The sequence below is a fragment of the Streptomyces sp. NPDC001770 genome (assembly GCF_053596135.1).
Map to the genome: position 1 here is coordinate 1 of NZ_JBSFFN010000001.1, position 115,343 is coordinate 115,343.

The 115,343-nt window shown below is 71.1% G+C and carries 84 protein-coding genes, 1 tRNA gene, 2 pseudogenes and 1 riboswitch (1 of these 88 running past the window's edge); of the genes and pseudogenes, 44 read left to right on the forward strand and 43 right to left on the reverse strand.

Translation table 11 applies throughout. The features are described from left to right. The 3 genes and pseudogenes from ACWCSV_RS00005 to ACWCSV_RS00015 all read right to left on the reverse strand — a co-directional run. Window positions 1-194 (reverse strand): annotated as a pseudogene (locus ACWCSV_RS00005) (sulfate adenylyltransferase subunit CysD); the annotation flags it as partial. Window positions 195-310: 116 nt separating this feature from the next. Beyond that, window positions 311-853 (reverse strand): annotated as a pseudogene (gene cysC, locus ACWCSV_RS00010) (adenylyl-sulfate kinase); the annotation flags it as partial. Beyond that, the gene (locus ACWCSV_RS00015; protein WP_451137595.1) at window positions 850-1,626 is read right to left on the reverse strand and encodes a sulfotransferase family protein; all 777 of its coding nucleotides are present in this window, start codon (window positions 1,624-1,626) and stop codon (window positions 850-852) included. The pseudogene cysC and the gene ACWCSV_RS00015, both read right to left, overlap by 4 nt. A 251-nt stretch (window positions 1,627-1,877) precedes the next feature. Between ACWCSV_RS00015 and ACWCSV_RS00020 the strand changes: the two genes are divergently transcribed. Next, complete coding sequence (locus ACWCSV_RS00020; protein WP_451137596.1) at window positions 1,878-2,957, forward strand: dTDP-glucose 4,6-dehydratase; 1,080 nt, start codon at window positions 1,878-1,880, stop codon at window positions 2,955-2,957. Between the two features lie 140 nt (window positions 2,958-3,097). Continuing rightward, complete coding sequence (locus ACWCSV_RS00025; RefSeq protein WP_451137597.1) at window positions 3,098-4,762, forward strand: DoxX family membrane protein; 1,665 nt, start codon at window positions 3,098-3,100, stop codon at window positions 4,760-4,762. 190 nt (window positions 4,763-4,952) lie between these two features. On the opposite strand, the gene ACWCSV_RS00030 is transcribed toward ACWCSV_RS00025, so the two are convergent. From ACWCSV_RS00030 to ACWCSV_RS00040, 3 genes are all read right to left on the reverse strand, one after another. Further along, a complete protein-coding gene (locus ACWCSV_RS00030; protein ID WP_451137949.1) occupies window positions 4,953-5,669 on the reverse strand; it encodes a nucleotidyltransferase family protein in 717 nt (238 codons plus the stop codon). Between the two features lie 130 nt (window positions 5,670-5,799). After that, entirely contained in the window at window positions 5,800-6,213 is a 414-nt protein-coding gene (locus tag ACWCSV_RS00035; RefSeq protein ID WP_327176517.1) for a hypothetical protein, read from the reverse strand. A gap of 336 nt (window positions 6,214-6,549) precedes the next feature. Then, window positions 6,550-7,686 (reverse strand): ABC transporter ATP-binding protein, encoded by a 1,137-nt coding sequence (locus tag ACWCSV_RS00040; RefSeq protein ID WP_390959462.1) that lies wholly within the window; start codon window positions 7,684-7,686, stop codon window positions 6,550-6,552. A gap of 212 nt (window positions 7,687-7,898) precedes the next feature. On the opposite strand from ACWCSV_RS00040, the gene ACWCSV_RS00045 reads away from it, so the two are divergent. Beyond that, window positions 7,899-7,973, forward strand: a tRNA-Thr gene (locus tag ACWCSV_RS00045). 200 nt (window positions 7,974-8,173) lie between these two features. Here the strand turns inward: ACWCSV_RS00045 and ACWCSV_RS00050 are convergent. The 3 genes from ACWCSV_RS00050 to ACWCSV_RS00060 all read right to left on the reverse strand — a co-directional run bounded on the left by ACWCSV_RS00050 (window position 8,174) and on the right by ACWCSV_RS00060 (window position 11,492). Further along, complete coding sequence (locus tag ACWCSV_RS00050) at window positions 8,174-8,977, reverse strand: hypothetical protein (RefSeq protein ID WP_358759326.1); 804 nt, start codon at window positions 8,975-8,977, stop codon at window positions 8,174-8,176. A gap of 212 nt (window positions 8,978-9,189) precedes the next feature. After that, window positions 9,190-10,806, reverse strand: coding sequence for a tyrosine-type recombinase/integrase (locus ACWCSV_RS00055; RefSeq protein ID WP_451137598.1), 1,617 nt, complete (start codon window positions 10,804-10,806; stop codon window positions 9,190-9,192). A 5-nt stretch (window positions 10,807-10,811) separates the two neighbouring features. Then, window positions 10,812-11,492: a helix-turn-helix domain-containing protein gene (locus ACWCSV_RS00060; protein WP_451137599.1), complete on the reverse strand. Its 681-nt coding sequence runs from the start codon at window positions 11,490-11,492 to the stop codon at window positions 10,812-10,814. A gap of 129 nt (window positions 11,493-11,621) precedes the next feature. Between ACWCSV_RS00060 and ACWCSV_RS00065 the strand changes: the two genes are divergently transcribed. The 5 genes from ACWCSV_RS00065 (at window position 11,622) to ACWCSV_RS00085 (ending at window position 17,080) form a co-directional block, all read left to right on the forward strand. Beyond that, entirely contained in the window at window positions 11,622-11,816 is a 195-nt protein-coding gene (locus tag ACWCSV_RS00065; RefSeq protein ID WP_451137600.1) for a hypothetical protein, read from the forward strand. A 233-nt stretch (window positions 11,817-12,049) separates the two neighbouring features. Further along, window positions 12,050-13,342, forward strand: a complete 1,293-nt coding sequence (locus tag ACWCSV_RS00070) for a DUF3631 domain-containing protein (protein WP_451137601.1) — start codon at window positions 12,050-12,052, stop codon at window positions 13,340-13,342. A 374-nt stretch (window positions 13,343-13,716) separates the two neighbouring features. Then, the gene (locus ACWCSV_RS00075) at window positions 13,717-14,508 is read left to right on the forward strand and encodes a DUF2637 domain-containing protein (protein WP_451137602.1); all 792 of its coding nucleotides are present in this window, start codon (window positions 13,717-13,719) and stop codon (window positions 14,506-14,508) included. Between the two features lie 521 nt (window positions 14,509-15,029). After that, window positions 15,030-15,371 (forward strand): MobC family plasmid mobilization relaxosome protein, encoded by a 342-nt coding sequence (locus ACWCSV_RS00080; protein WP_451137603.1) that lies wholly within the window; start codon window positions 15,030-15,032, stop codon window positions 15,369-15,371. Between the two features lie 5 nt (window positions 15,372-15,376). After that, a complete protein-coding gene (locus ACWCSV_RS00085) occupies window positions 15,377-17,080 on the forward strand; it encodes a relaxase/mobilization nuclease domain-containing protein (protein ID WP_451137604.1) in 1,704 nt (567 codons plus the stop codon). Between the two features lie 44 nt (window positions 17,081-17,124). Here ACWCSV_RS00085 and ACWCSV_RS00090 read toward each other — a convergent pair whose 3' ends face one another. Genes ACWCSV_RS00090 through ACWCSV_RS00100 form a run of 3 tightly spaced genes read right to left on the reverse strand, consistent with a single transcriptional unit; the run spans window position 17,125 to window position 19,626 of the window. Further along, window positions 17,125-17,901 (reverse strand): WbqC family protein, encoded by a 777-nt coding sequence (locus tag ACWCSV_RS00090; RefSeq protein WP_451137605.1) that lies wholly within the window; start codon window positions 17,899-17,901, stop codon window positions 17,125-17,127. Next, entirely contained in the window at window positions 17,843-18,511 is a 669-nt protein-coding gene (locus ACWCSV_RS00095; protein WP_451137606.1) for a YdcF family protein, read from the reverse strand. Before ACWCSV_RS00095 ends, ACWCSV_RS00090 begins: the two co-directional genes overlap by 59 nt. A 14-nt stretch (window positions 18,512-18,525) precedes the next feature. Then, window positions 18,526-19,626: a helix-turn-helix domain-containing protein gene (locus ACWCSV_RS00100; protein ID WP_451137607.1), complete on the reverse strand. Its 1,101-nt coding sequence runs from the start codon at window positions 19,624-19,626 to the stop codon at window positions 18,526-18,528. Window positions 19,627-19,778: 152 nt separating this feature from the next. On the opposite strand from ACWCSV_RS00100, the gene ACWCSV_RS00105 reads away from it, so the two are divergent. The 7 genes from ACWCSV_RS00105 to ACWCSV_RS00135 all read left to right on the forward strand — a co-directional run bounded on the left by ACWCSV_RS00105 (window position 19,779) and on the right by ACWCSV_RS00135 (window position 26,314). Further along, window positions 19,779-20,207, forward strand: coding sequence for a hypothetical protein (locus ACWCSV_RS00105; protein WP_451137608.1), 429 nt, complete (start codon window positions 19,779-19,781; stop codon window positions 20,205-20,207). An 8-nt stretch (window positions 20,208-20,215) separates the two neighbouring features. Further along, the gene (locus ACWCSV_RS00110; protein ID WP_451137609.1) at window positions 20,216-20,617 is read left to right on the forward strand and encodes an ATP-binding protein; all 402 of its coding nucleotides are present in this window, start codon (window positions 20,216-20,218) and stop codon (window positions 20,615-20,617) included. A gap of 164 nt (window positions 20,618-20,781) precedes the next feature. After that, window positions 20,782-21,084, forward strand: coding sequence for a hypothetical protein (locus ACWCSV_RS00115; RefSeq protein ID WP_451137610.1), 303 nt, complete (start codon window positions 20,782-20,784; stop codon window positions 21,082-21,084). A 52-nt stretch (window positions 21,085-21,136) separates the two neighbouring features. Next, the gene (locus tag ACWCSV_RS00120) at window positions 21,137-22,258 is read left to right on the forward strand and encodes an adenosylhomocysteinase (protein ID WP_451137611.1); all 1,122 of its coding nucleotides are present in this window, start codon (window positions 21,137-21,139) and stop codon (window positions 22,256-22,258) included. Between the two features lie 5 nt (window positions 22,259-22,263). Then, window positions 22,264-22,806 carry an NUDIX hydrolase gene (locus ACWCSV_RS00125; protein WP_451137612.1) on the forward strand — a complete coding sequence of 181 codons (543 nt, stop codon included), beginning with the start codon at window positions 22,264-22,266 and terminating at the stop codon, window positions 22,804-22,806. A 648-nt stretch (window positions 22,807-23,454) separates the two neighbouring features. Beyond that, entirely contained in the window at window positions 23,455-25,218 is a 1,764-nt protein-coding gene (locus ACWCSV_RS00130) for an Eco57I restriction-modification methylase domain-containing protein (RefSeq protein ID WP_451137613.1), read from the forward strand. After that, window positions 25,166-26,314, forward strand: a complete 1,149-nt coding sequence (locus ACWCSV_RS00135; RefSeq protein ID WP_451137614.1) for a BsuBI/PstI family type II restriction endonuclease — start codon at window positions 25,166-25,168, stop codon at window positions 26,312-26,314. The genes ACWCSV_RS00130 and ACWCSV_RS00135 overlap by 53 nt, the downstream gene beginning before the upstream one ends. Before the next feature lie 377 nt (window positions 26,315-26,691). Here ACWCSV_RS00135 and ACWCSV_RS00140 read toward each other — a convergent pair whose 3' ends face one another. The 3 genes from ACWCSV_RS00140 to ACWCSV_RS00150 all read right to left on the reverse strand — a co-directional run bounded on the left by ACWCSV_RS00140 (window position 26,692) and on the right by ACWCSV_RS00150 (window position 32,696). Further along, window positions 26,692-28,065, reverse strand: a complete 1,374-nt coding sequence (locus ACWCSV_RS00140) for a phospholipase D-like domain-containing protein (RefSeq protein ID WP_451137615.1) — start codon at window positions 28,063-28,065, stop codon at window positions 26,692-26,694. 25 nt (window positions 28,066-28,090) lie between these two features. Next, complete coding sequence (locus ACWCSV_RS00145; protein WP_451137950.1) at window positions 28,091-31,513, reverse strand: AAA domain-containing protein; 3,423 nt, start codon at window positions 31,511-31,513, stop codon at window positions 28,091-28,093. Between the two features lie 280 nt (window positions 31,514-31,793). Beyond that, a complete protein-coding gene (locus ACWCSV_RS00150; protein WP_451137616.1) occupies window positions 31,794-32,696 on the reverse strand; it encodes a hypothetical protein in 903 nt (300 codons plus the stop codon). Between the two features lie 1,151 nt (window positions 32,697-33,847). On the opposite strand from ACWCSV_RS00150, the gene ACWCSV_RS00155 reads away from it, so the two are divergent. Next, window positions 33,848-34,333: a MerR family transcriptional regulator gene (locus tag ACWCSV_RS00155; RefSeq protein ID WP_451137617.1), complete on the forward strand. Its 486-nt coding sequence runs from the start codon at window positions 33,848-33,850 to the stop codon at window positions 34,331-34,333. On the opposite strand, the gene ACWCSV_RS00160 is transcribed toward ACWCSV_RS00155, so the two are convergent. The 9 genes from ACWCSV_RS00160 to ACWCSV_RS00200 form a co-directional block, all read right to left on the reverse strand. Next, entirely contained in the window at window positions 34,297-35,124 is an 828-nt protein-coding gene (locus ACWCSV_RS00160; RefSeq protein WP_451137618.1) for an SDR family oxidoreductase, read from the reverse strand. The two genes, ACWCSV_RS00155 and ACWCSV_RS00160, sit on opposite strands and share 37 nt — an antisense overlap. Next, window positions 35,121-36,287 (reverse strand): alcohol dehydrogenase catalytic domain-containing protein, encoded by a 1,167-nt coding sequence (locus ACWCSV_RS00165; RefSeq protein ID WP_451137619.1) that lies wholly within the window; start codon window positions 36,285-36,287, stop codon window positions 35,121-35,123. Before ACWCSV_RS00165 ends, ACWCSV_RS00160 begins: the two co-directional genes overlap by 4 nt. Window positions 36,288-36,376: 89 nt before the next feature. Continuing rightward, window positions 36,377-37,444 (reverse strand): ROK family protein, encoded by a 1,068-nt coding sequence (locus ACWCSV_RS00170; protein WP_451137620.1) that lies wholly within the window; start codon window positions 37,442-37,444, stop codon window positions 36,377-36,379. Beyond that, entirely contained in the window at window positions 37,441-38,172 is a 732-nt protein-coding gene (locus ACWCSV_RS00175) for an HAD-IA family hydrolase (protein ID WP_451137621.1), read from the reverse strand. The genes ACWCSV_RS00170 and ACWCSV_RS00175 overlap by 4 nt, the downstream gene beginning before the upstream one ends. Then, window positions 38,169-39,914 (reverse strand): FAD-binding oxidoreductase, encoded by a 1,746-nt coding sequence (locus tag ACWCSV_RS00180; protein WP_451137622.1) that lies wholly within the window; start codon window positions 39,912-39,914, stop codon window positions 38,169-38,171. Before ACWCSV_RS00180 ends, ACWCSV_RS00175 begins: the two co-directional genes overlap by 4 nt. Window positions 39,915-40,013: 99 nt before the next feature. Further along, window positions 40,014-40,865 carry a TIGR03619 family F420-dependent LLM class oxidoreductase gene (locus ACWCSV_RS00185; RefSeq protein WP_451137623.1) on the reverse strand — a complete coding sequence of 284 codons (852 nt, stop codon included), beginning with the start codon at window positions 40,863-40,865 and terminating at the stop codon, window positions 40,014-40,016. Beyond that, the gene (locus ACWCSV_RS00190) at window positions 40,862-42,151 is read right to left on the reverse strand and encodes a serine hydrolase domain-containing protein (protein WP_451137624.1); all 1,290 of its coding nucleotides are present in this window, start codon (window positions 42,149-42,151) and stop codon (window positions 40,862-40,864) included. Before ACWCSV_RS00190 ends, ACWCSV_RS00185 begins: the two co-directional genes overlap by 4 nt. Further along, window positions 42,148-43,416: a sedoheptulose 7-phosphate cyclase gene (locus tag ACWCSV_RS00195; RefSeq protein ID WP_451137625.1), complete on the reverse strand. Its 1,269-nt coding sequence runs from the start codon at window positions 43,414-43,416 to the stop codon at window positions 42,148-42,150. The genes ACWCSV_RS00190 and ACWCSV_RS00195 overlap by 4 nt, the downstream gene beginning before the upstream one ends. A 97-nt stretch (window positions 43,417-43,513) precedes the next feature. Beyond that, window positions 43,514-44,806, reverse strand: coding sequence for an MFS transporter (locus tag ACWCSV_RS00200; protein ID WP_451137626.1), 1,293 nt, complete (start codon window positions 44,804-44,806; stop codon window positions 43,514-43,516). 237 nt (window positions 44,807-45,043) lie between these two features. Between ACWCSV_RS00200 and ACWCSV_RS00205 the strand changes: the two genes are divergently transcribed. Both ACWCSV_RS00205 and ACWCSV_RS00210 read left to right on the forward strand, forming a co-directional pair. After that, a complete protein-coding gene (locus tag ACWCSV_RS00205; RefSeq protein WP_451137627.1) occupies window positions 45,044-48,394 on the forward strand; it encodes an AAA family ATPase in 3,351 nt (1,116 codons plus the stop codon). An 80-nt stretch (window positions 48,395-48,474) separates the two neighbouring features. Continuing rightward, the gene (locus ACWCSV_RS00210; protein WP_451137628.1) at window positions 48,475-49,701 is read left to right on the forward strand and encodes a S8 family serine peptidase; all 1,227 of its coding nucleotides are present in this window, start codon (window positions 48,475-48,477) and stop codon (window positions 49,699-49,701) included. 27 nt (window positions 49,702-49,728) lie between these two features. On the opposite strand, the gene eccCa is transcribed toward ACWCSV_RS00210, so the two are convergent. Next, the gene (gene eccCa / locus ACWCSV_RS00215; RefSeq protein WP_451137629.1) at window positions 49,729-53,907 is read right to left on the reverse strand and encodes a type VII secretion protein EccCa; all 4,179 of its coding nucleotides are present in this window, start codon (window positions 53,905-53,907) and stop codon (window positions 49,729-49,731) included. Between the two features lie 567 nt (window positions 53,908-54,474). On the opposite strand from eccCa, the gene eccD reads away from it, so the two are divergent. From eccD to ACWCSV_RS00270, 11 genes are all read left to right on the forward strand, one after another. Beyond that, on the forward strand, window positions 54,475-55,869 hold the full coding sequence (gene eccD, locus ACWCSV_RS00220; protein WP_451137630.1) for a type VII secretion integral membrane protein EccD: 1,395 nt from the start codon (window positions 54,475-54,477) through the stop codon (window positions 55,867-55,869). A gap of 94 nt (window positions 55,870-55,963) precedes the next feature. Beyond that, window positions 55,964-57,541 carry a type VII secretion protein EccB gene (gene eccB, locus ACWCSV_RS00225; RefSeq protein WP_451137631.1) on the forward strand — a complete coding sequence of 526 codons (1,578 nt, stop codon included), beginning with the start codon at window positions 55,964-55,966 and terminating at the stop codon, window positions 57,539-57,541. Between the two features lie 268 nt (window positions 57,542-57,809). Further along, the gene (locus ACWCSV_RS00230; RefSeq protein WP_451137632.1) at window positions 57,810-58,163 is read left to right on the forward strand and encodes a hypothetical protein; all 354 of its coding nucleotides are present in this window, start codon (window positions 57,810-57,812) and stop codon (window positions 58,161-58,163) included. A 131-nt stretch (window positions 58,164-58,294) separates the two neighbouring features. Continuing rightward, complete coding sequence (locus tag ACWCSV_RS00235; protein ID WP_451137633.1) at window positions 58,295-58,603, forward strand: hypothetical protein; 309 nt, start codon at window positions 58,295-58,297, stop codon at window positions 58,601-58,603. 8 nt (window positions 58,604-58,611) lie between these two features. Then, entirely contained in the window at window positions 58,612-59,109 is a 498-nt protein-coding gene (locus ACWCSV_RS00240) for a hypothetical protein (RefSeq protein ID WP_451137634.1), read from the forward strand. A 96-nt stretch (window positions 59,110-59,205) separates the two neighbouring features. Beyond that, window positions 59,206-61,554: a hypothetical protein gene (locus ACWCSV_RS00245; protein WP_451137635.1), complete on the forward strand. Its 2,349-nt coding sequence runs from the start codon at window positions 59,206-59,208 to the stop codon at window positions 61,552-61,554. 120 nt (window positions 61,555-61,674) lie between these two features. Then, window positions 61,675-62,145 (forward strand): YbaB/EbfC family nucleoid-associated protein, encoded by a 471-nt coding sequence (locus tag ACWCSV_RS00250; RefSeq protein WP_451137636.1) that lies wholly within the window; start codon window positions 61,675-61,677, stop codon window positions 62,143-62,145. Window positions 62,146-62,148: 3 nt separating this feature from the next. After that, the gene (locus tag ACWCSV_RS00255) at window positions 62,149-62,469 is read left to right on the forward strand and encodes a hypothetical protein (RefSeq protein WP_451137637.1); all 321 of its coding nucleotides are present in this window, start codon (window positions 62,149-62,151) and stop codon (window positions 62,467-62,469) included. A gap of 81 nt (window positions 62,470-62,550) precedes the next feature. Further along, entirely contained in the window at window positions 62,551-77,904 is a 15,354-nt protein-coding gene (locus tag ACWCSV_RS00260; protein WP_451137951.1) for a WXG100-like domain-containing protein, read from the forward strand. Between the two features lie 162 nt (window positions 77,905-78,066). Further along, entirely contained in the window at window positions 78,067-79,602 is a 1,536-nt protein-coding gene (locus ACWCSV_RS00265; RefSeq protein WP_451137638.1) for a hypothetical protein, read from the forward strand. A 106-nt stretch (window positions 79,603-79,708) separates the two neighbouring features. After that, window positions 79,709-79,843, forward strand: coding sequence for a hypothetical protein (locus ACWCSV_RS00270; RefSeq protein ID WP_451137639.1), 135 nt, complete (start codon window positions 79,709-79,711; stop codon window positions 79,841-79,843). A gap of 11 nt (window positions 79,844-79,854) precedes the next feature. Here ACWCSV_RS00270 and ACWCSV_RS00275 read toward each other — a convergent pair whose 3' ends face one another. The 4 genes from ACWCSV_RS00275 to ACWCSV_RS00290 form a co-directional block, all read right to left on the reverse strand. Further along, window positions 79,855-81,084, reverse strand: a complete 1,230-nt coding sequence (locus ACWCSV_RS00275) for a cysteine desulfurase-like protein (protein ID WP_451137640.1) — start codon at window positions 81,082-81,084, stop codon at window positions 79,855-79,857. Window positions 81,085-81,328: 244 nt separating this feature from the next. Next, window positions 81,329-81,988, reverse strand: coding sequence for an HAD family hydrolase (locus ACWCSV_RS00280; RefSeq protein ID WP_451137641.1), 660 nt, complete (start codon window positions 81,986-81,988; stop codon window positions 81,329-81,331). A gap of 81 nt (window positions 81,989-82,069) precedes the next feature. Continuing rightward, the gene (locus tag ACWCSV_RS00285) at window positions 82,070-83,470 is read right to left on the reverse strand and encodes an NAD(P)/FAD-dependent oxidoreductase (protein WP_451137642.1); all 1,401 of its coding nucleotides are present in this window, start codon (window positions 83,468-83,470) and stop codon (window positions 82,070-82,072) included. A 69-nt stretch (window positions 83,471-83,539) separates the two neighbouring features. Beyond that, the gene (locus tag ACWCSV_RS00290; protein WP_451137643.1) at window positions 83,540-84,211 is read right to left on the reverse strand and encodes a rhomboid-like protein; all 672 of its coding nucleotides are present in this window, start codon (window positions 84,209-84,211) and stop codon (window positions 83,540-83,542) included. A 74-nt stretch (window positions 84,212-84,285) separates the two neighbouring features. On the opposite strand from ACWCSV_RS00290, the gene ACWCSV_RS00295 reads away from it, so the two are divergent. The 3 genes from ACWCSV_RS00295 (at window position 84,286) to ACWCSV_RS00305 (ending at window position 89,458) form a co-directional block, all read left to right on the forward strand. After that, window positions 84,286-85,206 carry an aminoglycoside phosphotransferase family protein gene (locus ACWCSV_RS00295; protein WP_451137952.1) on the forward strand — a complete coding sequence of 307 codons (921 nt, stop codon included), beginning with the start codon at window positions 84,286-84,288 and terminating at the stop codon, window positions 85,204-85,206. 296 nt (window positions 85,207-85,502) lie between these two features. Continuing rightward, the gene (locus tag ACWCSV_RS00300) at window positions 85,503-88,739 is read left to right on the forward strand and encodes a TIM-barrel domain-containing protein (RefSeq protein ID WP_451137953.1); all 3,237 of its coding nucleotides are present in this window, start codon (window positions 85,503-85,505) and stop codon (window positions 88,737-88,739) included. A 230-nt stretch (window positions 88,740-88,969) separates the two neighbouring features. Then, complete coding sequence (locus ACWCSV_RS00305) at window positions 88,970-89,458, forward strand: N-acetyltransferase family protein (protein WP_451137644.1); 489 nt, start codon at window positions 88,970-88,972, stop codon at window positions 89,456-89,458. A 128-nt stretch (window positions 89,459-89,586) separates the two neighbouring features. Here the strand turns inward: ACWCSV_RS00305 and ACWCSV_RS00310 are convergent, their stop codons facing one another. After that, window positions 89,587-90,231: a dihydrofolate reductase family protein gene (locus ACWCSV_RS00310; RefSeq protein WP_451137645.1), complete on the reverse strand. Its 645-nt coding sequence runs from the start codon at window positions 90,229-90,231 to the stop codon at window positions 89,587-89,589. A gap of 270 nt (window positions 90,232-90,501) precedes the next feature. Here ACWCSV_RS00310 and ACWCSV_RS00315 point away from each other — a divergent pair, with 270 nt between their 5' ends. Further along, a complete protein-coding gene (locus ACWCSV_RS00315) occupies window positions 90,502-91,149 on the forward strand; it encodes a pentapeptide repeat-containing protein (protein ID WP_451137954.1) in 648 nt (215 codons plus the stop codon). A gap of 25 nt (window positions 91,150-91,174) precedes the next feature. Here the strand turns inward: ACWCSV_RS00315 and ACWCSV_RS00320 are convergent, their stop codons facing one another. From ACWCSV_RS00320 to ACWCSV_RS00330, 3 genes are all read right to left on the reverse strand, one after another. Then, window positions 91,175-91,672, reverse strand: coding sequence for a hypothetical protein (locus ACWCSV_RS00320; RefSeq protein ID WP_451137646.1), 498 nt, complete (start codon window positions 91,670-91,672; stop codon window positions 91,175-91,177). A gap of 125 nt (window positions 91,673-91,797) precedes the next feature. Then, a complete protein-coding gene (locus tag ACWCSV_RS00325; RefSeq protein WP_451137647.1) occupies window positions 91,798-92,472 on the reverse strand; it encodes a response regulator in 675 nt (224 codons plus the stop codon). Further along, window positions 92,469-93,824, reverse strand: coding sequence for a sensor histidine kinase (locus ACWCSV_RS00330; RefSeq protein WP_451137648.1), 1,356 nt, complete (start codon window positions 93,822-93,824; stop codon window positions 92,469-92,471). The genes ACWCSV_RS00325 and ACWCSV_RS00330 overlap by 4 nt, the downstream gene beginning before the upstream one ends. Window positions 93,825-94,172: 348 nt before the next feature. On the opposite strand from ACWCSV_RS00330, the gene ACWCSV_RS00335 reads away from it, so the two are divergent. Together ACWCSV_RS00335 and ACWCSV_RS00340 are read left to right on the forward strand one after the other, a co-directional pair. After that, window positions 94,173-94,775: a GlcG/HbpS family heme-binding protein gene (locus ACWCSV_RS00335; RefSeq protein WP_451137649.1), complete on the forward strand. Its 603-nt coding sequence runs from the start codon at window positions 94,173-94,175 to the stop codon at window positions 94,773-94,775. A gap of 179 nt (window positions 94,776-94,954) precedes the next feature. Then, window positions 94,955-96,373: a M1 family metallopeptidase gene (locus ACWCSV_RS00340; RefSeq protein WP_451137955.1), complete on the forward strand. Its 1,419-nt coding sequence runs from the start codon at window positions 94,955-94,957 to the stop codon at window positions 96,371-96,373. Between the two features lie 146 nt (window positions 96,374-96,519). Here ACWCSV_RS00340 and ACWCSV_RS00345 read toward each other — a convergent pair whose 3' ends face one another. After that, complete coding sequence (locus ACWCSV_RS00345; RefSeq protein WP_327176477.1) at window positions 96,520-97,095, reverse strand: TerD family protein; 576 nt, start codon at window positions 97,093-97,095, stop codon at window positions 96,520-96,522. A 246-nt stretch (window positions 97,096-97,341) separates the two neighbouring features. Here ACWCSV_RS00345 and arfB point away from each other — a divergent pair, with 246 nt between their 5' ends. Next, complete coding sequence (gene arfB, locus ACWCSV_RS00350) at window positions 97,342-97,767, forward strand: alternative ribosome rescue aminoacyl-tRNA hydrolase ArfB (protein ID WP_390959533.1); 426 nt, start codon at window positions 97,342-97,344, stop codon at window positions 97,765-97,767. A gap of 100 nt (window positions 97,768-97,867) precedes the next feature. Here the strand turns inward: arfB and ACWCSV_RS00355 are convergent, their stop codons facing one another. Then, window positions 97,868-98,380: a flavin reductase family protein gene (locus tag ACWCSV_RS00355; protein ID WP_451137956.1), complete on the reverse strand. Its 513-nt coding sequence runs from the start codon at window positions 98,378-98,380 to the stop codon at window positions 97,868-97,870. 471 nt (window positions 98,381-98,851) lie between these two features. Here ACWCSV_RS00355 and cdgB point away from each other — a divergent pair, with 471 nt between their 5' ends. Beyond that, entirely contained in the window at window positions 98,852-100,507 is a 1,656-nt protein-coding gene (cdgB, locus tag ACWCSV_RS00360) for a diguanylate cyclase CdgB (RefSeq protein ID WP_451137650.1), read from the forward strand. Between the two features lie 141 nt (window positions 100,508-100,648). Further along, window positions 100,649-101,698: a carbohydrate-binding protein gene (locus ACWCSV_RS00365; protein WP_451137651.1), complete on the forward strand. Its 1,050-nt coding sequence runs from the start codon at window positions 100,649-100,651 to the stop codon at window positions 101,696-101,698. Window positions 101,699-101,729: 31 nt separating this feature from the next. Here the strand turns inward: ACWCSV_RS00365 and ACWCSV_RS00370 are convergent, their stop codons facing one another. From ACWCSV_RS00370 to ACWCSV_RS00385, 4 genes are all read right to left on the reverse strand, one after another. After that, on the reverse strand, window positions 101,730-102,656 hold the full coding sequence (locus tag ACWCSV_RS00370) for a 1-phosphofructokinase family hexose kinase (RefSeq protein ID WP_451137652.1): 927 nt from the start codon (window positions 102,654-102,656) through the stop codon (window positions 101,730-101,732). Window positions 102,657-102,963: 307 nt separating this feature from the next. Next, window positions 102,964-103,452 carry an N-acetyltransferase family protein gene (locus ACWCSV_RS00375; RefSeq protein ID WP_451137653.1) on the reverse strand — a complete coding sequence of 163 codons (489 nt, stop codon included), beginning with the start codon at window positions 103,450-103,452 and terminating at the stop codon, window positions 102,964-102,966. Between the two features lie 119 nt (window positions 103,453-103,571). Continuing rightward, on the reverse strand, window positions 103,572-104,726 hold the full coding sequence (gene nagA / locus ACWCSV_RS00380; protein WP_451137654.1) for an N-acetylglucosamine-6-phosphate deacetylase: 1,155 nt from the start codon (window positions 104,724-104,726) through the stop codon (window positions 103,572-103,574). Beyond that, window positions 104,726-105,658 (reverse strand): ROK family protein, encoded by a 933-nt coding sequence (locus ACWCSV_RS00385; RefSeq protein WP_451137655.1) that lies wholly within the window; start codon window positions 105,656-105,658, stop codon window positions 104,726-104,728. The genes nagA and ACWCSV_RS00385 overlap by 1 nt, the downstream gene beginning before the upstream one ends. Before the next feature lie 132 nt (window positions 105,659-105,790). On the opposite strand from ACWCSV_RS00385, the gene ACWCSV_RS00390 reads away from it, so the two are divergent. Then, the gene (locus tag ACWCSV_RS00390) at window positions 105,791-106,162 is read left to right on the forward strand and encodes a DUF3263 domain-containing protein (protein WP_451137656.1); all 372 of its coding nucleotides are present in this window, start codon (window positions 105,791-105,793) and stop codon (window positions 106,160-106,162) included. A gap of 80 nt (window positions 106,163-106,242) precedes the next feature. On the opposite strand, the gene ACWCSV_RS00395 is transcribed toward ACWCSV_RS00390, so the two are convergent. Next, complete coding sequence (locus ACWCSV_RS00395; RefSeq protein WP_451137657.1) at window positions 106,243-106,698, reverse strand: MarR family winged helix-turn-helix transcriptional regulator; 456 nt, start codon at window positions 106,696-106,698, stop codon at window positions 106,243-106,245. Window positions 106,699-106,833: 135 nt separating this feature from the next. Here ACWCSV_RS00395 and otsB point away from each other — a divergent pair, with 135 nt between their 5' ends. Further along, a complete protein-coding gene (gene otsB, locus ACWCSV_RS00400; protein ID WP_451137658.1) occupies window positions 106,834-107,685 on the forward strand; it encodes a trehalose-phosphatase in 852 nt (283 codons plus the stop codon). 31 nt (window positions 107,686-107,716) lie between these two features. Here the strand turns inward: otsB and ACWCSV_RS00405 are convergent, their stop codons facing one another. Together ACWCSV_RS00405 and ACWCSV_RS00410 are read right to left on the reverse strand one after the other, a co-directional pair. Further along, the gene (locus tag ACWCSV_RS00405) at window positions 107,717-109,102 is read right to left on the reverse strand and encodes an alpha,alpha-trehalose-phosphate synthase (UDP-forming) (RefSeq protein WP_451137659.1); all 1,386 of its coding nucleotides are present in this window, start codon (window positions 109,100-109,102) and stop codon (window positions 107,717-107,719) included. Window positions 109,103-109,206: 104 nt separating this feature from the next. Continuing rightward, entirely contained in the window at window positions 109,207-110,181 is a 975-nt protein-coding gene (locus ACWCSV_RS00410; protein ID WP_451137660.1) for a glucosyl-3-phosphoglycerate synthase, read from the reverse strand. Between the two features lie 154 nt (window positions 110,182-110,335). Beyond that, window positions 110,336-110,463: riboswitch (SAM riboswitch) on the forward strand. Between the two features lie 18 nt (window positions 110,464-110,481). Between ACWCSV_RS00410 and thrC the strand changes: the two genes are divergently transcribed. From thrC to groL, 4 genes are all read left to right on the forward strand, one after another. Then, on the forward strand, window positions 110,482-111,774 hold the full coding sequence (thrC, locus tag ACWCSV_RS00415) for a threonine synthase (RefSeq protein WP_451137661.1): 1,293 nt from the start codon (window positions 110,482-110,484) through the stop codon (window positions 111,772-111,774). 29 nt (window positions 111,775-111,803) lie between these two features. Next, window positions 111,804-112,082 (forward strand): MoaD/ThiS family protein, encoded by a 279-nt coding sequence (locus ACWCSV_RS00420; protein ID WP_266705881.1) that lies wholly within the window; start codon window positions 111,804-111,806, stop codon window positions 112,080-112,082. Window positions 112,083-112,538: 456 nt separating this feature from the next. After that, window positions 112,539-112,745: a cold-shock protein gene (locus tag ACWCSV_RS00425; protein WP_003967346.1), complete on the forward strand. Its 207-nt coding sequence runs from the start codon at window positions 112,539-112,541 to the stop codon at window positions 112,743-112,745. A gap of 375 nt (window positions 112,746-113,120) precedes the next feature. Continuing rightward, window positions 113,121-114,743 carry a chaperonin GroEL gene (gene groL, locus ACWCSV_RS00430; protein WP_327176463.1) on the forward strand — a complete coding sequence of 541 codons (1,623 nt, stop codon included), beginning with the start codon at window positions 113,121-113,123 and terminating at the stop codon, window positions 114,741-114,743. A 194-nt stretch (window positions 114,744-114,937) separates the two neighbouring features. Here groL and ACWCSV_RS00435 read toward each other — a convergent pair whose 3' ends face one another. After that, window positions 114,938-115,343 carry the 3' portion of a MarR family winged helix-turn-helix transcriptional regulator gene (locus tag ACWCSV_RS00435; RefSeq protein ID WP_451137662.1) on the reverse strand. It continues 119 nt past the right edge of the window, so 406 of the gene's 525 nt are visible here — the last part of the coding sequence; the start codon falls outside the window, past its right edge; its stop codon occupies window positions 114,938-114,940.

Sequence of the window (115,343 nt, forward strand, 5' to 3'; positions counted from 1 at the left end):
AAGGCCTTCAGCGCGAGGTGGAGCATCACGATGGAGTCCTTGCCGCCGGAGAACAGGATCACCGGCCGCTCGAACTCCCCCGCCACCTCACGGAAGATGTGCACCGCCTCCGACTCCAACGCGTCCAGGTGCGAGCGCGCGGGGGCCGTACCGTCTTCCCCCGGTGTGCGGGGGGCCGTGGGGGTGTCGTTCATGCGGGGTCCTCCCCGTCGTGCGGGACCGGGGCGCCGTGGCCTTCCGGTCCGTCGAGCCGTTCGACGTGCGGTTCGACGTGCGGTCCGTCGGTCGGGCCGTCGGTCGGTCCGTCGAGCCGTCCGTCCAGCAGGTCCAGTACGGCCTCGGCCGATTCGGCCACCGTCCGGCGGTGGGCGGCTATCCGCAGATCGGGCGACTCGGGCGCCTCGTACGGGGCGTCCACCCCCGTGAGCCCGCTGATCCCACCCGCCGCCTGCCGGGCGTACAGCCCCTTCACGTCGCGTACCGAGCAGACCTCCACCGGGGTCGCGACGTGGACCTCCAGATAGCGGGTGCCGCTCTGCGCGTGCCGGGCGCGGACCGCCTCGCGGCTGTCGGCGTACGGGGCGATGACGGGGACGACCGCGATCACGCCGTTGCGGGCGAGGACCTCGGCGACCAGCCCGATGCGCTGGACGTTGGTGTTCCGGTCCTCGCGGGAGAAGCCGAGCCCGGCCGAGAGGAACGTACGGATCTCGTCGCCGTCCAGCACCTCGACCCGGCGGCCCGCCGCGCGGAGCCGCTCCTCGACCGCGCGGGCCAGGGTGCTCTTGCCGGAGCTGGGCAGGCCGGTCAGCCACACGGTGGCGCCGCCCGAGGGGATGCGGCAGGGGCTCAGCACGGGTACCCCCAGGCACGCGAGATCTCGCGCAGCCGCGCGGGGACTTCCTCGGCGGAGGGCAGCGGGCGGGCCTGCTGGATTTTTCCGGACTTGATGTTGTCGCTCCAGTCCCCGATGAATGCCTGGAAAGGGCCGTGGTCCTGCTTTCCGTAATTCAGCATTTCCGGGGTCCAGGTGACGCCGATGAATTCGCAGATTTTCTTGGTGACGGCGGCGGGGTCCTCGGTCAATTCCTCGTACCGCACGGTGAGGCCCGGCAGGGCGGCGCGCGCCTCGTGGACGGCGTCCACGTAGGTCTTCACCTCGGCCACGGTCGCCTCGTGGTCGCGGTCGGGGCGGCCGTTCACGAGCGAGGTCACCATCGAGGCCGGGTGGCGGAGCAGGAAGACGAACCGGGCGTCGGGCCAGGCCTCGTGGAGCCGCCGCCAGATGAGGGCGTTGCCCGGCGTCTTGTCGACGATGACGTCCTTGCCGCTGTGCACCAGCTCGCGGTGGAGCACCCGGTCCCAGAGCAGGTGCTCCAGTTCGGCCCGGTCGAGACCGAGCTTGTCCATCGCCTTCTCGCTGTACGCCTTCTGGAGCCGCACCTCCAGGGTGCGCAGATGCATCTCGTGCGGCGCGCGCACCGAGGGGTGGCTGTTGAGCAGCACCCGCAGCAGGGTGGAGCCCGAACGCACCGAGGAGATGACGAAGACGGGGTCCGGAACCAGCCGCGCGCCCCGGGGAGCGGGCCGCGCGGGTGCCGGTCGTCGGGTGGTCGCCGCGCCCACGCGGTTCCTCAGGGCGCGCAACGTCCGGCGGGCCCGGCGGCCGGCCGCCCTCACCCGTGGGTCGTGCTGGAGCATTCGGTTCGTACCTCCTCATGGATGCGGCATTCCGCACTGCGTACCCCGAGTTTTATTACGGGTTCATGAAATGGGCGTGATTCGGAACTGTGCCGGTTGTGAGATCTTTCTGAAAGATTGATGAGAAAGGGAGTTGTGTTACGGTCGCCTGCGTGCGGAGAGAGATAATTCCAGGAATGAATTTCCGGAACGCGCCGGGAAACCCGGTGCCGCCGGGTGGTGGTGGGCGCCGGACCTCCGCCGGGCCGACCCGTCTTCTCGTCACCGGTGGCGCGGGCTTCGTCGGCTCCGCGTACGTGCGCCACGTCCTCGGTCCCGACGGGCCCGGCGACGTGACCGTCACCGTCCTGGACAAGCTGACCCACGCGGGCACCCTGACCAACCTCACGACCGTGCTCGCCGATCCGCGGTTCTGGTTCGTGCACGGCGACGTCTGCGATCCGGCGACGGCCGCCCGGCTGGCCGGCCGGCACGACGAGATCGTGCACTTCGCGGCCGAGACGCAGGTGGACCGGTCGGTGGACGGTACGGCGGTCTTCGTGGCGACCAATGTGCTCGGCACGCAGACCCTCGCGGAGGCCGCCCTGCGCGGCGGGGTCCGCAGGTTCGTCCACATCTCCACCGACGAGGTGTACGGCCCCGGGGGCGCGGGCCCCCGCGCCGAGGAGGCCCCGCTCGCCCCCGACTCCCCGTACTCCGCGTCGAAGGCGTCCGCCGACCTGATCGCGCTGGCCCACCACCGCACCCACGGCCTGGACGTCCGCGTGGTCCGGGCCGCCGGGACGTACGGCCCGCACCAGTTCCCCGAGCACACCGTGCCGTCCCTGGTCACCCGGCTGATGGGCGGGCTCGACGTGGTGCGCGCGGCCGGGGGCGGGGACGGCGGCGGGGGTGCGCGAGTGCGGGACTGGCTGCACGTCGACGACCACTGCCGGGGCATCGAACTCGCCCGGACCCGGGGCCGCCCCGGCCGCACCTACAACCTCGGCGGCGGTGCGCAGCTGAGCGAGAACCAGCTGGCCGGGCTCCTGGCGGAGCTGTGCGGCGCCCGCCCGGCCCGTACCGAAGAGGCGGGCCGCCCGGCCGGGGGGCCCGTGGCCCCCCGTACCGAAGAGGTCCCGGCGGCCGGCGCCGCCTGGTCGCGCGCCCGCGCCGAACTGGGCTACCGGCCGCGCCGCGCGCTCCGCGAGGCCCTCGCCGAGACCACCGCCTGGTACTGGGAGAACCGTGCCTGGTGGGAGCCGCTCACCTCCTGACCCGGCACACCGATAAGGGGCGAACGGGGCATGTGGGGCGTGCGGTGAGCCGGAACGGTGCACGGTGCACGAGGTGTTGACGGTTCTCGGACACATAGACGAGGCCGAGGCAGTGTCCTAACGTCACGTCACTCGGTTAGATGAGTGTGGACACCAGAACGCCTCGGTTCGACGATCAACCCGCCCTGAGCATGACCAAGGTGGACAGCGACCCCGCGCAGGTCATCGTCAACCACGCCAGCTTCCGGGTGCAGCTTCCCCCGGGCCAGCGCGCACGGCTGCGGGGTCCGGCTCCGGTCGGCGCCGCACGCGTCCCGGCGATGAGCGGAGCCGGGGGGCGCAGGCGGGCCCCGGTCGTCTGGAGCGGGAGGTCGGAACCGGGCGACCCGGGGGCGTCGGGCCTGCTCCAGGCCGTACGCAACTCCTCCGCCGGCCACAGCCCCTCGGGTGCCACCCAGCTCATCCCGCGCCTGGACGAGACGCAGCCCAACCCGGTGCTGCCCACCTCGCAGCGTGCGGGCGGCGGGCCGCTCCTCCCGCCGATGCGGCAGGCGGTCGGCGCGTACGACGGGACCGGTCCCGCGTACGACGGCTTCGACCGGTACGACGAGAAGTTCGGCAAGGACCGCTACGGCGACGGCAAGTCCGGCGACGAGCGGTATGACGACCGGTACGGCGACGACGGGTACGACGAAGACCCGGACGAGGGCCCCGAGGTCCGCGACCGGCGGACCTCCGCCGACTCCGTACGGCACGCCTATTACCCGGGCCGCAGGATGAACCTCGGCGTCGTCCTCTTCCCGCTCCGCGTGTTCCTCGGCTTCATCTCCATCTACGCGGGCATGGGCAAGCTCTGCGACCCCGTCTTCTTCGACGGCGGCGAGCGCGGCTCCATGGTCAAGTGGCTCAACTCGCTCCACCCGTGGGCGGCGGCCGAACCGCTGCGCGAGGCCGCCCTCTCGCACCCGGTCGGCGCGGGCCTCACCGTCGCCTTCCTCCAGGTCGTCGTCGGTGTGCTCACCGTCCTCGGCCTCTGGCAGCGGGTCGCCGCCGCCTTCGGCGCGCTGCTCTCCGCCGCGCTGCTGGTCACCGTCAGCTGGCACACCGTCGCCGTCTACGACGCCCCGGACATCATCTTCCTCGCCGCCTGGAGCCCGCTCGTCATCGCGGGCGCCCCGGTCTACTCGGTCGACGCCCGCCTGGCCGGCGAGGCGTGGCGCCGGCTCGGCCCGCGCTCCGAGATCTGGGAGCTCCGCAGCCGGGTGCTGCGGCGCGGCTCGGTCCTGGCGAGCGTGATCGTCGGACTCACGCTGCTCGTCGGCTCGGTGCTGGGCGGCGCGGTCCGGTCCACCCAGGTCGTGACCGTACCCGGCCCGGACGAGAAGCCGACCAACCAGCTGCCCGGCATGCCGCTCCCGGAGGAGACCCCGGTGAAGCCCAGGGCACCGAAGAAGACGGTCCCGGAGCACACGCCCGTACCGTCCCGTTCCGTCGCCCCGCCGGCTCCGTCCGCCGAGCGCACCGCCCCGAGCACCGGGGCCACCGCCGGACAGGCCACCACCGGTACGGGCGCCGAGCCCAGCGCGACGCAGGGCACCGTCCAGGAGCCCCCGCGCCAGGAGACGTCTCCGCAGGCGCCCCCGTCCGCCAGCTCCTCCGGCCCGTCCTCCTCCGGTGCCACCACCGGCGGCGACGGAGGCGGCGCCACCGGCGGGGACTCCTCGGACCCGTCGGACGGCGACACCGGTTCCTCCGACTCGACCTCCGGCGGCGGCCGGAACCCGCTCGGGGGGCTCCTCGGCTGAGGGTCAGCGGTTCGGCGGTAGCGCTGAAGAGGTCCCACCGGAGCTTCCGGTGGGACCTCTTCAGCGTGCGTGTCCGTGGCCGCCGGGGCCGGGGGCGCCGGGGGTCGGGGGCCGCCGGGGTCGGGCTGTGCGCCTCGGTCCGACTGGGCGCCCCGGCCGGCCGTGCGCCTCGGCCGGCCGTGCGTGCCTCTCAGCCCGCCTGCGCGCCGAGTTCCCTGGCGGCCTCGGTCAGGTCCTTCGCCGTGTCGATCGCCCGCCAGTAGGCGCCCTGCGGCAGCGGGTACCCGGCGAGCAGGCGCTCGCGGGCCAGCCGCGGGAAGGTGGTCCGCTCGTGGTCGCCCCGGTCGGGCAGCAGCCCCCTGAAGGCCGGCGAGAACACGTACACACCGGCGTTGATCAGATACGGGGACGGCGGCGACTCGATGAAGTCGGTGATGTGCCCGAAGGCGTCCGTCTCCACGGCACCCCACGGAATGCGCGGCCGGGCCAGGGCAAGGGTGGCGGTGGCGTCGCGCTCCGCGTGGAACGCGGCCATCTCGCGCAGCGAGAAACGGGTCCAGATGTCGCCGTTCGTGGCGTACCAGGGCTGCTCCGGATCGGGCAGCCGCGCGGCGGCGTACTTCAGCCCACCGCCACGCCCCAGGGGCTCGTTCTCGACGACCGTCGTCACGCTGAGTGGCAGGACGGCCGAATCCAGCCACTCCTGGAGCACCTCGGCAAGATGGCCGCACGAGATCACGACGTCGGTGACGCCCTCGGCGGCCAGCCAGGAAAGCTGATGGCCGATGATCGGGGTCCCGGTGCCCGGGATCTCGACCATCGGCTTGGGACGGTCATCGGTGTACGGGCGCAGTCGCGACCCCTGGCCACCGGCCAGGACCACGGCCTGCGTCGGATACGTATGCAGCATGGCAGGCACGATATGCCGTACCTGCCATGTCTGCCGGTCGCGTTCGGTCGAACTGCGGTTCTGTCGAGCCGCAGGCCGCCGGAGCGCGGCTCAACTGGTCTGCGACTGCGGGCCGACCGGACTGCGTTCAGCTGAACTGTGCGACGCCCGAGGCGAACGACGTGTCGCAGACCGGCCGGGAGAAGCGGTGCGCGCGCGTCGGGCCGTACTGCTCGACGGCCGCCTTGCCGAGCGCCTTCGCGATCGACATGCAGTGACGTGCCAGCGAGGGCTTCTGCTCCACCGCACGCTGAAGGTCCGTCAGGGCCACGCCCGGGTCCTTCTCCTTGAGTTCGACGAGCAGCTTCTCGCGCAGGATGTCCTGCGGGGCGAGAGGCTTGGCCTTCTGCGACACGGTCGCCGAGGCGGTGGTCAGCAGCTGGGTGTCCGTGTTCGGCGCTGACCACGGCACGCGGGTGACCGCGAGCGTCCCGGACAGGACCATGACGACGGGCAGGACGAAGGCGAGGGTTCGGCCGATTCGGCGCGCGGTGTGGGTCACGCAGCGAGCGTAGCGGTCCGTGACGATCCGGCGACCTTCCGTCACTCTCGCGGGGGAGAGTTCGAGCGCATTTTTCGAATCGGTGGTTGACGGGGGAGGGGGAATTGCCCCGAGTGGGGCGGATATTCACCGCTCGCACCGCTCCCGTACCCCAAACCTGTCGGACGGCGTGCGTGGTCCGGCGCGGAGTCCGTGTACGACGACGGTCCCGCCTCCTCGGAAGGAGACGGGACCGTCGGTCGAGCGGGGTGATCGGATCGTGTCGATCGAGCCGTGCTGATCGAACCGTGCCGACCGGGCTGTGCCGACCGGGCTGTGCCGACCGGGCTGTGCCGATCAGGCGGTGAGGCGCTCGCCGGTCGAGGTCGCGAAGACGTGCAGCTCGTCCGGGCGCGGGACGACGTGCAGCTTCGTGCCCTTCTCCGGAACGGCGCGGCCGCCGACGCGGACCACGAGGTCCTTGTGCTGGCCGCCGACCTCGGCAGCGCCGTAGACGAAGCCGTCGGCGCCGAGCTCCTCGACCACGTTGACCGAGACGGCGAGGCCGGCCGGGGCGTCGGAGGAGGCCTTGGTGAGGCCGGTCGCGGCGGCGCCACCGTGCTCGACGATGTCGAAGTGCTCCGGGCGGATGCCGACCGTGACGGTGGTGTCACCGCGGTTCGCGGCGGCGGTGAGCGCCTCGCGGGAGACCGGGACGACGCTGTTGCCGAACTTCACGCCACCGTCGGTGATCGGGACCTCGATCAGGTTCATCGCGGGGGAGCCGATGAAGCCGGCGACGAAGAGGTTCGCCGGGCGGTCGTACATGTTGCGCGGCGAGTCGACCTGCTGGAGCAGACCGTCCTTGAGGACCGCGACGCGGTCACCCATGGTGAGGGCCTCGACCTGGTCGTGCGTGACGTACACGGTCGTGATGCCGAGGCGGCGCTGCAGCGAGGCGATCTGCGTACGGGTGGAGACACGGAGCTTGGCGTCGAGGTTCGACAGCGGCTCGTCCATGAGGAAGACCTGGGGCTCACGCACGATGGCACGGCCCATCGCGACACGCTGGCGCTGACCACCGGAGAGCGCCTTCGGCTTGCGGTCCAGGTAGTCGGTGAGGTCCAGCATCTTGGCGGCCTCTTCGACCTTCGCCCGGATGTCGGTCTTGTTCACACCGGCGATCTTGAGCGCGAAGCCCATGTTGTCCGCGACGGTCATGTGCGGGTACAGCGCGTAGTTCTGGAACACCATGGCGATGTCCCGGTCCTTCGGCGGCAGGTGCGTGACGTCGCGGTCACCGATGCGGATGGCGCCGGCGTTGACGTCCTCGAGACCCGCGAGCATGCGCAGGGAGGTCGACTTGCCACAACCGGAGGGACCGACGAGGACGAGGAACTCGCCGTCCGCGATGTCGATCTCGAGCTGGTCCACCGCGGGCTTCGTGGAGCCGGGGTAGATGCGGGACGCCTTGTCGAACGTGACACTGGCCATGCGGATGCTTCTCCTTCACCGGCAGGAACGTGCCGGACGATCCGAGTAACGGAGTGATCTGGTCCACTCGGGTGAACCCGATGCGACGCTACCTGGCGTTTTACGTTCTGTCTGTAGTCCAGGCCACGTGAATTTCACGTCCTGGACACACGGCGCATTGGTTACACTGCACGGGCACGCGCCGGGCCCGCGCAGGACCCGCGCCCGCGCTCGCCTCCTTAGCTCAGTCCGGCCAGAGCAACGCACTTGTAATGCGTAGGTCGTCGGTTCGAATCCGACAGGGGGCTCGGTGAAACCCCAGGTCACACGCCCGTGACCTGGGGTTTTCTGCTGCTCCGGGCGTGGCGCGTCAGATGGGTGGGGTGCCGGGGGATCGCTTGCGTGAGCGCTGCGTGAGCGGCGGGGGCCAGGGCCTACTGGGTGAGCCTGCTCCGCCTGGCGACCTGGCCCTTCCGTTGCTCTCAGCCAGCTTTCTTTCCTGCTTGAGCTACCGGGTCATGGGTGGCGTACCGAGTGTCTGCCGTACCGCGCTGGTGAAGCGTTCCCGACTGAGTTCCCGGGCCTGCTTGTTGCGTGTGAGGGCAGCCACCATCGCGGATGCCGCTTCCGCTGCCCCCGACAGGCGCGCGAAATTCTCCTCCAGTGCTTCCTGCGCTTCCCCGGAAGCGTGACGGTACTGCTGGATGCTCCTCATCAGCTCGCCCAAAAGGGGATGGCCATCAAGATCTCGTAGGCTCCGCCCTTGATCGCGATAGGAGCGCATGAGCTCACCAAGTTGCTCGGTGTGTTGCCTGTACTCCTCTGTTGCATTGGCCATGGCGTCGGGGGGAACCGCTCGGCTGTCGACCGCTGCTGTCGCAGCTTGGGCTACCTCGATGAACCGGGTGGAGACTCTGACGTCTTCCTGCATCGTCTCGGTCAGCTCCTCAGCTGTGCGTGTGACCTCTTCCGGTCCCAGGAGTGCGATGCGCCGTGCACGTTCCGCCATTCGACCTGCGGCTTCTCCGAGATCCTCGAGGCCCGTGGAATCTGGGTCGTGCACTGCTGCCGATGCTTGGGTGATTCGTAGGCATTCATCCCAGGCTTCGAGGAAGCTCTCGTACGTACTGAGCCGCTGCTGCCTCAGCCAGTGGCCGTGTTCCACGGCGGCTTGGTCCTGCACTTGTCGTCGAACGGTCTCGGCGTTCCTCTCGGCGCCGAACCTGGCTGCTCGTGCTCCAACAAGGGCGCCTAGCCCGGTTGCAGCCAATCCGATCACTGCGATCACGAGAGGAATCACGAAGTCCTTCACGGCAGCTAATCATGTCGGTTTGGCATGCAATTGGAAACGGTGCGTCGGGCGGGACGCGGCTTAGGTGAACGCTCCTCATGGGTTGCGGGAACAAGGCGCTGCCGTCGTCGCCGCGTGGAGCTCACCCGAAGCAGGGCGTAAAAAGCAGGGAGGTGCCGTGGTGTACCTGGATGATCCGCCGATGGCTACCTCCCGGGCTTCTGGTGCTCTGCTTAGGCTTGGGGGCTCACGTTGCGCTTCGCTTTCTTCGCCGACAGGATCTGGGCCTTCTTGGCGCGCTGGGCCTTCTTCCGGGCCTTCTCCGCCTTGCGGGCGGCTTCCTCCGCCTCGGTCTTCCGCTGGAGCGGGACCAGCTTGGCGGTGGCCTCGGCGGCGCTCCTGCCGACGTGGGGGAGGACGCTCTGGTAGATGTCACGGGTGATCCGGGTATCGCTGTGGCCGAGGGTGTCGGACACGATCTTGACGTCGATGCCGGCGGCGAGCATCAGGGTGGCCGCTCCGTGGCGGAGGTCGTGCAGGCGAATCGGTGGCAGGCCCGAGGCCGCGACGAGACGCTCGAAGAGGTCGGTCACCTTGCCGGGGTGGAGCCAGGAGCCGTCCTCCTGAGTGAAGACGAGCCCGGTATCCACCCAGGCCGGTCCCCACGCCTCGCGGTCCGCCTGCTGTTGCTCGCGGTGCCGCTTCAGGACGCCGACGGTGTCGTCGTCCAGCGCCACGACGCGGAAGCCGCTGTCGGTCTTCGGTTCCGACGCCTCGATGTCCCAGCCGTCCTGCACGAGCTGGCCCGAGACAGTGAGGGAGTGCCGGTCGAGGTTGGTCTCCGACCACGGCTGCCCGCACGCCTCGCCCCGGCGCAGGCCGCGGAAGGCGATCAGGTGCCACATGGCGTACAGCCGGTCCTCGGCGACGAAGTCGAGGAAGGCCCCGGTGTGTTCCGGAGTCCACACCATGACGGGGGAGGGCTTCTCGCCGGTCTGCCGCCACTTGGCGACTCGCTCGTCTGTCCAGACCAGTGCCTTCGGCTTACGCGCCGCGTCGATCTCGACGTGGGCTGCCGGGTTGAACGTGATGATCTGCTGGCCGATCGCGTCGTTCAGGGCGGCGCGGAGCGTGGCCTTGACGTGCTGGCGCGTCGAGGGACCGGTGACGCGGCGGTAGGGCGGCATCGCGTCGATCGCCGCTTTGAGGGCCTTTCGGCGAGCGCGATTCTCCAATCCCTTCCACGGAACAGCAGCCAGCTCATCGACCGCTGATCGCCGCTGGGCGTTCTGCTCCAGGGCCTCCGCGTTGGCGTCCGCGATGGCCGTGAACATCTCGCTGAGGTGGCTGACGCGTAGCCGGTCGAGGCGCCGGCCGCCGATGTGCGGTTTGAGGTGCACGCGGACGTCGGTCTCGTAGCGGTTCAGGCCGGACTTGCGGATCCGCTTGCCGGCCAACCAACGGTCGAGCCATTCGGCGACGGTCAGACTGCCGATGAGGTCCTGGCCGGAGTTGAGACGCCGCCGGGTCTCCTCGACCTCCGGCAAAGGTGCCTTCTCGCCGCTGACTTCCGCGAGCATGGCCGCGATCAGCTCCGTACCCTCGCGGTCGTCCGTCTCGACGAGGCCCAAGAGAGCGCGGACGTGGTCGAGGTCGGACTGAGCCGCCTTGAGGCTGCTGTACCCGCCCCGGGCGAAGGAGCGCCGGCTGCCGTCCTCGCGGGAGGGGAGTTCCTGGCGTATGGAGTACGAGCAGTGGTTCCTGGTGCCGCGCTTGGGGCAGGCGGTGCCGAGTTCCCTGCCGGTCTTCGGGTCGCGGCAGGAGCAGCGGCGGTAGGTGGAGCCCTTCAAATGCCTTACTCCTCGGTGGTGTCGGGGAAGTCCTCCGGCGCGTCGACGTCGGAGAGTTCGGGTGCGAGGTACGGGGGTGTGCCGCCGTCTTCGCGGATGTCGGCGCGTGCGGTGCGCAGTCCGTGCTTGGCACGCACTGCCTGTCCGGCGTAGTCCTCCTGGGCGAGCAGGGCCTCCGCACGGGTGGCGGGGTTGTTCGCGGTCCTGGCCTTCCATCGCTCGTACTCCTCACCCCTGAGGGCGGTGAGCGCGGCGTGGTGGTGGCTGGCGTGCGCCCGGAAGTTGCGCAGCATCAGGGACTCGGTGTCCAGGGCGTCGGGGACTTCGCCGGTGAACCACTGCATGGCGTCCCAGGTGGGACGAGGGTCCTCCAGCGGTTGTTGCTGGACTTGGCCGACGTAACCGACGGGGTAGATGAGGCAGATCGGGTGGGTGTCGAGGGCCATGGCCAGGACCATGACGTCGACGAGGGGCAGGGTGGAGCGGCGTCCCGACTCCATGTTCGCGATGACGTTGCGGGGGATCGGGTGGCCGAGGTCCGCGCACCGGTCGGCCAGGTCTTGGGCGCTCATGCGTAGTTCCTTCCTTCGTCTCCGTACCTCGCCGGCCACGGTTGCCGTGACCTGGTCCTCCCACAGGGGAGCGTCGTCCCCGTCCTCTCCAGGGTGAGCATCGCGTTGTGTCATGGAGACACATTAGCTCCATCATCCTGGAAGTGCTGGCCTGGAGACGGACGCGATCGCTGTGTTCGCCGAGGGCTCGTCATGGACGGAGTACAGATGCGCGGGAACCAGGATCGTGGGCGGGAGCATGGCATGAGCCGGGAGGAGTTGCTCGCCCTGCCGGTGGCCGTTGACCTGGAGACAGGTAATCGGGCGCTGGGTCTGGGGCGGAGCAAGGGGTACGAACTGGCCAAGCGGGGCCAATACCCGTGCAGGGTGCTCCGATTGGGCAACGCCTACCGAGTGGTGACCGCCGACCTGCTCGGCCTGTTGGGGCTGGCTGCATGACGAGGCGAACGTGGCGCGGTTCGTTCTGCGCTGAGCTGACACAGAAACGCTGGACTGTGCCCGGACGTGGACGTACTGTCCGTGGTCCCTCGCGATCATCCGATGCCCGCGAGACACGAACGGGCCCCCGGCGGTGCAACGCCGGAGGCCCCAGCAACCCCGAACGGCCCGTGAAGAACCAACCCGACGGCCAAGGCGTGCAAGCCCACGGCCGTCAGACGAGGAGCTGCCCCGTGGAACACACGGGAGCCGAACCCTATTCCGAAGCCGCCAAGCCCGCGTGGCCTCCGGTCGCCATACCTGGACGGCCCGCCCACCTCCAGGGCGGCGAATCCCGAGAGCACCCCGGCCGCAGCGCCCCAGGCGCCGGTACGGCACAGGCCGTTGCCCCGGAGCCGACCCCCGATCCGGAGCCGACTCCAGGATCGGCGCTGCTGGAGGAACTGCGCTCCCAGATAGCGAAGTTCGTGATCCTGCCCTCCGCCGAGGCGCTGGACGCGGTGACACTCTGGGTGGCCGCGACGCACCTGCAACCCGCCTGGCAGCACGCGCCGCGGCTCGCGGTGGTGGGCCCGGCCAAGCGGTGCGGTAAGTCGAGGCTGCTCGACGTGCTGACCGAGACGGTCCACGAGCCGATGATCACCATCAACACCACGCCGGCCGCGGTCTTCCGCTCGATCACGGAGGAACCGCCCACGCTCCTGGTGGACGAGGCGGACACCATCTTCGGTACGCCGAAGATGGCGGAGAAGAACGAGGAGATGCGCGGCCTGCTCAACGCCGGCCATCAGCGCAACCGCTACGTCACACGGGTCGTCGGCAACGACCACACCCCGCACAGGTTCGCGACGTTCGCGATGGCGGCGCTCGCCGGAATCGGCGACCTGCCGGACACAATCATGGACAGGGCCGTGGTGGTCCGCATGCGGCGCCGGGCCGAGGGCGAGTACGTGAAACCGTTCCGCTCACGCCGTGACATCCCCGTCCTGCACGAGCTGCGGGACCGGATAGCGCAGTGGGCCAAGCCGCACCTGGAGGTCGCGGCACAGCGGGAGCCGGAGATGCCGGTCGAAGACCGGGCCGCCGACACCTGGGAGCCGCTGGTCATCATCGCGGACCTCGCCGCAGGTCCCTGGCCCCGCCTCGCCCGTGCGGCGTGCGGACGGATGGTCGCCGCCGAGGTCGAGGTGGAGGAAGACCACCCCGGTGGGGCGCGGATCCTGGCCGACATCCGCAGGGCCTTCGCCGCTCAGCGCGAGCCCGACAGTCTCACCACGGAGGACATCCTCCGCCTGCTCCGCCAGGACCCCGAAGGCCCCTGGGCGGAATGGGGACGCGACGGCCTCACGTCCCGCCACCTGGGAGACCTGCTACGCGAGTTCGGTATCAAGCCCGGCAACGTCCGCCTCGCCGATGGGACCCAGCGCAAGGGATACACGCGCAACAAGTTCCTCGACGCGTGGCGACGCTACTGCCCCGCCGTCCATCCCGTCGACCCCGGGGCCGACACCCCCGCAGCGGGCTGAGCCCGCGGCCCTGAATGCCGTCCCTGCCGTCCCTGCCGTGATCCCGCAGGTCAGGCGGCCTGCGCTCAAGACGGCAAACGCGGCCAAGACGGATGAGCGACCCGGTACGGCGTGATCGTCCCCTAACGGCGACCGGATCCGTCCTGCGCCGTCCCAGGCGTCCCTGCCGTATCGCCTCAGGTCAGAGCTGTACCGGTCGGGACGGCACACCGACGTCGAGCCGTCCCGACCACCGAGGGCAGAGCACCCTGCCCGCCGGCCGGGACGGCTCGGCGAAACGGCTGCCGTCCCGGACCTGACCAGGGCTTGCAACGGCCAAGACGGCCAAGACGGCCAAGACGGCCCACCAGAACACGAACCACAGGAGCATCCGCTTGTCCCTCCCCGCCCTCGCCTCCCACCGCCCGACGCCGACCAAGCACGCCGCCGAGAGGTACGCGCTCGCCGCCGCCGGTGCCGTCATCGTGGCCCTGACCGCCGCCGGGTTCTGGCTCTCCTACGCCCACCTTGCCGAGGTCGCGGGAGAGCACGGTCTGGGCGGCTCGCTCACCCGGCAATGGGCGTGGCCTGCGACCTTGGACGCCTTCATCGTCGCCGGCGAACTGCTCATGCTCAGGGCGGGGCTGCGCGCTGTCACGGACGGTTGGGCCGTCGCTCTGACGGCCACCGGTTCGGTCGGCTCCATCGCGCTCAACGTGGCCGGAGTTGGCGGCACGGGCCGGACCGGCCCCGTGCCCGTACTCGACTACGTCGTCGCCGCGGTGCCCCCGACCGCCGCCCTGCTGGCCTTCGCCGTGCTCATGCGGCAGATCCACCAGCTCGTCGAGCGACCCACCGGCGAAGTCGAGGCAGACCTCACTCCGCCGCTTGATGCGTCGGCCGGCCTTTCCGGTCAGCCCCTCGGACTTCCGGTGGCCGTTTCCGCTCAGCAGGCGGAAGAGCAGGCGCCGCCGAGCGGCAGGCCCCGCAGTGGACGACCCGCCAGTGCGACGGTCGAGGAACTCGTGGAGATCGGACGAGCTGCCGCAGCTCAGGAAGGAAAGTTGACCCGTGCCTGCGTCCAGCGGGCGTTACGGGCCAAGGGACTTACGGTCGGCGGCAAGCGGCTCACCGAAGTGATGAACACCCTGCGGGCCGAGCCGCTACCACGAGGGGCATCGAACTGAAGGGCGGCTGACCGCCGGGCCGGTGGGCGCAGTCCACGCACTCACCGGCCACTGTCCCTCGCCGCCCGACCCCGTATCCACACCTGTGGACGGGGGACGGGTCACCCAAGCTGCCACCCCGCCCGCACCACCCCGGAGAGCCGCCCGTGACGAACGACCCACACCACACCGAGAGCGACCCACAGCCACCGAAGAAGCCGACGACGACACGGGAGCGTCTGTGGCGGGCGTTCGGACGGGCAGCTCCTGGCGGAGCCAGTAGTACCCCGAGTCCGACTCATGGCCGGTCTTCGGGGACCTCCGCCCCGGGGGTGGCGGAGACGGCCCAGCGCCAGGGGGCGCCGGACCGGAAAGTCGGGGCGGAGGGCGGCCCCGACCCGGAAACCCTCCATGACGTCCAGCGCGAGATCCTGCGCCCCGTTCGCGCCGCTGAGACTGCGACCGGCGAGCCGTCCGTGAAAAGCACACAGCCCACAATCCGCCGCTTCAGCGGCGACAAGCGCACAGAGCGCGTCGGGCCTATGCGCTTCCTCTTGGAGGAGCGCGCCCTGCTCCAGGAGGCCGCTGCCGAGCACGGCTACAAGGGCGAGTCCGGCTTCGCGGCCGACATCGTCCTCGCCTTCCTGGTCGGCCGGTTCACCGCGAACCTGCCCCTGTCCGAAGACCGCCGCCGTACCCACGTCTTCCGCGCCCAGGTCCTGCGCCAGCTCAACCGGATCGGCGTCAACATCAACCAGATCGCCCGCGCCCTCAACAGCGACCTCACCCCGCCGGACATCCGCGAGCGGCTGGGCGAACTCGACCACCTGCTGTCAGAGATAGCCGACGCCCTGCACGGGCCCGCCGACCCGACGGAGAACTGACCGAGATGATCGCGGCCATCAAGCCCTCCGGATCCAACACCCGCGGCCTGCTCGCCTACCTCTACGGCCTCGGTCGGCACGACGAGCACCTCGACCCGCACCTGGTGACCGCCTACGCCATGCTCGGCATGCCCGACCCGGGCCGCGACGAAAGCGCCACCCTCACCCAGCTGGCCCGCCACCTGGACGAGCCCGTCCGGCTGCGCAACGACGAGTTCGGCAAACCGGTCACCGACCACGTCTGGCACTGCCCCGTCCGCACCGCGCCCGAAGACCGCCACCTCTCCGACGCGGAGTGGGCGGATGCCGCCCGGCGCATTGTGGCCGCCGCCGGCATTGCCCCTGAAGGCGACGACCTCGCCTGCCGGTGGATCGCTGTCCGCCACGCGGACGACCACATCCACATCCTGGCCACCACAGTCCGCGAGGACGGCCGCCGCCCGAAGCTCCACGGCAGCGGCGTACGCGTCGGCGACGCCTGCCGCCAGATCGAGAGGGACTACGGCCTGCGGCAACTGAAGAAGGGCGACGGCACCGGCACCCGCCGCCCCACCCAGGCGGAGATGCACAAGGCCGAACGCCTCGGCTGGGAACAGACCAGTCCCGAGTGGCTCCAGGACCGCATCCGCGCGGCCATTCCTCACGCCAGCACTGCCGAGGAACTCTTCGCCTACCTCGAAGCGGACGGCGTCGAGATCAAGGAACGCCGAGGGCCCTCCGGCGACCTCCTGGGCTACGCGGCAGGCCGACCCGGCGACCTGACCGAGAACGGCGAGCAGATCTTCCGCGCCGGCGGCAAGATCGCCCCGGATCTTTCCCTGTCGAAACTCCGCGCCCGCCTGGAAAACACCGTTCCCGAGGAACACCCCACCGCCCGCCGCGACCGAACCACGACTCCCTGGCACCAGGCGACCGACGCCCTCGACACCCTGCACACCGGCATGTTCGACGATGCCCACGCCCAGGCTCACATCACCGCGCTCGGCGAACTCATCGAGGCCACCGCCCAGAAAGCCCCCGCCGAACTTCGCCATGAACTTCGAGCGGCCGGCCGGGCGTTCGCACGCGCCCAGCGTTCCCGGATCCGATCCGAGGACCGCGCCGCGAACGACCTGCGGCGCGCGGCCCGCGACATCGCGTTCACTGCCTCCGGCCCCGGCGGAAGCGCAATTGCCGCCCTGGTAGCCGCGATGCTTTGGGCCGCGATCCTCGCCGGCCGCTGGCACGAGGCCAAGGGCCACGCCCACCAGGCCGACGCCGCCCGCGCCACCGTCCAGCACCTCCAGGCGGCGGCCGCCCAGGCCCTCGCACCCGCCCTCACCGAACTCGCCGCCCGCCGGCCAGGCGAGGCCGCTTGCCGCACACTCGCCCACGACGTACGTGCGGCCCTCCCCACTGAGGCGGACCGCATCCTCGCCGACACCGGCTGGCCAGCCCTCGCCGCACTCCTCTCCGACGCCGAAGCACGCGGCCACCAACCGCACCAGCTCCTGTCGGAAGCAGCAGCCCAACGCGAGCTCACCACGGCCCGCCAACCCGCCCGCGTCCTCCTCACTCGCATCCAGCACACCGGCCGCAACCCTGCGCCCAACCGCCGAGCCGAAGCCGCCCGGCTTCGGAGCACTACCGCATCAGCTTTCGGCGTCCCTTCCCCCAGCAACCGGTCACCGATGCCAACCACAAGTCGACCCGCCCACCCACACCGCTGATCTGGAACAGTCGCCAACAGGCTGCGGTCAGGCGACGGCCGACATCAAGCGTGGTCCGAGGCGATCCTCTGCATAATGGTGGCCACTTCCTGCGGGCCGAGTGCTGCCAATGCCCCGAGCGAACTGAGACTTCGGCCCGAGGACCAGATGCCGGTCGTCGGCGGCCGGAACGGCGTGACGGCGATGTCCTTGGCGGCAAACGGTGCCGGGTCGAGGTACGTCATGCCGCCGGTTCCGCAGAGATAGGAGCGGGCACCGGTGATGGCGGAAAGATCGGCGAGCCGCTGGGAGCGGCCCGGCTGGGAGGGCAGTTCGCTGCTGTTGAGAATCTTGCCCTGCCAGCCGAGCAGACCGAGCAGAGCACGGGTGGAGGTTTCGGCGACTGTGGCGGTCCGGCCCGTGCCGAAGGCATCCAGTACTGGGTCCAGGGCCTGTGCGAGCGCCGGCCAGTGTGGGTTCGCTCCGTAGTGCTGCCGCAGCACCCCCGCCGTCTTTCGACGGGCCAGGCCGGGGTCACCGATCAACGCGTCCCGGATGAGAGTTTGCCGTCCGTGGGGAAGGTGGGTGGGAATGGTGAGCCACTGCCGACGGTCCGGTTCGTCGAGGTCACCGAGGCGGGTTCGGTGCTGGTAGTCGCGGCGGGTGAACTGTACGTCGTCCAGGACGATCCAGTAGTCCGCCGCGAACAGCTTGGCCAGTGTGGTCAGTCTGGGGAACAGGTTGGGCTGATGAATGGCGCACAGCCCGCCCGGTCCTGGCAGGTCAGGAAGCGATGAGGCGGCTGGTGAAGCCGTCGTCGATGAGGGATTCGTACGCTCCATGCACGTCCTCCGGGACCTGCTGCTCGATGGCGAATCCGAGCTTCGGATACTCGATGACTCGCTGGAGGTCGCCGACGAGCATGTCCAGGACGAGCTTTTCGTCGCCGATGGATTTCATGTAGCCGTCGAGCTCCAGCGGCTCCGACGCGCAGAGGATCTCGACGTCGGGCCACAGCTTGCGTGCGGTCGCGAACGACCGCCGTTCCATGTAGGGCTTGGAGACCAGCAGCACCTTGGCCGGGGTGATGCCGGCGGCGGCGAGGACTTCACGGGAAAGGGTGATGTTCTGCCCGGTGTTGCCGGCCTTCGGTTCCAGCAGGATCGCTTCGGCGGGGACGCCCAGACCGAGGGCGTGCTCGCGGTAGTGGACAGCTTCGCCGCGCGGGAAGACCTTGGCGGTGGTGGGGCTGTTGCCGCCGGTGAAGACCAGGGTCGGGAACAGGCCGGCGCGGTACAACTCGGCGGAGTGGGTGGCGACTCCGAGGTCGTGGCTGCCCAGTCCGATCGCCACGTCGACGGGGCGCAGTGGGTGGTGCATCTGGTGGTAATCCCAGATCAGGGCGGCCCGGCGCCGCTGGTCCTCGGTGATGGCCTGCTGGTTGTCGCTCACGCATTTCTCCCTGGTCACCGTCGCCGGGGGCCGGTCGGCCCCTCGCTCATGGCCTTGATGCCCTCGATACTGCGCAGTTGGTGCACGAGTCCGTACTGCGCGGCCGTGCGGGTGGCCTGATCGAGGACGAGGAGTCCATCATCTCGGGTCGCTGCGTCGGAGAGCAGGATGTGGCCATGGGCGGTGTCCAGCCGTACGCGTTGCATCGGTGAGTCGGTGGCGCCGCTGCTGCGGGCGATGTCGATGAAGTGCAGGGCTTGGGTGAGGTCTCCGGCGCCGCGGCGGGCGAGGGCGAGTTTCTGGTGGGCCACCGACCAGTCGTCGGGTTCGGTGAGGTCCTCGAAGTCGCGGGTCGCGGCCTGCATGACGCGGGTCGCGTAGTCGTGCCGACCGTTCTTGCTCAGCGCGGTACCCACCCACAGGCGGGCCCTGGCACGATCACGGCGGGAGAGCCGGTCGTCGACGGCGAGGGTTTCGTATTGGCGGGCAGCGATCTCCAGCTTGCCGGACATTTCGGTGACCACCGCGAGGGAGAGGTCGAGCTGGGCGACACGACGTGGGATGTCGAGCTGGGTGAAGACCGCGCGGGCTCCGGCGTAGGAGTGGTGGGCGGAGAGTGGGCCGATCACTGAGCCTTGGTCGCGTTTGAGGTCACCGAGCAGCGCGGTCGAGCGAGCGAAGAGGTACAGGCCCTTTTCGTCCAGTTCCCGGGCGTCGAACCGCACCAACCAGCGATTGAGCAGGCTGTCGGCGAAGGCGAAGTTCTGGCGGGCGAGCGCGACCACGACCCGGTCCAGGTCGTCGGCCCACGACTCGTACTCCCAGGCTCGAGGGCCGGAGGCGGTTACCCGCCGGCCGGCGCCTTGCACGGTGCTGGCCATCTCGGACAGGAGCGTCTCGAAGCGCAGGTGGGCGTGGGCGTCGGCGCGTCCGAGGGCGGTGTCGAGGATCGCCTGGGTGTCGGGTCTGGGCTCGGTTTCGGCGCGCTTGCTCTCCCACTTCGAGACCGTCGCGACGGCCACGCCGAGGTGCTCGGCAAAGGCCCGCACGCTCAAACGCAGGGCGAGACGCAGAGCCCTGGCCTCCAGGCCGGTCCACTGGTGCACGGTTGCCACGCCTCACTCCCTTCCACCGTCATCGAAGCAGATGGCTGGGGATGGCGGGACGGAAGTGGAACGGAAGTAGAACGGCAAGTGATTGGCCGGGAGTTCGGGGTCCTCCATGCTCAGGATCGTCACCCCGTGTCGACTCTTTGGACGGTCCTCGCATGGAACCCCTCACGGAACATCGCCCGGTCAGCGGACCTGTCGTCTACGGCTTCCTGCGGCTCGTGCGGGTCTCCGAAGCCCGACAGGAGGCGCTGGCCGCCTCGCTCGCCGAGTACTGCCGTAGCCACGAACTGGAGCTTTCCGGCGTCTTCACCGAACGCGAAGCGAGTGCCGGCCCAGGCTCGGCGGCCTTCACCGGCCTGCTGGACGTGTTGGCCCTGCCGGACGTCTACGGCGTACTCGCCCCGGCCGCATCACACCTTGGCCCGAGAGCGATAGCCGCTGAACGAGGTCGGCGGATCAAGGCGGCCGGCTCCCGGCTGCTGCTGGTCCGCCGACCCCACCCCGCATGCAAGCCGACCGCCCCCAGCCCTGTGGCCTGCCGCCACAGCCCCGGAACCGCAAGCCTCCTGGAGACCGAGACATGAGGACAGCCATGATCGAGACGGCACAGCGCTTCTTCAGGGCCCGCCCCGAATCCGTCGGACAGGCAAGGAAATTCGCTTACGAGACCCTGACCGCATGGGGCCTGCCGGAGCGGGTCGACGACATTCGCCTCTGCGTATCCGAGTTGGCGACCAACGCGCTGGTGCACGGCACTGTCTCCGACCACGGATTCCTGGTCCGCCTCGACATCGAGGACGACATCGTGCGCCTGGAGGTGCACGACAGCTGCCGTCGGCGGCCCCGGCCCCGACAGGCCGCCAGTACCGACCTGTCCGGACGTGGTCTCGCCCTCGTGGCCGAGCTCGCCGATGAGTGGGGAGTGCGCGACCGCGCACCGCTCGGAAAGATCGTTTGGTCCTGCTTCAAGGCCGCGGGCGGGACGACCACGTGAGCACCATCCATACTTCGGCCGGCCTTGATCTTCGGCTACTGGTTTCGCTCTCCGCATGGAGCTGGCCGGGCACCGGACCGGACGGCCGCGAACTCGCCCACATCCTGATCGCCCACAGTCCTGCTTCCGCTCTTCCCGGCTCTACTGAAGCGCCAGAAGCCCGCATGCGGCATCTCGCAGACAACTTCGGCGGACTGGGCAGGGCGGAGGACGTGGTCCGCGATGTCGGCCGCTGCCTGCACATCGTCGGCCACCACGTGTTTCTGCACATCCCAGGCGCCTCACGCAGGATGCGACTGCCGAGCCGCCCCGACTGGACGGCGCTGGTCGCTCGCACCGGCACAGCCGTTCTCCTGCTCGGTCTGGAACCGCTGTCGCAGTCCGCCGACGCTTCTCAGCTCGACACCTATCTGGATCTCGCTAGCACGACCGACCGGCTGCTGTTCGGACTCGCCCGCAGCCGCTGAAGCCCGGGAACTTCCTGCACGGCCCCGGTTATACGGATGAGAGGAAACCGTCGTGGAAACCTTCGAACGCGCCAAGCTGGACGCATACTTCGCGCGGATCGCCACCCAGTTCGCCCCCGACGAGCAGACCTCGTCGTTCCTGATCACCCACCTGCTGGCCGAGCGCCCCGCATTCGTCCGCGCCGTTGCCGCGATGACCCGGCTGACGGCAGTGCTGCCCAAGCCGAAGTCCGTACACCCGGCTGCCCAGCGAGAGACCGAGCGGACCGTCGTCGTCGACACCCTGACCCGCGAACTGTTCACCGACCCGGATACCGCGCTGGACTACTTCGAATCCCGGGCCGCCGGAGAACCCGTCTCCCTCCTTGACGTCGGCGGCTACTTCACCCCCACCCTCACCGACCTCCACAGCCGCTTCACCGGGCGCTTGGTCGGCGTCGTCGAGGACACCGAGAACGGCCACCGCCGCTACGAGGCCCTCGACAAACTGCCCTGCCCCGTCGTCTCGGTGGCCCGCTCCCCGCTCAAGGACCCCGAGGACTACCTCGTCGGCCAATCCGTCGTGTTCTCCACCGAGGCCGTCATGCGCGGGCGCGGCGACATCCTCCACGGCCGCCCCGCCCTCGTGATCGGCTTCGGCAAACTCGGCTCCTCCATCGCCCGACTCCTGCACGCCAAGGGTGTCCAGGTCACCGTCTTCGACATCAACCCCGTACGCCGCACCCAGGCCCTGTCCCAGGGCTTCACCGTCGCCCGCGACCGCGAGAGCGCGCTCACCGGGGCCGGCCTGGTGCTCTGCGCGACCGGCGCGGTCTCCTTGCGTGGTGAGGACTTCTCCCACCTGCGCAACGGCGCCTACGTCGCCACCGTCACCTCCAGCGAGGACGAGCTCGACCTCGCCGGCCTGCCGGACGTCTACACCCGCACAGTCGTCGGCGACCACGTCACCCGCTACCAGACCACCGGCCATTACTTCTATCTGGCGAACGGCGGCAATGCCGTCAACTTCATCCACGGCGCAAGCGTTGGACCGTTCATCTTCCTGATCCAGGCCGAGATCCTCGCCGCGATCAGGATGCTTACCCGCGGGGACCTCAACCCTGGCATCCACGAGGTCCCCGCACCCGACCGCGAGGCCATCGCGGCGACCTGGCTCTCCTACTTCAACAGGTGATCACCATGCCCATCACGGCGAACCACATCCGCGGCACCATCACCGCTTACCTCGACCAGCACCCCGAGGACAAGCCAGAGATCGACATCGTCCAGGGCCTCCTCGACGACGGTGACGACCTCACCAGTCGTAAGTCCTTGCCGGGGCACGTCACCGCAGGCGCGATCCTCGTGGGCCGCGACGGTCGTGTCCTGCACATCCTCCACAACGCCACCGGCAAATGGCTGCTGCCCGGCGGCCACATCGAGCCCTCCGACGACACGCTCCTGCAAGCCGCCGGCCGTGAACTGGCTGAAGAGACCGGCATCCCGCCCTACGCCGTCACCCCGCACAGCGAGATCCCACTACACATCGACGTCCACCCCATCGACGCCAACCCGGCCAAGGACGAGCCCGCCCACCAGCACTTCGACTTCCGCTACCTCTTCCGCACCACCGCCGACCCCGGCCAACTGCAGACCGAAGAGGTCACCGACGCAGCATGGCGCACGGTGGAGAGCTTCTCCGATGAGCGACTGAGGCAGCGGGTCGCCCGGGCGATCCTCTAACTGTCGAGAGACCATCGGCTCCCGGGCACGAATACGATGTGGCCATGCCCGCAGGCGTCCACTCGCCCTGTGGTCCCAACGCTCCGTCCACCCCCGAGGGCAGCTAGCCGAAGGTCTTCCGGCGTAGCGAAATCGTCGTCCAGGCAACCGCGACCATGTATCACGGAGAATTCCGCGGTCCAGCCCTTAAAGGCCCGCGCTTCCCCTACGAAGATGCGTGATGGCGGACGGCGCTCCATGACCGCCATCGCGAGCCACTCCGAGAAGCCCGCGAACTCCGGGTACGGGGCAGTGCCCCCTACCCGGCGGTGTCTTCGGAGAGACGGTGCGGCTCTGCCGGGCCTCAGGTTGACCTTGGCCGGTGCACACAGAGGGAACCTACTCGCCGAAGTTGTAGCGTTACCCCTTACCGGAGTGAACGGGCACTCGGTTCCGTGACGTCTGGCACTCGTCACGTTTCTTGTCGCGCTTGAACGAGAACCTGCCCGAGGAGCTGTCGTGCGAATGCCAGGGGAGGCTGGCGCGCAAGGTTGCGGCATGCCCGGGTGTCGGCCTCCCTGGCGCAGGGGCTAGTCTCTCCTAATGCCCATATCCCATGATCCCGTTGGGTAGGGTAGGGGCGATTCCTATACCGGAGGACACCTTCTGATGCCCGACCTGCTCGTTGTCGCGGCTCTCTCGGAGGCTCTTGAGAACGCCTCAATCGCACGCCCTCTAGGGTCACGAGGCTCGCGCGGGGCGGTTGCAGACAGCGACCCCGCAGAGCTGACCCCTACGGCTACCGCTGTGCTGGCTGCGATTCCTGCGTGGTGGCGGGCTCAGGCGACAGCGGCCGGCCTCACCGGACGCTGGCTAGAGATCGCCACTGCTCTCCAGGCTGCTCCCCCGCTGGAAGTCCCGAGTGACCCGCCGCTGGGGGGCTCCTGGGGGTCGCTTACGCCGGAGCAGGTGGGTGCTGCCTATGTAGAGGCGCTGTCGTCGGCGACGCGAGCACGGCACGGCCGTCACTACACGCCTCCCGAGCTTGCTTCGCACTTGTGGGGGCTGGCGCGTACTTCGCTGGGTCTGCCGCCGAGTAAACAGGTTCTTCCTGGTCTGGTGCGGGACCCGGCGTGCGGAGCCGGAGCTCTTCTTCTGCCCGCGCTTAGAGAGCATCTGCACGCGTCATATGGTGTCGACCCGGCACTGACACTCGCTGGTCTTCCCAACCTCATTCAGGGCGTTGATACCGACCCAGCCGCGGTATGGGTGGCTAACGTGGTCTTGGCCGCGGAGATGCTTCCGACGCTCGCCCGCGTCCCTCAGAAGGTACGCAGGCCCTTGCCAGCCTTGGCCTGTGTGGGTGACGGCCTGGCGGATTCTGCGCCCAAGGCGCGGGTTGTAGTGATGAACCCGCCTTATGGCCGCGTACGGCTGTCCCCCGCCGAGCGGGACCGCTACGCGCACGTGCTTTACGGGCACGCAAATATGTACGGCCTCTTTATGGCGGCAGCCGTCGCATCGCTGGACGATGAGGGTGTCCTTGCCGCGCTCGTCCCCACCAGCTTCACCAGCGGACGCTATTTCTCGAAGTTGCGCACTTACCTTGGGCGCGAGGCAGGCATGAGCGCTGTCACTTTTGTTGAAGACCGCAGTGGTGTGTTTACTTCTGTTCTACAGGAGACCTGTCTGGCCACTTTTGAGCGCCGCAGGAGGCGGCGGACACGCATCAGCAGCCTTGGCAGTGCCGAAACGGCGATCGCGAGCGTGAAGACCCAGCGAACGGGCGAGCCATGGGTGCTGCCGCGCCGCTCGGATGACGCTCCAGTGGCTGCTGCAGCCTCCGCAATGACTGAGTCCTTCGCCTCGTTCGGCTGGCGAGCTTCGACCGGTCCCCTTGTATGGAATCGGCGAAGCGCCGACCTCTATCCGGCCTGGGGCCCGTCACGTTCGCATGTCATCTGGGCAGCGGACCTCGACGGTGGCGTGCTACATCGCGATCCCGCTCGTGACTCGATGCGCTACATGGCGCTCACCGCAGCATCCGATCCGAAGGTCATGGTCTTGGACGAGCCGGCCATACTCGTGCAGCGCACGACGGCTCCCGAGCAGACGCGAAGGCTCGTTGCTGCATTGCTGGACGATCAGGCGCTCAGAGCCCGGCGCGGGCGGGTCACAGTAGAGAATCACGTCAATGTGTTCAGGCCCACGGCTGCAGATTCCGTCCTCACCATCGAGGCCATGACGCGTCTGCTAGCCACTAACGCACTGGATCGAGTGGTGCGCTGTATCTCCGGTTCCGTAGCGCTCAGCGCTTATGAACTGGAATCAATCCCGCTGCCTGACCCCGACGTAGTACGTGAGTGGAACGATCTTAAGGGTGAAGCGTTGGAATCAGCAGTTGCCGCCGCTTATCGGCCGGAAGGCATTTGACGTGAGAAAGATCATTACGCCCGAGGAGGCAGAGCGTCGGCTGGAATTTGTCTTCCCGCGCGCCGCCTTCGATAGCGTTCTTTCAAACCCGCTCGCGGGCACAGCGGTCGCCGCTCTCATATACGTCGACGCAGTCTGTGGCGCTGACGATGATGCGGAAACAGCCCGATGGGGGCGACCTTCAACTGTCGTGTGGATTTCAGATGCGGCCTTGGAGCACCAGACGGACGACCAGCGTCTTGCCTGGCGCGTTGCAGCCCTTAAGAAAAGCAAAGACGTTGAGCAACTCCAGCATTCGTGGGGTATCCCATTTCAGCCTAAATATAGGGACAATACACGAGAGACGCTGCGCGATGAGACGTTCCGTGCATGGCGCGAGCATCACGCGATCCGGAAAAGGCCCGGTATCGCTGTCAACAGCAGCAAGCCTACTTGGTCTTTGCTTGATGACTTCGCAGATCTGTTCGATCCTGACATGACAGATAATCAAGTCAAAGAGGCTGCGCAGTGCTGGCGGGATAAACATATGACTCCCGGCACCAAGCTCAAGGCTCTTCGAGCTATCCAGGCGCAGGAGGCAAAACACGCTGTCACGGTGACACTGCCTGACAACACCACCCGGACCCTTGAACCCGGTAAGTCTTCCCTCATAATCAAAGGCGTAATCGAGGAATGGGCTCCGGCTCGTATGGGAGAACCTGTCGTCCTGGCGATCTCTGAGCCGGGAGATAAAATCCACCTCGGTGACAAGGGGATTTTGCAAAGTGCGGGCATCAAGATTGATCCGAAAGATGTCCTCCCTGACCTACTGATGGCAGACGTTAGCAAAGAGCCGGTGGCCTTCTGGGTTATCGAGGCAGTGGCATCTGACGGTGCGGTGACCGAGGTGCGCCGTAAGGCGCTGTTGGGATGGGCTGCCCAGCAGAACATCAAGGCTTCTCAGTGCTCATTCCTTAGCGCTTTTGAGTCCCGTAACGCAGCTCCCGCCAAAAAGCGTCTCAAGGACCTCGCTGGCGGCACCTGGGCATGGTTTGCCGACGAACCCGGCCACGAACTCTCCTGGTACCAGATGTTTCCGACTGCGGACGGATTTTGACGCGCGGTAACCGACACGAGCACGACCGCGTGAACGCAGAAGTCCGCTCGCCTTTTTTGGATGACCTGGAAGAGCAGCTCGGAGTCCTACAGGGGCGGCTACTTGTGCAGGTACCTAGTAGCCGGGTCTTAGGCATCCCCGAAGGGCTTTCCGGAGAGTGAGTCTCATGTTGTCAGTCCTGGAACGACAGCTCAGACCAGGTGTTTGACAGCAGTTTAATTCCCTGCATGCCCTAAGACGGGCTGTCGCGAGGGAGGCGCTATGGCCCACCTCAAGGGCTGGCGCCTTCCTCGGGAACTTCGCTGCGGCACAAGCCGACTCACGGTCTAAGTGAAGGCGTCACCCCGCGTTTCAACACGGGATTAGACACAGCTCAGTTATCTGCGATGGTCGGAGATCAACTCAAGATACCGGGTGTACTGGGTATCGGCGATCTGGCGGTTACGGACGAGGCTTCCTTCTTCCATTCGGTACGTGCGTTCGGGGTCACCTTTGAAGGAGAGCCAGTTGAAGGACGTGGTCACCCAAACGTCGTCGTAGACGAGAACCTTTGCGTGAGTACTCTTCAGGCGCGTGAAGCTGAATTTGTCGCGGTAGCGGTCGGCGAGGTTGGTGAGTTTACGGACGGAGGCCGAGTCGGTCTTGGTGTCGTTCTCTTCGTAGCCGTAGGCGATGTCTACTTTGACGCCTTGGTTGACCCGTCGTTCAAGGTTGCTAAGGAAGTCGGTGGTGATGATCGCGTTCTTAATCCATGGTGAGATGATTAGGATTCGGCGGCGAGCGTTGGTGAGTGCATCGTAAAGGACGTCCGGGTGCTCGAAGACGCCGATGGCTCGGATCTCGTTTGCCTGATGCCGCCGCTGAACTGCCGGAGGGCCGGGCGTCGGCGCCTGGGCGCCGAGCTGGAACGCGGCCTGTTCTGCACGGTGCTGGGTGACCTCCTGTAGCGGCACGCGGGCCTTTTCAAGGTCCGGGTCCAGGAGAGGGCGTTCTGGGGGTGGCGCCACGGTGATGCCGAGCGCCTTGGCGCCGCCGTGACCGATGAGGGCGAGTTCGTGCGCCTGACTGAGTTCGCCATCAACGACGATGCCGACTTCGACGTCGGTACGGTCTGGGTCGGCGTACACCAGGAGTTTGACTGGCAGAACACGGCGAGCTGGGGCCTGGGAGATACTTTTGACCTGGAGGACTTCGCGCTTGTTGTTGCCGTTCTCGCGGAGCAGAGCGGTGATTTCCGCGGCGGTGATGGCTCCGTCGTTGACGGGCCCGGACTGCGCCACGGGCAGCATGATCATGTCGTGTTCCTCGGCCTGCCCGCGCGGGATGGTGGTGCGGCGGTCGTAGGGGGCTACCTTCCACAGCATCTGGTCATAGACGAGGGGCTGGTTGACCCGCACGGGCGCTACCGCAGCGGCCTTCTGAGCGGTGAGGTGACCCTTGTCGGTGAGACGCAGACCGGGGGCCCGGTCTGCGTCTGCTGCGGTGGGGCGGGCCCATTTAAGGTCATCTGAACCGAACAGCACGGCGATGGTCCGCTCGACCATATTTTCAGGCAGGCCAAGCAGGCCGGCGATGCCACGCGCACTGCTCACGTTGTGCTCGACCAGCCGCAGTACAAATTCCTCCATGAGCGGGAGGTCCTTGCTGTCCTGGGCGAGGACCTCGGCGGTGATCCGGGCGACGGGCAGTGCGGCATCCGCGATCTGGATCAGTTCGAGTCCGGGACGAGTGTTGTGGAAGCGGAGGGCCAAGAGGCTGTCGTCGCCGAAGGCAGGGCTAGAGGTAGGCATTGCGGATCTCGCAGTCTTCCGGGTGGCCGCTCATGTAGTCGAGGACGTCGCGCAGGGCGCCTGGCTTGCTGCGGCAGAAGCCGGCATCGCCGACGATAATCAGGCCGTAGCGGGCACGGGAGAGTGCGACGTTAATGCGGCGCCAGTACGGCTGACCAAGGAATCCGAAGCGGCCGCTGAGGTTACTGCGGGTCACGGAGAACACGACGAGATCGCACTCTCGGCCCTGTACCGCGTCGACGGAGAGTACTTCTGGAGCGATGTGCTTGAGCCTCAAGGAGGCTAGGCGCTTGGTGAGTTCTTCGACCTGGCGACCGTAGGGGGCGATCAGCAGGACATCGAGGCGCTTGCCGTTGGGAGTCTTGATTACACCCTTGTCGATGGCCCGGTCGATCACTTCCAGGCGTCGCATGGCGAGCTGGCCCTCAAGACGGTTGGAGATACTGGTCTGCGCGGCGGACTGCTCGTCCTCGCGGCGGTTCGGTAGGGCGCTGGTGTCCAGCCAGAGAACGGGCTTGTTGACCGTGCTGTAGCCGGGAAGGGCATGATCGTTCGGCGAGATCAGCTTGTTGTCGTAGAAGCAGCTGCTGATCATGTTGCCGATCGCCGGAATCATCCGGTATTGCTCGCGCAGTAGATGCTTGACGGGAGCCTTGGTGGAGTTAGCGAAGTACTGGAATAGGGTGGTCTTCACCAATTCAGGGATAAGCTGGTGATCGGCCATGATCTTCTCGTCGCGCAGCAGATCCTCATCGATGGGAGGCAGCTGGTTGGTGTCGCCGACCAGCACCCACCGCTTGGCCCTGGCCATCGGCACCAGCGCCTCGGTGGCAGTCGCTTTGGACGCCTCGTCGAAGATACACAGGTCGAATTCGAGGTCCCGGGCCGCCGGGTGACCGAGAAATCCGAGCGCGGTCCCGCCGATGACACGCCGGGTGCGCAGGAAGCCGGCGATCAGGTTCTGGTCGGTGCCGATACGCTGCAGCCATTCGCCCTGCAGGCTCAGCAGGTGCATCAGTTCCCGTCCGGGCCCGGCCGGGCCGAGAAGTACCTCGACGACGTCGCGGGCGTCGGCGGCACTCATTTCCTCGCGTAGGGTGAGCTCGCCGTCGAGCATTGTCTGCACGTCGGCGAACAGCTCAGCCCGCTGTTCGAGGAGCTGCTCCCGGCGGGCCCGGGTGGTGACGACTTCCTCGCCGAGCTCCCTGGCTGAGGTGGTGCGCTCAGGCACAGGCTGGTTCGCCAGCTCGTCGAGGCGAGTTGTCACGTGGGCGAGGTTGGCGGCCACGGCAGCGAGTTCTTCCAGCACCAGGGCCGCCTTAAGGTGGCTGGGCTGCTGGCCGCTGTTGGCGGCCACATTCTCCAGATGCCGTTCTGCGCGTGTGCGGACGCCCTGGGTCCACTTCTTGACTTGCCGGTCGAGCAGCAGCGGCTGGGCGCTTTCTGCGACGCGTGGATCGTCAACGCGGCCGAGGCGGACGAGTTCGGTGATGCCTGCGTCTTCAAGACGCTTGAGGGCGTTGTCGATGGCGATGTGGGTCTGGCTGACGATGAGGATGCGTGCGGCGGGGTGCCGACTGAGGGTCTGCTCGACAATCTCGGCGATCACGGTGGTCTTGCCGGTGCCGGGTGGCCCCTCGACGAGCAGCAGGTCCTGAGTGCCTAGGGCGTGGGCGACGACATCTCGTTTGCTTGAGTCGAGATCGGCGCGGACCCAGGTGGTGACTTCGGTGGGCGGACCAACCTCAACGGACGTGGGGTTTGCGATGATCTGCCGCAGGTCGGGATTGGCAGTCTGTTCAGCGGCGACCGCTGTGAGCGCGTCGCGCTGCCGGTTGATCGCGTTTTGGCTGGGTCCGAGAAAGGGCAGCAGCACACCCCGGGCAGGCAGGACGGCCTGGGGACGCGTCATCCGCAGGACGACGGTGTCGTCGGTACGGTTGGTGATTTCACCACGGTCGATAGGTCGGCTGTGGGGGTACTCTGCGACCGACCACTCTTCGCCGATTTCCGCGGTGGTATCGGGCGCGGCCAGATGGAAGACCCGGGTGCGGCCGCCGCCTTCCAACCGCTCGTACTGAATCGGCTGCCGTCCGTTAGCAGCCACCTCCTCGCGGGCTTCCAGGACGCGGCGCCAGCCGTCGAATAGGTCGCCGAGCTGCTGGCGCTTACCCTCCTTGGCCAGGGTCTCGCGCGCATCTAGTTCCGCGTTGAGGCTGTCCAGCAGCAGGTTGAGGCCGTCGTACGCCGGGTCCTCGCCAGGGTCGTTGAACGTCCAGGTGAGGATGGGGCCGAGTTTGAGGGCGGACGCACGGCGCTTGGCCATCCATTCCTCTGCTCGTTCCTCCGCTGAGACGATTACGCACCGGTCACGTTGACCCTCGTCGTTGACCAGGCGTAGGAACAGGCTCTGGCCGAACACTCGCACCGTGCCGGTGTCGACCTCGTCGCTCTGCGCGTTGTAGCCGTAGTCGACGTGCACGGTGCCGGAGATGTCCGCCAGCACGGTGTTCTTCACAGCGTCCCAGTCGATCTCTTCGCTGGCCGGGGCGGCGCTGAGGCTTTCGGCCGCGCGACGGGTCATCTTCAACCAGAGGGAGTTGCGTTGGCGGGCATCACGGTTTTCGCAGACCCGCTCGGCCTCCAGGAGCCGGTGCTCCAGGACGATAGCGTTGGCTGGACGCTTTTTAGGGTCGAAGTCGATGCAAGTTCTAAGGACATTGCGGACCTCGGTGTCGAGTTCCAGACCGTCGAGGACTGTCGCCAAATCGTGGTAGTCACGTGCCTGGCTTCGAGAGAGGACCTGAATGGCCAGGACCGCATAGGCGTACACGTCACGGACGTACGGGACTGCCTCACTCTGCTCGGGCGGCGAGTATAGGGCGGACCGGAAGTCCGCTACCGTCTCGTCGGTCACGGCCGCGGCCTTGGACAGAATCTTGGCGATCCCGAAGTCGGCGAGCTTCACGGTGCCGTCACTGGTCAGCAGGACGTTTCCCGGCTTCAGATCACGGTGCTCGATCTCCTTCTCGTGGGCATACGCGAGCGCGGAAACCAGCGGTCTGGCTGTACGCGTGAAATAGGCAGACCAGTCAAGGGGGCGGCCGTCTGCCATCTCGTCCTTGAGGCTGCGGTCAATCCACTCCAGGGCGATGAAGTACCGCTCCAGCCCTTGATCCCAACCGGAATCGAGCATCCGCACGATGTGAGGATGGTTCAGTGCCTTGAGCGCGGAGGTCTCCCGCTCCAGGAAGATCCGAGTGATCGCGTCGTCCTCGCGCTGTTTGAGTAGCTTTACAGCGACGTGCTCACCGCCAGCACTCTTGATGTCCACGGCCTTGCGAACCTCGGATAGACCTCCTAGCCGCGCCTCCTGAGGGAGCAACAGAAACCGGCCGTTGATCGTCATTCCCACCCACTGCTCCTTGCTCCCCCGCTGCCGCGCAGCGCACCCAAGTAGCCATCTTGCCAGTCGTTTCCCCTCGGGTCAGGAGTTTGCCCGGAGGCAGCGAGGACTCGGCGAGCGATGACTTTCGCGGAGTCGTTCTGCGAGACAGATGCTCCCCCTGACCTATGCAACGAGGCGTGATTGCAGTCAGCCCTTTGGCGTCGGCAGAACGCGCTTCGCACACGGGGGCGACGTGTGAGTCGCCCGCGGTGTAGTAGCCCGCCTCGCTCCCGGATGACGGTCATTGCTGCCCGCCGTTACCGAATGGAACCGGGAGGGTCTCGAGCATCTTCAGGGCGCGTCGCCGGTAGACCAGCGCCGTAGCGCACAGGCCCACAGCCGCGATGGCCGGCCCCATCGCTCCCTCCGGCAAACCGCTCATGGACAAAAGGGCAGCGCCTACAGCAGTAAGGCCCGCGACAGCTGCGAGTCGCAGCACTTCACGATCGCGGGCCGGAGTAACGTCGGTCAGCTCGGCCTCGTCGAGCAGTGCGCCGACGCGCCCATCGCTGTAACGCTCAGCCACAGTGACCAGAAGGCCGCCGAGTTCGCGCAATGCTGCAGCAGGATCTACGTCGAGACGTTCCTCTGCCACGCGAAGACGCGCTACGACCTGTCCTGAATGCCGGTGCAACGCCTTGCGGCGGTGCCAGCGACGGCCTGGAGTAACCCCTCGGGTCCGTCGTGCCGCCCATACAGCGGCCTCGACGTCACGCACGGCCGCGCCCACGCTGCGCATACGTTGGGCTCCGCGGCCTCCGTTTCCCGCCCCGTACGCCTCACCACATGCCACGACCGCTTCCGCAGCGACGAGAGTGAGGTTGTAGCGGTACGCAAGGGCACCAGTTGCCATGTCAGCCAGCGGCCCGGGGTAACGGCCGCGAAATGCAAGGAAGCCCGCCACGAGGGGGCCGAAATACGTCATCACCACCACGGCCAGGCCCATGGGCACCGATGCAATGAGCCAAAGCATGGCGGGGCCGGCGACGTAGTCGGGGGACCCATGAGTCCAGCTTTGGACTGCTCCAGCCAAGCTCGACCATGTAGTGGGTTCCGGCCCCTTCTGCCAAACCACGGCGCCAGCCTTGCCCAGTGCCCGCAGCACCGGCCATGCCCAAACAGTGGCATACAGCACAAGGATCATCTGAACGATCCGAAATGGGATGCGGCGACCTGCATGCGCCCGACGCACGGCCAGGTGTACTGACCTCGGCATGGGCCTGGAGATTCCAAGGCGGTTCGCTGCCTTGCTAAGGTCAGCGATCGCCTTCTCGGCCTCACGGCGAGCTGCGGCCCGTCGCCTACCCCAGACCAACGCAGTCGCGCGATCCTTGAGCAACGGCAACTGCCGCCTTGGTCTGGCGGGCTGAGTAGGGGCTCCATCTCTGAGGCCCTCGGCCGTAGCTTGCTCTTGCCGGACGGCAGAGACGCGCTGTGGAGGAACCTCTAGTACATCCGACAAGGGGGTTTGCGCGTTCATAGGCGCATCTTCGTCAGCACGGGACCGGCCAGGCAGGGAAACCATCCCCTTGTGACACAACGGAGTCATGGACATGTTCTCTGTGCTGCAAGCACGCGGCGCGGGTGCCGATTGCCCACCGCAGACCTGTTCGGCGGTTGCAGTTCTGGTTACGGAAGGCGTGTTGGTCGAGCGATCACGTGCCCGGAGTGCGTGAGCGCTGCGTGAGCGGACGGGGCGGCACCGGATGGATCGGGTGGTATGCGTAGCGAGCGGTTCAGGTCTCCTAACTAGGGAAACGGGAGTCACGGGCACCGCCCAGCACCACCCGGGATGATCTTGCAGGCCCTTGTAATGCGTAGGTCGTCGGTTCGAATCCGACAGGGGGCTCATCGACAGGCCCGGCTCGGAGCGCATCCGAGCCGGGCCTTTGTCGTCTGCGGACGCTCCCGCGACGCCGGGAGCGGGCCGCACGGACGAGGGTGTGAGGGGCCGGGGACATACGGGCCGGGACGCGCGACTCCGTCGCCCCTCCCCGGGTTCGAGCCCGCCACCGGGAGCCGTGTTAACGGTCTGTAACGGAGGGGCGAAATTGTGTCACCACCGCCGTCGGGCCGGGATATCGTCGAAATGGTTGGTGCCTACAGGCTTCGCGACCGGAGCCATCACGAAGGAGAGACACCTCATGTCGAAGTCGTTGTTCCATCGTGCGCGTTCCACGGCGGGGTGTCTCCGGTGTCCCCGGCGGCACGCCGACGAAGCCGGCGCGTCATGAGCCGGTTCGCCGCCACCCCCAGCGGGCTCCTCGAACCGGGGGCGCTCGAATGCGGGGGCTCGTGAGCGTGTCGGCGACCTCCGCGCCGTACACGGGGGACTGGGGTCCGGGGCCGGTCGAGGAGTCCGCCGAGACCCTGCGCATCGGGGAGATGGCCGAGGCCACCGGCGTCAGCGAGCGCCTGCTCCGGTACTACGAGAGCCGGGGCCTGCTCACACCGGGACGCACCGCCTCCGAGCACCGCGTCTACAGCCGCGCGGACGTGGCGCGGGTGCGGCTCGTCAGGTTTCTCCTCGACGGAGGGATGAGCACCAAGGACATCCGCTTCCTGCTCGAATGCGTCCACGAGAAGGTGAACGTGGCGCGGGTGTGCGGGGAACTCGATTCCTTGCTGACGCGTGAGTTCGTTCGCATCAGCAAGGAGATCGAGTCCCTCGTCCTCACCCGCAGCTACATCGCGGTTCTGACCGACCGTCCGCTCGCGGAAGCCGGCCTGCGGGAGGGCGCCGCTCAGGTGCCCGCCCCGGCCGCCTCCCGGCCCCGGTAGCCCACGGCGTCCTCGCCGAGCACCGAGCGGACATTGGCGTCCGCCGCGATGAGGGACAGCCCGCCGTCGACGACGAACGACTGCCCCGTGACGTATCCGCTCCGGCCGGAGACGAGCCAGCGGATCAGGTCGGCGACCTCCCGGGGGTCACCGGGCCGCCCGGCCGGCAGCACCGGCCGGGCGACCCCGGCCGGGTCGACGGCCGGGTCGTGCCCGTTCATGGGCGTGGCGGTCTCGCCGGGCGCCACCGACACCACCGCGATGCCGTGCTCGCCGAGTTCCAGGGCCATCGTCTTCGTGACCATGCCCAGGGCGCTCTTGGCCGCGCAGTACGCGCTGCCGCCCGCGATCGGGATGTGCTCGTGCACGCTCGTCACGTTGACGATCCGCCCGCCCCGGCCCTGCGCCACCATCGTCCGCGCCGCCTCCTGGGCCAGCGCGAAGGGGCTGTGCAGGTCCACGGTGAGCACGTGGGACCAGGAGACCAGGTCCTCCTCCAGGGCGGAGGCCCGCCGGTTGATCCCGGCGTTGTTCACCAGGACGTCGATGCCGCCGGCGGTCCCGACGGCGGCGCGCAGGGCCGCCACCGAGGCGGCCGGATCCGCCAGCGGGAATCCCACCGCCCACGTGCGGACCTTCGCGTCCTCCGCGATCGCGCGCGCGAGCGTCTCGGCGGCCTCCCGATTGCCTCCGTAACCGACCACCACGTCGAACCCGACCTCGCCCAACGCCTGGGCGGTGGCCGCCCCGATGCCGGAACTGGCCCCCGTCACGACCGCCGTGCCTGTCATGCCTCTGCTCCTTCTGCCGTACCTTCGGTGGCCGTTCCTTCTTCCGCGAACTCGATCACCAGGCGGACGACGACCTCGCCGCCGACCACCCGACCGCCCGCCACCAGGCGGTTCATCACGTCGACCCCGGCCTCCGGGCCGAGCCGGTGGGTGAGCAGCCGCCCGTAACGCTCCGGCTGCCGGCCCAGTTCAGCGGCCGCCGCGGCCAGGGCCGCACCGGTGACTCCCCGGTTTCCGGTGAACGCGGTCGTCGTGCCCCGCCCGTCGCTCCAGACGACCCGGTGCGGGGGCTGCGGCCCGCCGGTGTTGGCGGCTCGCACCCCGGCCAGGTCCACACCGGGGTGGAAGACGCTCCGGGCGTCGGGGGCGACGCCGCCGATCACATGGAACGCGCGCACCGCCGCACCGAAGCGACGGTGCGCCAGCTCCAAGGCGTCGACGGTGCGGTCCCGGTGGGTGGCGACGAGGACGAGCACCGTGCGATCCGTGGCCGTGCCGGTGGCCGCGTCCGCGGCCAGGTCCGCGAGGTACGTGTGGTGGATGCCCTGGTCCTTCCACGCCGACTCCGCCCACGCGCGTCCCGCCGGGTTCGTGTGCACCAGGGTGACGGCGAGGCCGTCCTCCGGGTCCGTACCGCCGAGGAGGTCGCGGGCGCGGGCCGCCGCCAGGTTCCCGACCAGTCCCGCGCCGATCACCACCACGTGCTCGCCCGCGCGCGGTGCCAGGCACTCCCACGCGTAGTCCACGACGGCGAGCGGCTCCACCAGGGTGGCCTCGGCGGGGCCCGGCTCGTCCCCGATCGGCACAAGCAGGCCCGCCGACACGGCCGAGGCCACGATGAGGACGCGTTCCTGGAAGAGCCCGTCGACGTTGTGTCCGAGCAGGAAGGACGGATCGCCGGGGTGGGTGGGGTTCACCGTCACCCGGTCGCCGGGGCGGACCTGGTCGACGCCGGTGCCGACCGCGACCACCCGGCACGCGCCCTCGTGGCCCAGGACCGGGGACGGGTCGTCCCGCAGGCCACGCAGCATCTGGATGTCCGTGCCGCACAGGCTGACCGCCTCGGGGGCCAGCAGGACTTCGCCCGGGCCTGGTACGGGCGTCTCCCGGCGCACGATCCTGCTGACGCCGGCCTCGCGGACGATGGCGCGGTGCGTGGCCATGTTCCCTCTCTTCGGAAGCTCGTGTGCCGATGTGCTCGTGTTCGTGCTCGTGCTCGTGCTCGTGTTCAGGTGTGGGCCCGTGCTCGCGGTCATGGCTTCACGACCGTCAGGAAACCGTCGGCCAGCAGCGCGGCGCCGCGGATCGGGTCGATTTCGCCGGGTGCGAGGACGGTCGGCGAGGCCCGGCGGCCTGCGCCCGAGGTGTAGTCGGACTCCCGGTCCAGGTGGTGTTCGAGGGCCCGCTGGTAGACGGCGCCCAGTCCCTCGGCGACTCCGCCCCCGATGCCGACCAGGGCGATCGCCGGATCGATGGCCGTCAGCCAGCGGATCGCCTGCGCCAGGGGGTGGGTGACAACGTCGAGGAGGAGAATCGCCCCCCGGTCCCCGTCGGCCACCCGGCCCGCGAGCCGCGTGCCGTCGAACGGGCCGAGGTCCAGAGCCCGGGCCACCCGGGGCAGCGCCGGGCCCGCGGCGAGCGCGGCCACATGACCCCGGCCGCCGCACTCGCAGGGCAGGTCGAGCAGCCGCGCCAGGACGGCGGGATCGAGACCGGCAGGGACGGACGCGGGCAGATGACCGATCTCGCCCTGGAACCCGTCCGCGCCGACGGTGATGGTGCGCGTGGCGAGATCCGCGGTCTTCAGCGCGATGCCGCTGCTCACGGTCACGTAGGCCACCCGCGAGGCGCCGGTCAGGGACGCGCCCCGCCCGGCGGCGAGATCCGTCACCGCGCAGGTGACGTCGTTGTACACGTGCCAGCGGATGTCCGGGCGCCGCCGCGCCAGCTCGGCGACGAGGCCGCCGCGGGGCCGGGCCGCGCCCCAGAGCGGTCCCGAACCGTGGACCCGCGAGGTCAGGTCGTCCATGGCCGCGCCCAGGGACACCACGACGCGGCCGGGGCCCACCTCCGGACGGGTGAGCTCGTCGAGCAGACGGTCCGTCAACGCGTCCACGGAGAGCCCCGGGTGGTTGAGCAGGCTCGGCGCCGGGCGCCGGACGGTCCGTCCCCCGGACCGGAAACGGAGCCAGGTGCCGCCGATGTCGAAACCGGTCACGGATGCGGCACCGGCCGCACCGGCCGCACCGGCCGGGTCGGACGCAGGGGGCGCATCGACCGAGGGCGCGTACGCGGGCGCGTTCGCGTGCGGGGACCTCATCGTGGGCCACCGTTCGCCGTACGCGCCTCTCCGTGTCCGGGTACCCGCAGCAGCAGGCCCGCGCCGGTCGTGGTCACGTCGATGCCGCGCAGGTCCGTGACCCGTGCCGCCACGTCCGGGTCCGTCACCGCCCCGCCCACGCCGACGCAGCGGGCGCCGGCGGCCAGGCCGGCCCGGATGCCCACGTCGGCGTCCTCGAAGACCACACAGGTCCGGGGCGGAACGCCGAGCGCCCGCGCCCCGCGCTCGTACCCCTCGGGATCGGGCTTCCCCCGGCGCACGGAGTCGGCGGCGATCAGCACCGGCGGCACGGGCAGGCCGGCGGCGGCCAGCCGGGCCCGCGCGACCTCCTCGTACGCGGCCGTCACCACGGCCCACCGGCCGGCGGGAAGGCCGGTCAGCAGATCGCGGGCGCCCGGCAGCGGGCGTACGTCCCGGACGTGGTCGCGCTGCGTACGGCGGACGCGTTCGGCGCCCTCCGCGACCGCGCGGGGGCCGGGCAGGAAGCCGGCCAGGATGTCGACGGCGGTCCTGCCCGGCAGCGCCGCGAGCACGGCGTCCACCGGCAGCCCCTCTTCCCGGGCGAAGGCGGACCAGGCTCGTTCGATGGAGGCCGAGGAGTCGATCAGGGTTCCGTCCATGTCGAACAGAAGTCCCTCGCAGAGGAGTTCCGTGAACGCGCCGGGTGCTGCGGATGCGCCCGTGACCCCGGCCTCGGCCGCCGTCACGGCCGCACCGACTGCGCGTGCCGGAAGACGTTCGTGGGGTCCCATCGGCGCTTGACCGCTCTCAGCCGGGCGTGGTTGCCGCCGTAGTAGAGGTCGCCGGAGGACAGCCCCGAGGTGTTCCACGCGGGGTCGGACAGGTCGCTGTTCGGGTAGTTGACGTAGCTGCCGGCGGTCACCTCGTCGTAGCCGGGCGCACCGCCGGTCTCCTGGAAGATCCCCTGGTAGGCGCGGCGCAGCCAGTCGATGTTCGCGGTGTCGTGCCGCTCGTCCGCCCAGAAGGTCTGGACGAGGAACTTCATCGTGGCGTCGCGCTGGAAGACGGCGGTGTCGGTCGGCCGGACCCGGGATATCGCGCCGCCGAGGGCCGCGATGTCCACGCCGGCCGACAGGGAGCCCTCGATCGGCTCGTGCAACGCCCGGTGGATCTCCGCGACCTGGGTTCTGGTCAGCCGGCCGCGGAAGTTGGCCGAGCCCTGCTTGCCCCGCCGGTTGGGGTCGCTGTTCTCGTCACTCGACGTGCCTATGAGCCGTATGGAGTTCATCCACGGCATGCGGCTCCGCGTGACGTACCGCTCGTCGTCGGAGTACCCCAGCGCCGCGGCGAGGCGTTTCACCAGGTCATCGCCGACTGGCTCGCCCGCCGGGTCGGCGACCTGCATGACCATGCCCACACCACCGTTGTCCCGGTGCCGGACGGTCAGCCACGGGAAGACGGCGTCGGCCGGTGCCGAGGAGGCGTGGTGCCGTGCGCACCAGTCGGCGAACACGTCGAGGAACGCGCCGAACCGTTCCGGTCCGACGCCGTCCCACGGCCAGTCGCAGAACACCAGCTGGACCTCGGCGGGCGGCGAGGGCAGACCGCGCGGCTCATCGGGGTTGTGGAAGTCGAACCGGGTGACGACGCCGAAGTTACCGCCGCCACCGCCCGTGTGCGCCCAGAACAGGTCACCGAGGGCACCGGTGTCGCCGCGCCGGGCGTAGGTGAGCGCGGCCCTGCCGCGGGCGTCCACCGTCACCACCTCGACGCCCGCGAGGTGGTCCACGGTCAGTCCGTGCTTGCGGGAGAGCAGGCCGTGGCCGCCGCCGGTGACGTGGCCGCCGACGCCGACGGAGTAGCAGACGCCGCCGGGGACCGTGACGCCGTGGTCGCGGTGGAGCCGGTCGTAGACGTTCAGCAGCCGGGCGCCGGCCCCGACCTCGTACACGCCGCGCGCGGTGTCGTACCGCACCTGGTCGAGCGATCCCATGGTGATGAGCGTGCGCACGTCGGGGGAGAGGACGAAGTCCTCGAAGCAGTGACCGCCGCCGTAGACGGTGAACCGCCGCTCGCCGTCCAGGGCTCGCTGCACGGCGGCGACCACCTCGGTGGCGGTGCGCGGAGCGAGTATCTCGGCGGGCCGGACGTCGAAGCGCCGGTTGTAGCCGGTGCGGAGGGAGTCGTACTGGGGGTCGCGGCCGGGGAGGACGACGGGGACTCCGGCTGCGGGGGCTCCGGCGGCAGGGGCAGCCGGGGAGGGCGCGGCGATCGGGGAGGCAGCCGGGGAGGGCGCGGCGACCGCGGTGGGTGCCGCTGCCGCGCCCGCGCCGACCGCTCCCGCCCCTGCCCCGGCGACCCCCGTGAGGAAGCCGCGGCGTCCCAGGCGGGGGCGCCGTGAGCGGTCCGCCGGCCGGCCGGGCTGCGAGGCTCCGGCCCCGTCGGCCGGACCGGCGGGGGCTGCGGGGCTGTGGGCGTGTCTGTCCATTCGTGCGTTCTCCGTGTGTGTTTCGTCGGTGCCGCTCCTCGTGAGGTCGCGGGTGCGGGCAGAGAGTGGGGATGGAGGGGGCCGGCCGCCGTTACCGCCTCAACGCCCCACCCGTACGCCGAGCGCGCCCCGCAGGGCGGCCTCGTACGGCGCCAGGAAGGCGTCGATCTCGTCCAGCGGCGCCGACGGCAGCAGCGTGGCCACCTGGTCGACCCCGGCCTCGGCCAGGACGGTGATGACGGCCGGATCGTGCGGTACGCCCATCACGACGATCGGCACGTGCCGGCCCTGCTCCCGGCCGATCTCGCGGACCGCGTCGATGCCCTTCAGCAGCTCCGGCAGCCGGACCGAGCCGAAGTCGGGCATCCAGCCGTCGCCGAAGACGCGCACCCGGTGCGGGGCGCGCGGGCCGGTGCCGGCGACGAGGATCGGCGGACCGGGCCGCTGCAGCGGCGTCGGGAGGACCACCACCTCCTCAAAGTCGACGTGCGGCGAGTGGATCGTGGTGGGCTCGCCCGACCACAGGGCCCGGAGAGCCAGGGCGTGTTCGGTCAGTCGCGCGTTGCGGCGCGCCGGGTCCACGCCGTGCCGGCGCATCTCGTCCTCGACCCAGCCGGAGCCGACGCCGACGTCGAGACGGCCGTCGATCAGCCGGTCCAGGCTGGCCAGCCGCTTGGCCATGGCGATCGGTTCGTGCTGGGCCAGCAGGCTGATGGCTGAGCCCACCCGCAGGCGTTCGGTCACGGCGGCCGCGGCCTGTGAGGCCACGAAGGGATCGAAGGTCTCGCGGAACCGGCGTTCCAGGGTGGGCGCCTGACGGGCGAACGCCAGGGACTGGTGGGTGTGCTCGCAGAAGTACAGGGCGTCGTAGCCGGTGTCCTCCAGGCGGCGCGCCAGATCGGTCACCTTGGCGGTGAGGGTGGTCTGGAAGACCGAGACGCTGATTCTCACGCGGGTACCGCCTCTCCCGCGCCGCGCGACGTCGGGACCACGCCCTGGTCCTGCCGGAGGTCCGGCTCCAGGTTCTGGTCCAGGTCCCGCAGGGCGGACTTCAGGGCGCGGATCAGGTTTCCGGCCCGGTGGTCGTTGTTGCCGATGTCCAGCAGGTGGTTGGGGGTGTACGAGAGGGCGATCCCGGCACCCGGCCATCCGAAGTGCGCCGAGCCGCCGCCGCCGTCATGGCCGAACATGTCGGCGTCGACGCCGGTGCGCGGGGTGCCCTTGAGGCGGAACCCGCCGCAGCCGTAGGCGAAGGGGAATCCGAGCGTCGGGTCCTCCTGCCGTACGTACAGGGCGAGCGCGTCGCGGACCGTCGCCGCACGGGCGAGGCGGCCCGGCTCGCCGTCGGGGCGGTGCAGGTCCTCGACGACGAGTGCGTACAGGCGGGATATGTCGCGGGCGGTACCGACGATGTTCGCGGCCGGAATGTACGCAGTGCGCAGCGCCTCCTCGTTCCACACCACCCTGCCCTTGGGGAACGGGACCGGGTTGGCCCAGATCGCACGGGTCAGCGGGTCCTCGCTGTTGTTGAACCGGTCGTACTGGGCAGCGAACGCGTCGTCGTGGACGACGGTGGCGACCTCGTCGGCCGGGCTGAGGCACCAGTCGATCGCGAGGCCGTTCGGTTCGGCGATCTCGCGGCGGAAGTACTCGCGGAGGGACAGTCCGGTGGTGCGGAAGGTGAGTTCCTCCACCAGCCAGCCCATCGTCCACGGCCCGTAGATCAGCCGGGGCCCGCTCACGGGCTTCTGCTCGGCGAGGGCCCGTGCCATGGCCCGGGCGTCCGAGAGGTCGGTGAGCCCGACGACCCGATCGGTGATCGCGGGGAGGCCCGCGCAGTACGTCACGGCGTCGGACACGGTGATCCGGTCCTTGCCGTGGGCGGCGAACTCCGGCCAGTGGCGGGCGATCGGATCGTTCAGCCGGAGCACGCCGCTGTCGCACAGACGCAGCAGCGTGGTGGCGATGATGCCCTTCGAACCGGAGAAGATCTGGGCGCGGGTGCCGGCCGTCCAGGGGCGCCCCGTCGCCGGGTCGGCGACGCCGCCCCACAGGTCGACGACGAGCCTGCCCCGGTGGTGGACGGCGAACGCGGCGCCGGCCTCGGTCTCGCGCAGGTTGGTCTCGAAGCATTCCCTTACGGCTTCGAAGCCGGGCGCGACGAAGCCCCGGGCGGTGTCCGGGCCGTCGCTCTCCCCGGCGCCGCTCTCCCTCCGGTCGCTCTTCCCGGTGCTCATGCGGCGGCCTCCAGCGTGCCGGTGTCGGCGTCGGCGTGGGAGGCAAGGTGGCGGACCGCGGCGACGATCTCCTCGGCCGTCACGTCGTTCACGAAGACGTGATCGCCGATGCCCCGGGTGAGCGGGAGCCGCTGCTGCCCGTCACGGTGCCGGACGGTGTCCTCCAGGGCCCGCACGAGCAGGTCGGTGTCGGCCAGGGCGTCGTTCCACGGGGTGAGCCCGAGACCACGCATGACGGCGAGGACCCGCTCGGCCTCGGTCTTGGTCATCAGGCCGCGGCCGAGGGAGATGGCCGTGGTCAGGGCCATGTCGACGGCGACGGCCTCACCGTGCAGCAGTTCGGCGACGGAGTGCATCTCGACGGTGGGGCTGAACGTGTGGCCGTAGTCGACGCAGCGTTCGAGGGCGGCTTCCCACAGGTTCGGCTGCAGCTCCTCCAGCATCAGGTGGATGGACTCGTGGGTGATGTACTCGGCCATGTCGGCGTGGAACGCGTCGTCGAAGAGGTCCCGGATGCCGCACCGGCCGGCGCGCTCCAGTGTGATGAACAGCGACTCGGACTTGACCAGCGCGACCTTGAGGATCTCGGCGAGGCCGTTGCTGAGGTGCCGCTCCGGGAGGGTGGGGAGGAAGCAGGTGTCGAGGAGGCTCGTCAGCGGCTGCGCATAGGTGCCGATGCGGTTCTTGCCGGAGCGGTGGTTGACCCCCGTCTTCACGCCGACGCCCGCGTCGACCAGGCCGACGAGCGTGGTGGGTATGCGTATGTAGGGCGTGCCGCGGCGGTAGATGCTGGCCGCGAAGCCGACGATGTCGCAGAGCACGCCGCCGCCGATGGCGATGACGGGCTCGCGGCGGCGGTCCACGCCGAACTCGTCCATCGCGGCGAGGACGGCGTCGACGCTCTGCCAGTCCTTGACCTGCTCGTGGGCGTCGAGGACGAGGGTGTGGGTCTCGAAGCCGTGGGTGTCGAAGTAGCGGGCGATCGCGGAGCCGTAGAGATCGCTGACGGTGCTGTCGACGACGAGCAGCCGCCGGTCGCTGGACGCACCCGGGACGGCCGCGCCGGTCTCGGCCCCGGTCCCGGTGCGGGCGACGCACCGGCGCAGGGTGTCGGCGAGGAAGGAGTCGGACGGGTCGAGCAGGTTGTCGCGCACGACGACCTCGTACGAGACCTGCTTGACGGCCTCCACGGACCATCTGCCCTGCGGTTGCCGCGTGAGTTCGTGTTTGTACGGGACGGCGGAGGTGATCACGGAAGAAGCCACGGAGTCTCCATCGAAAGGGTCGCGGGATGCGGGAGGGCGGGGGCGGCCGGCTGTGGGGGCGGCCCCGGCGGACCCGGCCGGACGGCCGGGAGGGTGGTCAGGCGGTGGTGGGGGAGCCCGCGGGGGCTTCGCCCGTCGGGTCCTGGCGCGCGGCTGTGCGGCTGCCGTCCGCACCGGTACGCCGACGGCGCACCAGGACCCAGGCGAGGGAGGCCGCGAGGGCGGCGGGCGGAAGCGCGATGAGCGGCAGGTTCTCGATCGGCCGGTCGGAGTCGAGCCAGGCCGAACCGGTCCAGCCCGCCAGCGCGATGCCGATGTTGAAGGCGGAGCTGTTGAGGGCCAGGCCGAGGTTGGGCGAGATGCCTTGGGAGTTGGAGGCGACCCAGGTGTTGAGGGCCGGGAAGGTGGCGAAGTAGGCGAGGCCGACCAGGACGGTGAGGATCACGGTCGGTACGGCGCTGCCGGAGACCAGCAGGAGTACGGCGAGTACGGCGAGGGTGGCGGTGACGGTGCCGACCATCGCCTGGAGCACGCGGCCGTTGGCCAGCCGCCCACCGAGGGTGTTGCCGGCGACGCAGCCGACACCGTACGCGAGCATGATCCATACGATCTGGCCGGAGCCGATCCCGGAACCCTTCGTCAGGAACGGGGCGACGTAGGTCACCACGGTGAGCGCGGCCATGCCGGTGAGCGCGGTGACGCAGATGCCGATGACCAGTTCCGGACGCCCGAGTCCGCGCGGTCCGGCCCGGCGCGCGCCGTCACCGGCGGAACCGCCGGCGGCCCCGGCCCCGGTGTCGCTGCCGGCCTCGGGGTGGTCGGCCGGGAAGACGGCCAGGATCACCAGGAGGCTGACCGCGGACAGTGCGGCGACCAGCCAGAACGATGCCTGCCAGGCGAGGTGTTGGCCGAGGAAGACGCCGATCGGCACACCGAGGACGGTGGCGACCGAGAGGCCGAGGGTGATGTTGGCCGCGGCCGATGCCTCCTTGCCGGGCTCGGCGACGCGCATGGCCGCGGTCATGAAGACGACCATGATCGTGGTGTGCACCAGGCCGGTGACGACCCGCCCCGCGACCACCATGGGGAACGAGCCGCCCACGGCGGCCAGAACCGATCCCGCGAGGTAGAGCGCGATGGCCCCAGTCACCAGCTTCTTCGCCCCCACCCGGTCGAGGAACAGGGTCACGATCGGCCCGGCCACGGTCACCGTGCCGGCGTACGCGGTCACCAGCAGCCCGGCCGAACCCTCGCTCACGTGCAGCCCGTCGGCGATGTCGGGCAGGATTCCGGCGACCACGTTCTCACTGGTGCCCAGCGCGAAGGCACCGATCACGAACCCGAGGAACAGGAGCCTCCGGGTCGCCTCATGAGTTTTTGACTGGGTCATGGGGCAGGACGCTAGGGCCTGACATCATGTGAGCCGGAAACAGATGAAGGGGTGAGCTCCGCCACACCCTTGACACGCGGAAAGGTTTCGGCCACCCCCTGGGTCCGTTCCCTGCCGTGTGCGGGGAGGCCCGTAAGGGCACCGACAGGTCCCCCTTCCCCGCCAGGGGGCCGGTATATCCTCCGCACGGGTTGTTGATGATCAACGAGGCCCGCCTGCCGGGCGTGTGGAGGGCCGATGACGCGGCACCTGCTGGTCGTGGACCGCGACGGGGGATCGGGCGGCGGGCTGCGGTCGATCGGTGAGGCGCTGGAGGCGGCCCGCAACGGGTCGGTGATCAGCGTGCGGCCGGGCCTGTACGAGGAGAACCTCGTGGTGGGCAAGATGGTCACCTTCGTCGCGGCCGATCCGCTGGGTGTGGTCGAGATCGCGCCCCCCAGCGGCAGCGCCGTACAAGTACGGGCCGAGGCCGTGAAGTTCTCCGGAATACGGCTGTGCGGTGCCGACGAGGAACTGCCGGCGGTCGACGTACTCCGGGGGCAAGTGGCGCTGGAGGACTGCGAGATCATCGGGGCGGCGTGGACGGCGTTGCTCTCCCGGGGCGAGGGGTCGCTGGCGATGCGCGGCTGCCGGGTCGGCAATCCGGCCGGGGCGGGCGTGGTCGACGTGTCGGCGCAGCCGTCGGTGGTGGAGGACTGCCACTTCGAAGGGCTCGGTACGACCGGTGTCGTGATCGGTGAGGGTGCGGCGACGGTGGTGCGCCGCTGTACGGTGCGCGACGCGCGCGGCAACGGGGTGCTGGCCAACGGGCGGGCCCGGGGCAGTGTCGAGGACGTCGAGGTGTCCGGTACCGGTAAGCCCGGGGTGGCGGCGGAGCAGAACGCGGCGACCCGGTTCGCGCGGTGCCGGGTGGAGCGGTCGGTGGTCGGGTTCCACGTGGCGAGCGCCGGACAGGTCGTGCTGGAGGAGTGTGCGGCGGTGGACGTGTCGGGGCACGCGGTGACGCTCGCCGGGGGCACCGATCCGGTGGTCAAGGGCTTGACGGTGGTACGTCCCGGGGGGTGCGGGATCGTGGTGACCGGGCGTTCCCGGGGCACCTTCACCGACTGCGCCGTCAGCGACGGCCGCAGCACCGGGCTGCTCGTGGACGACGGTTCGTCCCCGGCGGTGAACCGGCTGCGGATCGACTCGCCGTCCGGCGGCGGGGTGGTCGTCACCGGCGGCGCCGTTCCCCGGCTCGACCGGGTGGAGGTCACCGGGGCGGCGGGCGTCGGCGTCCTCGTGGAGGGGAGCGGCGGGGTCGAGGAGAGCGGCGGGGAGAACGGCGGGGAGAGCGGCGGCGGGGCCCGGGACCTCGTGGTGCGGCGGCTGACGGTGGCCGGGGCGCAGCGCGAGGCGCTGGAGATACGCGGCGGCACGGTCCAGGTGGAGGAAGCGGTGCTGGTGGGCGCCGCGTCGCACGGGCTGCGGATCGGCGCGGGCGCCCGGGTGACCGTGCAGGCGGGCCGGATCGCGGACGCCGGGCGCGCCGGGATGCTGGTGGAGGGCGGCGCCGCGCTGACGGTGCTGGACACCGAGGTCGGCGGGTCCGGGACGGACGGGCTGGCGGTGGAGGACGGGGCGGCGATCGTGGTCCGGGGGCGGTTCCTGGACGGCCGGGGCCACGGCGTGCGGGTGGGCCGGAAGGGCCGGGCCACGCTGGACGGCTGCGAGGCGACCGGCGGTGCGGGCGACGGGGTCCGGGTCGAGGGCGAGCACGAGGTGCGCCTGGTGCGCTGTGTGACGGCGGGCAACAAGGGTGCGGGTCTGCGCCGGACCGCCGCGCGGGGCGACGTACGCGCGGAGGAGCTGGACAGCCACGACAACGGTGAGCCGGACTTCTGGGAGAGCGGACCGGAGCAGGCCGGTGAGGGGGCGGACGCGCTCGGCGGGCCGCGTGGGCCGCTCGCCCGGCTGGAGGAGCTGGTGGGACTCCATGCGGTGAAGGAGCAGGTCTCCACCCTCGTCGACCTCAACCGCCTCGCGGTGCGCCGCCGGGCGGCCGGGCTGCCGGTGCCGATGGCCTCCCGCCACCTGGTGTTCGCGGGGCCTCCCGGTACCGGCAAGACCACGGTGGCCCGGCTCTACGGCAGTGTGCTGGCGGCGCTCGACGTGCTGCCGTCGGGGCACCTGGTGGAGGTCTCGCGGGCCGACCTGGTCGCGAAGGTGGTGGGCGGGACCGCCATCAAGACCACCGAGGTCTTCGAACGGGCCCTGGGTGGTGTGCTGTTCATCGACGAGGCGTACACCCTCACCGCGCAGGAGGGTGGCGGCCCGGACTTCGGGCGGGAGGCGGTGGACACCCTGATGAAGCTGATGGAGGACCACCGCGACGACGTGGTGGTGATCGTCGCCGGGTACACCGACCGGATGCGGGGCTTCCTCGGATCCAACCCCGGGCTCGCCTCGCGCTTCAGCCGCACCCTGGAGTTCGAGAACTACGAGGTGCCCGAACTGGTGACCATCGTACGGAGGTTGAGCGACGCGCACCTCTACGTACTGGCCGAGGGCGTCGAGGAGGCGCTCGCCGCGCACTTCGGGCGGATGCACCGGGGCGACACCTTCGGCAACGCCCGTGCCGCGCGGGCGGTGTTCGAGGAGATGGTCGACCGGCAGGCGATCCGGCTCGCGGGCGCGGGGCAGGTGCTCGACGCCGACCTCACCTCCTTCGTCCCGTCCGACGTCAGCGAGGAGGCGGCGCTCACGGCGGCCGGCGGGGAGCGGGCCGGTGGCGCCGGGCTGGAGGACATCCTCGCCCGGTTGCGGGCGCTGACCGGGCTCGACGGTGTGAAGTCCGAGGTGGACGACCTGGTGAGCCTGTTGCACGCGGCGCGCCGCCGCCGTGCCGCCGGGCTGCCCGCCACCAGTGTCGGCCACCACCTGGTCTTCGCGGGCCCGCCGGGTACCGGCAAGACGACGGTGGCCCGGCTCTACGGCGAACTCCTGGGCGCACTTGATGTGTTGCCGCGCGGCCAGCTGGTCGAGGTGGCGCGGGCCGATCTGGTCGGGCGGTACGTCGGACACACCGCCCAGCTCACCCGGGAGGCGTTCGGGCGGGCCCGGGGCGGGGTGCTCTTCATAGACGAGGCGTACGCGCTGACCCCGCGCGGCGGGTCCGGCAACGACTTCGGCCAGGAGGCGGTGGACACCCTGGTGAAGCTCATGGAGGACCACCGCGACGACGTGGCGGTGGTGGTGGCCGGCTACACCACCGAGATGGAACGTTTCCTCGCGTCCAACCCCGGTCTCGCCTCCCGCTTCTCCCGCACCGTCCACTTCGAGACGTACACGGCGGAGCAGCTCGCCGGCATCGTGCGGGACCTCTGCGAGCGGGACGGCTACACCTGCGGCGGGGAGACCGCCGACGCGCTGCTGACGCACTTCGAGGGCGTGCGGCGCGGCGCGGACTTCGGCAACGCCCGGTACGCGCGCAAGGTCATGGAGGCGATGGTGACGAGGCAGGCCAGGCGGCTCACCGCCCTGCCCGACGCGACGGTGGACGAACTGCGGACGCTGATCGCCGCCGACGTTCCGGCGGAAACGCTGTGAGCGCGGGGGGAGTCCGGGACGGGAGCAGGGGCCGGCGTGGGAACCCGGCGCGTACGGCGGCACTCGCGGTGGTACTGGCCGTGACGTGCGCGCTCGCGTCGGCGTCCCCGGCGGTCGCGGCCGACGGTGCGCAGTTCCCGCAGATCCCGACGGTGCTCGACCGCCCCGACGACACGGGCGACTCCGGCGGGGCGGGCGGCACCTGCGTCAAGCCGTCCACGTCGACGAGTACGCGTACGCCGTGGCAGCAGACCACCCTCGCGGTCTCCGGGGCCTGGCCGTTCGCGTCCGGTGCCGGGGTGAAGGTGGCCGTGGTCGACACCGGGGTCGACGCCTCCGGCGTGCCCGCCCTGCGCGGCCGGGTCACGGCGGGCCCGGACGTGGTCTCCGGCGGCAGGGCGGGGACCGACTGCGTCGGGCACGGTACGTTCACGGCCGGGCTGATCGCGGCTGCGCCCCGGTCCGGCACCGGCTTCGCCGGGGTGGCGCCCGGCGCCACCATCGTGGCGGTACGGGTCACCGACCGGTACGGGGCCACCACCGCCGACCACGTCGCCGACGGCATCACGGCGGCGGTCTCGGCCGGGGCCAGGGTGGTGGACGTGCCGATCGCGCTCGGCGCCACGAGCCCCGCGCTGACCCGGGCGGTCGCCTCGGCCGCGAAGAAGGGCGCCCTGGTGGTGGCCCCCGCCTACGCCGCGGCCGACGACGGCACCGGGTCCGGCCGGGCCGGCTCGCCGACTCCGGCCCCGCTCCCGGCGGCGTACCCCGCCGCGCTGCCCGGGGTGCTGGCGGTGGCGGCGATCGGGCCGGGCGGCGCGGCCGACCTCACCGTGGCGCCGGTCACCCGGCCCGGCCTGGCGGCACCGGGCATCAGTGTGCTGAGCGTGGGTCCGGGCGGCTCCGGCGGCTTCACCGGTTCGGGCGCCGCGTTCGCCTCGGCCCTGGTGGCGGGGGCGGCGGCCCTGGTCGTCGAGCGCGAACCCGGCCTTAAACCGGACCAGTTGATCACTCGCCTGGAGCGCACCGCCTACCACGCCGCCGCCGACGGCCAGGATCCGCTGGTCGGCTGGGGCACCGTGCAGCCGGTCCGCGCGGTGTCGGAGGTTCTGCCCACCGGCGCTCCGGCCGAGCCGGCGGCAGGTGCCGTACGCCGGCCCCCGCGGGTTCCGGCGCCCGCCGCCCGTACCGCCGCGTACCAGGCGTGGGCGGTGGCGGCGGGCGCGGCGCTGCTGATCGCGCTGACGGCGCTGGCGGCGGCCGCCCTGCCGCGCGCCCGGCGCCGGAGGGCCGGTACCCGCGCCTGACGGTGGCGGTGGCCGCCGTCAACCGGCTCACTCCGCAGGCTCGTTCGCTTCCACCAGCCCGGTCTGCACCTGCTGCGTTCCGCGCCGGGTGATGTAGAGGCCGCGGCCGGGGGGCAGCAGTCTCGGCTTGACGTTGCCGACGAACGCGCCTTCGGAGGGCTGGCAGGAGAGCATCACCGTCGGGGTGTTGACCTCCAGCAGCTTGCGCAGCAGCGGGTCGGAGAGGGCGCGGGAGGCGCCGTTGGCACTGCGGGCGACGATCAGGTGGAGGCCGAGTTCGGTGCCCTGGACGAGGTGGTCGAAGAGCGGTGCGAAGGGGCTCGGCGCGCCCAGGCCACCGCCGCCCAGCATCTCGTGGTCGTCCACGAGGAGGAAGAGCCGGGGGCCCTTCCACCAGTCGCGCCTGGCGAGGCGTTCCGGGCCGATCTCGGGTCCGGGGACGCGCTCCACGATGCCCTGGGCCGCGCCCAGAACCAGCTTCTTCGCCTGCTCGGCGGAGACGGCGTAGCCGAGGCGGTGGGCCTCCGGTACGGAGTCGGAGAGGGTGCGCCGCAGGTCGACGGTCATCACCCGGGCCTCGTCGGGGCCGTACCGGGCGACGACGGCGCGGGCGATCAGAGCGAGCAGGTTGGTCTTGCCGGACTCCGCGTCGCCGACGACCAGCAGGTGCGGAGAGGCCTCGAAGTCGTGCCAGAAGGTCTCCAGGCGCTGGTCCTCGACGCCGAGCGGGACCCGCAGATCGCCCTCGGGGGCGGGGAGCGCCGCGGCGGGGAGGGTGAGCGGCAGCATCCGTACCGGCGGGGCGGACGGGCCCTGCCAGGCCTCGGCCACCGACCGGGCGAGCGCCGCGAAGCCCTCGGCGTGCCCCGGGGTGGCCTGGCCGGTGCCGGTGCCGGTGCCGGTGCCGGTGCCTATGCCGGTGCCTGTGCCTGTGCCTGTGCCTGTGCCGTCGGGCTCGTCGAGGCGGGGGAGCGCGGTCAGGAAGTGCAGCCGTTCGGCGGTGAGGCCGCGTCCCGGGACGGTGGGTACGCCCGACGCGGCCCGCATGTTGATCATCGAGTCGACGGGGTCGCCGAGCCGCAGCTCGAAGCGGGTGCCGAGCTGGTCGCGGAGGGCGCCGCTCATCTCGCTCCAGCGGGTGGAGGCGACGGCGAGGTGGACGCCGAAGTTGAGGCCGCGGGCGGAGATCTGGTTGAAGACGGGGAGTAGTTCGGAGAAGTCCTGACGGACCGTGCCCCAGCCGTCGACGACCAGGAACACGTCCCCGTACGGCTCGTCCGCGAACTCCCCGCCGGCCCGGCGGCGCCGGTAGTCGGCCATGGATTCCACGCCGTGCTCGGCGAAGAGCCGCTCCCGGCGGGCCATCAGCGCGGTGACCTCGGCGACCGTGCGGCGTACCCGCTCCGGGTCGAGGCGGCCGGTGACGGTACCGACGTGCGGCAGGGCGGCGAGCGCGGAGAGCGAGCCGCCGCCGAAGTCCAGCCCGTGGAACTGCACTTCGCGCGGGGTGTGGGTAAGTGCGAGGGAGGCCACCAGGGTGCGCAGCAGGGTGCTCTTGCCGCTCTGCGGGCCGCCCGCCACGCCGACGTGGCCGCCCGCCCCCGACAGGTCGGCGAGGAGCGGGTCGCGGCGCTGGTCGAAGGGCCGGTCGACGACGCCGATCGGGACGCGCAGGGCGGGGCCCGCCGCGGAGCCGGTCTCCGGGGCGGCGCCGAAGCCGCGCGCCGCGGTGGTGGTGAGCGGCGGGAGCAGGGCGGCCAGCGGGACGGGGGTGTCCAGCGGCGGCAGCCATACCGGGTGGGCGTCCGGGCCACCGATGTCGCGCAGCCGGTCGAGGGCGACGTCGAGCAGCGAGCGCGCCCCGGCCGCCTCCGTCTCGGGTACGGGGTCGGGTACGGCCACCGGGAGGCGCCGGGGCGCCGCCCAGGCGGCGGTGAACGGGGTGACCTGCCCGGCGACGACGGCCTGCCGGGCGGCGCCGCGCGCGCGGCGGCGGTACGGGCCGGAGACGTAGGCGGCCTTGAAGCGGGTCAGGCTGCCGACGTCGTTCTTGAGCAGGCCGCTGCCCGGCTGCGAGGGCAGGGTGTACGCGTCGGGGACGCCGAGGACGCTGCGGGACTCCATGGCGGAGAAGGTGCGCAGGCCGATGCGGTACGAGAGGTGGGACTCCAGCTGGTGCATGCGGCCCTCGTCGAGGCGCTGCGAGGCGAGCAGCAGGTGCACCCCGAGCGACCGGCCGAGCCGGCCGATCATCACGAAGAGCTCCATGAAGTCACGGTGCGCGGCGAGCAGTTCGCTGAACTCGTCCACCACGACGAAGAGCGTGGGCAGCGGCGCGAGTCCGGCGCCGCCGGCCCGGGCGCGCTCGTAGTCGAGCGCCGAGGCGTACGAACCGGCGCGGCGCAACAGTTCCTGCCGGCGGATGAGTTCGCCGTGCAGGGCGTCCTTCATCCTCTCCACCAGTGCGGCTTCGTCGGCGAGGTTGGTGATGACGGCGGAGGTGTGCGGGAGTTGGTCGAGTCCGAGGAAGGTCGCGCCGCCCTTGAAGTCGACGAGGACGAAGTTGAGGGTCTCGGAGGAGTGCGTCATCGCGAGGGCGAGCACGAGGGTGCGCAGCAGTTCGGACTTGCCGGAGCCGGTGGCGCCGATGAGCATGCCGTGGGGCCCCATGCCGCCCTGCGCGGACTCCTTGATGTCGAGGAGGACGGACCCGCCGTCGGCGCCGAGGCCGATCGGTACCCGCAGCCGGTCGGCGGCGCCGCGATCGCGGAGCCGGTCCAGGTCGGTGCCGTGCAGGTCGGAGACGCCGAGCAGGCCGGTCAGCTCCATGTCGGTCTCCAGCGGCTGGGCGCTCTGCGCGCCGGTGCCGGGCCGGTACCGGGCCACCGACCGGGCCAGCGCGAGGGCGGCCTGGGGGCCGAGGGCGTCGGGCTTGCCGACGGGGCTCTCGGTGCCGTGGCCGTTGTGGTCGGTCCCCGCCATGTGCAGCGCGTCCGGGGTCACCCGCAGCCGCAGCACGGTGCGCGGCGCCTTGCGCGTGATGACGCCGCGCACGTCGACGACGACGGTGTTGCGGTAGCCCGTACCGGCCACCCGGGCGTCGGCGGGCACGCTGCCGGTGTCCAGGACGACCACGGTGTACGGCTCGTCGCGGCTGGGCGCGGCGTCCGGAGTGAACGGGGGCCGGCCGGTGAACTCCTCGCCGAGGAGCTGCTCCAGTTCGGAGACGGTCTCGGCGACCAGCCGTACCGGGCCGACCGCGTCCCGGTCGACCGGGTGCTGGGCGTGCGGCAGCCACTTGACCCACTCCCAGGCGGGCCGGGCCTCGCCGTCGGCGACGACGACCACGGCCGCCTCGCCGGGCGCGTGCAGCACGGCGAGCTGTCCGAGCAGGGCGCGCACCATGGCGCGGGCGGTCTCCCGGGCGGCCGCTTCGTGGTCCGGCCCCGCGGAGGTGGCGCTCCCGGTGCCCGCGGACGTGCCGGACCGCGTGGCGCTCCCGTTGCTCCCCGTACCCGTACCCGTACCCGTACCCGTGCCGTCCGGGGTCAGCACGATCTGCGCGTACGTGCGCAGCCGGACCGCGACCGGCATGCCGGGGACGCTGGTGTAGGCGCGTACGAAGCGGCGCAGGGCGTGCGCGGAGAGCGGTTCGAGGTCCTCGACGGGCTTGGTGGAGAGCGGGGCGAGCGGGGTGGCGAGGGACTGGGCGCCGGTCGCGATGCGGATCTCGGCGAAGTCCTGGTGGGAGGTGCGGCGTTCCCAGAGCCGGTCGGTGCGGGCCAGGGTCCACAGCGCGGTCGGGTCGGGGTGGCGCCAGGTCTGGGCCTGCCGCTGGTCCTGGACGACCTTGCGGACCCGGCGCCGGCTGGTGGCGAGGTAGCGCAGGTAGTCGCGGCGCTCGCCGCGCAGTTTCCGCTTGCGGTCGGACGCGCTGCGGACGAACTGGCTGACCAGCATGGCGACCGCGGACATCGCCATCATGCCGATGGCGACGTAGGTGAGGACGCTGCCGCCGCCGCTCTCCGGCTTCAGGAAGATCAGCACCATGCCCATGGAACTGAGCGCCATCGGGAAGTAGGTGACGATCCCGCCCATGGCGCCCTGCGTCTCCGGCAGCGGCGGCGGTTCCTGGAGGGTCAGCTCGCCCTGCGGGGGCGGCGGTCCGGGACGCCTCGGCGGGCGGCGGAATGTGACGGTGCTCACGTGCTGGCAGGTCCTCCCCGCGCCGGGCCGGAGCCCGGTCGCGCTGTGCCCGGCACCGGAACCCCCTGGACGTGCGGGGCCCTGGTGCGTACGGGCGCGCGGAGCGGGGGCGGACGGCACGTACGGCCGTGGGCACGGGCTCGCGCGTCCGGGGACGCTTCGGTGTGACGGAGGACGACGTGGCGTGGACGTCCACCGGCGGTGACGCGATCCGATCCCGGTCCGGGGAACGGTGGACGGCGTGCCGGCGAAGCGCCGGAGAACCGTGGGAGTCCGGGCGGTGCCGGGTCCGGGGAATGCCGGCGGATCGGGCCGTCGGCGGCATGTTCCGGCCCGGTGGGGCGAGTTCCGGCCGCGTGGCGGTGATCCGACTGTTCGTCATCCTGCTCGGGTCGCGTGTGAATGATCACGATAGTGTTTGGCCGATTCCGCGTCGAGCCCGGTCGAGTCCGGTCGAATCGGTTTGAGTTCAGTCGAGTTCGGTGGGGTTCGGTCGGCTTCGGCCCATTCCGGTCAATATCCCGGTGTGGTTCGCCCCGGGGATCCGAGGCAGAGAGCGAGTTGGAGTTGAGCGACACCGTCGTGGAACTGTGCCGGCTGACCGTCAGGGCTCCCGGGACCGTCTTCGAGCTGGCCGTCCCGGTCGACGTGCCGGTGGCCGAGCTGCTGCCGGTCTTCGTCGACCTCGCCGGTGGCGGTCTGCACGAGGAGGGCCTGCTGCACGGCGGCTGGTCCCTCCAGCGTCTCGGTGGTCCGCCCCTCGACGAGGAGGGCACCGCGCACTCGCTTGAGCTGCGCGACGGCGAGGTCCTCCATCTGCGGGCCCGCGACGAGTCCCTGCCCGAGGCGGCCTTCGACGACCTGGTCGACGGGGTGTCCGAGTCGCTGCGCGCCCGGTCCGACGCGTGGGACCCCGCGCTGGCGCGGGTGGCGCTGCTCGGCGGCGCCGTCGCCGCGCTGGCCGCCGGGTTCGTGACGCTGGCGCTGCCCGGGTCGGCCGCGGTACGCGGCACGGTCGCGGCCTGCCTCGCGGTGCTGCTGATCCTGTGTGCCGCCGCGGTGTCGCGGGCGGTCGGCGACGCGGGCGGCGGCGGGGTGCTGGGCGTGACCGCGGTGCCCCACCTCGCGCTGGCCGCCGCCCTGATCCCCGAGGGCGGCAGCCCGCACGCGGTGCTCGGCGCCCGGCTGCTGTCGGCCGGGGCCGCCGGTACCGGGGCGGCCGTGCTGGCGCTTGCGGCGGTGGCCGCGTGCGGGCCGCTCTTCCTCGGCGCGCTCTGCCTGGCGCTGGCGCTCGGCGGCGGCGGGGTGCTGGTGCTGGCCGGCCTCGACCTGCCGGAGGCGGCCGGGGTGACCGGCCTGGTCGCGGTGGTGCTCGGCGGGTTCGCCCCGAACCTCGCCTCCCGGCTGGCCGGGCTGCGGCTGCCGGACCTGCCCAACGACGCGGCCCAGCTCCAGGAGGGCATCGAGCCGCACCCGACGGCCGCCGTCGCCCTCCGGGCGGAGCGCGCCGACCGGCTGCTGACCGCGCTGCTGGCCGCGTTCGCCCTCGTGACCGCCGCGTCCGCGACGGCCGTGCTGACCGGTCCCGGGGAAGGCGGTGACGGCTGGCCTGCGCCCGTGTTCGGCCTGCTCCTGGGGGTGTTGCTGCTGCTGCACGCGCGACGCATCGGCAACCGGTGGCAGCGCCTCGCGGTGGTGACGGCCGGTGGATACGTCCCGCTGCTGGTCGCCTTCCTGGCCGCCGCGCACGGCACGCTCGCGGTCCGGCTGGAGGTGATCGCCGGGCTGACGGCGGTCGCCGCCGTGGCCGCCGTCTCCGCGTGGACCGTACCGGGACGCCGCCTGGTGCCGTACTGGGGCCGGGCCGGCGACCTCGTCCAGACCGCCGCCGCCGTCGCGCTCGTCCCGCTCGCCGTGCTGATCGCCGGGGGCTACGGCTACCTGCGCCACCTCGGCGGCTGACCCCGCGCTGTCCCTCTTACCTGCTCCACCGCCCACCACGCACCGGGTCCGGCCCCGCGGAACTCCCGCCGGCGCCGGACCGCTGGGAGAGACCATGCAGTCGCGACGGGACCAGGTCCAGGCCCACATGTTCCTGGCCAGCAGGATGTCGGCCGCCATGCTGCGCGCCGAACCGGACGCCCCCGACCACCCCACCGGCCGCAACTGGCGCGGTGCCGTGGGTGGTCTGGTGCTCGCCGTCCTGATCGGCGTCGGCGTCGGCATCTACGGCCTCGTCGTGCCGGAGGGCGACGGTTCCTGGGCCACGGCGGGCGCGTTCGTCGTGGTGGAGGACTCCAGCGCGCGCTATCTCTACGCGGGCGGCGCGCTGCACCCGGTGCTCAACCAGGCCTCGGCGAAGCTGATCGCCGGGGACGGCATGTCGACCCACACGGTCTCCGCCGCCGACCTATCCGGGACCCCGCACGGCGACCCGTTCGGGATCGTCGGCGCCCCCGACACCCTGCCGGGCGCCGGAAGCTTCTACGGCGGCTCCTGGTCCGCCTGCGCGGCCCCGTCGTCCACCGGTGGAGCCGACGCCGACGAGGACGCTCCGGCTGGTGCCCTCGGGCTCACGGTCGGCACCGTCGCCGGTGCACGCGGTCTGGCCGACGGCGAGGGCGTCCTCGTCGCCTCGCCCTCGGGCGGCACCCAACTCCTGTACGGGGGACGCCGCTTCCGCCTCGACGCCGCCAGCGGCGCCGCCGACGCCCTGAGCTGGCCGGCCGAGGACGCCGCCGCCGTCGACGACGCCCTCCTCGACACCCTCACCGCGGGCCCCGACATCGCCGTACCGCCGGTGTCCGGCCGGGGCCGCCCCGGGCCGGGACTCGACGGTGCCGCCACCCGGTACGGTCAGCTCTTCACCGGCCCCGGCGACCACCGCTACCTCCTGCGCGAGGACGGCCTGGTCGAGCTGACCGGCCTCCTCTACGACCTGGTGCGCGGCGACCCGAAGACCCAGTCGCAGGCGTACGGGGGCGGCGCGGTCGTCCCCGGTACGGTCGGCGCCGCCGACCTGGTCGCGCACCGGGCCCCGGCCGCCACCGCCGCCGCACTCGCCCAGGGACTGCCGCCCACCGCTCCCCGGCTGGTCGCCGCGGCGGGCCGGGCGGTCTGCGCCACGGCCGAACCGCGCGCCGGGAAGGCCCCGGCGGTCAGCGTGGCGCTCGCCCCGGCCGCCTCGGTGGCCTCGGGCGCCCCGGCGGTCCAGCCCGGGGTGCGCGCGGGCTGCCTCGCCGCCGACCGGGTGTCGGTGCCGGCCGGGAAGGGCGTGCGGGTGCGGGCCGTCTCCGCCTCGGGCGGCGGCGGCAGCGACTACCTGGTGACCGACGCCGGGGTGCTGTACCCGCTGCCGACGGGCGCGGCGAAGACCCTCGGCTACGACGGGGTGGCCCAGGTCGGACTGCCCGCCTCCTGGCTGGAGCTCCTGCCGGCCGGACCGGCGCTGGACGCGGCTGAGCTCGCAGACGGCGGCATCGCGCAGGCCGCCACCGGCCCCGCGGCGCCCGGCGGGTGCGTGGCGGCGGCCACCGAGGCTCCGGACGGCGGGGACCACCGGGGCGACCGGGACCAACGGGACGTCAGGGACCGCCGGGACGCGCCTGCGGGGAAGCCTTCCGGGAACCCGTGAGTGGCTGAAATTCCGTCATATGTGACTCGTAAGTAGAGCTTGATCGGTAAGTTTTCGAAGGAGTAGCGTCAACTTTGTTCAACTAACACTCTTTTACGGTTGCCACAGCCGTCACTTGCGTGGTTCACCGTGACAGAGCGGTACGGATGCGACCGGTGTCTTTCCGGAGCATGTCCGGCCCCCGGTCCGGCCGGGGGCGCATTTCGGCCAGCGACCTCGCGTACCCCGGTGGTGCGTGCGGCGACCTCAGGGGAAAGGCGGCAGCCCGATGGCGACTTCGGTGGCGCACGACGCGCAACTGATCCAGCAGGCACTCACGAGGCTGGAGGAGCAGATGAGCAAGATGAGCTCGGCGGCCTCCAGCATCGAGAACATCAGCGCCGGAGTGCAGGCGCACTACGTCGCCTCGTCCAGCAAGATCTTCGCGCAGCGGATGAACGACTGGATCGAGCAGTACAACAAGGCGGCCCACCAGGTGAACCGCCTGCACGAGGCGCTGACCGAGGCCATGTCCAAGCTCACCACCGCGGAGGGCTCGGCGGCGGAGTACGCGACCGGCTGGTCCCCCACGGCCGGCGTCGACGACATCAGCTCCATCAGCTCCGTCCTGTCGGGCGCCTGACACTCCCGTCCGGCGCCCGGCGCACCTGCCCGGCACCTGGCACCCCGGTCCGTCGCGGACCGCGCGTTCCGCCCGTACCGCCCGGCGCGCCCCGACCGGCACGCGCCGCCGCCCACACCTGAGGAGAGACCGTGGCCGACAGCTCCGACGTCCAACTGCTCGTCAACGAGGCGAACAACGACATCCAGGAACTCTTCAACACCAACAAGGTGATGGTCCAGGACCTGGACGACATGCTCACCGAGGTGGGCGCCATCCTGAACAACAACACGCAGATCTCCGGTGACTGGCAGGGCGCCTGGTCCGAGACCCAGACCGTCGTCAACTCGGTGATCACCGCCATGAACACCGACCTCCAGGAGGGCGTCAACGCACTGCAGGAGATGGTCGACGCCCAGATCCGCGGCGACGTGAACGCCGCCGGCAGCTTCTCGCGCTGAGGACGGCCATGACCACCCCGTCCCTCCCGACCACCCCCACCGCCTCGGCCCCCACCATCGAGGTCGGCGAGGAGGTCCTGGAGGGCTTCGAGAAGAAGATCGCGAGCAGCGTCAAGGAGGCCGACGCCAAGGCGGCCTACCAGGAGCTGGTGCACTACGCGACGGCGTCCGGGTTCGGCCCCTCCGGCTTCAACAAGCTGCTCGCCGGCTCCACCGACAACTACGAGGCCGCGAGGGATCTCGCCGCCCGGCTGACCGGCTACTCCGCGGCGCTGGAGGGCATCTACACGACCTTCCGCAACGCCGTCGACGACCTGCGGATCGACCTCGGCCAGGTGCGGACGCTGATCGGCCAGGGCACCGACGAGGCGGAGGCGATCGCCGCCTCGTGGCTCGTGGAGTACCTCTCCGGGATCGTCGGCGACGTGAGCAGCGCCCACGGCGGCACCGGGGCTCCTGCCCCGACCACCCCGACCACCACGAAGACCACCGTCCCGACCACCTGACCGTGCGGGGGCCGGCCGGTCCCCGTCCCCGTACGACCACCGCGCCGGCCCGGCCCCCGGGTCCGGTGCGGCGGTGTTGCAGAGAGGCGAGCGAGCATGGCGACGTCCGACGGCGTCACCCCCGACTGGGAGACGGTGCTGGGGTACTTCGCCGCAGCCGGAAGCACCGTGCAGGCCCGCGACGACATCGGGACGGACGGCGGCGCCTCGTGGTTCACCAGTTACGCCGTGTACCCGCAGGCCGATCCGGAGCACGACTACAACGGCGAGTTCGACGTGTGGAACTCCACCCTCTGGTCCGCCCTGGGCAAGGAGTACGCCTACGTCTGGGGCGTGAAGCTGGACGACGCCTTCCTGAAGACCGGGCCCGGCACGGACACCGCTCTCAAGCGCTGGCTGAACCAGGGCGAACTGATCCTCGGACCGCTCCTGGACGACTCCCGGGGCAACGGCACCACCAGCCTCGACAGCTTCGGTGCCGCCGTCGGGATGATCCGGGGCATGGACGCCCTGATCGGCTCGTGGGGCACCACCATGAAGAGCTGGGCCACACAGGTCGGTGACGGGACGGACTTCAGCGGGTCTGCCGCCGACGCCTTCGAACGAGCGCTCAACGACCTGGAGCTGGCGACCGCGAAGCTCCGGGCGGAGATGTCCGCGGACACCGTGGTGGGCGCGCTCGACGACGCCCGCAACACGCTGTACGGCGTCCTCTACAACCTCCGCCGGGACAGCGCCGAGTACCTCGCGGACCGGATCAGCCTCCCCGCCAACGCCACGCACGACACCGTCATGTCGACGCAGTACCACGTGAATCCCGGCACCGTCACGACCACCACGACCACGTACGGCTCCATCTCGACGAACTCCAGCGTCGTCGTACCGCCGACCGTGTCCTCCCTCGGCACCACGGTGGACACGCAGGAGTACTGGGACCGCATCCAGTCGGCCGCCAAGGCCCTCTGGACGGGGCGGGTCACCACCCTGCTGGACACCCCGGCCGGGGGCAACATCTCGCAGCTGACCTCCGCCTACGGAGCCGTGTCGGCGGACCTCACGACGGCCTCGCCCCGGGGCGAACTGCTGCCCTCCGGCGAGTCGTCGGTGATCAGCAGCCTCGGCGCACCGGTGGACACCAGTACCCCCGGCGGGGACGGGACGGTTCCCGCCGGCGAAGACACCGACATTCCGGGCGGAACCGACACGGATGCGACCACTGACACCGAGACGGTCCCCACCGGCAGCGCCGGCGATCTCACCGACAGCCTCGACGACGGGTCCGCCGGCGACCTCGACGGCAGCTCCCTCACGGACACCTCGCCCGTCTCCACCACGACCACCACGCCGACCGGACAGGGCCTCGACCTGGCCGCCGCCAACCAGAACGCGCAGAACGCCGCGGCCGGACTGCTGACCCCCGGTACGTCGACCACCACGACCACCACCGGAACCACCGGCACCGGCGGCGCCCTCGCCCAGGAGATGGTCGTCGGCGCGGACGGCAAGCCGGTCCTCGACTCCGACGGCAGCCCGCTCCTGGTACCGCACGGCTCCGTCATCAACCCCGACGGCACGATCACCGCCCCCGGCGGCTCCACCGTCACCAACGCCGCCGGCAAGGCGGTGAAGGTGCCGAGCGGGTCGAAGCTGGAGGAGGCGGAGAGGGTCGTCGACGCCGAAGGCGAGCCGGTCGTCCGGAACGGGCAGACCGTCACCGCCCCGCAGGGCTCCAGGATCAACGCGGACGGCACGATCACCACCCCCGACGGCACCACGCTCACCGGCTCCGACGGGCGGTCCGTCGTGGTGCCCGAGGGCTCCGCCCTGGTCCCCGCCACGACCACCACCGCACCGGGCGCCGGTACCGGCACCTCGTGGTCCCACGGGTCCTCCCTCGGCGGTTCCTGGAGCACCGTGACGACCGGCAGCACCGGCAGCACCGGCAGCGGTACCGGTACCGGCGGCGCGCTCCACGAGGCGAGCGCCGCGTCCTCCGCCCTGCAACGGCTCGCCACCTCCTCCTCCGGCGCCCTGAACCCCGCCTCCTCCCGGTACGCGGCGGCGGCCGAGGAGGCGTACGGCCTCGGCTCCACGGGGCGGAGCTCGACCGTTCCGACCGGCGGGGCGGGGACCGCGACCACCAGCATGAGCAGCCGCGCCAAGGCGGCCGGTGCGAGCATCGCCGAGGAGGAGGCCGCCCTCACCAGCAGGTCCGGTCCGGCGAGCAGGTCCGGTCTGGCGGCCGAGACCGCCGCGGAGGAGGCCGCGATGATGAGCAGGACGGCCACCACGAGCGGCAGCAGCCCGATGGTCCCGCCCATGGGCGGTGCCGGTGCGGCAGGAGGCCAGGGACAGGGCGACCGCGCCCGGCAGACCTGGCTGGACGAGGACGAGGACGTCTGGGGCACTGCGGAGGTCGGTACCCCGGGGGTCATCGGTGGCTGACACCGGCCGGGCACCGGCCCGGCACAGGCGTACGTCCGCCGGACTTTCCGCCGGACTTTCCGCCGGACTTTCCGCCGGACTTCTCGCCGGAGGCTCCGGCGAAGAACGAGGAGGTGGACGATGAGTTCCGGATACCAGGATCAGCTACGCGCGGTGATGGGGCAGTTGGAGGAGCGGCGCGAGCAACTCCTCGCCTCGCGGGAGTCGATCGCCGCGCGGAGGGTGAAGACCACCTCCAAGGACCGCATGATCACCGTGGAGCTGGGCTCCCAGTCCGAGATCAGGGAGCTGAAGTTCAACACCGAGCAGTACCGGTCCATGGCGCCCGCCGAATTGAGCAAGGCGCTCGTGGAGGTGCTGGAGAAGGCCCGTACCCAACTGCGCGAGGAACTCCTCGCGGAGGCGGCGCCGATGCTGGACCTGGGACGGCAGATGCGGGAGTCGATGCTCGGCGGCTCCCCGCTGGCCTCGCTCATCGGGGATGTCGGGCGCCTGTGGCCGGAGACGCGACCCGAGTCCGCGCTCCCCGCGGACGGCTCCGCCCGCCCCTGGTCCGCCGCCACCACCGAAGACGACGAACGGGACGGGTGAGTCATGGCCGACGAACTGGTGACCAGCGGACAGCTCAAGAAGCTGTTCGCGAAGTACGGCGAGATCGGTTCCTCCGTCGGCAAGCTCGCCGACGACATCGACCGGATCAACACCCTCAACCTGACGGCCGGCGGTCAGACCGACAAGATCGCCGAGCAGTACCGCACCCAGGTGGTGGAGCCGAGCCAGGTGCTCACCGAGATGGTGACGCTGCTCAAGGCGATCAGCGTCCAGGTCGGCTCCAACGGTGTCGACGCGATCACCATCCTCAACGAGGCCGAGACCGACGCCGAGGCGGTGGCCGCCAGTTGGGGCGAGCTCTGAGAGCCGGCCCGTGAACACCTGTCATCGCCCCTCACCGCTCAGCGCACCCTCGCCGGAAGGAAGGAGCCCGCCGTGGCCCTCATGCCCAGCCCGGAACTGCTCTCCTTCCTCAACCACCTCGGTCTCCAGTGGCCGGAGGCGAACGAGGACGCGCTGCGCGACGTCGCCGGCCTCTACACGGACGCGTCGAAGCAACTCGCCGGCCTCACCACGCATTTCCAGGACGTGGCGGCGGAGATCGGCAAGGAGTTCGCCGGGGAGACCGCCACCCGGTTCCTGGAACTGGTCAAAGAGCTGTGCGCGGGCGACCCGCCGTACCTCGACGCCGCCGCGGACCAGGCACTCCAACTGGCCCAGGTCGCCTCGGACACGGCCACCTCGGTCGAGTACACGAAGTGGATGATCATCGCGGAGCTGATCGCGCTGTTCATCCAGATCGTGGCGATGATGCTGCTGATGGAGGCGGTCCCGTTCCTCGGGCCCTTCCTCGCCCCCCAGATCACCTGGGAGATGTTCGTCGGCGAGCAGACGATCATGCAGATCATGCGTGCTCTGATCGTCGACATCGCCCAGCAGGTCGCGCTCGGTACCGGCCTCAACGCCTTCATGAGCCTCGCCGTCCAGACCCTCCAGATCCTGGGGCACCACCGCACCGGCGTCGACGGCGACCTGATCGGCCAGGGCGCCCTGACCGGTGCCCTCGGCGGTGCCATCGCGGCCCCGTTCGACTTCATCGCCGCAGGTCTCGGCAAGGCGCTCGGCGACGCCATCGGCAAGGTGCTCGGCAAGGCGCCGGTGATCTTCAAGGCCGGGGTGAAGGACAGCGTCCTCAGCATCGACCACGGTCTGGTCGGCACCCTCAAGGAGTCCCTCGGCCTGACCACCTCGAAGGAGGCCGCCGGCGCCTCGGCGAAGGACGTCGCCGGGTCCCTGGTGAAGGAGGGCGGGACCACCCTCGCCACCAGCACCAGGAAGGGTCTTCCCCGGCTCGCCGAGGACGTGGGCGCCGCGCTCTCCAGGCGGCACACGAGCTTCTCCACCGAGTTCGTGAACGGTGCCGCCGCCCCGCTCAGCAGCCGGCTGGGCGGCCTCGGCAAGGACTTCACCCGGGCGATCGACCGGAACCTGGACGCCCCCGGCTTCGGCACGGCGTACGCGGAGGCCCTCACCCGCCACTGGGCCCTCGACGGGCTGTCCCAGCAGGTGGTGCGCAGCGAGATCGGCAAGGTGGTCAAGGAGTACGAGGGCGTGCTCGGCAAGGACGGGGCGGAGTTCTTCGCGACGTCACTGCCGAAGGCCGTCCACGAGTGGGCGCAGCGGCCCGCCTTCGACAGCTTCCGCTACAAGTTCGCCAACGTGCTCGCCGGTTCCTTCACCGACGGCGTCAACCAGGGGCTCTCCGGCGGCGCGGCGAGCGCCTACTACGGCGAGGGCTTCTCCTTCACCTTCGGGGCCTTCGTCGGCGGCGCGGCCACGGGCCTGGTCGCGCGCGGCTTCACCGACTTCGCCCTCATGCCGGGGCTGAAGAGCCTCGGGCACTTCAAGCACCCGGAGCTGATCCCCTACGACACCGCGCTCAACAGCGTGGACGCGCTCGGCGGCGACCTGGCCCCGCTGCTCCCGGCGCCGCAGCCGCCGGCCCCGCCGGCCGTCTCCGCGCAGGATGGGCCGACCGAGCCGGCCATCACGGTCGTGACCACCGAGAGCGCTCCGGCCACCCCGGCGCCGCAGAACGCGGCGGGCCCGCTACCGCTGTCGGGGAAGCGGAACAGCCTGCCCCCCGGGCCGCAGCGCACCACGAGCTCCAGCCCGCCCGTGGACACCGTCTCGAAGCCCGTCGAGGCGGGAGCGAGGGCCACGACGGGGTCGAAGGGGCAGAAGCCGGAGCCGGAGGAGCCGGTGAAGGTGCCGACGGAGTCGACGCCGGAACAGCCCGAGGCGCAGGTGGTGCCGGGGACGGAGCAGATCGAGGTCCAGAAGCAGGTCGGGGCCGAGGACCAGACGCTGGACCAGCAACACCAGGACCAGGACCACAACCAGGACCACAACCAGGACCAGGACCAGGACCACGGGGATGCGAAGGGCAAGGGGAAGGCTGAGGCGGACGAACTTCCCGCCGTCCAGGCCACCTTGTCGACGGCAGCCACCGGCGACCGCCACGAATTCCTCCAGCCGGAGCGCCTGGCGGATGCCGTCCCCCTGGCGGCGGACGCGGCGTTCGCGGAGGTGAAGATCTCCCCGGCCGGGCTCGACGCCGCAGCCGAGGTTCTCGGGGTGACGCTGCCCCTGGCGAAGGACGTACGGGGCGAGTTCCAGGCCGCCCTGCTGAAGGCGGCGGAGGGGATGACCACGCGCGGCCTCACCGGGCTCCCCGACCCGCATGACGGCGGGCGGCAGCTGGTCGAGAACATCCTCGCGGCGTCAGGACTGCCGGAGCTGAAGTACTTCGAACTGGCCGCGGAAACGATGCGGACGCGTAGGCCGGTCGCCCTCGGCGAGGACAGGATCGCTTTGCGCGACTCCCGGCGGGACGTGGTCCTGGTCCAACTCGCCACGGAGCTGGCGGCGGCACCACACGCCACGGGCCAGGCCCTGGAGCTCCTGGCCAAGATCTGGACCAGGGAGTCGTTCCCCATGAAGGTCGGTCTTCTTGGCGGGTCCGCGACGGAGTCCGTGGGACTCGGCGAGGTGCACGCGTCCAGTGGGGAGAACCTCGATCTGGCGCGGGAGGAACTGGGCGGCTGGCGAGCGGTGGGACCGGCGGACGGAGAGCGGTTCGCGGAGGTGGAGGAGTCCGTCGCGTCCGAGCTCGCCACCCGGATCTCCGCCTCCGGAGCCGGTGGTTCCCGGGGCCTCGATTCTCTTGTCATAAGTCTGTTCAAGGACAAGGGAGTCGATGTCGTCCGGCGCGCTTCCAGGACCAAGGACGAGCCCGAGACCCTAGACGAACCCGAGACCCTCGACGTGTCGGAGGTCGCTACCGTCGAGGCGGATGCGATCTCGCAGGACGGGGACACGAGCGGGAGCGAACGTGAGGCCTCTCCCGACGATGTGAAGGAGCAGAGCGAGGAGATCGCCCCCGCCGCGCTCCCCGGGCGGTTCGAGGACCGCCAGCTCGCCGCCTCGGACGTGGTCCGGTCGTTGAGGGGGCAGGAGCAGACCATCGTGGCCGCCCTGGTCGAGAGTCTGGGCACGGCCGTCGGCCCGAAGGCCGGAGACCTGATCGCGCGGCAGCTCCTGGAGTTCCTGCGTACCGACCTCATCGCCCCGTGGACCTCGGTGCTGACCCGCGGTGACACGCGCAGGGTCCCGGTGAAGGTCCCCGGCTGGGAGGGCGACATCCTGGTGAACGCAGCCCTGGGGAAGCCGAGTGAGGTGACGGCCGCAGGGGTGGTGGAGTTCGAGAGCGGCACCGGATCGTCGGCGGGGGCCGGCGGCTTCCGGGACCGACTGTGGCGGTGGCTCTTCTCCGCGCAGCTCAAGGCCACCTCGACGGCGGCGAACGCCTCCGGTACGGGGACGGCCACCATCAGCGGAGACGTGAACAAGGGCCTTTCCGTCGACCAGGTCGGCCAGACGTACTCCCGGAGCAAGACGCCCGAGGACGCGCTGGACGTCACCGTGCCGACGGTGTTCAGTTTCGACTTCTCCGAGGTGAGGAGCACCTCCACGTTCGGCTCCGGCGGTTCGCTGGTGGTGTCGGAGAACGGGGGGTCGGTGCTGACCTCGACGATCGACACGCGTGTGCTGCTGCCTTCGGCCGATGTGGCGCCGGGCGGCACCCCGTCGATGCCGCCCGAGTGGGTGCGGGTGCTCCGCTCCCTCGGTAACACCGACGTCGTGAACGACCTCTGGTTCGTCGACGCGAACGGCAGACGGAGCGGGGGCGGCCTCGACACCCTGCTGAATCTGAAGCTGGACCGCGACGGGAGCGGCGACGGCGACGGCTCGAAGAGCGCGATGGAGACGGGCCGGGCGACCTACGGCGACAACTGGGAGCGGATCGCCGACCTCCTGGACAAGCGGGTCTCGCTGGGGCTGCTGCACGAGCAGTTCCTGTCCATGATGGAGGGCGAACCCCTGGAGATCACCCTCCCCGACACCCTGGGCATCATCCGCTTCTCCGCCGACGTGGACTCCATGGAGTACGTACGGGACACCGCTTCCTCGGAGTTCCACAAGGGCACCGCCCTCACGTTCACCATGGCCCGGCCCGAGCAGCGCGGCACCACCTTCCAGGGCTCGTTCGCGGCGGCGGCGTCGCCGTTCTTCAGCCACGGCAAGCTCACCGCGGCCGGCAGCGGCAGCTCCGGGCAGGCCGGTACCACGTTGTACATCCGTACGCGGCGTACGGGCGCGGCCACCAAGTTCAAGGCGCCCGGGACCGTCTTCGACGGCACCGCGCTGGTGAAGATCGAGTACCTGAGCGGCACCGACCCGGAACCGAGCGCCACCGCGTACTCCCTGCTCGGCTTCCGTTCCACGATGGAGAAGTCCCGCACCCAGACGCCGCCGCCCCAGACGCCGGCGACCGGGACGCCGACGAGCGGGACGCCGTCGACCGGGACGCTGCCGCCGACGGGGGAGCAGCACGAGCTCGTCGAGTCCTCGTCCCCGTCCTCGTCCTCGTGGAAGATGGCTCCCCGGCCGGACGAGCAGACAGAGCCCGTGCTCATCCCGCTGCCCCTGCCGAAGAAGGACGAGACCTGGTACGAGCCGCCCGCCGACCTGTGGGACGGCTTCCCGGACGGCACCGTCGTCCACGACGTGCTCGTCGGCGGCGACAAGCGCCTGCCCCTCGGGCCGGGGGCGGAAGGGCCCGGCCCGCTGACGAAGGTGCTCGGGCCGGGGGCGCTGCTCGACAAGCTCGCCCGTGAGCACTTCGGCGCCAAGACCTGGGCGAAGCTGCGCACCCTGGCGCACGGTGGCTTTCGCCAGGAGCGGCTCGCCGCCTCGCTGGTCGCCATGAGCCGGGGGGCCGGCATCGACGGCGTGCCGCTTCCCACCCAGGACCTGGGGTCCCCGCCGTTCTTCACGGCGTACGGGCGCGTGGAGCGGATGGCGGTCCTGCGGGTCATCGAGAGTGGCGGCATCAACCTGGTGCGCGAAACCACACAGAGCGCCAATGTCCGTGGCATGAAGAGCACGGGCGGCACGCTCACCCCGCAGGGTGGCGGCGGTACCGAGTTCAACGACGATCAGCAGCTCTTCGTGACGAGTGGGGCGGGAGCCTCCACGCGCAGGCAGGAGGACGAGCGTTTCCAGACCGAGGAGAAGTTCGTCAGCAACGCCAAGTACGGCGAGAAGCTGGTCGTCCTGACCGGCGAGATGCGGATGGGCTTCACCTTCTCCGGGGACGCCGGCCATGGGCAGGGCGGACGGCAGCGCGCTCTCGGCCGGACCGAGGACACCACCCTCGTACCCTTCGTGGTCGTGGTGCCGGAGTCCATGATGAAGCACTACACGGTGAGTGCCGACAGCGTCGGGCCGCTCGTCCATTCCCGTTCGGATCGGCAGATCGTACCGACCGGGTCGCGCCGTACGCAGACCGGCGCGGGCGAGGGGACGGGGCCCCTGCCTCCGAAACGGCTGACCGACCACCACCGGCTCACCGCGATGGACGGGGTGCTCTCACCGGGCGACGGCGTGCGGCTCATGCGGGAGTTCGAGGAACGTCTGAAGCCGGTCTTCAAGAGCGACTGGAAGACCGTCCGCGACGTCATCTCCTCGTATTTCGACCCGAACGCACTCGTCGCCGACCTGTGGGCGCTCTCCGGAAGCGGTGAGACGCTCACGCTGACCGTGCAGGTCGGGACCGTCAAGGCCGAGATCACCCTCGGCGACGTGACGACGCACGCCGGCGGGCACGTGAGGACGCTGAAGGACTTCGAGTTCGACAGCGGCTCCGAGCGGAAGACCACCTCCGGCCACCTCCAGGACGCGCGTGAGGGGGTGACCGTGCCCGTCGACCTCTACGGCACACCCTCGGGCAACGTCAGCGTGCAGTTCACGTTCACCCGGTCCTGGGAATCCTCGGTCGGCCAGGTGGCGATGCTGGGGGTCACCCAGGTCAACCGCGCCAAGACGATCGAGGACGCCGCCGAGTTCGACGGCGGGATCACGATGAAGTTCTCCTTCGCGGTGACGGCACCGTTCAGTACCCGGACCGTCGAACCGCTCGACTTCACCATCGCCTCGGGGATCGTCGTACCCCTGCGCGAGACCCGCGACCGGGTCACCGGGCAGGCCGCCATCCCCGACGTGCTGCTGACTCCGCCCGAGGGGACGTCGAGGACCAACCGGCTGCACGACACGGCACGGGTCCGCGACCTGGTGCCGCTGGACGAAGCCGATCTGGCAGGGGCGTGGGAGGCGGTCAAGAAGGAGGAAGCGGAACGCGGCAAGATCGCGCGCGCCCAGGAAACCGACCGGACCGAGTCGGCCCGCTCGACCGAGCCGCCCCTCTCGACCGAGTCGACCGGCCTGGTCGAACCGACCCGCTCGACGGAGCCGAACGACCCGACCAGCTCGGCCGCCGTAACGCCGAGCGGTGCGGGTGAGAGCCCCGTTCCGGTCGGTGGGGCCGAGTCCGTACTGCGGCAACTCGACGGTGCGGGGCAGGACTTCTACGGCAACCGCTGGAAGGCGGTCCGCGCCGCGCTGCACCGTGAACTGAAGCTGCCCAGGCTGCTCGGCGCTCTGAAGAGCATGACCGCGGGCACCGCGCTGACCCTGCGTGTTCCGGGCGGCAGCGTGCAGGTCCTGGCGACCGTCCACGCGCTGAAGCACGTCGGCGACACCGCCCAGTCGGAGTTCTACAGCGGCGTCCTGCGGAGTCTCGGCACCGGTGACAGCAACGCCGAGTCGGCGCAGGCCAGCGGCACGAACAACGGCTACACACTCACCGTCCTGGCGAGCGTGCCGGTCGCGCCCGCGGTCAACCTCCTCCTCGGCGGTACGGGCAGCCACCAGCGCGCGGCGGAGCACTTCGACATCCTGAGCAGCTCCAGCACGACGTCGTCCACTCTCAAGAGCAAGACCCCGGGAGGAGTGTTCGACGGTGTCGTCCAGCTCCAGTTCACCTTCCGGTCGCACGACACCCCGTTGCTGAGCTCGTTGGCGCGTTCGCTCCGCCGGCGGAAGCTGGCACGGGAAGGCTCGCTCCTCCCGGTCTCGGACGACGCCGTCAGCGGTGGACCCGGCACGGCCGCGCGCCGGGCCGTCGTGCGGGACCTCTGGCGCCGGTTCAGCCGCGTACCGAAGGACCGGGGGACCCCGGAGGAACTCGTCCGGCGGGCGGAGGAAGCCGCCAGGCGGACGAAGAACGCCCTCCGGCTGGTGTCGAAGATCTCCGGCCGGTCGGCCGCCGCGGCGCTGCTCGGTGTCCAGGTGGAGTACCAGCGGTCGGCGATCGGGCCCGTGCCGGAGAACCAGCTCCCGGCGCCCTCTCCGTCCACGCCGTCGGTACGGCGCCGACCCGTGGCGCTGCTTCCCCCTGTACCGAGTGCGGGGTGGAAGGTGTCCGAGGCCGGCTTCGGCGAGGACTCCCTGGTGCGCGGCATCCGGAACATGGGCGGACTCGCCGACCTGATCGACGTCGAGGGCCAACGCGCCTACGGGGGCGACTGGCTCAGCTCGTACCGGCACACCCGTGAGACCCGCAGCACCTTTGCCGTACAGCAGATCGAGGCCTACCTGACCGGCATTCCGCTCCACCAGCTGACCCGGCCGGGTGCCAAGCTGCGCGTTCCGCTCTCCTCCAACCAGCTCGACGACAAGTACGTGGTCATCACGGCGGGTGTACCCGAGTCGGGGCCGCCGACGTTCGAGCACGTGGACAAGAAGGCGGAACGGCTGTTCGGCGGCGACACGGGGCACCGGTTCACGCAGACGATCCTGGACAGCGTCACCAGCAACCTCCAGTTCGTCGCCGGAGCCGAGGCGGGCGTGAGCGAAGCCGTCAAGATTAAGGGCCAGTTGAGCGCGGGTGGGGCTCACCGGCGGCGCATCGGCGGGCGCGGGATGGAGTCCAGTGTGTCCGTCTCCGCGGCCAAGGTTCCCTCGCCGATGGCGGCCTTCGACACGAGACTGGCCCTGGACTTCGCCTTCTACCGCGGTGAAACGCTGCTGTCCACCTCCAGCGGCCACATCACGCTCGATGTCGGCATTCCGGCGGAGAAGATGGTGATGGAGCGCCAGGACCTCGCTCCGCTCTACCACGTCTCGACGGAGTCCGTGCGGAACCTCTCGGCCAAGGGTCTGGAGAACCTCCAGGCCGACGGGGTCCTGTCCGCCGTCGCCACCACCCGTAACCCCGTCATGACGATTGTGCGCGCGCAGGAGGAGGGTGGATGGGGAGCATCGGCGACGCAGCTCCCGAAGCTCTTCGTCGTCGGCGGAGCGGGCGGTATCGACGTCGCCGCCACCTTCGGGGAGCAGGCCCCGCACCCCGAGTGGCAGCAGATCGACTTCGTGGACGGTGTGGAACCGGACCGTCTGCTCGGCTGGTACGCACTCGACGAGGACGGCGGGCTGGTCCACACACCGCTGCACGATTCCTCGGTTTCCCTGGAGCACGGCCCGCTTCTGGAGCGGATCATCGACGCGGGCGGCGCGCTGATCTCTCTGAACGGCACGCGGCCGGACTTCGCGCTGGAGGTCGTCACGGAAGAGGGCGGCACCCGGAGCGTCGTGGCGCGCTCCCACGTCCCCGGCAGGGAGAACGAGACGGAGGCGTTCACTCCGGAACTGCTCGCCGAGTGGAGCACCCCGGGTGCGGGGATCGCCTTCATGCACTCCATGAGCGAGAGCGGAGATGTGCCGCACACCGCCGGCGACGGGCCGCTCGGCGTCCCCCAGGACGACCTGCACCAGACCGCCCCCTGGACGAAGGCCCACCCCGAGGACGCGGCGGAGGAGGTCTCGTCCGCCGCGCTCGAATCCGCCGCGAAGGCCTTCGCCGTGACTCTTCCCCTGGCGGAGGGGCTGGACCCCGATCTTCGGGCCGGGGTGCTGGAGCTCGCCCAGAGGATGGCCACGCTCGACCCCGCCGTGCTGGGCGACGACGAGGGCCCCGCGCGGAAGCGGATGGTCGACGAAGTGGTCGAGCAGAGGAACCTGCCGGCACCCGAGCTCTTCGACCTGGCCGCGCGGACGATGCGGAACCACATGCCGCTCGACCTGACCCCCGAGGGGAGTGCGCAGATACGCTCCGAGTACAACGGGGTCCTGGTGGAGGTCGCCCGGCGGTACGAGGCCTCGGCGGAGGCGACCGCCGACGCCCTCGGAACCGTCATCGCCGTCTGGGCCACGCGCGGCAGGACCGTGACGGCGCACAGCCTGCCCGGCGGGGCTTCCCCGTCGCATCGGGTGGAGGCGCCGTTCACCGGACCTGAGGAGTATCTCCGGTGGGCGGAGGAACAGATCGAGCACTGGCAGCCGGTCGACGACGACCCCGAGCGGATCTCGGTGTTCAACGACCTGAGACGCGGCGTCGCGGCCGACCTCGCCCGGCAGTGGTTCTACGAGACCGGCCCCAGCAGCCCCGATTCCCTCATCCGACGGTTGTGGAGTGAGCGGGACTACACCGTCGTCAAGGCGGTGGACTCCGCGGGGACGGAGCCGGGGGGTGAACTCGTCGAACTCGTCCAGCCTGTGGAGCCGGTCAAGCCTGTGGAGCCCGTCGAGCCCGTCGAGCCGGTCGAGTCCGTGGAGCCTGTCAAGCCCGTGGAGAAGGGGGAAAAGGGGGAGAACGAGGAGATCGAGGGCGGCGACCAGGAGACCGGCGACGGCTCCGGCCGGAGCGGCCCCGACCTCGAGCCGGACACCACCTCGGTCCTCGACACCACCCTCACCTCCGCCACCGACGCCCCGAACGCAGGGGACGGCAGCACCTCCACGCCCCCGGCCGTCTCCACCACCGTCCCCACCCCGCCCTACGGCTTCGCCGTCACGCACGAGGACGGCGGCAAGGCCGAGTTCCCCTTCGGTACCCGTACGCAGGCGCACACGTTCACCCGGGACGGGGGAGAGAAGACCACGGACCTGTCCGATCCGGACGGCTTCGCCGACCTCGTCGCCCACGTCTACCAGCCGCCGCCGGGCGGCCCCTCCAAGGAGATCCTCAGGGCACTGGCCCGTACGTCGGCGCAGAACTCCACGGCCCGCCTGCGTACGCAGCGCATGCTGGAGGAGGGTCTGGTGCTCGCCGTGCCGGTGAAGGGCGGGAAGGGGCAACTCTGGGAGACCACCGTCTCGTTGCGCAACGTGCGCCGCGACAGGGCGACCCGGATCGCGGCCCGGGACACCGGGCAGAGGATTGTCGACTCCTACGGCGCCTCGCCCGACCCGACCATCCAGCAGAACGCCTCCCAGACGTACAGCCACAGCAACAGCAATGCCCTCGACCTCTCCGCGATGACCACGATCGCCGCCAAGACGGTGGGAGGTGCGTTCGTGGCGCCCGTGGCCGGGGTGGGGGTCGGCTCGTCGAAGTCGGACAATCACAGCATCGGTGTGTCGTCGAGCGGTCGCGACCAGGTCAAGTACGGGGCGGCGATGGAGGCGTTCGACTTCTCCGACGTGGAGCTCGTCGTGGAGACGAGGAAGGGCGCGCAGCGGTATCAGGAGAGCAGCACGGGTGTGCTCAGCCTCTCCTTCCCCTCCGAACTGACCGGTTCCGCACAGGAGTCCGGATGGAAACTGTCCCTCGGTGCCGACGCGACCAGTGAGGAGCACGACGCGCTCGCCGGGCTGCTGGCGCAGACGTTCCACCACGCGGTGCAGATGGACGGGTTGTCCGAGGTGCGGTCGGACCTGATGGCCGGGCTCCTGTACAGCCCGGGGACGACGACCTCCCACGTGGCGGCCTGGGTGGACGCGCGCTACAGCGAGCTGGGCATGCTCTGGCACTACGGCAACATGCTGCGGGACCTCGTGCCCGATCTCGTGCCGAACGACGGCAGTGTCCCGCCGATCCAGGTCGAGTCGCGTCTGCGGCCGGTGTCCGTCTCCTACCTCGGGCGGGCGGGGCAGCTCCCGGTCGAGCACAACAACGCCTTCACCAACTCCAAGAGCTTCGGCGAGGGCGTGGACGGGTCGATGTCGGCCTCGCTCGGCATTTCCGTCGGGCCGCCGACGGACTCCTTCGGGCCCCACCTGGCCGCGAACGCGGTCGTCACCTTCGGAATCGGCAACTCCGCCGGACACGCGGTGAATTACTCCACCGCAGGCGGCGGGGAGCACATCGTCCGGTACACGGAACCGGTGGTGCTCTACGCGGTCCACCACCGCATCGAGGCCGCCACGGTCTCCTCCGGGGGCGCGCGGAACCTGGTCGATCGCTCGGTGAGTACCGTGATCGCGGTTCCGGAGCCGCTGGCGGAGGCCTTCGAGCGGAACCTGAGGCAGCTCCTGACCGACCCCACCACCACCCTTCACACACCGGAACCGGAACCGGAACCGGGCTCTGAGCAGACGCAGTCGGACCCGACGTCGCTGTATCCGCCCGCCGTGCTGAGCCAGGAGAAGGGCGACCAAGGGCTGCTGATCGGCTACGAGCACCTGGAGTCGCGCAAGCTCAGCAGCAGGCTCCGCACCCTGTTCTTCCGTGACGTGCCCGGCCTGGATCTGCCCGGGTGGACCGCGGAGCAGCAGATCGGGGCGCGGCAGTTCCTCGCCGCTCACTTCGGATCCGCGGTGCTGAACCACCGGATTCCGGAGATCTTCGGCAAGGGCGGCATGACCCGTACGTTCACCCGGCAGCTCGGCGGCGGTGACGTGCAGCTGATCACGGTGAACGCGTCCGGCCGCCGGACCGGGACCAAGCCGGTGCAGCACATCGCGGTGGAGAGCGCCTACCTGGAGAACGGACCCATCGTGACCACCGAGGTGGAGTCCACGAATCTGGTCAACTCCTGGGTCGGCGTGCAGACGGCCGGCCTGCGGGTCACCCTGGCCACCGGTGATCTCGCTGCCGCGCAGCAGCCGGGCGCCGTGTTCCGTACCGGCGTCTACGCCCCGACCCGCCGCGTGTCCGGTGGCGGGAGCAACGGCTTCGCCGTCGGGGGGTACTACAAGAACACCGTGAACTACAGCGGTCCGGCGAACCAGTTGCGCTACGCGGCCGAGGTCGAACTGACGGTGTCCGTCCAGCGGGTCGATGCCAGGACTTTCAGAAGAATCCTCGACCACATGTTCGGGACGTCGCATGCGCAGTCGCCGGTGAGTGCGCGCAGCGTGATCGACTCCACGGTCACGGTGCTCGTGCCGCGCTCACTGATGTCGCAGACCGAACCCCCGGCGTTCGACCGTGTGCCCGAGCTGAGGAGCAAGCAGCAGAAGGCACTGGTCCTCAAGGGCGACTGGCGATTCCGGGAGGAGCTCGACCACCTCGACGAGGTGTACAACCACCCCGTGAGCGCGGACGACCGTGTCATGGACGTGGCGCTCACCGAGGAGCTGCGCGCCGAACTCGTCGATCAGCTGGTCAGGGGCGGCATCTCCCGGAAGCTGGCGGTGCCGCTCAGCCAGGTCTGGATCACCCCCGGGGTACTGGCCGGAGCCCTCCACCGCGGTGGTCGCGGGCACACCGCAACCGTCGTGCAGGCGGAGAGCGTCAAGGACCGGCAGGCGTGGATGCTGCTGGTCCCGCACCTGGGTGCGTCCAAGAACAACGGTGACCCGCTCCCCATGGGCGGCCGGCTCATCATGGAGGGTGCCACCAGCCGCCGGGGGCAGAGCGGTTCGCAGAAGACGACCGGCATCGGGGGCGTTCTGGACCAGCGCCTGGGGGGGAACAACGACAGCTGGTCCAGTGGCTTCGTCCAGTTCCTGCGCAGTGCGTTCAGGTCCCACACGACGGCGTCCACCCTCCAGTCCAACGTGACCGAGGGGGCGATCATGGGCGTGGAGCAGATGCCGCACCAGCACTGGACCAAGGACGTGGTCTGGCAGTTGTACGTCGCGGTGGACCAGGTGGGCCGGCTCGGCACCAGCCGCGGTTCACTGCTCCAGTCGCGACTCCTGATCACCGACGGGGTCTCGGGTTACAGCCCGCAGCGCGAGAAGGTCCTGTTCGACGAGAACGGCGTCGTCGTCCCGAACGACCCGCCGGAGGGCGTGCCGCGCACGATCGAGTACGGCGACACCGCGGCGACCGGGCAGCAGCACGATCGGACGAAGCGCGTCGTGGGGTCCAAGAGCGACCTCGTCCCCCTCTCCGCGATCACCGAGAGCTTCCTCAAGAGTCCGGGCGACAAGTCGACGGAGACCATCGGCGCCGCGGTGCAGAAGGCACTGGACGAACTCGTCGGCCCCACCTTCGCCAGGCCCATGGACCCCGACGGCGGCATCCTGATGTCGGTCCTCGACGAGGTGGCGACGGCGTCGGCGCTGCAGCCGTTCATGAACGCGCTGCTCAGTACGGGTGTGCCCCTCGTGGTCCTCCACGACCGGGCGGGCGGCGTCGAACTCGGCCATGTGCTGCTGCGCTACGTCCGCGACCCGCAGAACCACGGGCTGTCGTTCCTGGAGGAGTTCGCGCAGGCGTCCTCCACGCACTACACGACCCTGGGAAGCCGCGAGGAGAACGCCAAGGGCACGGGCAGCGGCAAGAACAGGAGCGGCATGGTCTCCGCCACCGACTCCGCGACGGGCGAGGACCACCTGCCGTCCTCGCAGCAGTACGTCTCACGCTCCCAGCGCTCGTCCTCCGACTCGCGGCGGACCAAGGGCCTGGTGGACCTCGCGCAGAGTGTCGTGACCCGCTCCGGCAAGCACGAGCGCTACGCCCTCGAAGGCGAGCTCGTCCTGGAGTTCGTGCCGTCCTTCCAGGTGTCCCGGCCGCTGGGCACCCTCCTGCTCGACGTCCCCCGCCAGTCGGCCAGGCTGGGGAAGTTCTTGACGTCATGGACCTCTCCGCGGCGGAGGACCGTACCGCTCCTCGAAGTCGTCCAGATCCCGAAATCCTCCCTGACGGTGCCGGCCCTGTCCGAGGGGGACGGGCCCTCCGTCCTTCCGGAGAATGCCGGGAAACCGTCGGCAACCGACACCGTGCCGCTGGTGCTCGCGCCGGAGGACCTCGCCGCGATGAAGTTCCTCGTCCAGTTCGTACCCGAGCGGAGCGGGGAGCTCTTCCAGTCCGTGTACGAGAAGTTGCGGGCCACTTCCTTCCAGCGGGGCATCGACTTCGTCCGCGACGGCCAGAACAGCCTCAACGACCTCCGTGTCCTCTTCGGCGCCCCCCGCCTCCTCGCCCACCTTCTGGCGACGGGTACCTCGGCCCCCCTCGCCGACGCCATGGTGGACCCGGGGCTGTTCGCGCGGGGCGGTCCGCTCACCGACACCCTCGGCCGGATGGCGCTGCGCTTCCAGGTCAAGAAGATCACCCTGCCGGTGGAGGACCCGCGGTCCGCCTGGGAACTCCTCCGCGCCGAGCACAGCGTCTACCGCACCGGGGTCGTGGGCTCCGTCGGGGCCTCGTCGGAGGGCGTCGGCGTGGAGGGCGGCGTCTTCGAGACGACCAACAGCGATCCGCTGAACCCCGGTTCCACCCATGCGGACCCGACCGCCGCACTCTCGCACGGCAGCACGGTGGGTGCTTCGTCGAGCAGTCGGCAGCAGACCACCCACGACCTGCTGGTGGAGCAGCGTGACGACGTCTATTTCACGGTCTCCGCGGACGTCGAAGTCGGCCTGGACCTCTTCGGCCGCAACGAGCGCGGCATCATCAGCTTCGGCGAGGAGTCCTTCGCGCACAAGAAGGTGGTGCCGGACCTGGTCCAGGTCCAGATCGCTCCGGAGGCCATGCTCGACGGCAGCGTCGACATCAGCGCGATCACCACCGACGTCGCGGGCGCCCTGCCGATCCCGGACGGCTGGTTCGTCCCCTCGGGCGCCGGCAAGGACGTCACCGCCGCGGAGATCGCCTCGCTGCGCTCCGCGCTCAAGAAGGCGCCCGAGGACGGCGTCACGTACATCCATGTCGCCGAGGACGACGACGGCAACATCCTGTACCGGGGGGAGGCGCTCGACGAGGCGGCTTTCCGCGCGAAGACGGACGGAGAGCTGACAGGCCTGAAGCCGGGCGCAACGATCAGGATCGTCAGGGACGTTCGCCTGCCGCGTGTGCCGACCGCCGGACCGAGGGCCGTACCGGACAACACCGGGACGGAGGGGACGCGGGCCCAGGTCGACGAGGCAGGCCTGCCGCCGGTGGTCGAGGCCGATCTGGGCCCGGTGGTCGAGGTCGATCCGGCTTCGGTGGTCGAGGCCGATCTGGGCCCGGTGGTCGAGGCCGACCTGGCTCCGGTGGTCGAGGTCGACCTGCCGCCGGTCGTCGAGGCCGGCCCGCTTCCCGCCATCGAGGAAGAGGCCGGCGAGGACGAGTTCGTGAACGACCCCGGCCTCGTGGCCGCCGCCCTGGGCGGCCGATGACCACCGTACGAGGCGGCGGCGCCTCATGGCGGTCCCGCCGATCGTTCGTCGCGTCCGTCGGGCGCCACCTGACCCCGGCCCCCCGCACGACCCGCACGACCTTCCGCTCCACCAACCACCCAGCCGTCCCGAAGCGTCACGAATCACCGTAGAGGAATCCCCATGAAGTCCCATGACGCCAGCAGCACAGAGAACGCCGGCACGACGGACCCGGCGGCGTCGGCCGTGGAACCGGCCGCCGAGACGGGCGAGGTGGCCGGCATCCTGTCCGGAGGCCAGGAGAGCGAAGAGGCACCGGCCGAGGCCCCCGAGCCGGCCCAGGAGGGCCCCGGCACCGTGATCGGCACCCCCGCCATCGGCGCTCCCGCCATCGGCGCGGAGTCCCCGACCGCCGCTCCGGAGGCGGCCACGGACCCGAAGCCCGCCACGACTTCGACTTCGACTTCGGCCTCGTCCGCGTCCGTGGCCGAACCCGAACCCGTCGCCTCTGCCACCCCTGCCACCCCTGCCCCCGCCGCCCCCGGCGAAGTTGCTACGGAAGCGGTCCCGGCCACCCAGGCCGCGGCGGGCACCGGCGGTGGGGGAGACGGCGCTGCGGTCACCGCCGGCGCTACCGCCACGGTGGCGTCCGGCTCCGGCGACGGCTCCACGCCGCCTTCGGGCGAGGCCGATCCGGACGACTCCCGGCGCCTGTCCCGCCCCATGGTGGCCGCGGCGGCGCTGGCCGGTCTGCTGCTGGTGGCGTCCCCGTTCGTCATCCAGGCCGTGACCCGGCACTCGGACGGAGACTCCTCCACCGCGGCACGTGCCGCCGCCTACCAGGGGGAGACGGGCGACGAGGGGTTCGTGCCGGGGGTCCAGGCGACGCCGGAGGCGAAGGGCAAGAAGGGGTCGGGAGCGGGATCGGGCGACGGCAAGTCCACCTCGGGCGGGACGGGCGACTCGGGCAAGGTGTCCGGAGCGGGTTCCGTGCCGGGCTCCGACAACGCCCCGGGACCGGAAGGGGCGACGAAGGCCGGTGCGGCCGGGAAGGCCACGGGCGGGGACACCTCCGCGAAGGGCTCCGAACCGTCCTCGGCGCCCTCCGCGCCGGCCTCGTCCACGTCGAACTCGTCCTCCACGAGCTCGGGGTCCGGATCGTCCTCGTCGAACTCCGCGTCCGGCTCGGGAGCGAAGACGGCCGTGAAGGCGCCCCCGGCCACCTACAGCGCGACCGGTGGTCCGCACTGTTCCAGCGGCAGCTACTTCGAGGTGGGTTCGTCCGCAGGTGGCGACGACGCGTGGACGACCCACCCGGGCGGCTACAGCTCCGGCTGCACCGGCGTGTTCCGCTCCCTCCCGCTCTCCGGCAACGGCAGCGACGCGGGCAACAGCGCGTACTGGCTGTTCCGCACCGGCAAGGTCACCAAGGGCTCCTGCACGGTCCTCGTCCACATACCGAGCGACACCAACAGGAAGCACGTCGGAGGCACGTCGGCGTACTACACCCTGCACGACGGCAAGACCGGAAGCGGCTCCAGCCAGCTCACCGGGTACACGATCAACCAGCCGAGCCACCTGGGCCAGTGGGTGCAGCTCCCCAAGGTGAAGATCACCGGCGGCGTCCTGACCCTGAAGCTCCACGACCGCGGTACGGAGTCCACCTCCGACGCCCACGTCGCGGCCGACGCGGCGAAGGCCAGCTGCACGGCTTCGTGACTCCGGGGCACCCCGTTCTCGCGTCCCGCCGTCCCCGCCGCCCTGGTGGGGGCGGTACGGCGGAGCGTCAGGGGCCGCGGGAGAATTCCCTGCCCGCCGTCCGCGCGTGCGGGACCGCTACGTCGGTGTGGAGCGCCGGCCCGCCAGTTCGGCGGTACGGGTCGTCGCCCCGTACCGGCCCGAACTGGTCATGGAGGCAGAGGCGTTCGCGGTGATCCCGGGCGACCGGGTGACGCGCTGAGGCGGTCCCGCTCAGTCCCGGACGGGCGTGCCGGCGAGGTAGTCGGCGAGGGCGTCGAGCAGCAGCTCGACGTCCTCCTCGCTGCTGTACGGGGCCAGGCCGACGCGCAGCCCGCCCGCGTCGCCGAGGCCGAGGTGGCGGGAGGCCTCCAGGGCGTAGAAGGAGCTCGCGGGGGCGTCGACGCCTCGGGCGGCCAGGTGGCGCGAGGCGTCGGCGGCGGAGCGGCCCGGGAAGGTGAGGAGCAGGGTCGGGGTGCGCAGGGCGGCGCGGGAGTGCAGGGTGACGCCGTCGAGCGAGGCGAGCCCGTTCTCGATGCGTACCCGCAGGGCGTCCTCGTGGGCCTCGATCGCCTCGAAGGCGGCGACCAGGCGCTGCCGCCGACCGGTCGGCGTGCCTTCGCCGGCCGGCGCGAGGCCGGCGAGGAAGTCCACGGCCGCGCGGGCGGCGGTCAGCAACTCGTAGGGCAGGGTGCCCAGTTCGAAGCGCTCGGGGACGGCGTCGGTGGACGGCAGCAGCTTGTCGGGGTGCAGGGTCTCCAGCAGTTCGGGCCGGCTCGCCAGTACGCCGAGGTGCGGGCCGAGGAACTTGTACGGCGAGCAGGTCAGGAAGTCCGCGCCGATCGGGGCGAGTCCCACCGGGGCGTGCGCGGCGAGGTGTACGGCGTCCACGTGGAACAGGGCGCCCGCGCCGTGCACGAGCTCGGCGATGGCGGGCAGGTCGGGGCGGGTGCCGATGAGGTTGGAGGCGCCGGTGACGGCGACCAGCCGGGTGCGGTCGCTCAGTGCGGCCCGCACGTGGTCGAGGGTCAACTCTCCTGAGTCCGGGTCGAATTCGATCCAGCGAACGGTGGCTCCCGCCGCCTCGGCGGCCTGTATCCACGGGCGGATGTTGGAGTCGTGGTCGAGGCGGCTGACCACCACCTCGTCGCCGGGGCCCCACCCCTTGGCGAGGGTCCGCGCGAGGTCGTAGGTGAGCTGGGTGGAGCTGCGTCCGAAGACGATGCCGCGCGGGTCGGCCCCGAGCAGGTCCGCGAGCGCGGAGCGGGCACCGGCGACGATGGCCTCGGCGTTGCGCTCGCCTTCGTTCTGGACGCCCCGTACGGCGAGGGGGTTGGCCAGGGCGTGGACGATCGCGTCGATCACCGGCTGCGGGGTCTGGGTGCCCCCGGGGGCGTCGAAGCGCGCCGAACCGGACTTCAGGGCGGGGATCTGCGCGCGGACCGCGTGGACGTCGTAGGACATGCGTGCTCCGGAGAGGTGGGCGGCGGACCCGCGGGCCCGGGGGCGGCCACGGGTTGCCGCCCCGGACACCGATGGTGCCTGGTGGGAGCGGGGACCGCGCGCCCGGGGGCGGTAAGGGGCCGAGGGCGGTACGGGTCCGTCGGCGGTGTGGCTGCGGGTAGGGCATCGGGCAGGCCAGCGGGTCGGCCGGCCGCCGGCAGCCCCGGCAGGGCGTCAGCCGGCCGCCGGCAGCCCCGGCAGGGCGTCAACCGGCCGCCAGCAGCCCCGGCAGGGTGCGCATGTCGTCGAAGACGACCGTGCCGGGGCCTTCGAGGCGGGCCGCCGGGGTGAGGCCGCCGCTGTAGCCGAAGGCCCGCATCCCGGCGGCACGGGCGGCGGCGATCCCGTACGCGCTGTCCTCGATCACCGCGCACCGCGCCGGGTCCGCGCCCAGGGTGCGGGCGGCGTGCAGGAAGAGGTCGGGGGCGGGCTTGCCCCGGGCGACGTCGGCGGCGCTGAAGACGCGGCCCTCGAAGTGGTGGCTCAGCGCGGTGGTGGCCAGGCTGCGGCGGATGGAGCGGTGGGAGCCGTTGGAGGCGAGGCAGTACGGGACGGTGAGCGCGGCCAGCACCTCCGGGATGCCGTCCACGGGGGTCAGTTCGGCGAGCGCGGTGCGGTAGAGGTGGGAGTAGGGCGCGTCCCAGTCGTCGGCCAGTGGCCTGCCGATACGTTCCTCGACCGCCGCCCGCAGCGCCTCCACGGAGGAGCCCACGAACCGCTCGATGATCTCCGCCTCGGTGAACGGCGCGCCCAGCTGCGCCATGACGAACGCGTCCACCTTGACGTAGATGCGTTCGCTGTCCACCAGGACGCCGTCGCAGTCGAAGATCACCAGGTCGAAGGAGTGCGCGGGGTTCGCCGTCATGGCGGCAGCGTAGGGCGGAGGCGCGCGGGACGGTAGCGCGTCGACGTCGTCCGGCCGCGGCCGCACCCCCGCCCCGCGCCCTCAGCGCCTCCCCGCGATCCGGTCCGCCACCCGGGCCAGCGGGTCCGAGTCAGCGCGCGAGGAGGCGGCCTCCCGGCGGTCCGCGGCGCGGTGGGCGGCGTACGAGCCGTGGGCGGCGAGCCAGCGCAGCGGTTCGGGCTCCCAGCGGCGGACCCGGTGGTTCACCCACGGCAGTGCGGTCAGCGCGGTCGGGCCCGCCTGGCCGGAGTCCTGCTGGATCAGGTCGCGCAGGGTGCGGGCGGCGAGGTTGGCGGTGGCGAGGCCGGAGCCGACGTAGCCGCCCGCCCAGCCGAGGCCGGTGGAGCGGTCCAGGGCGACCGTCGCACTCCAGTCGCGCGCCACACCGACCACGCCGGACCAGGCGTGGGCGATGCCGGCCCCCGCCGTGACGGGGAAGAGCCGGACGAGGAGTGCGCGCAGCTCCTCGACGGTCGCGGGCCCGGTGCGCCCGTCGTCGTCGGTCCGCGAACCGAAGCGGTACGGCACGCCCCGGCCGCCGAGCGCGATCCGGTCGTCGGCGGTGCGCTGGGCGTACGTCCCGGTGTGCGACAGGTCGCCGAGCGTCTCGCGGCCCTCCCAGCCGAGGGCGTCCCAGAGGGCGGCCGGCAGCGGCTCGGTGACGATCATCGAGGAGTTCATCGGGAGCCAGGTGCGCCGGTGCCCCTTGATGCTCGCGGTGAACCCCTCGGTGCAGCGCAGCACGTACGGGGCGCGGACCGTGCCGTACGGGGTGACGGCGTGCTTGGGGCGGATCTCGGTGACCGGGGTCGACTCGTGGACGGTGACGCCGAGCGCCTCGACGGCCGCCGCGAGTCCGGTGACCAGCTTCACCGGGTGGAGGCGGGCGCCGTGCGGGGTCCAGGTGGAGCCGACCGCGCCGCTGATCCTGATCCGTTCGGCGGTCTCGCGGGCCCCCCGCAGCACCCGGTCCCGCTCGCCGAACGCGATCTCGACGGAGTGGTGGTCCTTGAGCCGGGCGAGCTGCGCCGGGGTGTACGCCACGTCGAGGGCACCGCCCGCGTGGACGTCGGCGTCGATCGATTCCTCGGCGGTGACCCGGACGACCTCACCGACCGTGTCGTTCATGGCGCGTTGGAGCCGTACCGCCGCGTCGTGGCCGTGCAGCCGCGCGTAGCGGTCGCGGCCCGCGACGGTGCCGGAGAGCAGCCCGCCGTTGCGGCCGGACGCCCCGTAACCGCAGAACTTGGCCTCCAGCACGGTGATGTTGAGGAAGGGGGCGGCCCGCTTCAGGTAGTACGCCGTCCAGAGCCCGGTGCAGCCGCCGCCGACGATGCACACGTCGGCGTGGGTGTCGCCGGGCAGGGGCTCGCGGGGCGCGGGGATGCCCGCCTGCGCGAACCAGAACGATATGCCGCCGTCGACGGTTCTGCCGCTGCTCATGTCGCCTCTGCTGTCCGGTGCGTCGGGGCCCGGCGTCATCCGGACGAAAGGGCCTCTGGATGCGGGAGGTTACTGGGCCGGGGCCCGTCCCGTCGCGGTGGGGCGGCGCGTACGGGGGCGGGCTCTCCGGGTCAGCGGGTGGCAGGCCAGCCCCGCGAGGGCCGCGGTGAACCGTCCGAGGTCGGTCACGTCCGGCCCGGCGCCCAGGGGGACCCCGAAGAAGACGAGGACGGCGAAGGCGTACGCGTACCGCCACACCCGCGGCAGCCGGTAGGTGAGCACCGCCGCGACCCCCGCGAGCCCCTGATCGGTGGCGTACACCAGGGAGTTGGTCGCGGAGAACGGCGCGTGCCCGTGCCGTGCGGCCCAGAGCAGCACGGCCTCCGCGAGCAGCCCGGCGGGCACGTACGCCACGGCCACCGTCGCACACCACCGCAGAGTCCCGAGCCACTGTTCGGCGGGGGCGTGGAAGAGGGTGAACAGCACCGCGCAGAGCACCCAGTGCCCGCCCTCCGGCAGCCACAGCAGACCGGCGAGGAGCACCCGGAACGGACGGTCGCCGAGCGTGTGCGGATCGGCGGGCGCGGGCAGCCGGACGAACTCCTCGGCGTCCGGCAGCAACGGGCCCAGCAGGTGGGAGGTGACGAGGAGGACCGTCAACCAGACGTACGTACCCGGGGATCGGCCCATCCAGCGGCCGATCGCGACGGCCACGGCTGCTGCCGGGCGGTTTCGCTCCATGGTCCCGATTGACGCACGGTCCTACGATCGGGGGCGTGATCGACATCCCGGAAGAGCTGATCGCCACCCAGACCATGTTCCACGGGGCCGCCGGAAGGGCCTTCACCGACGCCCTGCCGGAGCTGGCCGCCCGCTATCTCCGGGAGTGGGGGCTGCGCACGGACGGACCGCCGATGTACGGGATGTGCGCGCTGGTCCTTCCGGTGGTCCGGGAGTCCGCGGGCACGGACGGCATCCCGGGGGCCCCGTCGGACGGCATTGCGGACGGCATCCCGGGGGCGCTGAAGCTCCAGTTGATGGACGAGGAGTCGGCGGGCGAGGCGCTCGCGCTGCGGGCGTGGGGCGACGCGGGGGCCGGGGCGGTCGGGCTGCTCGCCCATGACCCGGCGACCGGCGCGATGCTGCTGGAACGCCTGGACGAGGGCCGCCCCCTGTCGGCGGTGCCCGACTCCCGGGAGGCGGTGGGCGTCCTCGCGCGGGTGCTGGCCCGGCTGGTGGCGGTCCCCGCGCCGCCGGGGCTGCGCACACTGGCCGGGATGGCGGACCGGATGCTGGCGGAGGCACCCCGCGCCCTGGCCGCCCTCGCCGACGACCAGGAGCGGCGGCTGGTCGCGGACTGCGCGGCGGCCCTCCGCGAGGTGGCCGGCGAACCGGGCGACCGGCTGCTCCACTGGGACCTGCACTACGACAATGTCCTGGCCGGCCGCCCCGGCACGGACCGCGCCCACGCATGGGTGGCCCTGGACCCGAAGCCCCTGGCGGGCGACCCCGGTTTCGAGCTCTTTCCCGCGCTCGACAACCGCTTCGAACCCACCGAGATCCGCTGGCGTTTCGACGCCCTCAGCGAGGCGCTCGGGCCCGCCTACGACCGGGAGCGGGCGCGCGCCTGGACCCTGGGCCGGGTCCTCCAGAACGTGCTCTGGCACAGCAGGTCGGGCACGCACACCCTCGCCCCGGACCACGCCGAGATCGCCCGGCGGCTGCTGGGCCGGTGACGGTGGGTCACCGCGCGGCCAACTGGTCGCACCGACCCGGGGATTACCGATGCCCCGCCGGCCCCGGCGGTCAACTTCCCTCACACGGTGCAGCGTTATGGACACCGCGTGAGACGGCATGTTCTCCTGCATGCCGAACGGTCGATTTTGCAACGTGGGAAAGACTGGTCGGCGCGGCGGGGACGAGCCGTTGACCGGCTCGCAGACGAACGGAGTTGCGTGTGAAAGCCGCATCGAAGAGCCGTGGCAGAAGTCCACGTGTACGCCGGGGGGCGGGTGCCGTCGCCGCCCTGGCGGTGGCCGCCTCGACGACCCTGACCGCCGGTGCGGGGACCGCCACCGCGGGCGGGAGCCACGACATCCGGATACCGACCGTCACCTCCGGGGGTGCCCGCTTCGAGATCCTCTCGCCGACCCTGGTCCGTACCGAGTACGCGGGCGACGGCACGTTCACCGACGCCCCGACGTTCAACGCGATCGGCCGGGACGGATTCACGCCGACCGCCTACACCGCGCGGACGAAGGACGGCTGGCTGACCGTCCGGACGAGCGCGATGACCCTGCGCTACCGGGTCGGCTCCGGAGCGTTCGACGCCCAGAACTTCTCCGTACAGCTCGACGCGGGCAAGCAGCCCGTGACCGCGGCCCCCTGGCAGCGGCTCGTCTGCGGGCTCGGCGTGCTCTGCGAGGCGGAGAGCCTCCGGCTCGAAGGCCTCGGCACGGCGTCCGACCACGGCGGCCACACCGGAGCCGCCTTCGCCGCCGGCTTCGAGGCGACCGGCAGTTCGGTCTCCACTGACATCGATGTCACCGCCGACGGTGCCTACCGGTTCGCTCTGCGTTACGCCAACGCCCGGGGCGGCGACGGCAAGACGGAGACCCGTACGCTCTCGCTCTCCGTGGACGGCGGCACCCCGCAGAAGGTCGAGCTGCCCGCCACCGCGAACTGGGACACCTGGGCCAGGGCCACCGCCCAGCTGAAGCTCACCAAGGGGCAGCACACGGTCGCGCTGGCCCGGACCGCCTCGGACTCCGGATCGGTGAACCTCGACAGCGTCGCCCTGCTCCCCGCCGCCGACGACTCGTACCCCGCCGCCAACACCACCGCCATCAAGAGCTGTCTCTACGGTACGAGTTGCGAGGCGGAGTCCGCCCGGCCGGCCGGTACGGCAACCGGCGCCCTGGACCACCCCGGGTACGCGGGCAACGGCTTCGTCGCCGAACTCAACCAGGGGTCGAGCCTCACCACGCACCTGGTCGGCGTCCCCGCCGACGGCGTCTACACGCTCCGGGTGCGGTACGCCAACGGCCGGGGCGGCGACGGTCTCCACCAGACCCGCACCGCTTCCGTGACGAGCGCCGCGACCACGGCCGAGGGGGCCGTGTCGTCGGCCGCGACCCTCGAACTCCCCGCCACCGAGGACTGGGACGACTGGCAGACAGCCTCGGTCCCCGTCACCCTCAGGGCGGGCTCCAACGACATCACCCTCGGCTGCCCCGACGGCGACAGCTGCCACATCAACGCGGACACCCTCTCGGTGGCCGCCCCGAAGTCGGCCGCACCGCAGCCGCACCTCGCGCTCGGCGGCTACCGCCGCGGCCTGGACGGCGTGAACGGTGACAACCCGGCCCCCGTCACGACCACGCCGGGCCTGCTCAGCCAGGACGGCTGGTACCTCCTGGACGACTCCCCGTCGGCCCTGTACGACCTCACGTCGAAGAAGGTCCGCCCCCGCCCCGCCCATGGCGGCGCCCCCTACCAGGACGGTTACGTCTTCGGGTACGGCCACGACTACAAGCAGGGCCTCGGCGATCTCGCCACCCTGACCGGGCCGCCCGCCCTGCTGCCGACCTGGGCCTACGGGGTCTGGTACTCGGAGTACATCGACCGTACGGCCGCCGACTACCAGGACACGATCCTGCCGGCGTTCCGCGCGGAGGGCGTACCGCTCGACGTCCTCGTCACCGACACCGACTTCAAGGCCGGTGACACCTGGCGCGGTTGGGAGATCGACGAGAACAAGTTCCCGGACGCCGAGGGCTTCTTCGACTGGTCGAAGGACCAGGGCCTGCACAACACGCTCAACACGCACCCGAGCATCCAGGGTTCCGACCCCCAGTTCGCCCAGGCGCAGGCCACCGCCAAGGGCAAGCTCGCCAAGGGCGCCTGCGGAAGTGACTGCTACACCTTCGACTTCGGCGACGCGGACCAGCTCAAGGCCTACATGGACCTGCACCGGACCATGGACGAGCAGGGCGTCGACTTCTGGTGGCTCGACTGGTGCTGCGACTCCTCGCAGTCCTCGCTGCGGGGCGTGACCCCCGACGCGTGGATCAACCAGCAGTACGCGGACGACTCCGCCGGCGCCATCGGCCGCGGCTTCGTCATGTCCCGCGCCTACGGCTCCCTCCAGGCCGGCGGGTACAGCGGCCAGCAGGCCCTGCCGACCGGGCCGTGGGCCGACAAGCGCACCACCCTCCACTTCACCGGTGACACCCTCTCCACCTGGGGCACGCTGCGCTTCGAGGTCGGCTACACCCCGGGCGAGTCCGCGGCGACCGGCATGGCCTCCATCACCCACGACATCGGCGGCCACGTCGACACGACGGGTCTCACCGGTTCGGAGAAGGGCACCAACAAGCTCCCCGACGACCTGTACGCCCGCTGGGTCCAGCTCGGCACCTTCCAGCCCGTCGACCGCCTGCACAGCAACCACAGCGACCGGCTGCCCTGGCAGTACGGCCCGGCCGCCCGCAAGTCGGCCGACGCCTTCCTCAACCTCCGCGAGAACCTGGTGCCGTACACCTACAGCCTCGCCGAGGAGGCGAACCGCACCGGCGTACCGATCGTCCGCCCGGCCTACCTGGAGTACCCCGAGGACCCGGCGGCCTACGCGGCGGCCGACAGCGAGTACTTCTACGGCTCCGACGTCCTCGTCGCCCCCGTCACCACGCCCGGCGAGAGCGCCACCACCCCGGTGTGGTTCCCGGCCGGCAGCCAGTGGACCGACTGGTTCACCGGCAAGACCTACCAGGGCGGCACCACGCAGGACGTGGCCACCACCCTCGACACGATGCCCGTCTTCATCAAGTCCGGCGGCATCGTGCCCACCCGCACCGCGAACGTCACCGACAACGACCGCAACCCCCTGGCCGACGTCACCCTCTCCATCGCCCCCGGCGCCTCCGGCTCGTACCGGCTGTACGAGGACGACGGCACCACCGCGACGGCGAAGGGCCGCAGCGCCACGACGACCGTCACCTACAGGGAGAAGGCTCCGGGGAAGGGCTCGGGGAAGAGCTTGCTCAGGACCGTGTCGATCGGCGCGGCCAAGGGTTCCTACCAGGGCCAGGTCAAGAACCGCCACTGGACCCTCTCCCTCCTGGGCACCACCCACGCCCCCACCGAGGTGACCGCCCACGGCAAGCGCCTCCCCCGCGACGCCTACCACTGGGACAGCGCCACGGGCACGCTCACGGTCAGCCTTCCGGGGCAGTCCGTGCGTGCGGGGGTGGAGGTGGCCGTGCGGTAGTACTGCCGGTAGCGGCTGCGCGGCGGCCGGTTCGCGGCAGTCGAAGGCACCGGCGGCCCCGCGCGCACCGGGTGACGAACGCGTCGGCGTTCGGTCATCGCGGGGCACGCGGGGCCGCCGCGGTTGGTCTCCGGGGGCGGGTCGGCCGGACTACGGACGGGCGGAACCCGTGCTCCCCGCGCACGGGGACGGCCCACCCCTCAGCCGCCCGCCGCGTCTACGCTGCCCCCATGATTCGTACCGCCACCCCAGCAGACGTCCCCGCCATCCACGCCATGATCCGTGAGCTGGCCGACTACGAGAAGGCGCTCGACGAGGCGCAGGCCACCGAGGATCAGTTGCACGAGGCTCTTTTCGGCGAACGGCCCGCCGCCTACGCCCACATCGCCGTCTCCGACGAGGACGGCGAGACGGTCGGCTTCGCGCTCTGGTTCCTCAACTTCTCCACCTGGCGCGGTGTCCACGGCATTTACCTCGAAGACCTCTACGTACGCCCCGAGCGCCGGGGCGGTGGCCACGGCAAGGCCCTGCTGACCGAACTCGCCCGGACCTGCGTGGACCGGGGCTACGGCCGCCTGGAGTGGTCGGTACTCGACTGGAACACTCCCTCCATCGGCTTCTACGAGTCCCTGGGCGCCCGCCCGCAGGACGAGTGGACCGTGTACCGGCTGACGGACGAGGCGCTGGCCGAGCTGGGTTCGTCGGAGACGGTCGGTTAGGCAGGTGCTCCCGCCGCGCGGCGGGGATGGTCCCGACACGGTCCCGAAGCCGAACCGGAGCCGCGGGTGCTCCCCGCGCACGCGGGAAGCACCACCAGCTCATCCCATGAACACCCGCCCCCGCCCCGCTACTTCCGCCAGAACAGGTGGTGGGCCACCCCGCTCGGGCTCGGGACCACGTCCAGGTGGAAGCGGTCGCACAGCTCGTCGGGGGAGTCCCAGAGCTTGATCCCGGAGCCGTACTTCACCGGGGAGACCGCGACGTGCAGGGTGTCCACGAGGTCCGCGTCGAGGAACTCGCGGATGGTGGTGGCCCCGCCGCCGAGGCGTACGTCCTTGCCCCGGGCGGCTTCGCGGGCCCGGGCGAGAACCGTGGCCGGGTCGGCGTCGACGAAGTGGAACGTGGTGTCGGAGAGCTCGATCGAGGGGCGCTCGTGGTGGGTGAGGACGAACACCGGGGTGTGGAACGGGGGTTCGTCACCCCACCAGCCCTGCCACTCGTGGTCCGTCCAGGGGCCGCGCTGCGGTCCGAACTTGTTGCGGCCCATGATCTCGGCGCCGATGTTCTGGGAGAAGTCGCGCGTGAAGTAGTCGTCCAGGCCCCGGCTGCCCTTGCCGTCGGTGCGATTGGGCCAGCCCGCTGTGGCCATGGCCCAGGCCATGAGGCGCTGGGGGTCCACATGGCCGAAGGGCTGCTCCATGGTCTGTTCCTCGCCGGCGGCGATGCCGTCGCTCGACACGGTGAAGTTCTGTACGCGCAGGAGTTGGGTCATCTGTTTCTCCTCGAACGGGGATCGCTCACATTAGGGAGACTCGGCCGGTCGGTCGAACTCGTCGGTCCATTCGGTCCATTCGGGTGGGGCCTCGCAGGGTGGGGGCGCTGAGCGGGCCGACGGGGCGGCGCGCGGGGGCGACGCCGGGCTGTCGGTCCCGTACGCCACCATGGGCCCATGGCAGCGAGCACGGGCAGCAACAGCAGCAGGAACAGCAGCAGGAACAGTGGCAGGGGCGGCGCCGGGAAGGGCGCCGGCGGGCGGAAGGAGATCGCGGCGGCGCGGCGGCCGGAGGTGCGGTTGCCGCCGCTCGCCCTGTACGAGGACGCCGAGCTGGAGGCGGACGGCGACTACGACGGGCTGCGGTTCTCCTCCGTGGACCTCGCCGACCAGTCGGGGCGGGGCGCCCGGTTCATGGACTGTGCGCTGGACGGCTGCGCGCTGGACCGTACGGAGCTGGTGCGGGCCCGGTTCCTCGACTCGGTGCTGACCGGCGTACGGGGCGTGGCCACCGAGCTCGCCGAGGCGTCGCTGCGCGACGTCGAGATCGTGGACGCGCGCCTCGGCGGGGTGCAGATGCACGGGGCGGTGCTGGAACGCGTGCTGGTGCGCGGCGGGAAGATCGACTACCTGAACCTGCGCGGTGCCCGGCTCACCGATGTCGTCTTCGATGGGTGCGTGCTCTCGGAGCCGGACTTCGCGGACGCCCGCCTGGTACGGGTGGAGTTCCGCGACTGCGTGCTGCGGCGGGCCGACTTCAGCAACGTCACGATGGACTCGGTGGACCTGCGGCCCGCCGCCGAACTGGACATCGCGCGGGGTGTGGAACGGCTGGCGGGCGCGGTGATCAGCCCGGTGCAGCTGATGGAGCTGGCACCGGCGTTCGCGGCGCAGATCGGGGTCCGCGTGGAGCCGTGATCCCGCCGGAGCCGCGGACCCGTGGTCAGAGGCGGGGGAAGCGGGCCTGGAGGTCCCAGATCACCGGGTTGTCGGCGAGACCCTCGTGCATGTCGGAGAGGTCGGCGATCAGGTCCTGGAGGAAGTCGCGGGCCTCCCGGCGCAGCAGGGAGTGGCTGAAGGTGAGCGGTGGTTCGTCGGCGTGCATCCAGTCGGCCTCGACGTTCACCCAGCCGAACCGGCGCCCGAAGAGCATGCGGTCGCTGGACTCGGTGAAGTCCAGCTCGGCGTACTGCTCCTTGTGCGAGCGGTTGCCGCGCGGGTCCTGGTCGAGCTGCTCGACGATGTCGCAGAGCGCCCACGCGAAGTCGAGCACCGGCACCCATCCCCAGGCTGTGGATACTTCGCGGTCCGCCTTGGTGTCCGCGAGGTACACGTCGCCGGAGAACAGGTCGTGCCGCAGCGCGTGGACGTCCGCGCGGCGGTAGTCGGTCTGCGGGGGGTCGGGGAAGCGACGAGAGAGGGAGTAGCCGATGTCGAGCACGGTTCGATGGTGTCATGCCGGGAGCGGGCGGCGGCACGGCCGGACGACGGACCCCGGGTGACCTGCGGCACCACCGCCTCCGGGCGGGTTCCCTCAGGGCGGCAGAGTTCCAGGGCGGCAGACTTTCAGGGCAGCAGACGTTGCTCGTTGGCCTTGGCGACCGCTCCGGCGCGGGTCTCGACGCCCAGCTTGTCGTAGATGCGCCCCAGGTGCGTCTTGACCGTCGCCTCGCTGATGAAGAGCGCGCGGGCGATGTCCCGGTTGCCGAGCCCTCGGGCGAGCTGCCCGAGGATGTCCCGCTCGCGGTCGGTGAGCGCGGGTGGCGGGGTGCGCAGCCGGGCCATCACCCGGTCCGCGACCGGCGGGGAGAGCGTGGTGCGGCCCTGAGCGGCGGACCGGATCGCGGCGAACAGCTCCTCGGGGCGCTCCGCCTTGAGCAGATAGCCGGTGGCTCCCGCGCCGATCGCCCGGGTGATGTCGGCGTCGGTGTCGTACGTCGTGAGGACGAGCACATGGGGCCCCGCGCCGCGTTCCCCCGCGCCGGTTCCCCCCGTACTGCTCGCTCCCGCTCCGGCGGTGATCCGGCGGGTGGCTTCGACGCCGTCCATGCCCGGGCCGAGCTGGAGGTCCATGAGGACGACGTCCGGGGTGAGCCGGGCGGCCAGGACGACGGCCTCCTCGCCGCTGCCGGCCTCGGCCACGACGTCGAGGTCCGGTTCGCTGCCGAGGAGAGCGAGCAGCCCGGCTCGGACGACGGCGTGATCGTCACAGACCAGGACACGTACGGTACGGCGGGTCATACGGGCTCCTCGGGTGTGCCGGGCTCTTCGGGACGGGCGGGCTCCCCGTGACCGGTGGGCTTTCCACCGTGGGCGGGCTCCCCGTGACGGGCGGGCTTTCCACCGCGGGCGGGCTCCTCGGGTGTGCCGGGTACCTCGGGGTCCGGCAGCGGGATCTCCGCCGAGAGCACGGTGCCCTCGCCGGGGGCGGATTCGACGGTGAGCCGTCCGCCGAGCTGGCGTACCCGGGCGCGCATCGCGGGCAGCCCGTGGCCCCGGCGCATCGGAGCGACCTGCCCTTCCGCGCCCGCAGCCGGTGCGTCCGGGGCGAACCCGCGACCGTCGTCCGCGATGTCGAGGACCACCCGGTCGTCCAGGTGGGTCAGGGTGAGCGCGGCGGTGGTGGCGTCGGCGTGCTCGGCGACGTTGGCGAGCGCGCCCTGGGCGATGCGCAGCAGCGCCGACTGCACCCGGTCCGGCAGCGGGTTCCGCGCGGTGCCTTCCACGTGGCAGCGGACTGCGGGCCCGCCCGTCGCGGTGGCCCGTGCGGCGAGGGCGCGGAGGGCCGCCTCCAGTCCTGCGCCCTCCGCGAGGTCGGCCGGTGCCAGGTCGTGGACGAAGCGCCGGGCCTCGGCGAGGTTGCGGGCGGTGATGCCCGCCGCCGTACGGACATGGGCGCGGGCGGTTTCCGGCTCGGTGTCCCAGGTACGCGTCGCGGCCTGGAGCAGCATCTGCTGGCTGGAGAGGCCCTGTGCGAGGGTGTCGTGGATCTCCATGGAGAGCCGCTGGCGCTCGGCGAGGGTGCCCTCGCGGCGTTCCGTCGCGGCCAGTTCGCGCCGCGTACGGACCAGGTCCTCGATGAGTTCGCGCTGGCGTACGGCGAGTTCCTGCTGGCGGTCCGCCTGACGGCGGACGTGGACGAGGACGGCGGTCGCCACGGCTGCGACGGCCGGCGGTGCCAGGACGAGGTTCGGGTCGAAGCCGGTGGCGAGCCGCAGTTGCGCCGCCACGACGAACGCCGTGAGCAGGGTGACCAGGACGAGCGCGGCGCGGGGCGGGAGGAGCCGCAGTCCGGTGGAGAAGAGCGGTACGGCGCACCACGCGAAGCTCGGCGCGAGGACGACCAGCACCATCCAGACGGCGACGAGCCCCGCGAGCCAGGTGAACCGGCGGGGGGTGGGCCGCGAGCCGAGCACCGGGCCGAGGGCGTAGACGACGGCGAGGGTGATGGACAGCCCGATGACCCACGGGGTACGGGATTCGCCGGGGTGGCGCATCAGGAACCGGGTGAGCGAGGCGCCCAGCAGCAGGAAGAACGCGGCGTGCAGCAGGAGCGCCAGCCAGCGGGCGTCCGGATCGGGCGTGCGCACCACGGACGACCCGGAGCCGGCTGGAACACCGCTCGCCGGTCCGTCCCGTCCCGGACCGGTTCTCCGCCGCACCTCGTACCCGCCTCACGCTCGTTGTCACCGGTGCTCCCGGATGTGCGGCGGGCTCCGCCGCACATGCCGTGAGCTGGACGGATGTGCCCATGCCTCTTCCATGGTGACCCGGCCGGGCCGGGCCCGCATCAACCGATCGGCCGACGGAAGAGTCCACCGGACCGCGCCGGAGGCCGAGCCGGTACGACGACGGTACGGGCCGTGTTCCGGCCGGAGCATCGATACCGGAGCGCCACCGCCGACCGGCCGGGCGCCGCACCCGATCCGGAGGAACCCGCCATGAACGTCACTCCCCCCGCACCCTCGTCCCCCGCTCCCGCCTCCGCCGGCCGCAGGTTCTCGCTGCGGGCCCGGGTCCTGACCGGTGCGGTGGCTGTCGCCGCCCTGGGCGCGGGCACGTTCGGCGCGGTCTCCGCCAGCGCCTCGGCCCCTTCGTCCGCCGCCGTCGCCGTCTCGGCCGACACCGCGAACCGGAACCTCCAGCAGACGAGCCACCTCACCGTCGCCGCCGCCACGAAGGCCGCGCAGGCCGTGCTCGACGCCGCGCAGAAGGAGAACCAGCGCGTCTCGGTCGCGGTCGTCGACCGGGACGGCAACACGATCGTCAGCCTGCGCGGCGACGGCGCCGGACCGCAGTCCCCCGAGTCCGCCGAGAAGAAGGCGTACACCTCGGTCTCCTGGAACGCCCCCACCTCCGAGCTGGTGAAGCGCCTGGACCAGGCCCCGACGCTGAAGGACATCCCCGGCACCCTCTTCCTCGCGGGCGGTGCCCCGGTCCAGGTCAAGGGCGCGCCCGTCGCGGCGGTCGGCGTCGCCGGAGCCCCGAGCGGCGACCTCGACGAGAAGTTCGCCCGTGCGGGAGTCGCCGCCCTCACCCGCTGAGCACGCTTCTGCGCCCGCACTCCCGCGCCCCCGCGAGGGTGCGGGCGCACTGCGTGCCCGGTACATAGGATCGCGCCGTGAATCCGCCCATCCCCGCACCCCGGAGCGATCCCGCACCCCGGAGCGGTCCCGCGCCTCGCCGTACCCCCGCGCGCCGCCGCCCGGCCCGGGCCGGCGCTCTGCTGCTCGCCTGCGCCGTGCTCGCCTCCACCGCCTCGGCCTGTACGGGCGCGGGGGCCGGGGTGGCCGGGACGCCGGGCGCGGCCGGGGTGCGCGATCCGTACTTCCCGAAGCTCGGCAACGGCGGCTACGACGTCACCCACTACGACCTCCGCCTCGCCGTCGACCGGAAGGCCGAGCACCTGACGGGTACGGCGACGATCACCGCCCGCGCCACCCAGGACCTGAGCGCCTTCCACCTCGACCTGGTCGGGCTCGACGTCACCGGGGCGACCGTCGAAGGGCGCCCCGCTTCCGTGAACCGGGCCGGCGGCGAGCTGGTCCTCCGCCCCGGCACGGAGGTGGCCGACCGCCTCCGCGAGGGCCGTACCTTCGAGACGGTCGTGCGCTACTCCGGCGCGCCCCGCACCCTGACGGACGCGGACGGCACCCACGAGGGCTGGCTGCGGACGGCGGACGGGGCCGTCGCCCTCGGCGAACCGGCGGGCGGGCCGTCCTGGTTCCCCGGCAACCATCACCCGAGCGACAAGGCCACCTACACCGTCGCGGTCACCGTCCCCGAGGGGCTGACGGCCGTCTCCAACGGCGAGCTCGCCTCCCGCCGCACCACCAACAAGGGCGCTACGGGCGACCCCGCCCGCACCACCTACACCTGGCGCACCACCGAACCCATGGCGAGCTACCTCGCGACCGTCGCGATCGGCCGTTTCGCCACGAAGGAGTCCCGCACCGACGAGGGCCTCACGGTCTTCACCGCGGTGGACCCCGAGGTGGCGGCGGAGGCGGAGCCCGAACTCGCCCGGATTCCGCGGATCCTGGACTGGGAGGCCGAGCGGTTCGGCCCGTACCCGTTCCGTTCGGCGGGCGCGATCGTGGACCGGGCGGAGGATTCCGAGTACGCCTTGGAGACGCAGAACCGGCCGTACTACCCCGGCCCGCCGACGACCGGGCTCCTCGTCCACGAGATGGCGCACCAGTGGTTCGGCGACTCGGTCACCCCGGCCACCTGGCGGGACATGTGGCTGAACGAGGGGTTCGCGACGTACGCGGAGTGGCTCTGGGGCGAGGACCACGAGGACACCCCGGCCCGGGAGAGCTTCGAGGAGGCGTACGCCGACGACGCGAACTGGGCCTTCCCGCCCGCCGGACCGCCGACCGCCGCCGACGTCTCGCAGCCACCGGTGTACGGACGCGGTGCGATGGTCGTGCACCGCCTGCGGCTCGCGGTGGACGACGACGAGAAGTTCTTCGCGCTGCTCAAGGGCTGGACCAGGGCCCACCGGCACGGCAACGCGTCGACGGCCGGCTTCACGGCCTACGCGGAGAAGGCGACGGGCCTGGACCTGTCCCGGCTCTGGTCGGTCTGGCTGTACGGCGACGGTCGCCCGGCCGACCCGGCGAAGCCCGACCTGCCGTGAATCTCGCCCCGATCCCGCCCTGATCCCGCCGACGTGACGGCTCCGGACCTGCCCGCGCGCCGACCGAAGAGCTCAGGGCCTCCGCCGCGTGTGCGGGGGAGGCCCTGAGTGAGGTGTGACTGCTGCGCGGGTGGGCGCGGGTCGCGTCAGAGGTTGACGCCGAAGTCCTGCGCGATGCCGCGCAGACCCGAGGCGTAACCCTGGCCGACCGCGCGGAACTTCCACTCGGCGCCGTTGCGGTAGAGCTCGCCGAAGACCATGGCGGTCTCGGTGGCGGCGTCCTCGCTGAGGTCGTAACGGGCGATCTCGGTGCCGCCGGCCTGGTTGATGATGCGGATGAAGGCGTTCCGCACCTGGCCGAAGTTCTGGCTGCGGGACTCGGCGTCGTAGATGGAGACCGGGAAGACGATCTTGTCCACGTCGGCCGGCAGGCCCGCCAGGTTGACGTTGATCTGCTCGTCGTCGCCCTCGCCCTGGCCCGTGACGTTGTCACCGGTGTGGACGATGGTCTGGTCCGGCGTCGACTTGTTGTTGAAGAAGACGAAGTGGCCGTCGGAGACGACCTTGCCCGTCGGGTTCACCGCGATCGCCGAGGCGTCGAGGTCGAAGTCGGTGCCGGTGGTGGTGCGGACGTCCCAGCCGAGGCCGACCGTGACGGCGGTCAGGCCCGGTGCCTCCTTGGTGAGCGAGACGTTGCCGCCCTTGGACAGGCTTACTGCCATGGGAAGTCCCTTTCCTCGTCATGTGCGGGCTTCGTGCCATCACGAAAGCTACCGTCACCCGTCATAACGTGAGGAGGAGGCCACGAGGTTCCAGGTCCCTTTACTTTCTTTGCCGAACTTTCGTCCCGGTACGTCCCCTCGGTACCGCGCCCGGCCTCCGCGGGCTGTCGGTGCCCACCGGCGGGGCGGGCCGGTCCCGTCAAAAGAAGGTGACGGACCGCCCGGACGCCGGGGAGACTGGGTGTCATGTCCGGGCCCTATGTCATCCGCGGTGCGGTCTCCTTGCCGGAGGCCGAGCTCATGTGGCGTTTCTCGCGGTCCTCCGGGCCCGGGGGACAGCACGTCAACACCAGCGACACCCAGGTGGAGCTGCGCTTCGATCTCGCCGCCACCGAGGCGCTGCCCGAGGTCTGGAAGGAGCGCGCGCTGGAGCGGCTGGCCGGCCGGCTGACCGACGGGGTCGTGTCCGTGCGCGCGTCCGAGCACCGCTCCCAGTGGCGCAACCGCGAGACGGCCGCCGTGCGGCTCGCGGCGTTGCTCGCGGAGGCGACGGCACCGCCGCCCGCACCCCGCCGGAAGCGCAAGATCCCGCGCGGCATCAACGAGCGCCGACTGCGGGAGAAGAAGCAGCGGGGCGACACCAAGCGGGGCCGCTCCGGCCGCGACTGGTGACTCCGACGGGGTTCCCCGGCCCCTGGACTCCGAGCGGCCCCCGGACTCTGAGTGGCCCGGGCCCCTGAGCGGCCCCGGACCCTGAGCGGCCCCCGGCCCCTCAGCCCAGCGTCCGGTAGTTCCCCTTGAAGTACAGCAACGGGTCGCCACCGTCCGCCGCCGTCGGTACGTGCGCGGTGAGCACCCGTCCGATCACCAGGGTGTGGTCGCCCGCCAGGACCCGCTGCTCGGTCCGGCACTCCAGCGTGGCCAGCGCCCCGTCCACCAGCGGCGCCCCGGAGACCTCGCCGCGCACGTGCGGGACGTCCGCGAAGAGCAGCCGGTCGCTGATCCGGCCCTTCATCGAGAACCGGGACGCGATCTGCCGCTGCTCCGCCGCGAGGACGGACACCGCCCAGAGCGGCTGCTCGGCCAGCAGGTCGTCCATGCGGGAGTCGTTGCGCAGGCTCACCAGCACCAGCGGCGGGTCGAGCGAGACGGACAGGAACGCCGTCGCGGTCATCCCGGCCTCTTCGCCGCGCTCGTCCTCGTCGTCGGCCGGCTCCTCGGCGGTGACCAGCACCACGCCTGCGGCCAGCCGCGCGAGAGCGGCCCGGAACTCGTCGTTGCTCACCCCCTCAGCATGGGGGACGGCATCGGGGCTCGGGGTGAGGGTCTTCGTCTGCGGCACACCCGCACGCTAACCGCGCCCGGTGCGGGCCCGCATCGGGCCAGGGGACCAGTCGAGACCTAGGTCTCGGGACCAAGAAGGTGCATAACGCATATATCGGCGGAGTCGGTGGTGCGCCCGAAGCCCGCGCGTACGCGCCTGCGTGAGCAGGGGGCCCGCATCGGTCGTGCGTACGGGCGCCGGGCGTGGGCCCCACGCACGGTTGCGCCGGTGGTGCGCCGGGAGGGATGGGACAGCATGGGGAACAAGCTGACGCACTTTCACGTTCTGTTGTGACATGGCTCACAGAGAGCGATATTTGTTGACCCTGTGTACCGACTGCACAGCTCACTGTGATTCAGTGGCGAGGACACTGCGATAAGTACGTCGATATGACATCTGGAGTTGCTGTCGAGGTCTCGGGGAGAGCGAGCAATGGAGGCCGAGTCGGAGCCCTACGTCCGTCTTGCGACCATGCGGCAGCTGCACCAGGCCGTCGCTGATCTCAATTCGGCGCGCAGCCTTGCCGACACACTGCAGACCGTGGCGGACGGACTCGTCACCGGTCTCGGCTACGAGCTGGGCTGTGTGAATCTCGTCCAGGCGGACGGTGAGCTCGTCGTGGCCGCTTTCGCGGGCAACAACGCCGCGGAGGCGCTGATCACCGGTCGTACCGGTTCCCGTGATGCCTGGGAGCGCCGGCTGAGCATGGGGGAGGCCTGGGAGGACCTGCGGTTCATTCCGCACACCGAGGGCTGGGTCCTCCTCGACGACGACGTGCCGCAGTGGCACACCGAGGGCCCCGAGCCCCGCTTCGCGGACGAGTGGCATCCGCTGGACCGCCTCTACGCCCCGATGTACGCCAACGGCAACGGCCGGGACCGCGGCGACCGCCGGGACCTCCTCGGCGTGCTCTCCGTGGACCGCCCGGGCAACGGCCGCCGCCCCGGCGCCTGGGGCCGCGAGGCCCTCCAGATGTACGCCTCGCAGGCCGCGATAGCGATAGGCAACGCCCGGCTCCGCGCCAACATGCAGCGCGCGCTGGTCCGTCTCGAACGCGAGCAGCAGGCGCTGCGGGCCAGCGAGGAGTCCTTCCGCCAGGCCTTCGAGTACGCCCCCAGCGGCATGGCCATCGCGGAGGTGGGCGGCGAGCAGCACGGGCGGCTGCTCCGTACCAACGACGCGCTCTGCCGACTGCTGGGGCGGCCGGCCTCGGTGCTGCGCCGCCACTCCTTCGCCGATCTGGTCCACCCCGAGGACATCGGCACCCTGCTCCGTACGTCCGCCGAGGGCGGGCGGGCCGAGCTGCGGCTCGGCCGGCGCGACGGTACGTACCTCTGGGTCTCGCTCCGCAACTCGGTGGTGGCGGACACCACGGACGGGCCGCGCTTCCTCCTCACGCACGTGGAGGACATAGAGGAGCGCAAGCGGCACGAGCTGAACCTCGCGCACCGAGCCTCGCACGACGCCCTCACCGGGCTCCCCAACAGCGCGGAGCTCCGGTCCCGGCTCAGCGAGCGGCTCTGCGAGCGCCCGCACGCCGCCGCGGCCACCGCGATCGAGGCACTGGACGCGGCGTACGGGGACGTGGAGGCCCGCGGCCACGGGTACGACCTCGATCCGGGGCTCGCGGGCATCCCCTACGACCACCACGTCCACACGGTCGCGCCGGACCCGGAGCGCGACGACGGCGCGAAGGGGCTCGCGGTCCTCTTCTGCGATCTCGACGGCTTCAAGTCGATCAACGACCGCTTCGGCCACACCACGGGCGACGCGGTGCTGATCGAGGTGGCCCGCCGTCTCAGCACCTGTGTGCGGGACGGGGACACCGTCGCCCGTCTCGGGGGTGACGAATTCGTCGTGCTCGCGGACGGGCTCGGTGCGGCGGACGCCGCCGACCTGGCGGTACGCCTGCGGAATGCGATCATTCCGCCCATCCGCGTGGACGGCAGGGCGGTCCGGGTCGGCGCGAGCTTCGGCATCGGCTGGGCGGAGTGCGGGATGAGCGTGGAAGAGGTCTTGGCCTCGGCGGACCAGCGGATGTACGTGGAGAAGCGGTCCCGGGCGAAGGTTCACCGCAGGGCCGGGTGACGTTCATCCGGCGGTCCGGTACCTGGCCCCGTACTGGGTGCGGGCAGGGGTGGAGACCTTCGCGCATTCGGCGGATGCTCCGTACGAGGTAGGCTCGCCCGGTCGGCGACGGCTGGCGACATGGTGAGGAGTGACCCAGGGATGACGGCCGGGAACAACGGCGAGAGCAAGCCCGAGGACGACGATCCGTTCGGCTACCTGTACGAGGACGGGCAGGCGGCGGGCGCCCAGCCGCCCGGCGGTGGCGGCTACGGCTACCCCGGACCGGCGGCTCAGCGTGGTGTCCCCCGGACCTCCTACAACCAGGTGCGGGCCGTCGGCGAGCGTCAGTACGGGCAGGTCCCGCCGCAGCAGGCGTACGGCCAGCCGCCGCAGCCCTACGGTCAGCAGCCCCCGCAGCAGTACGGCCAGCAGCCGCAGCAGCCCTACGGCCAGCAGCAGTACGGCCGGCCCACCGCGCAGTACGCGGCCCCCGAGACCTACCCCGGCGGCGCCGGCGCCGTGACGGCGTCCGGTTCGGTCGGGCACGGCGGCTCCGGGCGGGGCGGCAACGGCGGAAACACGGGCCGTGGCGGCCCCAACACGAAGGCCATCCTCGCCGGTGCGATCGTCGTCGTCGCGGTCGTGCTGATCGGCATCGCCGTCGCCCTGACCACGGGTGACGGCAATGACAAGGACAACAAGAAGAACCAGGCCTCGTCCTCGGCGGCGCCCAGCGGCGACACTGACAAGTCGGCCTCGCCGGAGCCCACCACCTCGGACGAGCCGGTCGAGCTGCCGAAGCAGGACGCGGCGGCGCTCACCCTCGGTGGCACGGCCACCCTGGACAACACCGTTCCGGGTGCGAAGAGCGCCAGCGGCAAGTACATCAGCCTCAACGAGGTCGGCCGTTCGGCCACCTGGACGGTCGACGTGCCGAAGGCCGGTCCGTACACCCTGTACGTGACCTACGGCGTGCCCGGCAAGGACGCCAAGACGACCCTGACGGTCAACACCGAGGCGCCGCGCTCCATCAACATGAAGAACTACGCGCAGGCGGCGGAGGGCGACGCGGCGAAGGGGTGGACGAACACCTACGCCTACGTCAACCTCACCAAGGGATCCAACACCCTGAAGCTCTCGTGCGAGGTCGGCGACCAGTGCGATGCCAACCTGGACCAGCTCTCGCTGAAGGCCGGGCAGCAGCAGTAGGGATCGCCGGAGCCGCCGCGGCGCCGGTGGGTCAGAGCACCGGCGCGAGCGGTACGACGGTGACGCGGGGCAGCAGCTCCGCGTAGGCGTCCGCGTCGAACTCCCCGGCCGCCGGGGCCAGTACGGTCGCGGCGGACAGCGCCACCGCGCGGGCCAGCCGCTCCGGCCAGGCCAGCCCCTCGGCGAGCCCGGACAGCAGCCCGGCCACCGCCGAGTCGCCCGCCCCCGTCGGGTTTCCCCGTACGACGGACGGCGGCACGGCGCGCCAGGTCCCGTCATCGGTGGCGGCGACCAGGCCCTCCGCGCCCAGCGAGGCGACCACCGAGCGGGCCCCGCGGCGGCGGGCGTCGCGGGCGGCGCGCAGGGGTTCCCGGGAGCCGGTGAGGCGGGCGAGTTCGTCGGCGTTCGGCTTGGCGAAGTCGGGTCGGGCGGCCATCCCCCGGCGCAGCGGTTCCCCTCCGGTGTCCAGCAGCACGGGTATCCCGGCGGCGCGGGCGCGGCGGACGAGTTCCGCGTAGGCGCCGACGTGGATGCCCGGCGGCAGGCTGCCGCAGAGCGCCACGACCGTGGCACCGGCGAGCAGCTCCTCGTACGTGTGCAGCAGGGCGGCCCACTCGGCGGGTCCGACCTCGGGGCCGGGTTCGTCGAGCCGGGTTGTGCGGCCGGTGGAGCGTTCGACGACGGTCACGGTGCGGCGGGTGTCGCCTGCGACGGGGACGAGCGCGTCCTCCGGGCCCAGCGGGGCGAGCAGTTCGCGCACCAGTGCTCCGGTGCGGCCTCCGGCGAATCCCGTGACGACCGTGCGGTGTCCGAGCGCGGCGAGCACCCGGGCGACGTTGACGCCCTTGCCGCCGGGCCGTTCGACCACGTCGCTCACCCGGTGGCTGCCGTGCGGGACGAGATCCGCGACGGTGTAGGTCACGTCGAGTGCGGTGTTCAGCGTGACGGTCAGGATCACCTGGACTCGCCCCCCGGTCCTTCTCTCTCGTTCGCCGGGCCGCTTGCCGGTCCCGCGTACTGGAATATGGCGTTCCGGCGGCAGGATGTGCCGTGCCGAGGGAGCGTCATGCCCGTGATCATGCCAAAGACACGGCAGCGGGCCCAGAGGGTGTCCGGAGGGCGAGCAGCGGGCGCCCACCACCTCGCAGGCGAAGGAAGCCGCCCGGGAAGGAAGCCGCCCGGGAGGGCGTACGGGAAGGGGGCCGCCGCGCGGGCGGGTTCGGATCGTCCCGGCCCCACGCCCCGGCCTCGCCTCCCGGCCCAGCTCAGAGCCGCAGGTGCATGATGTGCAGCCCGACATACCCGTCCTCCGGGTGCCGGAAGCCCTCCGGCAGGGTGCCTATGACCTCGAATCCCAGCGATTCGTAGAGCTTCACCGCGTGGACGTTCGTCTCCACCACCGCGTTGAACTGCATGGCGCGGTAACCCTGTTCGCGTGCCCAGTCCACGGTGTACGTGCACAGCGCCCGTCCCACGCCCTGCCCGGAGTGCGCCGGGTCGACCATGTAGCTGGCGCTCGCGATGTGCGAGCCGTTGCCCTGGTGGTTGCGGTTCATCTTCGCGGTGCCCAGGACGGCCCCCGAACCGTCCACGGCGACGACCGTGCGGCTCGGGTGGTTCAGCAACCACCAGTCACGGCCCTGGTCCTGGTCGAGGTCGGAGGGGTAGGTGAAGGTCTCGCCGGCGGCGACGATCGAATGGAAGAAGGGCCAGATGGCAGGCCAGTCCTCCGCGGTGGCTTCCCTGATCAGCATGTGGACAGCGTGACCCACGGGAGCCGCGGCGACAATGCCCTTTCGCGAGGGGCGATTTCCGGTCATACAAGTAGGCTTGGGGGTTTCCTTCCCCCAAGCCCTCCTGTTCGGGCCCCGGTTCAGGCCCCCTTGGGCTCGACGATCCACTCGCCCTTGCGCATGACGCCCTTGAGGGCGAACGCCTCGTCCAGGACCACCAGGTCGGCGTCCTTGCCGGTCTCCAGCGAGCCGATCCGGTCGTACAGGCCCAGCAGACGGGCGGGGTTGACCGAGATGGACCGGACGACGTCCTCGACCGGGATGCGGTCGATGGTCACGGCCCGCCGGAACGCGGTGTCCAGGGTGAGCGTGGACCCGGCGATCGAGCCGCCCTCCACCAGCCGGGCGACGCCGTCCTTGACCTCGACCGCGAGCGGGCCGAGCTGGTACTGGCCGTCGCCGAAGCCGGCCGCGTCCATGGCGTCGGTGATCAGGGCGACCCGGGCGGCGCCCGCGTGGTGGTAGGCCATCTCCAGGGCCGCCGGGTGCAGATGGGTGCCGTCGTTGATCAGCTCGACGGTGATCCGCTCGTCCTCCAGCAGCGCCGCGATCGGGCCCGGGGTGCGGTGGCCGAGGGCGGGCATCGCGTTGTAGAGGTGGGTCGCGACGGTGGCGCCCGCGTCGATCGCTTCGACGGTCTGCTCGTAGGTGGCGTCGGTGTGGCCGATCGCCGCGATGACGCCCTGCTCGGCGAGGAGCCGTACCGAGTCGAGCCCGCCGGGGAGTTCGGTGGCGAGCGTCATCATCTTCGCCGTGCCGCGCGCGGCCTTCAACAGGGCGCCGACGGCGGCCGGGTCGGGAGCGCGGAGGAGGGACTCGCTGTGCGCGCCCTTGCGGCAGGGCGAGATGAACGGTCCTTCGAAGTGGATGCCCGCGATCTCGCCCTGTTCGACCAGCTCGGAGAGGACCCCGGCCCAGCTGCCGAGGAAGTCCAGGCTGTCGGTCACGGTGGAGGCGACGACCGTGGTGGTGCCGTGCTCGCGGTGTGTCCGTACGCCCGTCAGCACCTGGTCCACCGAACCGGCGGTGAAGGACGCGCCGCCGCCACCGTGGTTGTGCATGTCCACGAAGCCGGGGACGATCCAGTGCCCGGTCAGGTCGAGGGTCCTGGCGTCCTCGGGGGCCCCGTCGGCGATCCGCGCGCCCTCGACGGCCAACCGGCCGCTCTCCTCGGTGCCGCTCGGCCGAACGACCCGGGCACCGGTGAGAACTGTGCTGTCTGCGCGTCCGGCCATCAGACGGATACCTCCGTGGCGAGTAGATCCCAGGCGAGCAGCCCCGCGCCCAGGCATCCGGCGGTGTCCCCGAGGGCCGCCGGAACGATGTGGGGCAGTGTCTGGAACGTGATGCGTTCCTCGACGGCCGCACGCAGTGGTGTGAACAAGGTTTCCCCCGCCTCGGCGAGACCGCCACCGATGATGAGTGTGCGCGGGTCCAGCAGGGTGATCGCGGTGACCAGCCCGGCGGCCAAGGCGTCGAGGGCGTCCGCCCAGACGCGCAGGGCGGTGGGATCGCCCGCGTCGACGGCCCGCGCGCAGTCCGCCGCGTCCTGCGCGGGGTCGCCGCAGGCGGCGGCCCAGGCACGGCTGACGGCGGCGGCGGACGCGAGCGTCTCCAGGCAGCCGCGCTGACCGCAGCCGCACTCCGGGCCGTCCGGCCGGACCACGACGTGCCCGATCTCGCCGGCGCTGCCGTGCGCGCCGGCCTCGACGACCCCGTCGATGCCGATGGCCCCGGCTATGCCGGTGCCGAGGGCGACGAAGAGGAAGCGGTCGGCGCCGCGTCCGGCCCCGCCGCGGCCCTCGGCCAGCCCTCCGGTACGGACGTCGTGGCCGAGCGCGACGGGGATGGAGCCGAGCCGTTCGCCGAGCAGGTCGCGCAGGGGCAGGTCGCGCCAGCCGAGGTTGGCGGCGTAGACCGCGATGCCCCGGTCGGTGTCGACGATGCCCGGAACGGCCACCCCGGCCGCCACCGCGGCCTCGCCGAAGTGCTTCTCGCCGTACGCGCGCAGCTCGGCGGCGAACCCGAGGATGGTTTCGACCACCGCCTCCGGGCCGCGCTCGCGTCCGGTGGCCCGTCGCTCCTCGTGCAGGAGGGTGCCGTCGGCTCCGACCAGCGCGGCCTTCATTCCCGTGCCGCCCACATCGAGGGCGATGACATGTCTCACGAGGGACAGTTTCGCCCTCCGGCCTCAAAAGGTCTAGTCCACTATTCCGCTTTGTATCGTGTGCATACAAAAGTCCGCGGGCGGTGGGGCGCGCCGGTGGCGCTGTCCGGGGCGCGCGTTAGGTTGGTGGGCATGACCGCCCCCGAGCACGGAAACGGAACCCCTGGCTCCCCCGAACCGGACGCGACCAGCGACGACGGGGGCGCGTCCACCGGAGAGAGCACGAGCGCGTCCACCGGAGCGAACGCGAGCGCGCACACCGGAGCGAACGCGAGCACCGGCGCGCTCTCCGACCGCGACCGCGCGCTGCTGGCTCTGGAGCGGCGGTCCTGGTCGGGCCCCGGCGCGAAGGAACGCGCCATCCGCGAGGAGCTGGGCCTCTCGCCGGTCCGGTACTACCAGCTGGTGAACGCCCTCATCGAGGACCGCCGCGCCCTGGAGGCGGACCCCGTCACGGTCAACCGCCTGCGCCGCCTGCGGGACGCCAAGCGGAACCGGCGCTGAGGCCGGGCGCCCGAGCTCCCGGCTCACCCGCACGAGCGACCCGCGCGCGGTGCGCGTGAGGGCGGGCTCGTATTCATGTACTACGGACGGGGCCAGGGCCGTCCCGAGAGCCGCTCGATGTCGGTGTTGAACCGCTTGAGGTAGGCGGCGAACCTCTCCACGTCGTCCGCGGACCACTTCTCCAGCACCAGCCCGAGCCCGCTCGCGTTCTTCTCGCGCTCCACGTCGAGCCGCTGCGCGCCCTCCGGCGTGATCCGGAACTTGCGGGCCATGCCCCCCGACGGGTCCGGGATGCGCTCCACCAGACCGGCCTGCATCGCGGCGGCGGTCTGCCGGTTGAGGGTGGACGAGTCGAGCCCGAAGGCGTCGCTCAGCTCCTTGATGGACATCGGCCCCTGTACGCGGATGCGGCTGAGCAGGACGTAGGCGCTCCGCTCCAGCACGTCGTCCTTGCGCCGCCCGTTGGCGGTGCGGAGGAAGATGTGGCGGCTGAGCAGCATCTGCTCGTACTCGACCTGCTGGATGGGGTCGTCCATGCTCGTGCTCCTTGCTGCTGTCCCACGCACCCTCCGTCCGAGCCTACGGGGCGGGGGCCGGACCCCGTCCGGGCGTGCGGGGATGCGGGGGGTGCGGTCTCGGCAGGCCCGACCGTCCCCCGCTAGGGTCGGACCATGGGCAGCCACCTGGACCACGTGCCGACTCCGACCACCGACGCGGGCCGCGAAGGACTCGCCGCGCTGCTGGCCCGTCCGGGCCGGGCGGTGGTGGCGCTCGACTTCGACGGCACCCTCGCCGACATCGTGCCCGACCCCGAGCAGGCCCGGGCCCACGCCGACGTGCTGCCGGCGCTCGCCGCGCTCGCGCCGAAGATCGCGTCCGTGGTCGTGATCACCGGCCGCCCCGCCGCCGTCGCGGTCGCGCACGGCGGGTTCGCGGGGGTCCCCGGCCTGGAGCACCTGGTGGTGCTCGGCCATTACGGCGCCGAGCGCTGGGACGCCGTCTCCGGCGAGGTGGCCGCCCCGCCGCCGCACCCCGGTCTCGCCGCCGTCCGCGCGGAGCTGCCCGCCCTGCTCGACGGGCCCGAGGTGCTGAAGGGCGCCTGGGTGGAGGAGAAGGGGCAGGCCGTCGCCGTCCACACCCGCCGCGCCACCGACCCGCAGGCCGCCTTCGAGCTGCTGAGCGAGCCCCTCGGCCGGCTCGCCGCGCGCCACGGGCTGATCGTCGAGCCGGGCCGCCAGGTCCTGGAGCTGCGCCCGCCCGGGGTCGACAAGGGCGTCGCGCTCACCGAGTACGCGGCCGAGGTGGGGGCCGGGTCGCTGCTCTACGCGGGCGACGACCTCGGCGACATCGCGGCCTTCGCGGCCGTGGAGAAGCTGCGTTCGGGCGGACCGGACCGGGTGCCGGGCCTGCTGGTGTGCAGCGGCGGCACCGAGGTGCCCGAGCTGGCCTCCCGCGCCGACCTGATCGTGCCGGGCCCGGCCCAGGTCGCGGCGCTGCTGGCGGCCGTGGCCGAGAACGTCTGAGACCGGCGGCCGCCCCGGGCCAGTGGGGGTCTCACCCCTCCCGCAGCGCCTCCAGCTGCTGGAGGAACCACGCCTGCGGCGGCAGCGCGGTCGCGGCCTCCGCGAGGCGCGCCGACCGCTCGGCGCGCTCCGCGTCGTCCATGGTCAGCGCCTCGTGCAGGGCTTCTGCCGTGGCGCTCACGTCGTACGGGTTCACCACCAGCGCGTCGGCGCCCAGCTCCTCGTACGCCCCGGCCTCGCGGGAGAGCACCAGGGCGACCCCGTGGTCCGAGACGACGGGGACCTCCTTGGCGACGAGGTTCATGCCGTCCCGGATGGGGTTGACCAGCGCCACGTCGGCGAGCCGGTAGGCGGCCAGCGAGCGGGCGAAGTCGTCCTTCACGTGCAGGACGACCGGGGTCCAGGTATCGGTGCCGTACGTCTTGTTGATCTCGTCGGCCAGCTCCTGGACGGCCGTCGTGTACTCGCGGTAGACCGCCAGGTCCTGGCGGGACGGGTAGGCGAAGGCGACGTGGACGACGCGTTCGCGCCACTCGGGGTGGTTGTCGAGGAGGGTGCGGTAGGCGTGCAGCCCGCGCACGATGTTCTTGGACAGCTCGGTCCGGTCGACCCGGACGATCGTCTTCCGGCTGCCGTCGCCGCCGATCTGCTCGCGCAGCGCGGCCATCCGCTCGTCCACGTCCGGCTCGTGCGAGCGGGCGATCAGGAAGTCGCCGTCCGCGCCGAGCCCGTGCACGCCGATGCGGGTGCCGCTGGTGCCGCCGAGGATCTCGGTGCAGCAGCCGATGAACGCGTCCGCCCAGCGGCGGGTGAGGAAGGCAGCCCGGTCGGCGCCGAGGATGCCGCGCAGCAACTGCTCGCCGATGTCGTCGGGGAGCAGCCGGAAGTAGTCCACCGGCGCCCACGGGGTGTGCGAGAAGTGGCCGATGCGCAGGTCGGCGCGGAGTTCGCGGAGCATCCCGGGGACCAGTGCGAGGTGGTAGTCCTGCACCAGCACGGCGGCGCCCTCGCCCGCCTCCTCGGCCAGCGCCTCGGCGAAGGCCCGGTTGTACGTCTCGTACGCGGCCCACTGGCGCCGGAACTCGTCGTCGAAGACCGGCTCGACGGGGGTCTGGTAGAGCAGGTGGTGGACGAACCAGAGCACGGAGTTGGCGATGCCGTTGTACGCGTCGGCGTGCACGGAGGCGTCGATGTCGAGCATCCGGACGCCCTCTTCGCCGACCCCGCGCCGGACCGCCTCGCGGTCGCCGTCGCCGAGTGCGGCGCAGACCCACACCTTGTCGTCGACGGCGCTCAGCCCGGAGACCAGCCCGCCTCCGCCGCGGCGTGCGTCGAGGGAACCGTCTTCGTTCAGCGTGTACGAAACGGGGCCGCGGTTGGACGCGACGAGAACCTGGGCGGCGTGCTCGGAGACCATGTAGCGGAACCTAGCCCGATACGTAACCCCCCAAACGTGTTCGAGGCCGGGCAGGGCCGGGCGGCGCGTCCCGCCACCGAACACGGCCCGGAGCCGGGGCCGGGTCAGGCGGCGCGTCTCGCCGTGTACTCGGGGATCTCCCGGACCGGCGGCCGTTCCTCGGTGTCCACCGCGTAGGTGCGTGGCCGGAAACCGTTCTCGTCGCGTTCGAACTGGGTGAGCACCGGGCGCACCAGGTGTCCTCGGGAGAGCCGCAGCTGCGCGGTCCGGTAGATCGCGGCGGCCATCCGTCCCAGCGCCTGCCCGTCCTGGTGGCGGTGGCGGCGGACCCCGACGTCCACCTGGGCCAGGGCGTCGAGCCCCACGGTGTGCAGCGCGTCCACCAGGAGTCCCAGCTCCACGCCGTACCCGACGGGGAACGCGAGCTGTTCCAGGAGTCGGCGGCGGACCGCGTACTCGCCGCCCAGTGGCTGGACGAAGCCGGCCAGTTTCGGCCAGTGCAGATTGAGCAGTGGGCGGGCGACCAGTTCGGTGACGCGGCCGCCCTGTGCGGGGGGACCGGCGGGGTCGTGGCCCTCCGCCGTCTCCAGCGGCCGGTCGTACATCGCCTTGACGAACTGGATGCCCGGGTCGGTGAGCAGCGGGCCGATGATGCCGGAGACGAAATCGGCGGAGAAGTCCTTGAGGTCGGCGTCGACGAAGCAGACGATCTCGCCGCTGGTCACGAAGAGCGACCGCCAGAGCACCTCGCCCTTGCCGGGGACGGCGGGTATCCGGGGGAGTATCTCGTCGCGGTGCACCACCCGGGCTCCGGCGGCGCGGGCGACGGCGGAGGTGGCGTCGGTGGAGCCGGAGTCGATCACCACGAGTTCGTCGACGAGCGGGACCTTCTCCATCAGCTCGCGCCGGATGGTCCGCACGATGGCACCGACCGTCGCCTCCTCGTTCAGCGCCGGCAGCACGACGCTCACGGAGGAGCCCCGCGGGTTCCGGTTCCTGGCGGCCAGGAGGCGGTCCAGCGGGCGGTCGGAGGCTGCCCAGGAACGGCGGTTCAGCCAGCTGTCGACCTCTTCCAGCACGGGCGATACTCCCTGTATGTGATCCATCTCGCGGTTCGGACGACTACCTCAACCGTCGGGTGCTTCGGTTACAGTCTTGAACAACGCTCACTGCCTTCGCATCTCGGGGTCGGAGGGCGGACAAACGCCTGGATCGCACGGTCCAGTGCCATAGCGCTCATCCAGAGGGACTGAGGGAACGGCCCGTTGAAGTCCCGGCAACCCTCCCGCCGGCCGCGAGGCCACGGTGGGGAAGGTGCCAATTCCGTCTTGCGGCGAAATGCGTCGCAAGGAAGATGAGGAGAAAGGGCCTCCGCCATCATGGCTGTTCAGACCGTTTCAGCGAGTTCCGGCACTTCCGTGGACCTCGGTCCCGCCACCGCGCTTTCCTGCCGCGAGTGCGGCGAACGCTTCGAACTCGGTCCCATTTTCGCCTGCGCGTCCTGTTTCGGGCCGCTCGAAGTGGCGTACGACCTGCCGAGCGGCTCCCCCGAAGAGCTGAAGAAGCGCATCGAGGCCGGCCCGAACAACATCTGGCGCTACGCGCCGCTGCTGCCGGTGCCCGCCGATGTCGCCGACAAGCCCAACATCAACCCCGGTTTCACCAAGCTGGTCAAGGCCGACAACCTCGCCCGTGAGCTGGGCGTCACCGGCGCCCTGTACGTCAAGGACGACTCCGGCAACCCGACGCACTCCTTCAAGGACCGCGTCGTCGCGATCGCCGTCGAGGCCGCCCGCGCCTTCGGTTTCACCACCCTCTCCTGCTCCTCCACCGGCAACCTCGCCGGCGCGGTCGGTGCCGCCGCCGCGCGGGCCGGCTTCCGCTCCTGCGTGTTCATCCCGCACGACCTGGAGGAGGGCAAGGTCGTCATGGCCGCGGTGTACGGCGGCGAACTCGTCGGCATCGACGGCAACTACGACGACGTGAACCGCTTCTGCTCCGAGCTCATCGGCGACCCGCTGGGTGAGGGCTGGGGCTTCGTCAACGTCAACCTCCGTCCGTACTACGGCGAGGGCTCGAAGACGCTCGCGTACGAGATCTGCGAGCAGCTCGGCTGGCAGCTCCCGGACCAGCTGGTCATCCCGATCGCGTCCGGCTCGCAGCTCACCAAGATCGACAAGGGGCTCCAGGAGCTGATCAAGCTCGGTCTCGTCGAGGACAAGCCGTACAAGATCTTCGGTGCCCAGGCCGAGGGCTGCTCCCCGGTCTCCACCGCCTTCAAGGCCGGCCACGACGTGGTCCGCCCGCAGAAGCCGAACACGATCGCCAAGTCGCTCGCGATCGGCAACCCGGCCGACGGCCCGTACGTCCTGGACATCGCCCGCCGCACCGGCGGTGCGGTGGAGGACGTCGACGACGAGCAGGTCGTCGACGCGATCAAGCTGCTCGCCCGCACCGAGGGCATCTTCGCGGAGACCGCCGGCGGCGTGACCGTCGGCGTGACGCGGAAGCTGATCGAGGCCGGCCTGCTCGACCCCTCCCTGACCACCGTCGTCCTGAACACCGGCGACGGCCTGAAGACCCTGGACGCCGTCTCCCCGACGACCGGCCTGACGGCGACCATCCGCCCGAGCCTGGACGCGTTCCGCGACGCGGGCCTCGCAGCCCACTGACCACCCGAGAACCGAGGAAGGCAATCCCCATGAGCGTCAAGGTCCGCATCCCCACCATCCTGCGCACGTACACCGGCGGCCAGGCCGAGGTCTCGGCCGAGGGCACCGTCCTCTCCGAGGTCATCGAGTCCCTGGAGAAGGACCACCCGGGCATCGCCGCGCGCGTCCTGGACGACCAGGGCAAGCTGCGCCGCTTCGTCAACGTGTACGTCAACGACGACGACGTCCGCTTCGAGGGCGGCCTCCAGGCGGCCACGCCGGACGGCGCCGGTGTCTCGATCATCCCCGCCGTCGCCGGCGGCTGCTGACCCGACGGCCGGTCCAGGACCCCGCCGGGCGGCGGGGTCCCCGACAGCCCTTCCGCAGCGAACCGTTGCCCCCTTCGCGTACGACGCGGAGGGGGCAATTCCGTAGGGTTGAGCGCGGTACAGTTGGGGAAGCCCCCTCCGCCGCCCGTATCGGGCGGGTGCGAGATCGCGCCGACGCGCGACAAGATGCAGCCAAAGTCCGGAAGCCCTCTGTGCCATAAGTGGCCTTTGTCTGGCCCGACTTGCCCAAAATTCTCAACAAATCCTCATGTTCGGGCGTTCCGCCGCGACCAGAATTCTCGTCCGATTGACCTGTTGCAGAGGGCAGTTGGGCAGATACATTCGGCCGCGGTCGACGCGTTCCGGCGCACGCACCCTCTCCTGTCGGAGGGTGAGTTCTGACCCGGGCCCGCGAAGTGCGGTCCTGTGCAGGGGCCAGAAATAGGGGAGTTAGGCATGGCTCAGGGCACCGTCAAGTGGTTCAACGCGGAGAAGGGGTACGGCTTCATCGCGGTCGACGGTGGTGCGGATGTTTTCGTCCACTACAGCGCGATCCAGATGGACGGGTACCGCACCCTCGAAGAGGGTCAGCGAGTTGAATTCGAGATCTCGCAGGGCCAGAAGGGGCCGCAGGCGGACATGGTCAAGCTCGCCGTGGGCTGAGATCGGACGCGGTCGGCAACGACACTTCTCACGCACGCAGGGCCCGTCCCCGTCAGGGGGACGGGCCCTGCGTGCGTTCGCGTTTCGCGGGCCAGGAAGGGCCTCTTGGGGCCCGGGAGCGGTCCGGAGGCCGCCTGCGGAGTGCCGCGGTTTGTCCGGAGCTTGTCCCCAGGACGAGGAGGACGCTTGCACTCGCAGGGGTCGAGTGCTAATCATTGGCGTTAGCACTCTCCAGGTGAGAGTGACAGAAACTTGGACCGGGCCGGTGAGGCCCGCAGGCGCGGCGGGGCAAGGAACCGCCGGGCACGCAGGCCGTCCGTCGCGGGCGCCTCTCGGTCCGGAGCAATCCACCCCTGTCCGGGAGGACCACTTCACATGGCCAAGATCATCGCGTTCGACGAGGAGGCACGGCGCGGTCTCGAGCGCGGGATGAACCAGCTCGCCGACGCCGTCAAGGTCACCCTCGGCCCCAAGGGCCGTAACGTCGTCCTCGAGAAGAAGTGGGGCGCGCCCACGATCACCAACGATGGTGTTTCCATCGCCAAGGAGATCGAGCTCGAGGACCCGTACGAGAAGATCGGTGCGGAGCTGGTCAAGGAGGTCGCCAAGAAGACGGACGACGTCGCCGGCGACGGTACGACCACCGCCACCGTTCTCGCCCAGGCGCTCGTCCGCGAGGGTCTGCGCAACGTCGCCGCCGGTGCCAACCCGATGGCCCTCAAGCGGGGCATCGAGAAGGCCGTCGAGGCCGTCTCCGCCGCTCTGCTGGAGCAGGCCAAGGACGTGGAGACCAAGGAGCAGATCGCTTCGACCGCCTCCATCTCCGCCGCCGACACCGAGATCGGCGCCAAGATCGCCGAGGCGATGGACAAGGTCGGCAAGGAAGGCGTCATCACCGTCGAGGAGTCCCAGACCTTCGGTCTGGAGCTGGAACTCACCGAGGGTATGCGCTTCGACAAGGGCTACATCTCGGCGTACTTCGCGACCGACATGGAGCGTATGGAGACGTCCTTCGACGACCCGTACATCCTCATCGTCAACTCGAAGATCTCCAACGTGAAGGACCTCCTTCCGCTGCTGGAGAAGGTCATGCAGTCGGGCAAGCCGCTGCTGATCATCGCCGAGGACGTCGAGGGCGAGGCCCTGTCGACCCTGGTCGTCAACAAGATCCGTGGCACCTTCAAGTCCGTCGCCGTCAAGGCCCCGGGCTTCGGTGACCGCCGCAAGGCCATGCTCGGTGACATCGCCATCCTCACCGGTGGCACCGTCATCTCCGAGGAGGTCGGCCTCAAGCTGGAGAACGCGGGTCTCGACCTGCTGGGCTCCGCGCGCAAGGTCGTCATCACCAAGGACGAGACGACGATCGTCGACGGCGCCGGTGAGAGCGACCAGGTCCAGGGTCGCGTCAACCAGATCCGTGCCGAGATCGAGAACTCCGACTCGGACTACGACCGCGAGAAGCTCCAGGAGCGTCTGGCGAAGCTGGCCGGCGGCGTGGCCGTCATCAAGGCCGGTGCCGCCACCGAGGTCGAGCTCAAGGAGCGCAAGCACCGCATCGAGGACGCGGTGCGCAACGCCAAGGCCGCCGTCGAGGAGGGCATCGTCGCCGGTGGTGGCGTGGCTCTGCTCCAGGCGTCCGCCGTCTTCGAGAAGCTCGACCTGACGGGCGACGAGGCCACCGGCGCCAACGCCGTCAAGCTCGCGCTCGAGGCCCCGCTCAAGCAGATCGCCGTCAACGGTGGTCTCGAGGGTGGCGTCGTCGTGGAGAAGGTCCGCAACCTGCCGATCGGTCACGGCCTCAACGCCGCGACCGGCGAGTACGTCGACATGATCGCCGAGGGCATTCTCGACCCGGCGAAGGTCACGCGCTCCGCTCTGCAGAACGCCGCCTCCATCGCCGCGCTCTTCCTCACCACCGAGGCCGTCATCGCCGACAAGCCCGAGAAGGCCGGCGCGGCCGCCCCGGGTGGCATGCCGGGCGGTGACATGGACTTCTGATCCCCTTCAGGGATCGGTGGTTCCACCCCCGCAGCGTCCAGCTGTGGCTTCGGCCCCCAGGATTCGTCCTGGGGGCCGAAGTGTTTCTCCGGGCGCCCTCGGCGAGGTCGGGCCGGGCGGTGGGCCTCGATGGTGTCCCGCCGGCAGGGGCTGCCCCGCGGCGACTCCAGTCCCGCGGGGCTCCCGGCGGGTGCCTACTCCGCGTCCAGCGCCGACAGGTGGCGGGTGAAGTCGTCCACGAGGCGCCCCAGCAGCCGCCCCAGCTCCCGCCGGTCCCGGTCGGGCCAGTCGGCGAGCGCTCCGCCGAACCAGCCGAGGATGGTCCGCATGTAGCGTTCGGCGCCCGCCGCGCCTTCCGGCGTCGGCTCGATGAGCCGGGCGCGCTGGTCGTCGGGGTCGGTGACACGGCGGACCAGGCCGCGCTTCTCCAGCCCGTTGACCTGCCGCGTGACGTGCGGCCCGACCACCTGCATGCGCGCCGCGATCTCGCCGATGCGCAGCGGGGTCCCGGCCATGTGCAGGGTGACCAGGACGGACATCGACGGCCGTTCCAGGGCGAGTCCGGCGGTCTCCATGGCGTGCTCGGGCAGCCGCCCCTTG

Excerpts from the sequence above, each read along its gene's own strand:
- ACWCSV_RS00375 (WP_451137653.1), bottom strand. The coding sequence starts at position 103,452 with ATGCTGATCAGGGAAGCCACCGCGGAGGACTGGCCTGCCATCTGGCCC.
- ACWCSV_RS00365 (WP_451137651.1), top strand. The coding sequence starts at position 100,649 with ATGACGGCCGGGAACAACGGCGAGAGCAAGCCCGAGGACGACGATCCG.
- ACWCSV_RS00280 (WP_451137641.1), bottom strand. The coding sequence starts at position 81,988 with ATGACGGCGAACCCCGCGCACTCCTTCGACCTGGTGATCTTCGACTGC.
- ACWCSV_RS00205 (WP_451137627.1), top strand. The coding sequence starts at position 45,044 with ATGACGCGGCACCTGCTGGTCGTGGACCGCGACGGGGGATCGGGCGGC.
- ACWCSV_RS00325 (WP_451137647.1), bottom strand. The coding sequence starts at position 92,472 with ATGACCCGCCGTACCGTACGTGTCCTGGTCTGTGACGATCACGCCGTC.
- ACWCSV_RS00145 (WP_451137950.1), bottom strand. The coding sequence starts at position 31,513 with ATGACGATCAACGGCCGGTTTCTGTTGCTCCCTCAGGAGGCGCGGCTA.
- ACWCSV_RS00265 (WP_451137638.1), top strand. The coding sequence starts at position 78,067 with ATGAAGTCCCATGACGCCAGCAGCACAGAGAACGCCGGCACGACGGAC.
- ACWCSV_RS00345 (WP_327176477.1), bottom strand. The coding sequence starts at position 97,095 with ATGGCAGTAAGCCTGTCCAAGGGCGGCAACGTCTCGCTCACCAAGGAG.
- ACWCSV_RS00425 (WP_003967346.1), top strand. The coding sequence starts at position 112,539 with ATGGCTCAGGGCACCGTCAAGTGGTTCAACGCGGAGAAGGGGTACGGC.
- eccB (WP_451137631.1), top strand. The coding sequence starts at position 55,964 with ATGCAGTCGCGACGGGACCAGGTCCAGGCCCACATGTTCCTGGCCAGC.
- ACWCSV_RS00335 (WP_451137649.1), top strand. The coding sequence starts at position 94,173 with ATGAACGTCACTCCCCCCGCACCCTCGTCCCCCGCTCCCGCCTCCGCC.
- ACWCSV_RS00125 (WP_451137612.1), top strand. The coding sequence starts at position 22,264 with ATGCCCATCACGGCGAACCACATCCGCGGCACCATCACCGCTTACCTC.
- ACWCSV_RS00060 (WP_451137599.1), bottom strand. The coding sequence starts at position 11,492 with ATGACACAACGCGATGCTCACCCTGGAGAGGACGGGGACGACGCTCCC.
- ACWCSV_RS00405 (WP_451137659.1), bottom strand. The coding sequence starts at position 109,102 with ATGGTCTCCGAGCACGCCGCCCAGGTTCTCGTCGCGTCCAACCGCGGC.
- ACWCSV_RS00065 (WP_451137600.1), top strand. The coding sequence starts at position 11,622 with ATGAGCCGGGAGGAGTTGCTCGCCCTGCCGGTGGCCGTTGACCTGGAG.
- ACWCSV_RS00025 (WP_451137597.1), top strand. The coding sequence starts at position 3,098 with ATGAGTGTGGACACCAGAACGCCTCGGTTCGACGATCAACCCGCCCTG.
- ACWCSV_RS00275 (WP_451137640.1), bottom strand. The coding sequence starts at position 81,084 with ATGTCCTACGACGTCCACGCGGTCCGCGCGCAGATCCCCGCCCTGAAG.
- ACWCSV_RS00240 (WP_451137634.1), top strand. The coding sequence starts at position 58,612 with ATGACCACCCCGTCCCTCCCGACCACCCCCACCGCCTCGGCCCCCACC.
- ACWCSV_RS00170 (WP_451137620.1), bottom strand. The coding sequence starts at position 37,444 with ATGAGGTCCCCGCACGCGAACGCGCCCGCGTACGCGCCCTCGGTCGAT.
- ACWCSV_RS00160 (WP_451137618.1), bottom strand. The coding sequence starts at position 35,124 with ATGACAGGCACGGCGGTCGTGACGGGGGCCAGTTCCGGCATCGGGGCG.
- ACWCSV_RS00040 (WP_390959462.1), bottom strand. The coding sequence starts at position 7,686 with ATGGCCAGTGTCACGTTCGACAAGGCGTCCCGCATCTACCCCGGCTCC.
- ACWCSV_RS00295 (WP_451137952.1), top strand. The coding sequence starts at position 84,286 with ATGTTCCACGGGGCCGCCGGAAGGGCCTTCACCGACGCCCTGCCGGAG.
- ACWCSV_RS00110 (WP_451137609.1), top strand. The coding sequence starts at position 20,216 with ATGATCGAGACGGCACAGCGCTTCTTCAGGGCCCGCCCCGAATCCGTC.
- ACWCSV_RS00020 (WP_451137596.1), top strand. The coding sequence starts at position 1,878 with ATGAATTTCCGGAACGCGCCGGGAAACCCGGTGCCGCCGGGTGGTGGT.
- ACWCSV_RS00285 (WP_451137642.1), bottom strand. The coding sequence starts at position 83,470 with ATGAGCAGCGGCAGAACCGTCGACGGCGGCATATCGTTCTGGTTCGCG.
- ACWCSV_RS00130 (WP_451137613.1), top strand. The coding sequence starts at position 23,455 with ATGCCCGACCTGCTCGTTGTCGCGGCTCTCTCGGAGGCTCTTGAGAAC.
- ACWCSV_RS00180 (WP_451137622.1), bottom strand. The coding sequence starts at position 39,914 with ATGGACAGACACGCCCACAGCCCCGCAGCCCCCGCCGGTCCGGCCGAC.
- ACWCSV_RS00310 (WP_451137645.1), bottom strand. The coding sequence starts at position 90,231 with ATGACCCAACTCCTGCGCGTACAGAACTTCACCGTGTCGAGCGACGGC.
- ACWCSV_RS00390 (WP_451137656.1), top strand. The coding sequence starts at position 105,791 with ATGACCGCCCCCGAGCACGGAAACGGAACCCCTGGCTCCCCCGAACCG.
- ACWCSV_RS00165 (WP_451137619.1), bottom strand. The coding sequence starts at position 36,287 with ATGGCCACGCACCGCGCCATCGTCCGCGAGGCCGGCGTCAGCAGGATC.
- arfB (WP_390959533.1), top strand. The coding sequence starts at position 97,342 with ATGTCCGGGCCCTATGTCATCCGCGGTGCGGTCTCCTTGCCGGAGGCC.
- ACWCSV_RS00395 (WP_451137657.1), bottom strand. The coding sequence starts at position 106,698 with ATGGACGACCCCATCCAGCAGGTCGAGTACGAGCAGATGCTGCTCAGC.
- groL (WP_327176463.1), top strand. The coding sequence starts at position 113,121 with ATGGCCAAGATCATCGCGTTCGACGAGGAGGCACGGCGCGGTCTCGAG.
- ACWCSV_RS00255 (WP_451137637.1), top strand. The coding sequence starts at position 62,149 with ATGGCCGACGAACTGGTGACCAGCGGACAGCTCAAGAAGCTGTTCGCG.
- ACWCSV_RS00115 (WP_451137610.1), top strand. The coding sequence starts at position 20,782 with ATGCGGCATCTCGCAGACAACTTCGGCGGACTGGGCAGGGCGGAGGAC.
- otsB (WP_451137658.1), top strand. The coding sequence starts at position 106,834 with ATGGGCAGCCACCTGGACCACGTGCCGACTCCGACCACCGACGCGGGC.
- ACWCSV_RS00250 (WP_451137636.1), top strand. The coding sequence starts at position 61,675 with ATGAGTTCCGGATACCAGGATCAGCTACGCGCGGTGATGGGGCAGTTG.
- ACWCSV_RS00290 (WP_451137643.1), bottom strand. The coding sequence starts at position 84,211 with ATGGAGCGAAACCGCCCGGCAGCAGCCGTGGCCGTCGCGATCGGCCGC.
- nagA (WP_451137654.1), bottom strand. The coding sequence starts at position 104,726 with ATGGCCGGACGCGCAGACAGCACAGTTCTCACCGGTGCCCGGGTCGTT.
- ACWCSV_RS00245 (WP_451137635.1), top strand. The coding sequence starts at position 59,206 with ATGGCGACGTCCGACGGCGTCACCCCCGACTGGGAGACGGTGCTGGGG.
- ACWCSV_RS00230 (WP_451137632.1), top strand. The coding sequence starts at position 57,810 with ATGGCGACTTCGGTGGCGCACGACGCGCAACTGATCCAGCAGGCACTC.
- ACWCSV_RS00150 (WP_451137616.1), bottom strand. The coding sequence starts at position 32,696 with ATGATCCTTGTGCTGTATGCCACTGTTTGGGCATGGCCGGTGCTGCGG.
- cdgB (WP_451137650.1), top strand. The coding sequence starts at position 98,852 with ATGGAGGCCGAGTCGGAGCCCTACGTCCGTCTTGCGACCATGCGGCAG.
- ACWCSV_RS00085 (WP_451137604.1), top strand. The coding sequence starts at position 15,377 with ATGATCGCGGCCATCAAGCCCTCCGGATCCAACACCCGCGGCCTGCTC.
- ACWCSV_RS00260 (WP_451137951.1), top strand. The coding sequence starts at position 62,551 with ATGCCCAGCCCGGAACTGCTCTCCTTCCTCAACCACCTCGGTCTCCAG.
- ACWCSV_RS00080 (WP_451137603.1), top strand. The coding sequence starts at position 15,030 with ATGCGCTTCCTCTTGGAGGAGCGCGCCCTGCTCCAGGAGGCCGCTGCC.
- thrC (WP_451137661.1), top strand. The coding sequence starts at position 110,482 with ATGGCTGTTCAGACCGTTTCAGCGAGTTCCGGCACTTCCGTGGACCTC.
- ACWCSV_RS00190 (WP_451137624.1), bottom strand. The coding sequence starts at position 42,151 with ATGAGCACCGGGAAGAGCGACCGGAGGGAGAGCGGCGCCGGGGAGAGC.
- ACWCSV_RS00105 (WP_451137608.1), top strand. The coding sequence starts at position 19,779 with ATGGAACCCCTCACGGAACATCGCCCGGTCAGCGGACCTGTCGTCTAC.
- ACWCSV_RS00420 (WP_266705881.1), top strand. The coding sequence starts at position 111,804 with ATGAGCGTCAAGGTCCGCATCCCCACCATCCTGCGCACGTACACCGGC.
- ACWCSV_RS00090 (WP_451137605.1), bottom strand. The coding sequence starts at position 17,901 with ATGGAGCGTACGAATCCCTCATCGACGACGGCTTCACCAGCCGCCTCA.
- ACWCSV_RS00200 (WP_451137626.1), bottom strand. The coding sequence starts at position 44,806 with ATGACCCAGTCAAAAACTCATGAGGCGACCCGGAGGCTCCTGTTCCTC.
- ACWCSV_RS00305 (WP_451137644.1), top strand. The coding sequence starts at position 88,970 with ATGATTCGTACCGCCACCCCAGCAGACGTCCCCGCCATCCACGCCATG.